The organism is Citrobacter sp. EC_71, from assembly GCF_019584005.1.
GTDB classification, from domain to species: Bacteria; Pseudomonadota; Gammaproteobacteria; order Enterobacterales; family Enterobacteriaceae; genus Citrobacter; species Citrobacter werkmanii.
On the sequence record NZ_VDAY01000009.1, the window covers coordinates 57,672 to 173,014 of the forward strand.

General features: G+C 52.4%; 109 protein-coding genes (2 of these 109 cut by a window edge). 40 read left to right on the top strand and 69 right to left on the bottom strand.

Annotation, left to right across the window (positions count from 1 at the left end; all coding sequences use genetic code 11):
• The 5 genes from arcA to FHD02_RS11920 all read left to right on the top strand — a co-directional run.
• Positions 1–1,066, top strand: partial view of an arginine deiminase gene (gene arcA, locus FHD02_RS11900; protein ID WP_038636756.1) — the 3' portion only. Its footprint begins 155 nt before the window's first position; 1,066 of the gene's 1,221 nt are visible here — the last part of the coding sequence; the start codon falls outside the window, past its left edge; it ends in the stop codon at positions 1,064–1,066.
• A 9-nt stretch (positions 1,067–1,075) separates the two neighbouring features.
• On the top strand, positions 1,076–2,008 hold the full coding sequence (gene arcC / locus FHD02_RS11905; protein ID WP_038636753.1) for a carbamate kinase: 933 nt from the start codon (positions 1,076–1,078) through the stop codon (positions 2,006–2,008).
• A 56-nt stretch (positions 2,009–2,064) separates the two neighbouring features.
• Positions 2,065–3,069, top strand: a complete 1,005-nt coding sequence (argF, locus tag FHD02_RS11910; RefSeq protein ID WP_137360179.1) for an ornithine carbamoyltransferase — start codon at positions 2,065–2,067, stop codon at positions 3,067–3,069.
• A gap of 55 nt (positions 3,070–3,124) precedes the next feature.
• Entirely contained in the window at positions 3,125–4,528 is a 1,404-nt protein-coding gene (locus tag FHD02_RS11915) for a YfcC family protein (RefSeq protein ID WP_137360180.1), read from the top strand.
• A gap of 144 nt (positions 4,529–4,672) precedes the next feature.
• On the top strand, positions 4,673–5,152 hold the full coding sequence (locus FHD02_RS11920; protein ID WP_042312701.1) for an arginine repressor: 480 nt from the start codon (positions 4,673–4,675) through the stop codon (positions 5,150–5,152).
• Here the strand turns inward: FHD02_RS11920 and FHD02_RS11925 are convergent.
• Positions 5,149–5,271, bottom strand: coding sequence for a hypothetical protein (locus FHD02_RS11925; protein ID WP_087857458.1), 123 nt, complete (start codon positions 5,269–5,271; stop codon positions 5,149–5,151). The two genes, FHD02_RS11920 and FHD02_RS11925, sit on opposite strands and share 4 nt — an antisense overlap.
• Between FHD02_RS11925 and pyrL the strand changes: the two genes are divergently transcribed.
• The 5 genes from pyrL to FHD02_RS11955 all read left to right on the top strand — a co-directional run bounded on the left by pyrL (position 5,251) and on the right by FHD02_RS11955 (position 13,185).
• On the top strand, positions 5,251–5,352 hold the full coding sequence (pyrL, locus tag FHD02_RS11930) for a pyr operon leader peptide (protein WP_003025819.1): 102 nt from the start codon (positions 5,251–5,253) through the stop codon (positions 5,350–5,352). The genes FHD02_RS11925 and pyrL overlap by 21 nt on opposite strands.
• Before the next feature lie 36 nt (positions 5,353–5,388).
• On the top strand, positions 5,389–6,324 hold the full coding sequence (pyrB, locus tag FHD02_RS11940; RefSeq protein WP_038636743.1) for an aspartate carbamoyltransferase: 936 nt from the start codon (positions 5,389–5,391) through the stop codon (positions 6,322–6,324).
• Between the two features lie 13 nt (positions 6,325–6,337).
• The gene (pyrI, locus tag FHD02_RS11945; protein WP_003025816.1) at positions 6,338–6,799 is read left to right on the top strand and encodes an aspartate carbamoyltransferase regulatory subunit; all 462 of its coding nucleotides are present in this window, start codon (positions 6,338–6,340) and stop codon (positions 6,797–6,799) included.
• Positions 6,800–6,875: 76 nt separating this feature from the next.
• Positions 6,876–7,262: a 2-iminobutanoate/2-iminopropanoate deaminase gene (ridA, locus tag FHD02_RS11950; RefSeq protein ID WP_000047544.1), complete on the top strand. Its 387-nt coding sequence runs from the start codon at positions 6,876–6,878 to the stop codon at positions 7,260–7,262.
• A 484-nt stretch (positions 7,263–7,746) separates the two neighbouring features.
• Positions 7,747–13,185 (top strand): Ig-like domain-containing protein, encoded by a 5,439-nt coding sequence (locus FHD02_RS11955; protein WP_220393897.1) that lies wholly within the window; start codon positions 7,747–7,749, stop codon positions 13,183–13,185.
• 119 nt (positions 13,186–13,304) lie between these two features.
• Here FHD02_RS11955 and mgtA read toward each other — a convergent pair whose 3' ends face one another.
• Positions 13,305–16,013: a magnesium-translocating P-type ATPase gene (gene mgtA, locus FHD02_RS11960; RefSeq protein ID WP_375336883.1), complete on the bottom strand. Its 2,709-nt coding sequence runs from the start codon at positions 16,011–16,013 to the stop codon at positions 13,305–13,307.
• A gap of 144 nt (positions 16,014–16,157) precedes the next feature.
• Positions 16,158–16,211 (bottom strand): mgtA regulatory leader peptide MgtL, encoded by a 54-nt coding sequence (gene mgtL / locus FHD02_RS11965; protein WP_137350111.1) that lies wholly within the window; start codon positions 16,209–16,211, stop codon positions 16,158–16,160.
• A 190-nt stretch (positions 16,212–16,401) separates the two neighbouring features.
• On the opposite strand from mgtL, the gene treR reads away from it, so the two are divergent.
• The 5 genes from treR (at position 16,402) to nrdG (ending at position 23,713) form a co-directional block, all read left to right on the top strand.
• Entirely contained in the window at positions 16,402–17,349 is a 948-nt protein-coding gene (gene treR / locus FHD02_RS11970) for a trehalose operon repressor TreR (RefSeq protein ID WP_042312708.1), read from the top strand.
• Positions 17,350–17,459: 110 nt separating this feature from the next.
• Positions 17,460–18,878 carry a PTS trehalose transporter subunit IIBC gene (treB, locus tag FHD02_RS11975; RefSeq protein WP_042312710.1) on the top strand — a complete coding sequence of 473 codons (1,419 nt, stop codon included), beginning with the start codon at positions 17,460–17,462 and terminating at the stop codon, positions 18,876–18,878.
• Between the two features lie 49 nt (positions 18,879–18,927).
• Positions 18,928–20,580 carry an alpha,alpha-phosphotrehalase gene (gene treC / locus FHD02_RS11980; RefSeq protein ID WP_220393898.1) on the top strand — a complete coding sequence of 551 codons (1,653 nt, stop codon included), beginning with the start codon at positions 18,928–18,930 and terminating at the stop codon, positions 20,578–20,580.
• Between the two features lie 409 nt (positions 20,581–20,989).
• Positions 20,990–23,128 (top strand): anaerobic ribonucleoside-triphosphate reductase, encoded by a 2,139-nt coding sequence (nrdD, locus tag FHD02_RS11985; RefSeq protein WP_038636715.1) that lies wholly within the window; start codon positions 20,990–20,992, stop codon positions 23,126–23,128.
• A gap of 120 nt (positions 23,129–23,248) precedes the next feature.
• Positions 23,249–23,713: an anaerobic ribonucleoside-triphosphate reductase-activating protein gene (gene nrdG / locus FHD02_RS11990; RefSeq protein ID WP_079225613.1), complete on the top strand. Its 465-nt coding sequence runs from the start codon at positions 23,249–23,251 to the stop codon at positions 23,711–23,713.
• 3 nt (positions 23,714–23,716) lie between these two features.
• Here nrdG and FHD02_RS11995 read toward each other — a convergent pair whose 3' ends face one another.
• The 13 genes from FHD02_RS11995 to pmbA all read right to left on the bottom strand — a co-directional run bounded on the left by FHD02_RS11995 (position 23,717) and on the right by pmbA (position 33,851).
• Entirely contained in the window at positions 23,717–24,001 is a 285-nt protein-coding gene (locus FHD02_RS11995; protein WP_137360184.1) for a type II toxin-antitoxin system RelE/ParE family toxin, read from the bottom strand.
• Positions 23,991–24,233 carry a type II toxin-antitoxin system RelB/DinJ family antitoxin gene (locus tag FHD02_RS12000; RefSeq protein WP_080203603.1) on the bottom strand — a complete coding sequence of 81 codons (243 nt, stop codon included), beginning with the start codon at positions 24,231–24,233 and terminating at the stop codon, positions 23,991–23,993. Before FHD02_RS12000 ends, FHD02_RS11995 begins: the two co-directional genes overlap by 11 nt.
• 77 nt (positions 24,234–24,310) lie before the next feature.
• Positions 24,311–26,224, bottom strand: coding sequence for a BglG family transcription antiterminator (locus tag FHD02_RS12005; RefSeq protein ID WP_137360185.1), 1,914 nt, complete (start codon positions 26,222–26,224; stop codon positions 24,311–24,313).
• Positions 26,225–26,245: 21 nt separating this feature from the next.
• A complete protein-coding gene (locus FHD02_RS12010; RefSeq protein WP_137360186.1) occupies positions 26,246–26,986 on the bottom strand; it encodes a KDGP aldolase family protein in 741 nt (246 codons plus the stop codon).
• Positions 26,983–28,101 (bottom strand): DgaE family pyridoxal phosphate-dependent ammonia lyase, encoded by a 1,119-nt coding sequence (locus FHD02_RS12015; RefSeq protein WP_220393899.1) that lies wholly within the window; start codon positions 28,099–28,101, stop codon positions 26,983–26,985. The genes FHD02_RS12010 and FHD02_RS12015 overlap by 4 nt, the downstream gene beginning before the upstream one ends.
• The gene (locus FHD02_RS12020) at positions 28,085–29,218 is read right to left on the bottom strand and encodes an amidohydrolase/deacetylase family metallohydrolase (protein ID WP_137360188.1); all 1,134 of its coding nucleotides are present in this window, start codon (positions 29,216–29,218) and stop codon (positions 28,085–28,087) included. The genes FHD02_RS12015 and FHD02_RS12020 overlap by 17 nt, the downstream gene beginning before the upstream one ends.
• Positions 29,219–29,276: 58 nt before the next feature.
• Positions 29,277–29,921 (bottom strand): DUF4310 family protein, encoded by a 645-nt coding sequence (locus FHD02_RS12025; RefSeq protein WP_038636652.1) that lies wholly within the window; start codon positions 29,919–29,921, stop codon positions 29,277–29,279.
• 11 nt (positions 29,922–29,932) lie between these two features.
• Positions 29,933–30,709 (bottom strand): DUF4311 domain-containing protein, encoded by a 777-nt coding sequence (locus FHD02_RS12030; RefSeq protein WP_006686375.1) that lies wholly within the window; start codon positions 30,707–30,709, stop codon positions 29,933–29,935.
• Positions 30,710–30,731: 22 nt separating this feature from the next.
• Positions 30,732–31,031 carry a DUF4312 family protein gene (locus FHD02_RS12035; RefSeq protein WP_220393900.1) on the bottom strand — a complete coding sequence of 100 codons (300 nt, stop codon included), beginning with the start codon at positions 31,029–31,031 and terminating at the stop codon, positions 30,732–30,734.
• Between the two features lie 2 nt (positions 31,032–31,033).
• Positions 31,034–31,396, bottom strand: a complete 363-nt coding sequence (locus tag FHD02_RS12040) for an SFCGS family glycine-rich protein (protein WP_008786042.1) — start codon at positions 31,394–31,396, stop codon at positions 31,034–31,036.
• Between the two features lie 10 nt (positions 31,397–31,406).
• Entirely contained in the window at positions 31,407–31,715 is a 309-nt protein-coding gene (locus tag FHD02_RS12045; protein WP_016151467.1) for a PRD domain-containing protein, read from the bottom strand.
• A gap of 310 nt (positions 31,716–32,025) precedes the next feature.
• Positions 32,026–32,412: a cytochrome b562 gene (cybC, locus tag FHD02_RS12050; protein ID WP_042312743.1), complete on the bottom strand. Its 387-nt coding sequence runs from the start codon at positions 32,410–32,412 to the stop codon at positions 32,026–32,028.
• A gap of 86 nt (positions 32,413–32,498) precedes the next feature.
• Positions 32,499–33,851 carry a metalloprotease PmbA gene (pmbA, locus tag FHD02_RS12055; RefSeq protein WP_038636641.1) on the bottom strand — a complete coding sequence of 451 codons (1,353 nt, stop codon included), beginning with the start codon at positions 33,849–33,851 and terminating at the stop codon, positions 32,499–32,501.
• A gap of 95 nt (positions 33,852–33,946) precedes the next feature.
• Between pmbA and yjgA the strand changes: the two genes are divergently transcribed.
• A complete protein-coding gene (yjgA, locus tag FHD02_RS12060; protein ID WP_038636638.1) occupies positions 33,947–34,498 on the top strand; it encodes a ribosome biogenesis factor YjgA in 552 nt (183 codons plus the stop codon).
• A 66-nt stretch (positions 34,499–34,564) separates the two neighbouring features.
• Here the strand turns inward: yjgA and iolH are convergent, their stop codons facing one another.
• From iolH to iolD, 5 genes are all read right to left on the bottom strand, one after another.
• A complete protein-coding gene (iolH, locus tag FHD02_RS12065) occupies positions 34,565–35,449 on the bottom strand; it encodes a sugar phosphate isomerase/epimerase IolH (RefSeq protein WP_137360191.1) in 885 nt (294 codons plus the stop codon).
• 52 nt (positions 35,450–35,501) lie between these two features.
• Positions 35,502–36,317, bottom strand: coding sequence for a 2-keto-myo-inositol isomerase IolI2 (gene iolI2, locus FHD02_RS12070; RefSeq protein ID WP_137360192.1), 816 nt, complete (start codon positions 36,315–36,317; stop codon positions 35,502–35,504).
• Between the two features lie 160 nt (positions 36,318–36,477).
• Complete coding sequence (locus tag FHD02_RS12075) at positions 36,478–37,704, bottom strand: MFS transporter (protein WP_137360193.1); 1,227 nt, start codon at positions 37,702–37,704, stop codon at positions 36,478–36,480.
• 72 nt (positions 37,705–37,776) lie between these two features.
• The gene (gene iolG2 / locus FHD02_RS12080) at positions 37,777–38,799 is read right to left on the bottom strand and encodes a D-chiro-inositol-2-dehydrogenase IolG2 (protein WP_137360194.1); all 1,023 of its coding nucleotides are present in this window, start codon (positions 38,797–38,799) and stop codon (positions 37,777–37,779) included.
• Between the two features lie 180 nt (positions 38,800–38,979).
• Positions 38,980–40,920, bottom strand: a complete 1,941-nt coding sequence (gene iolD / locus FHD02_RS12085) for a 3D-(3,5/4)-trihydroxycyclohexane-1,2-dione acylhydrolase (decyclizing) (protein ID WP_137360195.1) — start codon at positions 40,918–40,920, stop codon at positions 38,980–38,982.
• 418 nt (positions 40,921–41,338) lie between these two features.
• Between iolD and iolC the strand changes: the two genes are divergently transcribed.
• Positions 41,339–43,276 (top strand): 5-dehydro-2-deoxygluconokinase, encoded by a 1,938-nt coding sequence (gene iolC, locus FHD02_RS12090; protein WP_220393901.1) that lies wholly within the window; start codon positions 41,339–41,341, stop codon positions 43,274–43,276.
• Positions 43,277–43,336: 60 nt separating this feature from the next.
• Complete coding sequence (locus FHD02_RS12095) at positions 43,337–44,503, top strand: MFS transporter (protein ID WP_137360197.1); 1,167 nt, start codon at positions 43,337–43,339, stop codon at positions 44,501–44,503.
• Here the strand turns inward: FHD02_RS12095 and iolI1 are convergent.
• The 5 genes from iolI1 to reiD all read right to left on the bottom strand — a co-directional run bounded on the left by iolI1 (position 44,500) and on the right by reiD (position 49,807).
• Positions 44,500–45,333, bottom strand: a complete 834-nt coding sequence (gene iolI1 / locus FHD02_RS12100) for a 2-keto-myo-inositol isomerase IolI1 (RefSeq protein WP_137360198.1) — start codon at positions 45,331–45,333, stop codon at positions 44,500–44,502. The genes FHD02_RS12095 and iolI1 overlap by 4 nt on opposite strands.
• The gene (gene srfJ / locus FHD02_RS12105; protein WP_137360199.1) at positions 45,334–46,677 is read right to left on the bottom strand and encodes a lysosomal glucosyl ceramidase-like type III secretion effector SrfJ; all 1,344 of its coding nucleotides are present in this window, start codon (positions 46,675–46,677) and stop codon (positions 45,334–45,336) included. It lies immediately after the preceding gene.
• A 97-nt stretch (positions 46,678–46,774) separates the two neighbouring features.
• A complete protein-coding gene (gene iolG1, locus FHD02_RS12110) occupies positions 46,775–47,785 on the bottom strand; it encodes an inositol 2-dehydrogenase IolG1 (RefSeq protein ID WP_085048442.1) in 1,011 nt (336 codons plus the stop codon).
• Between the two features lie 18 nt (positions 47,786–47,803).
• Positions 47,804–48,724 carry a myo-inosose-2 dehydratase gene (gene iolE, locus FHD02_RS12115; RefSeq protein ID WP_137360200.1) on the bottom strand — a complete coding sequence of 307 codons (921 nt, stop codon included), beginning with the start codon at positions 48,722–48,724 and terminating at the stop codon, positions 47,804–47,806.
• Between the two features lie 258 nt (positions 48,725–48,982).
• Positions 48,983–49,807 carry a myo-inositol utilization transcriptional regulator ReiD gene (gene reiD / locus FHD02_RS12120; RefSeq protein ID WP_137361604.1) on the bottom strand — a complete coding sequence of 275 codons (825 nt, stop codon included), beginning with the start codon at positions 49,805–49,807 and terminating at the stop codon, positions 48,983–48,985.
• Positions 49,808–50,249: 442 nt separating this feature from the next.
• Between reiD and iolA the strand changes: the two genes are divergently transcribed.
• The gene (gene iolA / locus FHD02_RS12125) at positions 50,250–51,755 is read left to right on the top strand and encodes a malonate-semialdehyde dehydrogenase IolA (RefSeq protein WP_137361561.1); all 1,506 of its coding nucleotides are present in this window, start codon (positions 50,250–50,252) and stop codon (positions 51,753–51,755) included.
• A 24-nt stretch (positions 51,756–51,779) separates the two neighbouring features.
• The gene (gene iolB, locus FHD02_RS12130) at positions 51,780–52,589 is read left to right on the top strand and encodes a 5-deoxy-glucuronate isomerase (RefSeq protein WP_137361562.1); all 810 of its coding nucleotides are present in this window, start codon (positions 51,780–51,782) and stop codon (positions 52,587–52,589) included.
• Between the two features lie 365 nt (positions 52,590–52,954).
• On the opposite strand, the gene iolT2 is transcribed toward iolB, so the two are convergent.
• Positions 52,955–54,391, bottom strand: coding sequence for a myo-inositol import MFS transporter IolT2 (gene iolT2 / locus FHD02_RS12135; RefSeq protein WP_220393902.1), 1,437 nt, complete (start codon positions 54,389–54,391; stop codon positions 52,955–52,957).
• A 36-nt stretch (positions 54,392–54,427) separates the two neighbouring features.
• Here iolT2 and FHD02_RS12140 point away from each other — a divergent pair, with 36 nt between their 5' ends.
• Together FHD02_RS12140 and iolT1 are read left to right on the top strand one after the other, a co-directional pair.
• The gene (locus tag FHD02_RS12140) at positions 54,428–54,622 is read left to right on the top strand and encodes a hypothetical protein (RefSeq protein WP_137361564.1); all 195 of its coding nucleotides are present in this window, start codon (positions 54,428–54,430) and stop codon (positions 54,620–54,622) included.
• 227 nt (positions 54,623–54,849) lie between these two features.
• Positions 54,850–56,283, top strand: a complete 1,434-nt coding sequence (gene iolT1 / locus FHD02_RS12145) for a myo-inositol import MFS transporter IolT1 (protein ID WP_137361565.1) — start codon at positions 54,850–54,852, stop codon at positions 56,281–56,283.
• 52 nt (positions 56,284–56,335) lie between these two features.
• On the opposite strand, the gene iolR is transcribed toward iolT1, so the two are convergent.
• Positions 56,336–57,169, bottom strand: coding sequence for a myo-inositol utilization transcriptional regulator IolR (iolR, locus tag FHD02_RS12150; protein WP_137361566.1), 834 nt, complete (start codon positions 57,167–57,169; stop codon positions 56,336–56,338).
• Positions 57,170–57,661: 492 nt separating this feature from the next.
• Complete coding sequence (gene mpl, locus FHD02_RS12155) at positions 57,662–59,041, bottom strand: UDP-N-acetylmuramate:L-alanyl-gamma-D-glutamyl-meso-diaminopimelate ligase (RefSeq protein ID WP_137361567.1); 1,380 nt, start codon at positions 59,039–59,041, stop codon at positions 57,662–57,664.
• A 175-nt stretch (positions 59,042–59,216) separates the two neighbouring features.
• Here mpl and fbp point away from each other — a divergent pair, with 175 nt between their 5' ends.
• Positions 59,217–60,215 carry a class 1 fructose-bisphosphatase gene (fbp, locus tag FHD02_RS12160; protein ID WP_042312748.1) on the top strand — a complete coding sequence of 333 codons (999 nt, stop codon included), beginning with the start codon at positions 59,217–59,219 and terminating at the stop codon, positions 60,213–60,215.
• A 111-nt stretch (positions 60,216–60,326) separates the two neighbouring features.
• Here fbp and FHD02_RS12165 read toward each other — a convergent pair whose 3' ends face one another.
• From FHD02_RS12165 to ytfQ, 5 genes are all read right to left on the bottom strand, one after another.
• Entirely contained in the window at positions 60,327–61,439 is a 1,113-nt protein-coding gene (locus FHD02_RS12165; protein WP_137361568.1) for a methyl-accepting chemotaxis protein, read from the bottom strand.
• Between the two features lie 103 nt (positions 61,440–61,542).
• Complete coding sequence (gene yjfF / locus FHD02_RS12170; protein ID WP_042312751.1) at positions 61,543–62,544, bottom strand: galactofuranose ABC transporter, permease protein YjfF; 1,002 nt, start codon at positions 62,542–62,544, stop codon at positions 61,543–61,545.
• On the bottom strand, positions 62,531–63,553 hold the full coding sequence (gene ytfT, locus FHD02_RS12175) for a galactofuranose ABC transporter, ATP-binding protein YtfT (RefSeq protein ID WP_042312868.1): 1,023 nt from the start codon (positions 63,551–63,553) through the stop codon (positions 62,531–62,533). The genes yjfF and ytfT overlap by 14 nt, the downstream gene beginning before the upstream one ends.
• A 13-nt stretch (positions 63,554–63,566) precedes the next feature.
• Positions 63,567–65,069 (bottom strand): galactofuranose ABC transporter, ATP-binding protein YtfR, encoded by a 1,503-nt coding sequence (gene ytfR, locus FHD02_RS12180; protein WP_137361569.1) that lies wholly within the window; start codon positions 65,067–65,069, stop codon positions 63,567–63,569.
• 121 nt (positions 65,070–65,190) lie between these two features.
• Entirely contained in the window at positions 65,191–66,147 is a 957-nt protein-coding gene (gene ytfQ / locus FHD02_RS12185) for a galactofuranose ABC transporter substrate-binding protein YtfQ (RefSeq protein ID WP_042312755.1), read from the bottom strand.
• A 309-nt stretch (positions 66,148–66,456) separates the two neighbouring features.
• Here ytfQ and ppa point away from each other — a divergent pair, with 309 nt between their 5' ends.
• Positions 66,457–66,984, top strand: coding sequence for an inorganic diphosphatase (gene ppa / locus FHD02_RS12190; protein WP_038636623.1), 528 nt, complete (start codon positions 66,457–66,459; stop codon positions 66,982–66,984).
• 94 nt (positions 66,985–67,078) lie between these two features.
• Here ppa and FHD02_RS12195 read toward each other — a convergent pair whose 3' ends face one another.
• Positions 67,079–67,609: an NAD(P)H-dependent oxidoreductase gene (locus tag FHD02_RS12195; protein ID WP_137361570.1), complete on the bottom strand. Its 531-nt coding sequence runs from the start codon at positions 67,607–67,609 to the stop codon at positions 67,079–67,081.
• Positions 67,610–67,730: 121 nt separating this feature from the next.
• Here FHD02_RS12195 and FHD02_RS12200 point away from each other — a divergent pair, with 121 nt between their 5' ends.
• Positions 67,731–68,090, top strand: a complete 360-nt coding sequence (locus FHD02_RS12200) for a helix-turn-helix domain-containing protein (protein ID WP_137361571.1) — start codon at positions 67,731–67,733, stop codon at positions 68,088–68,090.
• A 39-nt stretch (positions 68,091–68,129) separates the two neighbouring features.
• Here the strand turns inward: FHD02_RS12200 and FHD02_RS12205 are convergent, their stop codons facing one another.
• The 3 genes from FHD02_RS12205 to tamA are packed head-to-tail and all read right to left on the bottom strand — an operon-like array spanning position 68,130 to position 73,983.
• Entirely contained in the window at positions 68,130–68,474 is a 345-nt protein-coding gene (locus FHD02_RS12205; RefSeq protein ID WP_003025723.1) for a gamma-glutamylcyclotransferase, read from the bottom strand.
• A gap of 2 nt (positions 68,475–68,476) precedes the next feature.
• Positions 68,477–72,253, bottom strand: a complete 3,777-nt coding sequence (gene tamB, locus FHD02_RS12210; RefSeq protein WP_220393903.1) for an autotransporter assembly complex protein TamB — start codon at positions 72,251–72,253, stop codon at positions 68,477–68,479.
• Positions 72,250–73,983: an autotransporter assembly complex protein TamA gene (gene tamA, locus FHD02_RS12215; protein WP_042312760.1), complete on the bottom strand. Its 1,734-nt coding sequence runs from the start codon at positions 73,981–73,983 to the stop codon at positions 72,250–72,252. The genes tamB and tamA overlap by 4 nt, the downstream gene beginning before the upstream one ends.
• A gap of 212 nt (positions 73,984–74,195) precedes the next feature.
• Here tamA and msrA point away from each other — a divergent pair, with 212 nt between their 5' ends.
• Both msrA and FHD02_RS12225 read left to right on the top strand, forming a co-directional pair.
• Entirely contained in the window at positions 74,196–74,834 is a 639-nt protein-coding gene (gene msrA, locus FHD02_RS12220) for a peptide-methionine (S)-S-oxide reductase MsrA (RefSeq protein ID WP_042312762.1), read from the top strand.
• 151 nt (positions 74,835–74,985) lie between these two features.
• Positions 74,986–76,326, top strand: a complete 1,341-nt coding sequence (locus FHD02_RS12225) for a hemolysin family protein (protein ID WP_003025713.1) — start codon at positions 74,986–74,988, stop codon at positions 76,324–76,326.
• A 67-nt stretch (positions 76,327–76,393) separates the two neighbouring features.
• On the opposite strand, the gene FHD02_RS12230 is transcribed toward FHD02_RS12225, so the two are convergent.
• Positions 76,394–76,600: a DUF1107 domain-containing protein gene (locus FHD02_RS12230; protein ID WP_003025710.1), complete on the bottom strand. Its 207-nt coding sequence runs from the start codon at positions 76,598–76,600 to the stop codon at positions 76,394–76,396.
• Positions 76,601–76,927: 327 nt separating this feature from the next.
• Here FHD02_RS12230 and FHD02_RS12235 point away from each other — a divergent pair, with 327 nt between their 5' ends.
• On the top strand, positions 76,928–77,485 hold the full coding sequence (locus FHD02_RS12235) for a YtfJ family protein (RefSeq protein WP_061382743.1): 558 nt from the start codon (positions 76,928–76,930) through the stop codon (positions 77,483–77,485).
• Here FHD02_RS12235 and cysQ read toward each other — a convergent pair.
• The gene (gene cysQ / locus FHD02_RS12240; protein WP_137361574.1) at positions 77,475–78,215 is read right to left on the bottom strand and encodes a 3'(2'),5'-bisphosphate nucleotidase CysQ; all 741 of its coding nucleotides are present in this window, start codon (positions 78,213–78,215) and stop codon (positions 77,475–77,477) included. The two genes, FHD02_RS12235 and cysQ, sit on opposite strands and share 11 nt — an antisense overlap.
• Positions 78,216–78,401: 186 nt before the next feature.
• On the opposite strand from cysQ, the gene FHD02_RS12245 reads away from it, so the two are divergent.
• On the top strand, positions 78,402–80,345 hold the full coding sequence (locus FHD02_RS12245; RefSeq protein ID WP_220393904.1) for a bifunctional 2',3'-cyclic-nucleotide 2'-phosphodiesterase/3'-nucleotidase: 1,944 nt from the start codon (positions 78,402–78,404) through the stop codon (positions 80,343–80,345).
• 62 nt (positions 80,346–80,407) lie between these two features.
• On the opposite strand, the gene FHD02_RS12250 is transcribed toward FHD02_RS12245, so the two are convergent.
• On the bottom strand, positions 80,408–80,788 hold the full coding sequence (locus tag FHD02_RS12250; RefSeq protein ID WP_220393905.1) for a helix-turn-helix domain-containing protein: 381 nt from the start codon (positions 80,786–80,788) through the stop codon (positions 80,408–80,410).
• Between the two features lie 90 nt (positions 80,789–80,878).
• Between FHD02_RS12250 and FHD02_RS12255 the strand changes: the two genes are divergently transcribed.
• From FHD02_RS12255 to FHD02_RS12265, 3 genes are all read left to right on the top strand, one after another.
• Positions 80,879–81,727, top strand: a complete 849-nt coding sequence (locus FHD02_RS12255) for an SDR family oxidoreductase (protein ID WP_220393906.1) — start codon at positions 80,879–80,881, stop codon at positions 81,725–81,727.
• Positions 81,728–81,808: 81 nt separating this feature from the next.
• Positions 81,809–82,633, top strand: a complete 825-nt coding sequence (locus FHD02_RS12260) for an AraC family transcriptional regulator (RefSeq protein WP_220393907.1) — start codon at positions 81,809–81,811, stop codon at positions 82,631–82,633.
• 76 nt (positions 82,634–82,709) lie between these two features.
• Complete coding sequence (locus tag FHD02_RS12265) at positions 82,710–83,678, top strand: DMT family transporter (RefSeq protein ID WP_220393918.1); 969 nt, start codon at positions 82,710–82,712, stop codon at positions 83,676–83,678.
• A 61-nt stretch (positions 83,679–83,739) separates the two neighbouring features.
• Here FHD02_RS12265 and FHD02_RS12270 read toward each other — a convergent pair whose 3' ends face one another.
• Positions 83,740–85,311, bottom strand: a complete 1,572-nt coding sequence (locus FHD02_RS12270; protein WP_137361577.1) for a methyl-accepting chemotaxis protein — start codon at positions 85,309–85,311, stop codon at positions 83,740–83,742.
• Positions 85,312–85,555: 244 nt separating this feature from the next.
• On the opposite strand from FHD02_RS12270, the gene ytfE reads away from it, so the two are divergent.
• Positions 85,556–86,218, top strand: a complete 663-nt coding sequence (gene ytfE / locus FHD02_RS12275) for an iron-sulfur cluster repair protein YtfE (protein ID WP_079225626.1) — start codon at positions 85,556–85,558, stop codon at positions 86,216–86,218.
• 83 nt (positions 86,219–86,301) lie between these two features.
• On the opposite strand, the gene cycA is transcribed toward ytfE, so the two are convergent.
• Together cycA and fklB are read right to left on the bottom strand one after the other, a co-directional pair.
• Entirely contained in the window at positions 86,302–87,711 is a 1,410-nt protein-coding gene (cycA, locus tag FHD02_RS12280; protein WP_038636591.1) for a D-serine/D-alanine/glycine transporter, read from the bottom strand.
• 308 nt (positions 87,712–88,019) lie between these two features.
• Complete coding sequence (gene fklB / locus FHD02_RS12285; protein WP_038642968.1) at positions 88,020–88,640, bottom strand: FKBP-type peptidyl-prolyl cis-trans isomerase; 621 nt, start codon at positions 88,638–88,640, stop codon at positions 88,020–88,022.
• Positions 88,641–88,859: 219 nt separating this feature from the next.
• Here fklB and FHD02_RS12290 point away from each other — a divergent pair, with 219 nt between their 5' ends.
• On the top strand, positions 88,860–89,510 hold the full coding sequence (locus FHD02_RS12290) for an OapA family protein (protein WP_137371456.1): 651 nt from the start codon (positions 88,860–88,862) through the stop codon (positions 89,508–89,510).
• 47 nt (positions 89,511–89,557) lie between these two features.
• Here the strand turns inward: FHD02_RS12290 and FHD02_RS12295 are convergent, their stop codons facing one another.
• The 6 genes from FHD02_RS12295 to FHD02_RS12320 form a co-directional block, all read right to left on the bottom strand.
• The gene (locus tag FHD02_RS12295) at positions 89,558–90,481 is read right to left on the bottom strand and encodes a DMT family transporter (RefSeq protein ID WP_137350097.1); all 924 of its coding nucleotides are present in this window, start codon (positions 90,479–90,481) and stop codon (positions 89,558–89,560) included.
• A 141-nt stretch (positions 90,482–90,622) separates the two neighbouring features.
• A complete protein-coding gene (gene rplI / locus FHD02_RS12300) occupies positions 90,623–91,072 on the bottom strand; it encodes a 50S ribosomal protein L9 (RefSeq protein WP_003025676.1) in 450 nt (149 codons plus the stop codon).
• A 41-nt stretch (positions 91,073–91,113) separates the two neighbouring features.
• Complete coding sequence (gene rpsR, locus FHD02_RS12305; protein WP_000135199.1) at positions 91,114–91,341, bottom strand: 30S ribosomal protein S18; 228 nt, start codon at positions 91,339–91,341, stop codon at positions 91,114–91,116.
• Positions 91,342–91,345: 4 nt separating this feature from the next.
• Entirely contained in the window at positions 91,346–91,660 is a 315-nt protein-coding gene (priB, locus tag FHD02_RS12310; protein WP_006686338.1) for a primosomal replication protein N, read from the bottom strand.
• Between the two features lie 6 nt (positions 91,661–91,666).
• On the bottom strand, positions 91,667–92,062 hold the full coding sequence (rpsF, locus tag FHD02_RS12315) for a 30S ribosomal protein S6 (protein ID WP_003025672.1): 396 nt from the start codon (positions 92,060–92,062) through the stop codon (positions 91,667–91,669).
• A 158-nt stretch (positions 92,063–92,220) separates the two neighbouring features.
• A complete protein-coding gene (locus FHD02_RS12320) occupies positions 92,221–92,985 on the bottom strand; it encodes a TSUP family transporter (RefSeq protein ID WP_042312783.1) in 765 nt (254 codons plus the stop codon).
• A gap of 298 nt (positions 92,986–93,283) precedes the next feature.
• Between FHD02_RS12320 and yjfY the strand changes: the two genes are divergently transcribed.
• The gene (gene yjfY / locus FHD02_RS12325; protein WP_003025668.1) at positions 93,284–93,559 is read left to right on the top strand and encodes a DUF1471 family protein YjfY; all 276 of its coding nucleotides are present in this window, start codon (positions 93,284–93,286) and stop codon (positions 93,557–93,559) included.
• Positions 93,560–93,729: 170 nt separating this feature from the next.
• Positions 93,730–94,923: an MFS transporter gene (locus FHD02_RS12330; RefSeq protein ID WP_137351291.1), complete on the top strand. Its 1,194-nt coding sequence runs from the start codon at positions 93,730–93,732 to the stop codon at positions 94,921–94,923.
• Between the two features lie 62 nt (positions 94,924–94,985).
• Here the strand turns inward: FHD02_RS12330 and FHD02_RS12335 are convergent, their stop codons facing one another.
• From FHD02_RS12335 to ulaA, 6 genes are read right to left on the bottom strand one after another with little or no spacing between them, the layout of a single operon-like run.
• Entirely contained in the window at positions 94,986–95,672 is a 687-nt protein-coding gene (locus FHD02_RS12335; protein WP_061382735.1) for an L-ribulose-5-phosphate 4-epimerase, read from the bottom strand.
• Positions 95,672–96,526: an L-ribulose-5-phosphate 3-epimerase gene (locus tag FHD02_RS12340; RefSeq protein WP_220393908.1), complete on the bottom strand. Its 855-nt coding sequence runs from the start codon at positions 96,524–96,526 to the stop codon at positions 95,672–95,674. Before FHD02_RS12340 ends, FHD02_RS12335 begins: the two co-directional genes overlap by 1 nt.
• 9 nt (positions 96,527–96,535) lie before the next feature.
• The gene (gene ulaD / locus FHD02_RS12345; RefSeq protein WP_137361581.1) at positions 96,536–97,186 is read right to left on the bottom strand and encodes a 3-keto-L-gulonate-6-phosphate decarboxylase UlaD; all 651 of its coding nucleotides are present in this window, start codon (positions 97,184–97,186) and stop codon (positions 96,536–96,538) included.
• Between the two features lie 12 nt (positions 97,187–97,198).
• Positions 97,199–97,666, bottom strand: coding sequence for a PTS ascorbate transporter subunit IIA (ulaC, locus tag FHD02_RS12350; RefSeq protein WP_038636563.1), 468 nt, complete (start codon positions 97,664–97,666; stop codon positions 97,199–97,201).
• Between the two features lie 11 nt (positions 97,667–97,677).
• Positions 97,678–97,983 carry a PTS ascorbate transporter subunit IIB gene (gene ulaB / locus FHD02_RS12355; RefSeq protein ID WP_137361582.1) on the bottom strand — a complete coding sequence of 102 codons (306 nt, stop codon included), beginning with the start codon at positions 97,981–97,983 and terminating at the stop codon, positions 97,678–97,680.
• 15 nt (positions 97,984–97,998) lie between these two features.
• Complete coding sequence (gene ulaA / locus FHD02_RS12360; protein WP_040232971.1) at positions 97,999–99,396, bottom strand: PTS ascorbate transporter subunit IIC; 1,398 nt, start codon at positions 99,394–99,396, stop codon at positions 97,999–98,001.
• 366 nt (positions 99,397–99,762) lie between these two features.
• Between ulaA and ulaG the strand changes: the two genes are divergently transcribed.
• A complete protein-coding gene (ulaG, locus tag FHD02_RS12365; protein ID WP_038636551.1) occupies positions 99,763–100,827 on the top strand; it encodes an L-ascorbate 6-phosphate lactonase in 1,065 nt (354 codons plus the stop codon).
• Positions 100,828–100,934: 107 nt separating this feature from the next.
• Complete coding sequence (ulaR, locus tag FHD02_RS12370) at positions 100,935–101,690, top strand: HTH-type transcriptional regulator UlaR (protein WP_042312798.1); 756 nt, start codon at positions 100,935–100,937, stop codon at positions 101,688–101,690.
• Here the strand turns inward: ulaR and yjfP are convergent.
• Positions 101,687–102,436, bottom strand: a complete 750-nt coding sequence (gene yjfP, locus FHD02_RS12375) for an esterase (RefSeq protein ID WP_220393909.1) — start codon at positions 102,434–102,436, stop codon at positions 101,687–101,689. The two genes, ulaR and yjfP, sit on opposite strands and share 4 nt — an antisense overlap.
• 181 nt (positions 102,437–102,617) lie before the next feature.
• Between yjfP and bsmA the strand changes: the two genes are divergently transcribed.
• Both bsmA and yjfN read left to right on the top strand, forming a co-directional pair.
• Positions 102,618–102,947, top strand: coding sequence for a biofilm peroxide resistance protein BsmA (gene bsmA, locus FHD02_RS12380; protein WP_038636544.1), 330 nt, complete (start codon positions 102,618–102,620; stop codon positions 102,945–102,947).
• 147 nt (positions 102,948–103,094) lie between these two features.
• Positions 103,095–103,370 (top strand): DUF1471 family protease activator YjfN, encoded by a 276-nt coding sequence (yjfN, locus tag FHD02_RS12385; protein ID WP_077223936.1) that lies wholly within the window; start codon positions 103,095–103,097, stop codon positions 103,368–103,370.
• Positions 103,371–103,457: 87 nt separating this feature from the next.
• On the opposite strand, the gene FHD02_RS12390 is transcribed toward yjfN, so the two are convergent.
• The 12 genes from FHD02_RS12390 to FHD02_RS12445 all read right to left on the bottom strand — a co-directional run.
• Positions 103,458–105,080, bottom strand: a complete 1,623-nt coding sequence (locus tag FHD02_RS12390; RefSeq protein ID WP_220393910.1) for an isovaleryl-CoA dehydrogenase — start codon at positions 105,078–105,080, stop codon at positions 103,458–103,460.
• A 120-nt stretch (positions 105,081–105,200) separates the two neighbouring features.
• Positions 105,201–105,932: a 23S rRNA (guanosine(2251)-2'-O)-methyltransferase RlmB gene (gene rlmB / locus FHD02_RS12395; protein WP_220393911.1), complete on the bottom strand. Its 732-nt coding sequence runs from the start codon at positions 105,930–105,932 to the stop codon at positions 105,201–105,203.
• A gap of 72 nt (positions 105,933–106,004) precedes the next feature.
• Complete coding sequence (gene rnr, locus FHD02_RS12400; protein WP_137397583.1) at positions 106,005–108,467, bottom strand: ribonuclease R; 2,463 nt, start codon at positions 108,465–108,467, stop codon at positions 106,005–106,007.
• Positions 108,468–108,505: 38 nt separating this feature from the next.
• Entirely contained in the window at positions 108,506–108,931 is a 426-nt protein-coding gene (nsrR, locus tag FHD02_RS12405) for a nitric oxide-sensing transcriptional repressor NsrR (RefSeq protein ID WP_038636528.1), read from the bottom strand.
• A gap of 216 nt (positions 108,932–109,147) precedes the next feature.
• Complete coding sequence (purA, locus tag FHD02_RS12410; RefSeq protein ID WP_003025606.1) at positions 109,148–110,446, bottom strand: adenylosuccinate synthase; 1,299 nt, start codon at positions 110,444–110,446, stop codon at positions 109,148–109,150.
• 102 nt (positions 110,447–110,548) lie between these two features.
• Positions 110,549–110,746 (bottom strand): DUF2065 family protein, encoded by a 198-nt coding sequence (locus tag FHD02_RS12415; RefSeq protein WP_042312802.1) that lies wholly within the window; start codon positions 110,744–110,746, stop codon positions 110,549–110,551.
• A 51-nt stretch (positions 110,747–110,797) separates the two neighbouring features.
• Positions 110,798–111,535 (bottom strand): SDR family NAD(P)-dependent oxidoreductase, encoded by a 738-nt coding sequence (locus FHD02_RS12420; RefSeq protein WP_220393912.1) that lies wholly within the window; start codon positions 111,533–111,535, stop codon positions 110,798–110,800.
• Positions 111,536–111,537: 2 nt separating this feature from the next.
• On the bottom strand, positions 111,538–111,786 hold the full coding sequence (locus tag FHD02_RS12425) for an acyl carrier protein (RefSeq protein ID WP_137361587.1): 249 nt from the start codon (positions 111,784–111,786) through the stop codon (positions 111,538–111,540).
• Between the two features lie 10 nt (positions 111,787–111,796).
• Entirely contained in the window at positions 111,797–112,573 is a 777-nt protein-coding gene (locus tag FHD02_RS12430; RefSeq protein ID WP_137361588.1) for a MaoC/PaaZ C-terminal domain-containing protein, read from the bottom strand.
• Positions 112,573–113,823, bottom strand: a complete 1,251-nt coding sequence (locus FHD02_RS12435) for a beta-ketoacyl synthase (protein ID WP_220393913.1) — start codon at positions 113,821–113,823, stop codon at positions 112,573–112,575. The genes FHD02_RS12430 and FHD02_RS12435 overlap by 1 nt, the downstream gene beginning before the upstream one ends.
• Positions 113,820–115,085, bottom strand: coding sequence for a TolC family protein (locus FHD02_RS12440; RefSeq protein ID WP_249935552.1), 1,266 nt, complete (start codon positions 115,083–115,085; stop codon positions 113,820–113,822). Before FHD02_RS12440 ends, FHD02_RS12435 begins: the two co-directional genes overlap by 4 nt.
• Positions 115,086–115,198: 113 nt before the next feature.
• A protein-coding gene (locus FHD02_RS12445) for an ATP-binding cassette domain-containing protein (protein WP_220393919.1) crosses the window boundary here: on the bottom strand, positions 115,199–115,343 show its end. It continues 1,781 nt past the right edge of the window; 145 of the gene's 1,926 nt are visible here — the last part of the coding sequence; its start codon lies off the right edge, out of view; it ends in the stop codon at positions 115,199–115,201.

Consider the following 115,343-nt stretch of genomic DNA (forward strand, 5'->3'; position numbering starts at 1 on the left):
CATTTTCGCCAACACGCTGCGTCAGGAGGGAATTGAGGTTCTGTTACTCACTGATTTATTGACACAAACTCTGGATATTCCAGACGCTAAAAGCTGGCTGCTGGATACGCAAATTTCTGATTATCGCCTTGGCCCCACTTTCGCCGCCGATGTCCGCGCCTGGCTTGCGGACATGCAGCACCGGGAACTGGCACGGCATTTAAGCGGCGGGCTGACCTATGGCGAAATCCCAGCGTCAATCAAAAATATGGTGGTTGATACTCATGATATTAATGATTTTATTATGAAGCCATTGCCCAACCATTTATTTACGCGTGACACCTCCTGCTGGATATATAACGGCGTGTCGATTAATCCGATGGCTAAAACCGCCCGGCAACGAGAAACTAATAATCTGCGGGCGATTTACCGTTGGCACCCGCAATTCGCCGATGGTGAGTTTATTAAATACTTCGGTGATGAAAATATTAATTATGACCACGCCACATTAGAAGGTGGCGATGTGCTGGTCATTGGTCGCGGTGCGGTACTTATTGGCATGTCTGAGCGCACCACGCCACAGGGAATCGAGTTCCTTGCTCAGTCACTCTTCAAGCATCGCCAGGCAGAGCGCGTCATCGCGGTCGAACTGCCTAAGCATCGTTCCTGCATGCATCTCGACACCGTGATGACCCACATCGATATCGATACCTTCTCTGTCTACCCGGAAGTGGTGCGCCCGGACGTGCAGTGCTGGACTCTGACGCCGGACGGGCGCGGCGGCCTGAAACGGACGCAGGAAAGTACGCTGGTTCATGCCCTGGAAAAAGCGCTGGGGCTCGATCAAATTCGCCTGATTACCACCGGCGGTGACGCCTTCGAAGCCGAACGTGAACAGTGGAATGACGCCAACAACGTCCTGACGCTACGTCCCGGTGTGGTTGTGGGTTACGAGCGCAATATCTGGACCAACGAGAAATACGACAAAGCCGGTATCACCGTTTTACCCATTCCTGGCGACGAACTTGGACGCGGACGCGGCGGCGCGCGCTGCATGAGCTGCCCGCTGGAACGCGACGGTATTTAAGGAGACGTCATGGAAAATAAACCGACCCTGGTTGTGGCTCTGGGCGGCAACGCGCTGCTCAAACGCGGCGAGCCGCTGGAAGCAGACATCCAACGTAAGAATATTGAGCTGGCGGCAAAAACCATCGCCCGGCTTACGCAACAGTGGCGTGTGATTCTGGTACACGGCAATGGCCCACAGGTTGGACTGCTGGCGTTACAAAACAGCGCTTACGCCAGCGTCACCCCCTATCCGCTCGATATTCTCGGCGCGGAAAGTCAGGGAATGATTGGCTATATGTTGCAACAGGCGCTGAAAAACCAGCTTCCACAGCGAGAAATTAGCGTCCTGCTGACGCAGGTTGAAGTCGATGCCCACGATCCAGCCTTCAGCAATCCCACCAAATATATCGGGCCCATTTACGACCAAACCCAGGCCAGTGCATTACAGGTGGAAAAAGGCTGGGTTTTCAAAGCCGATGGTAAAGCGTTCCGTCGCGTTGTGCCCTCTCCGCAACCCAAACGTATTGTTGAAAGTGACGCGATCCAGGCGTTGATCGCCCGCGATCATCTGGTCATCTGCAATGGCGGCGGCGGTGTGCCGGTCGTGGAAAAAGCCGATGGCTACCACGGCATTGAAGCCGTGATCGACAAAGATCTCTCCGCTGCCCTGCTCGCCAGCCAGCTTCATGCTGATGCGTTGCTCATCCTGACCGATGCCGACGCGGTGTACCTCGACTGGGGCAAACCCACCCAGCGCCCTCTGGCTCAGGTCACCCCCGAAATACTCGGCGAGATGCAGTTCGACGCCGGTTCTATGGGGCCGAAAGTTACCGCCTGCGCGAATTTTGTCTCTCAATGCCAGGGGATAGCAGGCATCGGCTCCCTGGCCGACGGCCCGGCCATTCTCTCGGGAGAGAAAGGCACATTGATTCGGCCCGAAACCATTGCTTACGACGCGTGACCCATTTTTGCCGGATGGGCGACTGCGCCTTATCCGGCCTACATAAGGACATTCTGATGACTGTTAACTTAAAAAATCGCAATTTTCTTAAATTGCTCGACTACGCCCCGGCAGAGATCCAGTACCTGATCGATCTGGCTATCGAATTAAAAACGGCGAAAAAGGCCGGACGCGAAAGACAGACGCTGGTCGGTAAAAATATCGCGCTCATCTTCGAAAAAACCTCAACCCGCACCCGCTGCGCCTTTGAGGTTGGCGCTTTTGATCAGGGCGCGCAGGTGACCTATCTCGGCCCAAGCGGCTCACAGATTGGTCACAAAGAATCGATGAAAGATACCGCCCGCGTGTTAGGCCGCATGTACGACGGCATCGAATATCGCGGATATGGCCAGGAGATCGTCGAAGAACTGGGGCAGTTCGCCGGTGTTCCGGTATGGAACGGACTGACCAACGAATTTCACCCTACGCAGATCCTTGCGGATCTGATGACCATGCTGGAACACGCGCCGGGCAAAACCTTACCTGAACTGAGCTTCGCCTACCTCGGTGACGCCCGCAATAACATGGGTAATTCGCTGATGGTTGGCGCGGCGAAAATGGGGATGGACATCCGCCTCGTCGCCCCTAAATCCTTCTGGCCGGATGAGACGCTGGTTGCCGAATGCCGTGAAATCGCCAGCGTGACAGGCGCGCGCATTACGCTCACGGAGGACGTTGAGGAAGGCGTTTACGACGTGGATTTCCTCTATACCGATGTCTGGGTCTCCATGGGCGAACCCAAAGAGGCATGGGCAGAACGCGTAAGCCTGATGACGCCTTACCAGATTAACCAGCGAGTCATCAACGCAACCGGCAACCCCAATGTGAAATTTATGCACTGTCTGCCCGCCTTCCATAACGAACACACCAAAGTTGGGCGTGAAATCGAAGCGGCTTACGGCCTGAAAGGGCTTGAGGTCACGGAAGAGGTGTTCGAGTCAGCACACTCCATCGTCTTCGACGAAGCAGAAAACCGGATGCATACCATCAAAGCGGTCATGGTAGCGACACTCGGCGACTAACCCCTGCGGGCATATGTCGCCTGACGGCATATGCCCGAGCTATCCGGAGAACATCATGGGCAAATTCAAATTTCCCAGCGCGTATACCATCCTGTTTATTCTTATTGCACTCGTCGCTGTTATGACCTGGATTGTCCCGGCAGGGAAATACCAGATGGCGATGAATGCGACCCTGGGTAAAGAAGTGCCGGTTGCCGGGACTTATGCCCCCACAGAGGCGCATCCACAAGGCATTACCGCTGTACTGCTGGCGCCAATTGACGGTCTTTATAATCACGAGACCTACACCGCCGGCGCCATTGATGTGGCGCTGTTTGTCCTGATCATCGGCGGTTTTCTCGGCGTGGTAAATAAAACGGGCGCCATTGACGCCGGTATCGAACGCGTAACGGTCAGGCTTAACGGCAAAGAAGAGTGGATGATCCCCATCCTGATGGGACTTTTCGCCGCCGGCGGTACGATTTACGGGATGGCGGAAGAGTCGCTACCTTTTTACACGCTGCTCGTCCCGGTAATGATGGCGGCCCGCTTTGATCCACTGGTCGCTGCTGCGACCGTTTTGCTCGGCGCAGGTATCGGCACACTCGGTTCGACAATTAACCCGTTCGCAACGGTTATCGCTGCCAACGCGGCCGGGATCCCCTTCACCCAGGGAATGCTGATGCGCATTCTGCTGCTGGTCGTCGGCTATGTGATCTGCGTGGTGTGGGTCATGCGCTATGCCCGGAAAGTTCGCAGCCATCCTGAGCTGTCTATCGTGGCGGATAAAATGGAGGAAAACCGCGCCCATTTTCTCGGTAGTCGCGCCAATACCAATCTGGAATTCACGGCAACGCGGAAATGGATCCTGCTGATTTTCGCCGCCGCCTTTGCGGTAATGATCTATGGAGTAGCGGTACTCGGGTGGTGGATGGCAGAAATATCCGGTGTTTTTCTGGCTGCTGCGATTATCGTCGGCGTAATCGCCCGCATGAGTGAAGAGGCATTTACCAGTACGTTCATTGACGGTGCGCGGGATCTGCTTGGCGTAGCGCTGATTATCGGTATTGCGCGCGGCATCGTCGTGGTGATGGATAACGGCATGATCACTCACACCATTCTGCACAGCGCTGAAAATTTAGTCTCCGGCCTTTCCACCACCATTTTCATCAATGTGACCTATTGGCTGGAAGTTTTGCTCTCCTTCCTGGTCCCATCGTCCTCTGGGCTGGCGGTCCTCACCATGCCCATTATGGCCCCGCTGGCCGACTTCGCGCATGTACAGAGGGATCTGGTCGTCACCGCTTATCAATCCGCTTCCGGCATTGTGAATCTGATTACGCCCACCTCTGCGGTTGTGATGGGTGGGCTGGCCATCGCGCGCGTTCCCTATGTGCGTTACCTGAAATGGGTCGCTCCGTTACTGCTCATTTTGACGTTACTGAACATGGTCGTCCTGAGTATCGGCGCGATGCTGTAACCCTTTTAGCCGTCGGATACCGGCGGCTTTTTTGATCGTTCTCTCGTTTTTCTGCACAACCGCCCGTTTGAGCCGTTATTGATACTGCAAATGTGGTGAATTTCGCCATCGCATTGATACAGATAATAAATATAAGGTGATTTTATGAAGGAATTCGATGATTACTCTGCCAAAGAGCAAAAACAGCTGGCGATGTGTCAGCGCCTGATTAGCGAAAAAAGCTACCTGTCCCAGGAAGCGCTGCGCCGCGACCTGCAAAGCCACGGCTTTACCAGTATTAGTCAGTCGACGGTGTCTCGTTTGCTGAAGTTGCTTGGGGCCATAAAAATAAGAAATACAAAAGGGCAAAAAATTTATTCTGTCAATCCTCAGTCACGACCCGCTCCTGATGCGGCGCGATCGATCGCTGAAATGGTGGTCAGCATAGAACACAATAGCGAGTTTATCCTCATTCACACCGCAGCAGGATATGGTCGCGCGGTTGCCAGAATCCTCGATTATCACGCCTTGCCGGAAGTTCTCGGCGTCATTGCCGGCAGCAGTATCGTCTGGGTCGCGCCGCGCGTCGTGCAGCGAACGGGCCTGGTTCACAAGCAGATTAATTATCTCTTTAAAATGAATTAAAATTCAGAAGAACCGTTTGCGATGAATAAATCGTGCATTTTTCGCTTGATCCCATAACGTAGCTGAGTATAATCGCGGACAATTTGCCGGGAGGATGTATGGTTCAGTGTGTACGACATTTTGTCTTACCGCGTCTGAAAAAGGACGCTGGCCTGCCGTTTTTCTTTCCGTTGATCACCCATTCCGAGCCCCTCAATTGAGGGGCTTTTTTTTTGCCCAGGCGTCAGGAGATAAACATGGCTAACCCGCTCTATCAAAAACACATCATTTCCATAAACGACCTCAGCCGCGATGACCTCAATCTGGTCCTCGCAACGGCGGCGAAATTAAAAGCTAACCCACAGCCGGAGCTGTTAAAGCATAAGGTTATCGCCAGCTGCTTCTTTGAAGCGTCAACCCGTACCCGTTTATCCTTTGAAACTTCTATGCACCGTCTGGGCGCCAGCGTGGTAGGTTTCTCTGACAGCAGCAACACGTCTCTGGGCAAAAAAGGCGAAACGCTGGCTGACACCATTTCCGTCATCAGCACCTATGTCGACGCCATCGTCATGCGCCATCCGCAGGAAGGCGCCGCGCGTCTGGCAACAGAATTCTCTGGTAACGTTCCGGTTCTTAACGCGGGCGACGGCTCTAACCAGCATCCAACCCAGACGCTGCTGGATCTGTTTACCATCCAGGAAACACAGGGCCGCCTGGACAATCTGCAAATCGCCATGGTGGGTGATCTGAAATATGGCCGCACTGTCCACTCCTTAACTCAGGCGCTGGCGAAATTTGAAGGCAACCGCTTCTACTTCATTGCCCCGGATGCGCTGGCCATGCCGCAATACATTCTGGATATGCTGACTGAAAAGGGCATCGCCTGGAGCCTGCATGGCACTATCGAAGAGGTAATGGCGGAGGTCGATATCCTCTATATGACCCGCGTACAAAAAGAGCGTCTGGACCCATCCGAATACGCCAACGTGAAAGCCCAGTTTGTCCTGCGCGCCAGCGACCTGAACGGCGCCAGAGCCAACATGAAGGTACTACATCCGCTGCCGCGTATTGATGAAATCACCACCGACGTCGATAAGACGCCGCACGCCTGGTATTTCCAGCAGGCTGGCAACGGCATCTTCGCCCGCCAGGCGTTACTGGCACTGGTACTGAATAGCGAACTGGCACTGTAAGGGAGAAAAAGAGATGACACACGATAACAAACTGCAGGTTGAAGCCATCAAACGTGGCACCGTGATTGACCATATTCCCGCACAGGTTGGTTTTAAATTGCTGACGCTGTTCAAGCTGACAGAAACCGACCAGCGAATCACCATCGGTCTGAACCTGCCGTCCGGTGAGATGGGTCGTAAGGACTTGATTAAAATTGAAAATACCTTCCTGACCGACGAGCAGGTTAACCAGCTCTCTCTGTATGCCCCGCAGGCAACGGTGAACCGCATTGACGATTACGATGTTGTGGGTAAATCACGTCCGAGTCTGCCAGAGCGCATCGACAACGTGCTGGTGTGCCCGAACAGCAACTGTATCAGTCATGCTGAGCCGGTTTCTTCCAGTTTTGCAGTGAAAAAGCGTGCTGATGACATCGCACTCAAATGCAAATACTGTGAAAAAGAGTTTTCGCATTATGTGGTGCTGGCCAACTAATTTGGGTTGGTTATGAGATCCCGGCTCCCTATAATGAGCGGGAACATTCTATTACCGCTGTAATTCAGGAGAAATCATGAGCAAGACTATCGCGACGGAAAATGCACCAGCAGCAATCGGCCCATACGTACAGGGTGTTGACCTGGGTAGCATGGTAATCACTTCCGGTCAGATCCCGGTCGATCCGAAAACCGGCGCCGTAGCGGAAGACGTGTCCGCTCAGGCGCGTCAGTCGCTGGAAAACGTAAAAGCTATCGTTGAAGCAGCAGGTCTGAAAGTGGGCGACATCGTAAAAACGACCGTCTTCGTGAAAGACCTGAACGATTTCGCTACCGTCAACGCCACCTACGAAGCGTTCTTCACTGAGCACAACGCGACCTTCCCGGCGCGTTCTTGCGTGGAAGTTGCCCGTCTGCCGAAAGACGTGAAAATCGAGATTGAAGCGATCGCCGTTCGTCGCTAATATAACCCAGATAAATATTTCAGTTTGATGGCTAATGCTGGTCGCTTAATGTGACCAGTATCTTTATTCAGGAGGTATCCTCCTGTTAAAACTGATAATATTCTTCTGGTGTGAATAAAGATAATGCCACATAAAAACCATTTTAATAATTTAATTAAAAATCCATATCCAACTCACAGGCATTATTTCATTAGCCATCCATTCAACTAACATTATCACCTAATAAGCCCCTCCCCAATTTCATACACAACAGAAATCTATTCGTTGTTTCAACTGCTATATTACATTATTTTCCACATAATTCATTTTTAAAATGAATAATTTCAGAAAAAATTAAAATGCAATTAAGCTAATATTGAGTTAGCTGCGCGTTATTTTCAATTATCATCAGTTTTATTTATATAAAATTACTATTCTTAGTTATTAGGATTAACCAGCTTGTGATGGTTAAGCATAGCTTTCTCTATATAAAAGGGTTTTAATTATGAATCTCCGCACACGGAAGGTGTTAGCTGTTATTCAGATATTATTGCAACTATGTCCGCCTTCCCTACTATTCTGGCTCGCGCCAAGCGCCCATGCCAGCAATCAGAATATCAGCCAGCCAGCTCAGCCTGCAGCCGGTACATCCTCCGCGCAAAGCCAGCAAGATGAGACCGAAAATAACGTTGCGCAGGCAGCCATACAGGCTGGGACTATGTTAGGCTCAGGCAATGCAGGTAACGCACTGGTTTCCCAGGCGACAGGCGCTGCATCAAGCGAAGTGCAGAAATGGTTAAATCAATTCGGTACCGCTCGTGTAAGCATCAGCACCGATGAGCATTTCACCCTGAATGATTCCGACCTCGACCTCCTCATTCCTCTTTACGATCAAAAAGAAAATCTGCTGTTTACCCAATTAGGCGGTCGCCGCCATGATGACCGGAATATTATCAATACCGGTCTGGGTTACCGCCATTTCTCAGATAAATGGATGTGGGGAACCAACATTTTTTACGATCGCCAAATTTCCGATAATCATCATGAACGCCTTGGCGTGGGAACGGAATTAGGCTGGGATTATCTCAAGCTTTCCGCTAACGGCTATTTTCGTCTGAGTGACTGGATGTCCTCCTCTCGCTATGCCGATTACGATGAACGCGCGGCTAACGGCTTTGATATTCGCGCGACAGGCTATCTGCCTGCGTATCCGCAACTGGGCGCGACCATGGTGTATGAGCAGTACTTCGGTAACAGCGTGGGGCTGTTTGGCGACGATGAAAGCGACCGCCAGAAAAACCCACATGCTATTACGCTGGGTCTGAACTATACGCCAGTGCCATTCATAACCCTTGGCGCTAACCAGAAAATGGGCAAAGGGGGGGAAAATGACACCCAGATTAATCTGGCGCTGAACTGGACGCCAGGGGTACCGTTAAGCGATCAATTCGACCCTTCCTCCGTGGCCGCACGTCGTTCACTGCTAGGAAGTCGTCAGGATCTGGTTGACCGTAATAACAATATCGTACTGGAATACCGCAAACAGGATCTGATTTCACTTTCACTTCCGGAACAGGTGGAAGGTGAAGAGCTGTCAACACAGAGCGTGACCGCGAAAGTGAAAGCGAAATACGGCCTCGACCATATTGAATGGCAGGCGGCTTCCTTCCTGAATAACGGCGGGAAAATCACGGCTGGCTCCAGCCCTGAACAGTTTGTACTGACACTACCTTCCTGGCAGAGCAGTGATGTGAACAGCTATACCCTGACGGCAACGGCCTGGGACAAAAATGGCAATGCCTCTAACGCCAGTAGCATGAAGGTGAATGTCACCGGTATTGATGTGAATACTCTGCAATCAACCACCACGGTTTCCCCAACTAAAATTTCAGCAGATGGGGCCAGTACAGCCACCGTCACCGTAACGCTTAGAACGGCTAATGCCGAAAGCGCAACGGGTCTGGCCTCCAGAATGAGCACAACGCTAATCTCATCGGCTACGGGGTCAAGTAACGCCGCCGTAGATGGCACGGTGAAAAAACCATCTATCACCAGTTTCAGCGAAACATCCGCCGGGGTGTATACCGCGACAATCACCTCCGGGACTACGTCGGATACGCTGACTATCCAGCCCTATATTGATGGGAAGGTAAAACTCGCCAGTGCGAAATTAATTGAAGAAGCCATGGTAACGGTGCCGCATCTAACCTCACTGGATACCTCAGCCACCAGCGCAATTGCCGGGGGCAGTACACCAATTACGCTGACGGCGCATGTCACCGACCAGTACGGCGCCATTCTGAAAGATGCTGTGATCGACTGGACGGCAGATAATACGAAAGCACAGCTGTCGACGGTAAAATCCACCACCGATGACAAAGGCACTGCGCAAATACAAGTCTCCAGCACAGAGGTGATTAACACCGTTGTCACCGCACAACTGGAAGGTGGGAATTCACTGAGTACGCCGACACTCAGCTTTACGGCTGACGCCGCTACGGCAAAAGTGACTTCTATCAGCAATGAAAAAGATACGATTGTCGCTAACAATACCGATACCAGTACGGTGACAGCAATGGTTGCCGATGATAATGGTAATGCGCTAAGCGACGTGACGGTCAACTGGACGGTGACAAAGAGCGATGGCACAAAAGTCAGCCAAAAAACCACGGCGACCAACAATCAGGGTGCGGCAACGCTAACACTGAAATCAACAAAAACTGGCATAGTCACGGTAACGGCGGATGTTAACGGTAATTCACCAAAATCAACGGGAGAGATTACTTTTGTTGCCGACAGCAGCAGCCAGAATGTCACCTCAATCACACTGAGTAAAAGTACGGCGCTGGCCAACGGCAGCGACGGTATTTCCTACGAAGCGACCGTAACGGATGCGTTTGGCAATGCTATCGCCAACGCAACGGTGTTGTGGGCATCTGATAATGCCGATATGACGCTAAGCCAGCCGCAAACAACCAGCGATGCGAACGGTAAAACATCCATACAAGTCACGTCACTGAAAGCGGGCGATGTGGTGATCAGCGCACAGACCAGTACTGGTACGGCTTATCAGGCAAGTAAAGCGACCTTCTCGGCCGACAGCAGCAGCGCCTTCGTTAGTAGCCTGGACAGTGACCGCGATTCCGCACTGGCTAACGGCACGGACAGCATTGAGCCAAAAGCCACCGTGACTGATACACACGGCAACCCAGTAGCAGGGGTGGATGTCAGTTGGTCGGTATCCCCGTCTACGGGAATATTGTCGGCAACCACCAGCAAAACCGACAGCAACGGTGTGGCAACGGTAACATTAACGTCAACGTCAGTGGAGAACTATAAAGTCACCGCCACAACCACCAATGGCCCAGCGAAGGAACTCTCCCCTCTGTCCTTTACTGTCGATAGCGCCACCACGCACCTGGACAGCGTTAGTGCATCGTCTACCAGCGCGCTGGCAGATAGCACAACGGCTATCACCCTCACTGCGACAGTTATCGACCAGAGCGGTCATCCGGTGCCAAATGAGGCCATAAACTGGAGTGCGGATAACGCGAAAGCGATACTTTCCGCAACCCAGTCGACAACGGATGCCCAGGGTCAGGCGCAGATCACGGTAAAAAGCGCGGATGTCATCACCACCATCGTCACCGCGCAGCACGGTTCAGCCGAATCGAAGAAAAGCGAACCGCTGAGCTTTACGGCAGATGAATCCTCCGCCAGCGTTGTCGCTATCGGTGCAGATAAATATGAGGTAGTGGCAAACAATATCGACAGCAGCACATCCACGGCGAAGGTTGAAGACAGCAGCGGTCATCCACTCAGTGGGATAACGGTAAACTGGAACGTGAAGAAAACAGACGGCACTTCAGCAGGGAGCAAAACCTCAATAACCGACAGCGAGGGGAACGCCATCCTGACGCTAAAATCAGCCAAAACGGGCACGGCAACAGCCTCGGCCAGCGTCAGCGGCACGGCGGCGAAAGAAGACAAAGTGACCACGTTTATTGCGGATGCAAGCACACAGAACGTCACGCAGGTAGAGCCAAGCAAAACAACCGCAGTGGCTAACGGCAGCGATAGCATCACTTATGTGGCGACCGTCCTTGACGGACAGAACAACCCAGTCAGCGGCGCCCTCGTCAATTGGTCGACAGACAATGCGGACATGCAGCTCAGCGCGACCTCAACCACCAGTGATACCAACGGTAAGTCACAGATAACCGTGACCTCGTTAAAATCGGGTGATGTTGTGATTAGCGCACAGACCGATGCAGGCGTGGCGTATAAAGCCGTTAAAACGACCTTCAGTGCAGACATCAATCAGGCGAAAATGACGCTGGTAAGTGATAAAGACAAGACGGTTGCCGACGGCACCAGCGAAATTGTGCTGAGCGCCACGCTGGTCGATGCAAACAATAACCCGATAACCGATACCGAGGTGAACTGGAGCGTTGCGCCAACCACTGGTACATTGTCAGCCGCGAAGACCACCACCGACAGCAGCGGTGTGGCCAAAGTGACGCTCACTTCTGCTGAAATTGCTGAATACCAGGTTGATGCAACGATGAGCGGCGGTAACAAGGCATCAGCATCCAAAACCGGTCTGATCTTTACCGCAGACAGTACGACAGCAAACGTCTCCTCGCTGACAGCAGATAAAGACGTCGATATCGTTGCGGGTAAAGATACCGTCACACTAACGGCGTTGGTATTAGATGGCAGTAACCATCCAGTACCTGGTATGACCGTCAACTGGAGCAGCACAGAAACCAACAGTACCTTTAGCGTTAACTCTTCGGTGACGGACTCCGATGGTAAGGCGACTGTGACTTTCTCCAGCCTGAAAGCAGGAAGTATCGACGTGACCGGTACGCTGTCCTTAAGCACCAGCAAAGCGTCAAAAACATTGCTGGTGATTGGCGATGTCAGCACCGCAACGTTTAGCAGCGTCGTGCCAGATGTGACGGAAGCGGTAGCGGATGGTACAGCGGCAATAACCTGGACGGCCACGGTATGGGATGCAAATAAAAACCTGCTGAAAGATGTGGCGGTTAACTGGACGAGCGATAACACGAATGTTGTGCTGTCAGCAACGAACGGGACAACGCTGGAAGATGGTACGGTCACGGTAAGCGGGACGTCGATAAAATCAGGTAGCGTGAAAGCCACAGCAACAATAACCTCACCGTCAGCAACGAAAACGTCCAGCGTAGCGAACTTTATTGGCGATGTGAAAACCGCAAAAATAGACTCACTGAAGCCAAATGTCGATCACGTATCGGCAGGGACCTCTCCGGTGACCTATACCGCAACGGTATCTGATATCAATAACAACCCTGTTTCAGGCGGTTCGGTTGCCTGGACCACGGATCTGAATACGTTGTCCGCACAAACCAGTACAACGAATGCCAGCGGTATAGCCACTGTTAAGTTGTCAGGTATTGAATTCGGTGTCGCCACCGTCACGGCCACGATCAACGAAAGTACAAAAACGGATAGTACAGTCAAGTTCCTTGGCAACATTGAGTTCGACTGGAACATCACCAATGGCGCAGCGAACGCGGAAATTGATGGGCCAACGGTAACCCAATTTACAGATCTAGGCTTTATCGTCACCGGTGATACCACGGGGCCTACGAGCCTGGTTTGGTCCCAGGGTGGGTATAGCGTCATTACTGCACCGTTTACGGATGATAAGGGGAATACCCGAACCGTCACATTCAGAGGACAGAGGGCGAATATGTGTGGCGCCACTGCATTTAACTCTGCCGCAGGGTGCCAGGTGAGTTCAAATTACCCACACTTTGTCTACAAAGCAACAGATGGGGACAATGCGAACCTTCCTGCGGGTACCTGGCATGGTGTGGTAACCTTTGACGGCAAGGATTGGCACAGCTCGTGGGCGCTTAGCTACACCATGAATGTTACGCTGACGGTAAATTAACCCACCGCGGTTTAACTCAGAGAGCTGGTTTATCAGGGAGCAGATCGTCTGCTCCCTGATTGTTTCTTTGTGGTGGGTGGGTTTTTTCCGGGTCGCTGCGCCGCCAGAATAATCGCCCCTTACTGCCAACCGTAGCGACGGCTATAAAAACCTTTCACTAATTGGGTCAATGTCATGTAGCCCGCCAGAATCGCAATCAGCCACGGGAAGTAGCTCAGCGGCAGCGCCTGCAATTGCAGATAGCTGGCCAGCGGCGAGAACGGTAATGCAATGCCCACCACCATCACGACCAGCGTCATTAGCATCAGCGGCCATGCGGCGCGACTTTGGATGAACGGCACGCGACGGGTACGGATCATATGCACAATCAGCGTTTGCGACAGCAGGCCCACCACGAACCAGCCCGACTGGAACAACGTCTGATGCTCTGGCGTATTGGCATGGAAGACAAACCACATCAGGCAAAAGGTCAGAATGTCAAAGATCGAGCTGATCGGCCCAAAGAAGATCATAAAGCGGCCCAGTTCAGCAGGATTCCAGCGCTGTGGTTTTTTGATCTGCTCTTCGTCGACGTTATCAAACGGAATCGCCACCTGAGATACATCGTACAGCAGGTTCTGGATCAGTAAGTGCAACGGCAACATCGGCAGGAACGGCAAAAAGGCGCTCGCCACCAGCACGCTAAACACGTTACCGAAGTTAGAACTGGCCGTCATTTTGATGTACTTCAACATGTTAGAAAAAGTACGGCGTCCTTCGATCACCCCTTCTTCCAGCACCATCAGGCTCTTTTCCAGCAGGATAATATCCGCCGCTTCACGCGCAATATCGACCGCGCCATCAACGGAGATACCGATGTCCGCCGCGCGCAGCGCCGGAGCGTCGTTGATGCCATCGCCCATAAAGCCAACTACATGGCCTTCACGCTTGAGCAGCGTAACAATGCGCTCTTTGTGCATCGGCGTCAGGCGGGCAAATAGCGTGGTGCGCTGGGCCAGTTTTGCCAGTTCGTCATCGCTTAGCCCTTCAATGCTGCTGCCAATGACCACATCGCCCGCATCCAGCCCCACTTCATGGCACACTTTTGCCGCCACCAGCTCACTATCGCCGGTGAGGATTTTCACCGTAATACCGCTGGCTTTCAGCGCTTTCAGCGCCGGCGCGGTGGTCTCTTTCGGCGGATCGAGGAACGCGATATAGCCTTCGAGGATCAGATCCGACTCATCAATACGCTGGTAATCACCTTCACGCGCGGGCAGGTACTTGGTGGCCACCGCCACGACACGCAGCCCCTGACGGTTCAGCGTATCCGTGACGCGTTTCACCCGACGCAGCATGCCCTCATCCAGGGGGACAATCTCGCCGTTGTGGCGCACCTGGGTGCAGACGCTGAGGATCTCCTGCAGCGCGCCTTTGCACACCAGCTGATGTACATCAGTTTCTTCAGCAACCACCACCGACATGCGGCGACGTTCGAAATCAAACGGGATCTCATCGATTTTTTGCCAGCGGGTAGAGAGCTGGCGGGCAGATTCTTCATCCACGCCTTCCAGCACCGCCGTATCCAGCAGATTCTTCAGCCCGGTCTGGTAATGGCTGTTCAGCCACGCGGAATGCAGAACGTGCTCGCTGGGTTTGCCGGAAATATCAGTATGATTCTCCAGCACAATTTTATCCTGGGTCAGGGTCCCGGTTTTATCGGTGCACAGGATATCCATCGCGCCAAAGTTCTGGATGGCATCAAGGTGCTTGACGATGACCTTTTGTTTAGACAGCTTCACCGCCCCGCGCGCCAGCGTCGAGGTGACGATCATCGGCAGCATTTCCGGGGTCAGCCCCACCGCAACAGACAGCGCAAACAACGCCGCCTCCCACCAGTCGCCTTTGGTATAGCCGTTAATGATGAGCACAATGGGCGCCATCACCAGCATAAAGCGGATCAGCAACATGCTGACGCGGCTGATCCCTTTCTGGAAGGCATTCTGCTCGCTTTCCTGCTCGCTGACGCGGCCCGCCAGTTGCCCGAACCAGGTGTTGGCTCCGGTCGCAATCACGATAGCCTGCGCCGTACCGCTCACCACGTTGGTGCCCATAAAGCACAGGGTATCGCACTCCAGCGGGTTGCTTTGCTGCGGGTCGCGGCTGGTTGCGACCTTCTCCACGGGCAGCGATTCACCGGTCAGCGAAGCCTGCGCCACAAACAGATCGCGCGCCTGGACGATACGTAAATCCGCCGGGATCATATCCCCTGCCGCGAGCTTAATAACATCACCGGGTACCAACTGGTCGATCGGCAGTTCAACCCAACCGTTCTCCCCTTTTTCGTTGATCACACGCAGCACCGTGGCGGTGTTGCTGACCATCGCTTTCAGCGCGTCTGCTGCTTTGGTGGAACGCGCCTCCTGCACAAAATTCAGCAGCGTCGAGATGGCGACCATCAGCGCGATGACGCCAGCAGCAAACAGATCCTCAGTGGCATAGGAAATGGCGCCAAGAATGGTCAGCAGAATATTAAACGGATTGCGGTAGCAGACCCACAGATGCACCCACCACGGCGACGGCTTCTGCGCCGGCAACTGGTTTTCGCCATGGATTTCACGAGCGCTCTCGACCTCTGTGGCGTTTAATCCTTCCGGGTGCGCGCCAAACGTTTTCCACAGCGCGGCTTCGTCCATCAACGCCATTTTCAGGCAATGTTCGCTCAGCGAGGGCGGGATCGGCGTGCTGGCAACGGTTTGCGCATTGGGCAACGGATCGCGATGCACCAGACGATGCGGTAAATGGCGGTTAAGCCGGGCAAACAGCTGGCGAGTCATATTTTTGAACATAGGCAGTCCCCCTGCGCCAGTCTTAACGGGCGCAGTAAATCCTTCAGGCGTGGCAAAGCCTTGCCTGATGGCAATTTTCAAATCACAACAGGGACGTCAGAACGTCACTGTCTTACGCATCCGGTAAGACAGTGATAGGCAGGCTTACCGGAAAGTTTTGTTTCTCCGTCTCGGGAGAGGGGTGGGATCGGGATCCATATAGCCTCCGGTAAGTGAAAGATAAGCGCTGCGGATTATACGCAGAAAACCATAAGGTTTGTGGCAATTATGGCGGTATGATAAATCATAGAAACTAAACCAAACGTATACCAGACTTTGCCCATTGCGCTGTGCTTGAGTAAAGTTATTCTCTTTTGGCATAACTTCACACGCGACACGGGAAAACAGGATGCAAAATCGGCTGACCATTAAAGACATCGCCCGCTTAAGCGGTGTGGGGAAATCCACGGTTTCCCGCGTTCTCAACAACGAAAGTGGCGTCAGCGAACGTACTCGTGAACGCGTCGAAGCGGTGATGAATCAGCACGGTTTTTCCCCTTCCCGCTCCGCACGCGCCATGCGTGGGCAAAGCGACAAGGTGGTGGCGATTATTGTCACGCGCCTGGATTCTCTTTCAGAAAATCTCGCCGTACAGACCATGCTGCCCGCTTTTTATGAGCAGGGTTACGATCCGATCATGATGGAAAGCCAGTTCTCGCCTGAACTGGTCGAAGAGCATCTGGGCATGCTCAGACGCCGCAATATTGACGGTGTGGTGCTGTTTGGTTTTACCGGCATTACCGAAACGATGCTCACCTCCTGGCAGGATTCTCTGGTACTGCTGGCCAGAGATGCCAAAGGCTTTGCCTCCGTCTGCTATGACGATGAGGGTGCTATTCATAACCTGATGCAGCGTTTATACGATCGCGACCACCGCCATATTAGCTTTCTTGGTGTTCCCCATAGCGATGTGACCACTGGTAAGCGCCGTCATGAAGCCTACCTGGCATTCTGTAAGAAACACAAACTGCATCCGGTTGCCGCACTGCCGGGTCTGGCCATGAAGCAGGGTTATGAGCAGGCCGCCAGTGTCATCACCCCGGAAACCACCGCCTTAGTCTGTGCAACGGATACCCTTGCCCTTGGGGTCAGCAAATATCTGCAGGAGCAGCGGATTGAAAATCTGCAGTTGGCGAGTGTGGGCAGCACACCGCTGATGAAATTCCTCCATCCGGAAATTATCACCGTCGATCCAGGCTACGCTGAGGCCGGACGACAAGCGGCCTCACAGCTGATCGAGCAGATCAACGGCCGTAGCGAACTGCGACAAATCGTTATTCCCTCCACCCTCGCCTGATCGCTTTCTGAGCGCTAATTTGTGATCTTCGCTGCGTTTCGGGAACGTTCCCATTTTTAAATATTCATCGAAGAGATACTCTGGCGGCAGGTCAACAACAGGGCTTAATAATGAGCAAAGTAAAACAAGCAGACATCGACCGGCTGATTGAGCTGGTAGGCGGGCGCGACAATATCGCTACGGTGAGTCACTGCATCACTCGCCTGCGTTTTGTACTGAATCAGCCTGCGAATGCCAGGCCAAAAGAGATCGAGCAGTTGCCGATGGTCAAAGGCTGCTTCACCAACGCCGGGCAGTTTCAGGTAGTGATTGGCACCGAGGTGGGCGATTACTACAAAGCACTGCTGGCAACCACCGGCCAGGCCAGTGCCGACAAAGAGCAGGCGAAAAAAGCCGCGCGGCAGAACATGAAGTGGCATGAACAGCTGATTTCCCATTTTGCAGAGATCTTCTTCCCTCTGCTGCCAGCGCTGATTAGCGGCGGCTTGATCTTGGGTTTTCGCAATGTAATCGGCGATCTGCCAATGAGTAACGGGCAGACGCTGGCGCAGATGCATCCGTCGCTGAAAACTCTCTACGACTTCCTGTGGCTAATTGGCGAAGCGATCTTCTTCTATCTGCCTGTCGGGATCTGCTGGTCAGCGGTGAAGAAAATGGGCGGCACGCCGATCCTCGGTATTGTGCTGGGCGTTACGCTGGTTTCGCCACAGCTGATGAACGCCTATCTGCTCGGTCAGCAGGTACCGGAAGTGTGGAACTTCGGCCTGTTCAGCATTGAGAAAGTGGGCTACCAGGCGCAGGTTATTCCGGCCCTGCTGGCCGGTCTGGCGCTCGGGTTTATTGAAACGCGCCTGAAACGCATCGTCCCGGATTATCTGTATCTGGTGATCGTCCCGGTGTGCTCGCTGATCCTCGCGGTGTTCCTTGCGCACGCCTTTATCGGTCCGTTTGGCCGCATGATCGGCGACGGCGTGGCGTTCGCGGTTCGTCATCTGATGACCGGCAGCTTTGCGCCGATTGGCGCGGCGTTGTTCGGCTTCCTGTATGCGCCGCTGGTGATCACCGGCGTACACCAGACCACGCTGGCTATCGACATGCAGATGATCCAGAGCATGGGCGGTACGCCGGTATGGCCGCTGATTGCGCTGTCAAACATCGCTCAGGCTTCTGCGGTGGTCGGCATCATTATCTCCAGCCGCAAACACAATGAACGCGAAATATCAGTACCTGCGGCGATCTCGGCTTATCTCGGGGTAACGGAACCGGCGATGTATGGCATCAACCTGAAATACCGCTTCCCGATGCTGTGCGCGATGATCGGCTCCGGTCTCGCCGGTCTGCTGTGCGGCCTGAACGGCGTGATGGCGAACGGCATTGGCGTCGGCGGCCTGCCGGGTATCCTCTCCATTCAGCCGACTTACTGGCAGGTATTTGGCATGGCGATGGTCATCGCGATTGTTATCCCGATGGTACTGACCTCATTCGTCTACCAGCGTAAATACCGTCAGGGCACATTACAGATTGTTTAACTTTTCTTCGGGGCGCAGTTGCGCCCCATCGTATCTCCAGGAAACAGCAATGAATATTCCACACTGGTGGCAAAACGGCGTTATCTATCAGGTGTACCCCAAAAGCTTTCAGGACACCACTGGCAGCGGCACGGGTGATTTGCGCGGCGTGACGCAGCGCCTCGACTATCTGCAAAAACTGGGCGTTGATGCCATCTGGTTGACACCCTTCTACATTTCGCCGCAGGTTGATAACGGCTATGACGTCGCCGACTACATGTCTGTCGATCCGGCTTACGGCACGCTTGCAGACTTTGACGAACTGGTAGCAGCGGCGAAAGCGCGCGGCATACGCATTATTCTGGATATGGTGTTTAACCACACCTCAACCCAGCATTCCTGGTTTCGTGAGGCGCTGGATAAAGACAGCCCGTATCGTCAGTTTTATCTCTGGCGCGACGGCGAACCGACCACCCCGCCGAACAACTGGCAGTCAAAATTTGGCGGCAGCGCCTGGGGCTGGCACGCCGAAAGCGAGCAGTATTATCTGCATCTCTTTGCCCCAGAGCAGGCCGACCTGAACTGGGAAAACCCGGCGGTACGCGCCGAGCTGAAAAAAGTCTGCGAGTTCTGGGCCGATCGCGGCGTGGACGGCCTGCGCCTCGACGTAGTCAATCTTATCTCCAAAGATCAGGACTTCCCGAACGATCCCGACGGCGATGGCCGCCGTTTTTATACCGACGGCCCGCGCGCGCATGAGTTTTTACGCGAGATGAACCGCGACGTCTTCACCCCACGTAGCCTGATGACGGTCGGCGAAATGTCTTCCACCACGCTGGAAAATTGTCAGCAATACGCCGCGCTGGACGGCAGCGAACTGTCGATGACCTTTAACTTCCACCACCTGAAAGTGGATTATCCCAACGGTGAAAAATGGACGTTAGCCAAACCGGACTACGTGGCGCTCAAAACTCTGTTCCGCCACTGGCAGCAAGGGATGCACAATCAGGCATGGAACGCGCTTTTCTGGTGTAACCACGACCAGCCGCGCATCGTGTCGCGTTTTGGCGAGGAAGGGAAATACCGTGTGCCAGCCGCCAAAATGCTGGCGATGGTGCTGCACGGCATGCAGGGCACGCCCTATATCTACCAGGGGGAAGAGATTGGCATGACCAACCCGCACTTCCGCCAGATTACCGATTACCGCGACGTAGAAAGCCTTAACATGTTCGCCGAATTGAACGGCCAGGGGCGCGACGCCGAAGAGCTGCTGGCGATCCTCGCCAGTAAATCCCGCGATAACAGCCGTACGCCGATGCAATGGGACGGCAGCAAACATGCCGGATTTACCCAGGCCGAGCCGTGGATCGCGCTGTGCGACAACGCGACGGATATTAACGTGGCGGCCGCGCTTGATGACGCCGATTCCGTGTTTTACACCTATCAGAAGCTGATCGCCTTGCGCAAAACGGAGCCGATTATTACCTGGGGCGACTACCAGGATCTGTTACCAGACAGCCCACACGTATGGTGTTATCAGCGCGAATGGCAAGGACAGCGGCTGCTGGTCATTGCCAACCTGAGCGATACCTTCCAGAACTGGCAACCGACTCATACCAACGGAAACTGGCAGGTGCTTATGCACAACTATGCCGAGGTCGCCAGCCAACCTGGTGACATGACGCTGCGTCCTTTTGAAGCCGTCTGGTGGGTGCAAAAATAGCTTGCAATCTCTTGTTAGCCCGGTGCGTATAGCGCTGCCGGGCGTTGTTGCCTACGTCCAGCTTACCTTCCTGTTTTTGCTGAATAAATAATCAGAATTTTCCAAGGGTAATTTACAATCGGCTGTAGCGCCCGTCATCTGTACGCTCCGATTTTTACTTTGCGCTACATCAAAAAAATCGTAAACATCCTTGATGCAAATCACTACATATAGAACTTAAAATGCACGCCGACCCAATATGTTGTATTAATCGCCTATAATTGCTACAACTACAATGCACCGCTTCACGGTGGGATTGTGGATAACGTGGGTCAGGATTGCGGGAAGTCATTGGCAATAGACATGAATAAAGCCGTGGACGCTTCCCCAACCTCTGTGGATAACCTGTTCTTATAAATATGGAGTGATCATGACACCGCATGTGATGAAACGAGATGGCTGTAAAGTGCCGTTTAAATCAGAGCGCATCAAAGAAGCCATTCTGCGTGCAGCTAAAGCAGCGGGAGTCGATGACGCAGATTACTGTGCCACCGTCGCAGAAGTCGTTAGTAGTCTGATGAATGAGCGCAGCCAGGTCGATATCAACGAGATCCAGACAGCGGTAGAAAACCAGCTGATGTCTGGCCCGTACAAACAACTCGCCCGTGCGTACATCGAATATCGCCACGACCGTGATATCCAGCGTGAAAAACGTGGCCGTCTGAACCAGGAAATTCGTGGTCTGGTTGAGCAAACCAATTCTGCTCTGCTGAACGAAAACGCCAACAAAGACAGTAAAGTGATCCCGACCCAGCGCGACCTGCTGGCCGGTATCGTCGCCAAACACTATGCGCGCCAACACCTGCTGCCGCGTGATGTAGTCCAGGCGCACGAGCGTGGTGATATTCACTATCACGATCTCGACTACTCGCCGTTCTTCCCGATGTTCAACTGCATGCTGATCGACCTGAAAGGCATGCTGACGCAGGGCTTTAAGATGGGTAACGCGGAGATTGAACCGCCAAAATCCATCTCTACCGCGACCGCCGTGACCGCGCAAATTATCGCGCAGGTTGCCAGCCATATTTATGGCGGTACCACCATTAACCGTATTGACGAGGTTCTCGCGCCGTTCGTGACCGAGAGCTTTAATAAACATCGTAAAACCGCTGAAGAATGGCAGATCCCGGACGCCGACGGTTATGCCCATTCTCGTACCGAGAAAGAGTGCTACGACGCATTCCAGTCCCTCGAATATGAAGTGAACACCCTGCATACCGCCAACGGTCAGACGCCGTTCGTCACCTTTGGTTTTGGCCTGGGAACCAGTTGGGAATCGCGTTTGATTCAGCAGTCTATTCTACGTAACCGCATTGCTGGCCTGGGTAAAAACCGTAAAACCGCGGTGTTCCCGAAACTGGTGTTCGCGATTCGCGATGGTCTGAACCACAAGTTTGGCGATCCAAACTACGATATCAAGCAGCTGGCGCTGGAGTGCGCGAGCAAGCGTATGTATCCGGACATCCTGAACTACGATCAGGTGGTCAAAGTCACCGGTTCGTTCAAAACACCAATGGGCTGCCGCAGCTTCCTCGGCGTGTGGGAAAACGAGAACGGTGAACAGGTTCACGATGGTCGCAACAACCTCGGCGTTATCAGCCTCAACCTGCCGCGTATCGCGCTGGAAGCCCATGGCGATGAAGCCACCTTCTGGAAACTGCTCGACGACCGTCTGGTGCTGGCGCGTAAAGCGCTGATGACCCGTATCGCGCGTCTGGAAGGCGTAAAAGCCCGCGTTGCACCCATTCTGTATATGGAAGGTGCCTGCGGCGTGCGTCTGAAAGCGGACGATGACGTGTCTGAAATCTTTAAAAACGGTCGCGCATCTATCTCTCTGGGCTACATCGGTATTCACGAAACCATCAACGCGCTGTTTGGCGACAAGCATGTGTATGACAGCGAGCAGCTGCGCGCCAAAGGTATCGCCATTGTGGAACGCCTGCGTCAGGCGGTCGATCAATGGAAAGATGAGACTGGCTACGGCTTTAGCCTGTACAGCACGCCGAGTGAAAACCTGTGTGACCGCTTCTGCCGTCTGGATACCGCCGAGTTTGGCGTAGTGCCAGGCGTAACCGACAAAGGTTACTACACCAACAGCTTCCACCTCGACGTGGAGAAGAAGGTGAACCCGTACGATAAGATCGATTTCGAAGCGCCATATCCGCCGCTGGCGAGCGGGGGCTTCATTTGCTACGGCGAATACCCGAATATTCAGCACAACCTGAAAGCCCTGGAAGATGTTTGGGATTACAGCTATCAGCACGTGCCGTATTACGGAACCAACACGCCAATCGATGAGTGCTACGAGTGCGGCTTTACCGGTGAGTTCGAGTGCACCAGCAAAGGCTTCACCTGCCCGAAATGTGGTAACCACGACGCCGCGCGCGTGTCGGTCACCCGCCGCGTGTGCGGTTATTTAGGCAGCCCGGACGCACGTCCGTTTAACGCCGGCAAACAGGAAGAAGTGAAGCGCCGCGTGAAGCATTTAGGCAATGGGCAGATCGGTTAATTTCCGTTTGCAAAGACCGTAGGCCTGATAAGACGCAATCGCGTCGTCATCAGGCATCACAATGTTGCCGGATGCGGTGCAAGCACCTTATCCGGCCTACATGCTTTCTGGACACCCGCTATGCGCTACCATCAATACTATCCCGTCGATATCGTCAACGGCCCAGGAACCCGCTGTACCCTGTTTGTGTCAGGGTGCGTGCACGAATGCCCCGGCTGCTATAACAAAAGCACCTGGCGGCTCAATTCCGGCGAGCCGTTTACCAAAGAGATGGAAGATAAGATCATTGCCGATCTGAACGACACGCGTATTCACCGTCAGGGGATCTCGCTGTCGGGTGGCGATCCCCTGCATCCGCAAAACGTGCCGGATATCCTGCAACTGGTACAGCGTATTCACGCTGAGTGTCCGGGGAAAGATATCTGGGTGTGGACCGGCTACAAGCTTGATGAACTCAACGCCGCGCAAATGCAGGTGGTCGATCTCATCAACGTGCTGGTCGATGGTAAATTTGTGCAGGACCTGAAAGACCCGGCGCTCATCTGGCGCGGCAGCAGCAACCAGGTTGTACATCATTTGCGTTGATCGCTAAAGCCGTTTGTTTGCATCGTGATAGACGGCTGAATGTTCTCGCTTGCCGACCGCGACAACAAACACAATCACAACTGCATCCCGAACCTGGTACACCAGACGATAGCCGGACGATTTAAGCTTAATTTTATAGCAGTCAGGAAGACCGTTTAAACGGGCAGAGTCAATTCTGGGGTTCAATAGCACATCTGCCAACTTTTTCTTAAACTGAGCCTTCACCGTATCGCCCAGCTTATGCCACTCTTTTAAGGCCCTCGGGTCGAATTCCAGTTCATAAGTCATCCAGACTAACCTTGATTCCCTTTTGCGGACAAGACAACCTCTCCCGAACTGTCTGAATCAGTGCATCTTCACTGTCGCTAAGAGTGACAGTTTTCACTGGCATGCGCCCCGTTTCCGCGACGTACTGGAACAGTAATCGCACGGCTTCCGTTGGAGTAATGTTCAGTTTTTCCAGCACGGCATAAGCCTCATTTTTGAGTTTGTCATCCAGACGGACGTTCAGCGTGGCCATTATGCCTCCAGTAGAATCGAATGTGTAATGCAGTTTAGCATTACATTCGCATTACATCGAACTCTGGATAACACCTCTCAAAAACGACTCACGCACTCCATCGCGACCGTTTTGAACTCGGTGAAATTCCGGCACGCGCAGAGCCGCGTCATGGCGCGTTCGCGCAGGAAAGTGACGAAAATATCGTAGATAGCCATCGCTTCTTCGTATTCGCTTTTGCTGATGGCGAGCAGGAAGATCACGTGCGCCATTTCATCGCCCCAGGCAATTCCCTGCGGGGCGAGGATGGTGTAGACCACCGTTTTCTTTGCCAACAGACCGAGGGAGTGCGGCAGGGCGATGCCGTCACCCAGCATAGTGCTGACGATGGCCTCACGCTCGACAACCGAATCAAGAAACTCCGCATCGACAAAGCCTTCATCCTGCAACTGACGGCATAATGTATTGAACAACGTTTGTTGATCCATTGGGCCATCGATAACGCGGAAATGGGCGGCATCGAAAAATTTGTTCAGCATCCACGGACGGGTTCTGTCGACCAGCACCAGTTTGCCAATCTGCTCCAGTTGATAATCGGTAGGGAACGGCGCAATCATCACCACAGGCTTATCTTTTTCTCCGATTCGCGCGGTCGAAATCACGAAGTCTTCGCTGATGCTTTCCCGCTGTTCGTAGTCGCGCAGCGTCACGGTATCGACGATTTCTATCTGCGGATATTTACGCGCCAGCACCGCTTCAATCATCCGCGCCATCGCATTTCCGGCATCGCATACCAGCAGAACTTTCGGTTGCCTTTGATAACCAATGTTGTAACTACGCTCCAGCCCAACACCGATATGCAGGACGAGGAAACCAATCTCATTTTCACTGATGGTGTACGGCGTATATTTGCCCCATCCCGAGACGGCGGCCAGCGTCATATCCCATGCCATCGGATAGTGCTGTTTAATATTTTCCAGTAGCGGATTGGGGATCATTATCTGGTAGCGCACCCGGGTGATCATCGTTTTAATATGCGTCAGCAGGTCAGCATGTAACTGTTTGTCATTCAACAGGTTGTAGTTGTACTGGCTATTGATAAAACGCAGGATGTAATTGACCAACGCTTCATCATCATCCGCATTAATAGCACTGGGGGCGATCTCCTGAACCTGACGGGCGGCAATATGCACCTGCAGCCAGTTCTCTTCAGAAATGGAGAGCGGTTTATCCGCCAACCGATGCAATACCGCCGCGATTTCCCGCGTGGCCAGGCATACAGATTGATCGGCTTCCTCTGCGGCAAATTCCGGTAGCGGATACCCTTCGCTAATCCGCCGTACTGCCACCGCGCAGTACAAGCGCAAAAACAGCTCGCCCTCATCGGTCAGGCGGATATGGAAACGGGAAAAAATGTCCTGCAAAACGGGTTGCAGTTGCTCAGGGATCCCGGCGTTCAATGCTTCTTCGGTCACCAATGGGTGCTGCAGATCCTGCTGTGCCAGCATCCACAGCAGATCGGTCAAACAGGCGCGGATCGCCATCTCGCTGCCGAACAGCTTCATGCCATGACGGGGGCGCGTTTCCAGCGTCAGGTGATAACGTTGCAGATGCTCGCGCACCTCAGCCATATCGTTTTGCAGCGTCGCGCGGCTGATAAACCATTCATCAGCCAAATCTTCCAGCTTCAGCGAAAAGGCCGACGTCAGAAAGCGAGCTATCAGCCAGTGAACCCGTTCCTGGCTGGTGCGTGGGATACGCAGCAACGTGTCGGGCTGCTGCGTCTGCAGGGCATGAAAACTTGCCGGATCGTCAATTTTGAGCTGATAACCGTTACCCCGGCTGAGGACAAACTGCGCGCCATACTGGGTGAGCAGCGCGTTTAACGCGGTGATGTCCGCCCGTACGGTGCGTGTGGAAACCGACAACCGCTGCGCCAGCTCGTCCTGTGGAAGCGCTTCGTTTTGCAACATGCCAAATAGCTGCGCTAAACGTTGGTTGGGGAATCGCACGTCAGTTTCCTCATCAGTCAATTAACCTACGCAGGCCCGGGCCATCGCCATCAGTTGGCGTACGTCGTCCGGACGGGTGTTACCACTCACCTTATCAATAATCGAACTATAGATGTGAGGAATGATTTTGCTCACTCCGGCATCGAGGGCGATCTGCAGGATTTCACTGAAATTATCCAGATCGATCCCGCCCGTTGGCTCCAGCCAGAAGTCATGACGCGCGCAGGCCTGGGCGACCGCGATGTATTCGTCACGGCATTGCAGGCCGCCCATCGGGAAGTATTTAATTGAGCTACCGCCCATATCTTTGAGCAGCGCAATGGCGGTTTCTACCGGCACAATGCCGTCCGGTTCTTTGCTGCTTAGCGGACCGGTGGAAATCTTTACCAGCCCCGGCGTACCGGTTGGTGAAACCAGACCGTTGACCACCGTGTCCTGCTGGCCCAATAGCGCACGACTGGTCGCCACGCCGGTAAAGACCTGATTAACATGCTGTGGTTGCATCTGACGGGAAATTTCACTGACCATCGCCGACTGGTTAGGATCGCCCGCCCCCAGCCCCACGGAGAGCGCATTGTCGATAAGCGCCGCGTATTCACGCATATCCGTTACCGCGCTTGCGACATCCGGGTAATTTTTTGACAATACGCCAACCAGCACGTGCCCTTCCGCAGCCGCGTAAATCTCCTGAGCATTTTCTTTGGAGCCTGCCAGTACGTTCAGGCAGACGCGGTCGCGATAAAAGTTAGGGATCAGTTTCATGCTTTTTTCTCCTGCGAAATCACTTCATCAATTCGACGGGCCACAATCTCCAGTTGCGCGCGATCAACGCTACGCACATCGGCTTCGATAATGCCTTCGTTGGCTTTGTAACCACGGAAGTAAATCGCGTACTCCCCTTGCTTCAGCGCGTCGACCAGTTCGCCAGTGGCAATCCCGGTTACCGCTTCGTCAAACTTAATTTCCGTGCGCGCGATGTCGCGCCCTGCACTGTCCCACACCACGCGGGCGCTCACACCGTGAAGCTGATTCAAGGTATTAATAAACGGCGTCATTTTCTCGACCATTTCCGCACCGCTCTCTTTCTGCGCATTGAGGTACAGTTCAATAGCGCAGGTCAGGCCAAGTATTCCCTCTTTACCCACCTTCATTGCCCGGCCAATACCCGCCGTTTGACGTTTTACCCACTCAACGTATTGAGTTTTACCGATCACCAGACCGCTGGTTGGCCCTTCAATTGCCTTCGCACCGCTATAGATAACGAGATCTGCGCCCACGCGGTAGTAGCACTGCAAATCTTCTTCCGCCGCCGCGTCCACAATCAGCGGTAGATTATGCGTGCGCGCCACCACCGCAGCCTGCTCCACGCTGAGCATACTTTTCTGTACGCAGTGGTGAGATTTGATATACAGAATGGCCGCGGTGCGCGGTGTGATGGCTGCCGCTAACTGCGCTGCGGAACATTCGTTGGCATAACCGGCTTCTACGACCTTGCCGCCGCCAAGCGCTACCATGGTGCCCACCGGCGCGCCAAAGTTGACGTTGTGGCCTCTGGGCAACACGATTTCGTTGTTGTCGATGGGCGTGACGTGCAGGTTCTCCAGCAGCCAGTCGCTGTCTTTAACCAGCACAGCCGCGACCGACTGGGCAATCCCGGCCGAAGCGCAGGAGACAACGGTTGCCCCTTCCACTTCCAGCAATTTCGCGATGTAGTCACCGGTTTTATTCACCAGGTCTTTCATCTCAAAGTATTGGTTCATCCCGGCCATTGCGGCCTCAACCACTTCGGGTCGCGGCGTAGACACACCGAGCGCCGTCATGCGTCCTGAAGTGTTAATCACCTGTTTTAAATTGTATTTTTCAAAAATCGAAGGCATGTTCCGCGCTCCCTTGTTCGGTCATATAGCCCTTGCCCGCACGTATTGCGGCAAGCGGCACCAGCAGTTGTTCAGCCTGCAGGCTGTCATTTTCGGCATCTACCAGCACGGTTGGCTGGCGTTTCAGCGTAAAGAGGGTTAAATCGGCATCCAGACCGACCTGCAGTCGCCCCTTCTGTTTCAGGCGCAGACCATCGGCAGCATGGGCGGTAACGCATTCAATGACCTGCGGAAGCGACATGCCAATGGCGAGGAATTTCGACATTACATTCGCCAGGGAATGCACCGGGCCGCTGATACGGTTACGACAGTAAATATCGGAGCTGATGGTGTGCGGCAAAATGCCCAGGCTGATGGCGCGTTTCGCCACTGCAAAGCTCAGACTGGCAGTGCCATGCCCAACGTCCAGACGCACGCCGCGTGAAATCGCCCGCGTTACTGACGCCCGCAACTCACCTTGCGGCGTCAGAATGCGGTTCGGCTTACCGTTGTAGCAGTGGGTAATAATGTCGCCCGCGGTGAGGCGTTCGGCGATCTCATCCAGATCCGGCGGGTTGTTGCCGATGTGCACCATCAGCGGCAGGCCACCGTTCTGGGCCTGCATCGCTTTGGCGCGCTCCAGCGGCGTGATGCCGTTAACCCCTACCACACTGCTGCTCATGCGCGCCTTCAGGCCGACGATAAAGTCCGGGTGACGTTTCACCGCCTGCCGCACCGCATCGGCGTCAATATTGGCCATGTTAGCCAGCTCGTTTTGGGCAATAAGCCCAACGCGTGAAACATTCAGCAGCGCATAAACCTCGGTGGCCGCGTCACGAGTCAGCGTGTAAAAATCGTCAATATCATCAGCGCCTGTGCTACCGGCATCCACCACGGTGGTAACGCCAGTGGCAACACCCACACTGTCCGGTTCGTCATGGTAAATCGGCGATTTCGGGTAGCAGTGAACGTGAGAATCAATCCAACCCGCGCTAACGTAACATTCGCCGCGCAGGTCAATGGTTTTCAGCGCCGGACCATCAACGTCACCCAACGCCGCGATTTTGCCATCCTGAAGGGCAATATTAGTCAGCGTGTCATCGACCAGACGCGCATGGCGCAGGAGTAAATCAAACATCGTTCTCTCCTTTGCCGGATGGCGGCGTAACCGCTTTATCCGGCCTACAAATCAACCGTTAGCTAATGGCAATCGGGAAGATGGAACCGAGGATCATCGCGCCGAGAATCGCCCCGCCGGTGATCGGTTTTTGCCAGATATAAAACAGCAGCGCACCCAGCAGTGAACCGACGCCAATCGGAATGGAGGCCGTCATCGCACTGAGGATAATCAAGGGACCGAGGAAGCGGCCAGAAGCGTTACCGGCCCCCATCATCACGTCCGCTCCGTAGGTTGAGTCGCTCTGATTGATGGTGAACTTACGCGCCAGAATGATGATGTAGCCAATCGCCAGACCAATCACCAGGCCGGTGACCAGCGAGGCAGCGAAGTTGGCGACCGGGAAGATAATGCCCGCGCCCAGCAGCAGCGCCGGAACGCCTAACCCGACCCCGGTCTGGATCGCCCCGCCGATATCCAGAATCCCCACCAGCGAACCTTCAATGATGCGGGCAAACAGGAAGCTGGCGCCAAATGCCGCTACCGCCCCGTAGGAGCCGGTGTCCATTCCCGCTTTCAACATCGCCACGAACGCCACTTCGTTGAATGCGCCGATACCGTACAGGTAGTACATGTGCGTTCCGGCAAACACGCCGGATGAGAGCAGACCAACAAAGATCGGGAATGACCAGTCGGCGAACCAAAAACCTTTATTCTGTTCCATGATGGCCTCCGTTATTTACCGCTGAGCGAGTTGTGGATAAGTTCCAACCAGTCAGGCACGGTCAGATGGAAGGATTCGATCATCTTCATGTCGAAGCCGCGGAAGAATCCGCTCAGGACGAACAGCGCGACGATAGCCACCATCATCACTTTCGTCACGTGGTTCCAGCCGCTCTCTTCAACACCTTTGCCGATCAAAATGCCAAGCACCAGACCCGGGACGGCGTTGCCCATAATCAGCTGTGCTGCACCACCGAAAACGGTGGCCCAGAAGCCGGATTTCTTGCCGGCATCAATCGCCGCCAGCCAGAAGATCACTGGCATCACGGTGTTGACCAGCAGGTTAGCCGCGGGCACCAGCACCTTAACGGCAGTAACCTGTAGCGCTTCCGGTACGGATGACGCGGTGAGGTTCAGGAAGGTCACGACAATCATGCCGATAACACCGCAGGCGATCGCCATGCGCTTAGGATCGTGCAGCGTTTCACCAACGTTGCGATTTTTGATCATCAGCGCGGCGGCCCCCCAGTTGGGGATAATGCGATGGTCGACGTCCTGCGTGAACGCCCCTGCGGCAACGGAAGAAGCCCAGGCGTTAAAGAAAAAGCCCAGGCCGAACGAGAAGTGAGAAGCCGGATCCCCTTCACAGGAATTCAGTTCTCCCAGAGTACGAAACGCGCCCATCCCTTGAGTTGTCGGCGCATGAAACATGCGTGCAGCCCCAGCGCCGACACCGACGCCAACCAGGCCGCCGATGATGAGCGATTTTATTAATATTATCAGGAACATAATTATGCCTTTTAATAAAGAATCAGCGTTGCGTAACGAAATCCACCTTGTTGAGATTGATGGCAGTCACGTTGACGGTCACGTCCAGCTCCACGCTGAAGGTGCGTCTTTCCCGGCGCAGGAAGAGGAACAAAAACACCTCTTTGCGCACCGTTTCACGCGCTTGAACAACCTGCACATCCCGTGGCTCAATACGCAGTAAGATATGCGGGGACGCTTTCATCACCGCAGCCTGAACGTGGTTCAGAGCATCGGCAAAGGCGCGCGCTTTGGCCTCCCCCTTGCCCGTGACTCTCACCGTGGTGGTGAATTGCTCTTTCATGCTTAAGCGCCGTATTTCTTTTGCCACGCCTGTACCAGGCGCTCACCGAGTTCTTCTTTGTCCATAAAACCGAATCCCAGCACGTTGCAGCCTTCATTGATGGCGGTTACCCCTTCATCGACCGAGCGCATACCATATTTCGCCTTGTAGCCATATTTGGTTTGCGCGGTAATCGCGCCCGCCCCGCCGCTGCCGCAAAACGAGATCCCAAAAGTGGCGTTTTCCGCTTTCATGACATCGCCCAGCTTCATATCTGCCGCCACACCCGGCACCACGACCGCTCGGCCACCCGCTTTCTCAACGCCTGCCGCCACTTTCTGGCCTTTACCCAGACGATCGCCAATCACTACGGTAATTTGTTCCATCTTTTGCTCCTTACAGGTTGTCTTTCGCGACTTCGAAGTGCACCGACAGCAGCCAGGCCTCTTCCTCAGGAAGATTGCCAAACTCAGCGACCACGTCGCGGGCAAGCGCCATTGATTCGGCAGATATTTCATCAAACAAGCTGGCATCGACTTCTGGTAAGGGTTCACCCGTTACCGAGCGGTGCGCCATCGCGCGAACATGCGACGTAAGCATCTGTTCCTGTACAGCGTTGGGAATAATGTGGCGTTCACGCAGCAAGGCATACACTTGCGCCAGCATGCGGTCGGCCAGTTCAACCGATTCCCCCATGTCATTCATTACAGCTCCGTTATTCACTCGTCTTACCCCACTAATGGCTCTGAGGGTAAATTAGCGGCGGGGGTTAAAAGTTTGTAGCGAGTTGTTTTCCACTTCGAAGTGGAAAGAGGCGCAGCGATAGTGATCTATGCCGCAGAAAAGGCGATATTTGCGCTTTAGTGGCGGGAAACTGTGACGGGTATCGCAAGAGATGAGCAGAAAAAAACCAGTTCAACAAATGATTTCTCTAACTCTAAAGTTGAAAAAATGTGACGGGGATAGCCTTTGGCGTCTTATCCGACCTACGATTATGCAGGCCGGACAGAGCAGATTAACGGAACTTCTTGTGGTTTTCGTTGCGTGTTTTTTTCAGGTCTTCTGCAACGGCTTTCGCCTCTTTGACTTTACCTTCGTTCGCCAGCTTCAACGCGCCGTCGATCTGACCGATCAGCGTGTCAAAGCCGTGGCGGAAATCCTTCATCTCCGGGCTGTCCGGGGATTTGTTTTCCAGCTTCGGCGGCGTTCCCTTTTGCGCATCCAGCGCGGCTGCACGCATTTTGGTTAACGCGTCTTTCAGCTCAGTCGCATTATCCGTTTTTTCGACGATTTTCAGGTTGTCGTTGAGGATCCCCATATCGTCATCAAGATCGGCCGCAAACGCAGAAGAACCAAGAACCAGCGTTGAAGCTGCGACGATCGCTAACAGGTGTTTACGCATTGCTCACTTCCTTTTTTATTATTCAAAAATAAACAAACGCCAGATACCCTCAATAATTCACGCCACAGCTTGAAGTATGACGGGTATTATTGCCCGGCGATCTTCATCTCCGGCAACAGGACCGAACCACACTGAATATTACTGCGCGTTTCAATATCGTTGCCGACGGTGACGATATTACGCCACATCTCTTTTAAGTTACCGGCGATGGTAATTTCACTCACCGGGTACTGAATTTCGCCGTTTTCGACCCAGAAGCCCGCCGCGCCGCGCGAGTAATCGCCGGTAATGCCGCTTACGCCCTGCCCCATCAGCTCAGTCACCACCAGACCCGTGCCCATCTCTTTGAGCATCTGCTCGAAGCTTAGACCTTGTCCAGGAATACGCCAGTTGTGAATCCCGCCCGCATGACCGGTGCTCTTCAGCCCCAGCTTACGGGCAGAGTAGTTGGTCAGCAGCCACTGGGTCAAAATGCCGTCTTTAATAATGTCACGGCGCTCTGTGCGTACGCCTTCGCTGTCAAATGGCGAGGAGGCCAGTCCTTTCAGCAGATGTGGATGCTCTTCAATGGTCAACCATTCCGGCAGAATTTGTTTGCCCAGCGAGTCCAGCAGGAAGGTAGATTTGCGATATACGGAGCCACCAGCAATCGCGCCGACCAGGTGTCCGAACAGTCCGGTCGCCACTTCATTGGCGAAAATGACCGGCGCTTTCATGGTGGAAAGCTTACGCGGAGACAGGCGAGATAAGGTACGGCGCGCGCAGTCTGCCCCTACCCATTCCGGCGTTTGCAGATCGCCCATCGCCCGGCCAATGGTGTAAGCGTAATCACGCTCCATATCGCCATTTTCTTCCGCGATCACGCAGCTGGAAAGGGAATGACGCGTGGAGCAGTAGCCCTGCAGCATGCCATGGCTGTTGCCAAACACTTTGATGCCATAGTGGCTGTTAAAGCTGCCGCCTTCGGTATTGGTGATACGCTTATCAGCCTGCAGCGCCGCCTGTTCAGCACGAGCAGCCAGTTCGATGGCTTCGTCAGGGGAAACGTCCGCAGGGTGGAACAGGTCCAAATCGGGCGCATCAAAGGCCAGCAGTTCTTTATCTGCCACGCCCGCGCACGGATCCGGCGAAGTGTAGCGTGCAATGTCCAGCGCGGCCTGGACGGTACGGGCAATCGCCTGCGGACTTAAATCGGTGGAGGATGCGCTGCCCTTACGGTTCTGGTGATAAACCGTAATCCCCAGCGCGCCATCGCTATTGAATTCTACGTTCTCCACTTCACCATAACGGGTGCTGACGCTAATACCCGTGGTCTTGCTAACAGCGACTTCCGCGCCATCCGACTTACCTGACGCTAATTCCAGAGCCGTCGAGACCGCTTCTTCCAGAATCTTACGCTGCGCTTCAACTTGTGAGATTACTTTCATCGCAAATGCCATAATGTAGAGAGAGTTTCTCTGAAGTCTAACAGAGAACCGTTTTTCAGTGCGCATCTTAACTGGTAACATTAGCCTCTTTTTTTTAGGAGCCTGACATGACTAAGCAGCCCGAAGACTGGCTCGACGACGTTCCCGGTGATGACATCGAAGACGAAGACGATGAAATTATCTGGGTCAGTAAAAGTGAAATAAAACGTGACGCCGAGGAGTTAAAACGCCTGGGTGTGGAACTGGTAGAACTGGGGAAAAACGCGCTGGATAAAATCCCGCTCGACGCGGATTTACGTGCCGCCATTGAGCTGGCCCAGCGCATTAAGATGGAAGGTCGCCGCCGCCAGCTGCAGCTGATTGGCAAAATGTTGCGCCAGCGCGATGTTGATCCTATCCGTCAGGCGCTGGACAAGCTGAAAAACCGCCACAACCAGCAGGTCGTTGTCTTCCATAAGCTGGAGCAACTGCGTGACCGTATGGTTGACGGTAGCGATGAAGCCATCGAAGAAGTGATGAACCTGTGGCCTGATGCCGATCGTCAGCAACTGCGTTCGCTGGTGCGTAACGCCAGGAAAGAAAAAGCGGGCAACAAGCCGCCGAAATCAGCGCGTCAGATTTTCCAGTACCTGCGTGAACTGGCGGAAAACGAGGCCTAATTTCAGGGTAATTGCCGCAAATGACCGCGCCAGCCTGTGGCGCGGTACAGGCAAATCCACGCGTTTTTAACGTCCGAGTAGCTCCCGCTCGATCCGCTCGCGTGTTTCCACCGCCTGAATACTCATTTTTTCAGGGTAACCAAACAGCGACGTGGTGATAATTGCCTCACCGCCCACCTTAAACGTGCGGTTTGCAAAATCCATTTCACGCAACGCCCGGAATAGCGCTTCAAAATCGACCTCACCCTCTCCCAGCCCGATGTGCTGATGAATCGTCGCATTCACGCCTGGCGGATTCATGATGTAGCGGCAGGGGAGCGTGTGGTTGTGCGTATCGGCCAGCAGAACATGCGAAAGATCGGCCCCGGCATAGTTCAGCATCCTTGCGACGTCGCCCTGCCCTTTATCGTAAAAGAAGCCATGCGGTGCGCTGTACAGATAGGTTACGTTATCACTACGCAAAGACTGCACCATGTCGACCGTCTCATCGTTCAGTTCGCAGAAATCCCAAGGGTGAGACTGAATTTCGATTCGAATTTCCTCTCGTTCCACGATCGGCAGCAGTTCCTCCATGGAGCGATACCACATCTCTTCACAAATCTCCGGCTCATCCGGCGTCCCGGAAAGCTCGGTATTAATCACCTGTACGCCCATATCAACGGCAATCTCAATCATCCGCTTCCAGTTGGTTACCGCGGCGCGCCGACGCTCTTCATCGGGGCCGGACCAACGATAAACCACAATAAATGATGAGATTTCCACACCGTAGTTCTGCAAGGCGCGTTTATATTCCTGCATTGTATCGCGACCAGCTTTAGGGTGTTTATAAAATGGATTAATACGCGGGTGCGGCGACTGCTCAATATATTTATATCCCCACTCGGAAACCTGCCGTACCATTTGGGTAATGGGTAAATTTTTAATAACATCGACATCAAAAGCAATTTTCATTGTGAATACCACGCTGCGGAAACTGAAAACGGTCACCTGGAAATTAGCTGCTTCATTGCAACAGCAATGACACGCTGTGATTAATTTGTTCCTCTATTTCCGCCTCACTCCAGGAAGCCAACTGGGAAGAAAAAGGTTCAAAAGCGTAAATACCGCGATATCCCATATTTTCCAGACGTTGCACCTGCTGGTAATTCCGCATTACATCCTTTTCGCTCAGCATAATACGCTGCTCATCAGCCAATGCTTCCGTTGGTCGGGTGTCTTCCACACCGGACAAATGCACCAGCCCGATAGCAGAAATATCAATGTGCGACGCAAACTCCTTTTCGGCCTCTTCGTACAGATGATGATGGAAGGTATCCAGCAAAACCTTAAAGGGGGAACCTGCTTCCCGGATCAGTTGCTGGGCCCCGACAGCAGACCGCAACGAACTTATGCGGAATCCCAAAGGTTCAACCAGCCCCTGAATATCATACCGGGCAAAGAGATCGCTCAGTCGTTTTATTGCCTCAACCGTAACCTCCGGCGGCACAATCGTTCCGTCATTCAGCGGACAAAGCACTAATGCCCGCGCGCCGATTCCCTGCGCGTCTCGTAATAATTCTTCCGTTTTTCTTACTACCTCATCGGTCAGTTGGTTGAAGGGATAGACCGCATTAATTGTGACAATTTCAAGTCCACACTTTTCCGCCAGGTTACGCACCTGATTATAATTCAAGGTATCAGTAACGCTGCCGCTTGGCATATCATTACGCAACTCCACTTTATTAAATTCAAGACGCTTAACCAGTCGAAAGAATGCTTCTATGCTTAGGCCCGGTGCAATTTTCCGGTTAATACAAAATCGTGTCTTTTCGATATTCATTATTTTCTCCCTGAACGCATATGAGTGGGTAAATAACCGTAATTCGTTAGTACAATTTAACGTAGGGTGAAAAAACCGGCTTTATCAATCTTGATAAAAACCGGTTTAATTTAGTGATGAACATCACAGGCTATAAGGGATTTTTGAAGAATATTTGAAACTATTTCTCGCCAGGCACTTTAAGAAATTGCACCAGGATGCCGCTGAATAAATAGAGCCCCGCCATAGTATACATCACCACGCCGGTGCCGAACCCTGCCAGCACGGAGACCAGCGCTGGCCCAACAAAATTCCCCAGGCCGGAGCCAAAGTTCACGGCCGAGTTCGCTGCCCCCTTCTTATCCGGCGCCATCATCGGCACCAGCGGCGTCATTGGCACAAAGCCAGCCAGCCCGGCTCCCCACAAACACATCGCCAGCATAAAGGCGACATAGTTATGTCCCCATATCATCGGCACCCAGTAAACAATCAGCGTAGCAACACCGGTCAGGATGCTGCCAAAAATCTGGATAGTTCGGCGAAAACCAATTTTATCGCCCATCCAGCCAAAGATAATGTTGAAGACCTGGTTAGAGATAAAGGTAATCCCCCAAATACTCGCCCACTCCTCAAGCGTAAAATGCTTATCCAGCAAAAACAGAGGTAATACGACAACAAAACCATAGGTGCCAAGACCGTTAATGGTTTTGACAATCACCGCCAGACCGATCCGGGGCCGTTCATACATAATAGAGATACCTGCAGATAACTCTTTGAAGACCGGTGTCGTTCGCGGCTTCAGAATGAATTCATTGCGTTCCAGCACCAGCATGAAGAGAACCCCCAACAGCGCAACGCCCATCCCGGCCCACATCACGTTGATGTGCCCTAGCGCAGGAATTAACGACGCCGCCACCACCGGCCCAATGATGGTAAAACCAAGGTTATAGACCACCCAAAACAGCGAGGTGCCGATCCCTTGCTGGTGATTATCCAACTGGATGGTCAGGCGTACCAGGAAGGAGTAACAGACCAGCGGATACCCCACGCCACGCAGCATATAGGTAACGAGAATTGCGCCAAAATCATGGCTGGGTAGCGCAAAGTTCAGAAACGCGACGGAAGCCAGAAGATAGACGATAAAACCAGCAATCATCACCTTTTTAGGACCAAAAACGTCCACACAGACGCCGGATAGCCAGGAGGTAATCGCGACCACAATCCCATATCCGGCAAAAATCTGCCCGATATGCGCCTGATCAAATCCCTGCGTATTTAACCAGGCTGATAACCAGCTGTTCTCGATACAGCCGCCCAACATAAATAAAAATGTTCCCAGGTAGCTCCAGATAAACTTACCTGGTTTTATATAAAATGTCTGGGGCAGCGTTGCCTGCATTTCTTTCATTTTATTACCCTCGGTATAGAAAAGCTCTCACACTTTTCAGTGCGAGAGTTCATTCTTTATTAATAGATGCAGTTAAAGATAAATATCGCTTGCTATTTTCACCGGCAGCCCGCTTTTTAATGATTGCTGCGCGGCAATAGCGATACGCTGGGCCAATAATGCGTCTTCGCCGGTACAGACAACCGGCATATGATGTAGGACTGAATCAATAAAGTGTAATATTTCCGTTCGGTAAGCTTCTCGATAACGGACCGTGAAATCAGGAAGGGGATTTTTCATTACGCAGTGCTGGCTATTGAAAACTTTCACCGTCGATTCACTAACGTTATCGGCATACGCCATCCCTTCTGAGCCAAAAACCTCCACCCGTTGGTCATAGCCATATACTGCCCGACGGCTGTTATCAATGAGCGCGTAGCCGCCGTTTCTGAAAGTCAGCATCACCGCAAGAGTATCAACATCATCAATATTTTTCAGGCTGGGATCAATCAGCGTATTGCCCTTAACATAGACTTCGCTGACTTCATCCTGCATCATAAAACGAGCCATATCAAAATCATGCATGGTGAAGTCAAAAATCAGACCGCCAATACGTTTGATCAGATCATGGGGTAGCAGGTCCGGATCGCGGGAGGTAATTTTTATCATCTGGGGCCGACCAATCTTGCCGCTGCGCACCAGCTCAAAGACCTCGTGAAACTGAGGATCAAAACGGCGGTTAAAGGCAACTTGCAGCGTCACCCCCTTCTCTTTCACTTTTCTCAGCACCGCCATTGAGGCCTGCTCATCTTCATTCATGCTGAGCGGTTTTTCACAAAAAATGTGCTTCCCCGCCTGTGCTGCCGCCATGACGATCTCTTCGTGCATATCCGTTGAGGTGAAAATAAAAACTGCCTCTATATCATCACGCTGTAAAAGTTCCTGATAATTTTTATATCCTGAAGTTATATTTACCGAATAAAGCCAATCGCTCATCTCCTCAATAAAATAATCGGCGGCGCAGATAATATCTAATTGAGGCAGTAAATACATATTCTCAACATGCATTTTACCTACCCGACCGAGGCCAATAACACCACATCGAAGCTTTTTCATTCATACCTCTTAATCTTATGAATAGTAAATTTAAAACCGCAAAAGAAAAGCATCCGTAATTCTGCGAAAAACGGATCGTTTTATTTTGCCGTTCTGAAAAGCAATCAATGCGTTGGCACTGCATCGTTCAGGTTGCAGAACAATAACCACACGTCTGCAACCTGAACGACGACAAGTTAATCAGTACTGCCGGGCCTGTCCGATATGTTCCTCGAGCATACTCGCTACTGCCTGGATGCGTTCGCTACGGGATACCTGCGCCCCGCCAACGCGCCACCAGCTCAGGTATTTATGCACCATCGTTTTGGGAAGCACTTTTATGTCTATCAGCGTGCTCACGGTCTGTTTGCGAGCATCTTCCAACGCTTCATGCAGTTGTCCAATGGTGGTGACACGATAGCTTTTACAGCCATACCCTTCAGCGATGCGAGCGAAATCGACCGGGATAAACCCGCCTTCCTGACGACCGCTCTCCTGCTGATGGAAACGGAACTCAGTGAAGTAGCTGTCCATACCGTGTTCCATTTGCAGATTATTGATACAACCGTTGGTCATGTTATCGAGCAAAATGACGGTAATCTTTTTCCCCATCTGGACGGAAGTGACCAACTCAGAGTGCAACATCATGAACGAGCCGTCGCCCACGAAGCTGTACACCTCGCGCTCTGGCTGCGCCAGTTTGGCCCCCAATGCCGCATTGACTTCGTAGCCCATACAGGAGTAGCCGTACTCAACGTGGTAATCATTCTCGCCGCGGCTTTGCCAGACACGCTGGAGGTCACCCGGCAGGCTGCCCGCCGCCGCCACCACCAGCGCGTTTTCCGGCAGCATCCGGTTAAGCACGCCCAGCACGCGCGTCTGGGTCAACCACGACCGCGTAATCTCATTAAACTCTTCAAACACCTTTTGAGTATCCATGTGATCCTCAATTTCAGGTTTGAAGTCCTCTCCGCTATATTCCACAGCATAGACGCGCTCAACTTCCGCCATATATTGCGAGCGGACGCGGTGAATAGTCTCTCCCCATTGCGAGGCATAATGCTCCCGGGCCAGCCGTTCGCTTAGCTGCGTCAGGGCGACGCGCGCGTCACCCTGCATCTGTATGCCATCCAGCTTGAAGACATCAAAGCGGCTAACGTTGATATTCAAATAGCGCACCTCGGGATTCTGGAAGATCCACTTTGAGGAGGTGGTGAAATCGGTATAGCGCGTCCCCACACCGATAATCAAATCGGCCTCCTGCGCCAGTAGATTCGCCGCCAGTGAACCAGTTTCGCCAATTCCACCGACGTTCAGCGGATGTGCAGAACTGAGCGCTCCCTTGCCGGCCTGGGTTTCAGCAATCGGCAGATGACAGCGTTCGGCAAATCTCAGCAGCGCCTCTTCAGCCTGCGAATACTTCACGCCCCCGCCACAAACGATCAGCGGCCGCTGGTGGCGGCGAATCAGCGCAACTGCCTCGTTCAGCATCGGCTCCGTCGGTGCGTGACGCTCAAGACGATAGACCCGGCGAGCGAAAAAATAGTCCGGATAATCCCAGGCTTCACCCTGCACATCCTGTGGCAGACAAAGCGTCACGGCCCCCGTATCTGCCGGATCGGTTAATACCCGCATCGCGCTGATACAGGCGCTCATTAGCTGTTCCGGACGCGTAATGCGATCCCAGTAGCGGCTAACTGCGCGGAAAGCATCATTGGTGCTCAGCGTCAGATCGTGTTCTTGTTCAACCTGTTGCAAAACCGGGTCGGGCTGACGCGATGCGTACACATCGCCCGGCAGCAAAAGCAGTGGAATACGGTTAGCCGTCGCGGTCGCCGCTGCGGTGATCATATTGGCGGCCCCCGGCCCCACTGAGGAGGTGCAGGCATAAATCTGATGGCGTCGCATCTGACGGGCAAATCCCGTCGCGATATGCGCCATTCCCTGTTCGTTACGCCCTTGATGAACGCTAAGTTGGCCACAGTCCTCTTCCAGCGCTTGCCCCAATCCGACGACGTTCCCGTGGCCAAAAATGGCGAAAATCCCTTTTACAAATTTGATTTCGCTGCCGTCTACGTCGATGTACTGATTATCAAGAAAGCGCACCAAAGCCTGCGCCATGGTCAACCTGATTGTTTTCATGTACCCCACCTGCTTTTATCAACCGTTCGGCTGTCGTTGCCTGCTTATGCATCGCTTCAGCCCCAAAAACACAGAGACTTATCATAGGATCAAAATTTCCGTCCTCACGATTATATGGAATTTATATTTCATTTATGGGAAGGAGATCAAAAAACGGTTAAAAAATTTCGTCATTTAGTCGTATTTCTTATGAAAATGAAATTTATCTTCCACATGATCCTTAAAGACATTAAAACACTAAAAATCAATTAGTTAAAACAAAATTCACAACAAATACCAATTCATAAACGTCGCCACAAAATGCCATTTCTGTGATCTTGTTCAAACAATAAATGAAAACGTTATTTCCATTTTTATTGAAAATGAAATCATCAAACCTTAGTATGAGAAAAAATAACGCCGTCTTCTGTTAGGGGATATGTCAATGAATAAAGCAGTCAGTAGTGAGCAAAAGCCGCTGGACGTTATCTGTCTGGGACGAGTCGCCGTTGATTTGTATGGTCAACAAATCGGGGCGCGGCTGGAGGATATGACGACTTTCGCTAAATATTTAGGTGGCTCGTCAGGCAATGTTGCCTACGGCACGGCCATTCAGGGATTACGTTCCGCTATGCTGGCCCGCGTCGGCGATGAGCATATGGGACGTTTCGTTCGTGAAGAATTAAACCGCGTTGGTGTGGATACACAGTGCCTGCTGTCGGATCGCGATCGTCTGACCGCGCTGGTGATCCTCGGCATTAAAGATCAGGACACCTTTCCTCTGATCTTCTACCGCGATAACTGCGCGGATATGGCGCTCACACCCGAGGATATCCGCGAAGATTTCATCGCCTCTTCACGCGCATTAGCCGTCACCGGCACCCATCTTTCCCACCCCAATACGCGCGCCGCCGTTCTTAAAGCGCTGGAGTATGCGCAAAAACACGGGCTGCGGCGGGCGCTGGATATCGACTATCGCCCCGTGCTGTGGGGTCTGACGTCGCTAGGAGACGGTGAAACGCGTTTTATCGCCTCATCACAGGTAACCGAACAGCTCCAGCAGGTATTGCACCATTTCGATCTGATCGTTGGGACCGAAGAAGAATTCCATATCGCTGGCGGCAGTACCGACACGCTGACCGCCCTGCGGCGCGTCCGTCAGTTGACCCCGGCCGTACTGGTGTGCAAACGCGGCGCGCTGGGTTGTTCAGTATTTGAAGGCAACATCGCCAATGACTGGTCGCAGGTGAAGATGCATAACGGCGTTCGCGTAGACGTTCTGAACGTTCTGGGCGCGGGCGATGCCTTTATGTCAGGACTGCTGCGGGGATACCTGAACGATGAAAGCTGGGAGCAGGCCTGCCGTTATGCTAACGCCTGCGGCGCGTTAGTGGTATCGCGCCACGGTTGTGCCCCCGCCATGCCAACCAAAAAAGAGCTGGACGACTACCTCGCGCGTGAACAATCCATCACCCGGCCAGACAAAGACCAGCGGCTGAATCATCTTCATCGGGTCACAACCCGTAAACAGCACTGGCCGGAGCTGTGCGTATTCGCCTTTGACCATCGCAAGCAACTGGTGGATATCGCAAATGAAGTCGGCGCCAGTGAATCCGCGATCCCCTCCCTGAAGATGCTACTGTTGGAAGGGGCGCGTCAGGCGGCGCTAGAGGCAGGTTTACAGAATAATAGCGGCATCCTTGCCGATACTACCTTTGGTCAGCAGGCGCTTAACGACGTGACCGGCCAGGGATGGTGGATTGGCCGACCGGTTGAGATGCCCGGTTCGTATCCGCTGAAGCTGGAACATGGTGATATTGGCTCTCAGCTTGTCAGTTGGCCGCAAGAGCACGTCGTGAAATGCCTGGTCTTCTATCATCCACTCGATGCAGAGTCGGTACGTCTTGCGCAAGAGTCGCTCATTGACGAGGTTTACCGCGCCTGCTGCCAGTCTGGTCACGATCTGCTGCTGGAAGTCATCTTGCCACGCGATGCGGCAGACCAAAATGAGCAATACTATCCCCAGATTGTGGAACGTTTTTATCAACTGGGGATCCTGCCGGACTGGTGGAAACTACCACCGTTAAGCCCTGCTCGTTGGCGAGAAATCAGCCAGCACATTGAGCATTATGACCCCGAATGTCGCGGCATATTGATACTTGGCCTGGATGCACCGGAAAGCGAGCTGAAGTCAGGATTCGCCGCAGCAGCGGATATGCCCTGGGTGAAAGGTTTCGCCGTCGGCCGGACCATCTTTGGCGAACCGTCACGTCAGTGGTTAAGCGGTCAGCTTAACGATGAACAACTTATCACAACAGTGAAACAAAAATACCGCATGCTTATCGACTACTGGCGCGAATACCGCCCGGCACGTTAATGCCTGCCTCATCACGCCCCGTATCTGCATCAAGCAAGGGGCGTGTTCAAGGACGATTCCATGCCAGCCCTCAAACAACATTCCACATCGATCACGCTGTTTCGCATCAGCGCCGCGATGTTCCTCAACTATCTGACTATTGGCATCCCGCTAGTCATGCTACCGCTATACGTTCAGCAGCAGTTGCATCTGAGCGATCTGTTGATCGGTATCGCGGTAGGCAGCCAGTTTATCGCCACCTTGTTTACCCGGGGCGCCGCGGGTCGAAAAGCCGACACGTCAGGCGGGCGCCGGACGGTTATCACCGGTCAGTTCTACTGCGCCGCATCAGGTCTGCTGATGCTGGTCAGTCTGAGCGCTCACCCGGTTCCACTGCTCGCATGGGCCATACTGATTGTTGGTCGTGTGCTGCTGGGAATCGGTGAAAGTTTCATTTTGACCGGTAATTTAACCTGGGGGATGTGGCTGGCGGGCCCGACCCACGCGGGTCAGGTTATTTCATGGAACGGCATGGCGACATACGGTGCGCTGGCTATCGGCGCGCCGCTGGGGTTGTCGCTTTACGCCTGGGCCGGCCTGGCGCTTCCGGCGGTCCTCGTCGTGATGTTACCGATCATCGCCAGTGGAGTCATCTATGGCATTCCGGGGAATATCCCAACAGCCCGTCCCCGCGTTCCAGTGCTACGGGTAGTTGGCCTGGTGTGGCGTCCCGGAACAGGGCTTGTGCTCCAGGGCATTGGTTTTGCTACCCTCAGCGCGTTTACCGCACTCTGGTTCAACGAGCGTCACTGGGATAACACCGGTTTTGCGATGACGCTGTTTGGCATTGCGTTTATCGCTATCCGCTTTTTCTGCGCCAAATTTCCCGACCGTTACGGCGGTGCTACGGTCGCAACCTTTTCACTACTGATAGAGGGGACCGGACTGGCGGTAATGTGGGCCGCTCCATCAGCAGGTGCTGCGCTGATTGGCGCGGCAATTACCGGCTGCGGCTGTTCGCTGATGTTCCCGTCGCTGGGCGTAGAGGTTGTGCGCAGAGTGCCACCGGAGATTCGTGGTACGGCCCTCGGCGTCTGGTCAGCATTTCAGGATCTGGCCTACGGATTTACCGGACCAATAGCGGGCCTGCTGACGCCGTTCATCGGCTATCAGCAGGTCTTTCTTCTGGCCGCGGCCTGCGCGTTGCTGGGCGCGGCGGTTGTCCATCTCCTGCTGCGGCAACATTAAGCCGTTAAGAAGGGGCGAGTTTTTTCCGCCCCTATCGCAAAAACTTCGCTGGCCGCCATCTGCCAGTAGCCAGGGTTAAACAGTTCCAGCGAACAGATCCCCTCATAGCCCTTCTGCACTAGCTCATGCGTGATCTCATGCAGTGGGATCACGCCGTTGCCAGGAAACAGACGATGGCAATGATCCAGCGTTGCCAGCGGCAGATTATCGGCGTCATCAATGTGGTAAACGAAGATCTTTTCCACAGGGATCTGGCGAAGCGTGGTCAGATCTCTCCATTGATCGTGCAGGTAAAGATTAAAGGCATCGACGACCAGCCCGACGTTACTGCGATCGACCGCATCTACGATCTCCATCGCCATGGCAAGACTACGCACACAGCATCCTGCGGAACCGATCGGCTCAAAGGCTAGCCGCATCTGGCTTTCTTCCGCCACAGCCGCCATCTCGCGCAGACGCTTCACTGAATCTTTCACCGTTTCCCCTACCGGAAAATTTTCCCCCTGACTAATGGTGGGTACCACAACCAGACAATCACCACCCACCACTGAGCCAGCATGGCAGGCGAAAGCCAACTGCCGCCGTTTCTCCGCCCAGCTTTCGCGATCACAAAACGTAATGTCTTCAAGCGAATTGTAGCCCCAGGGCTTAAGGTGGCCGACGGCAAAAATGTCTACCAGCTCGCTTAACGTATGTTTCTGCAACCACTCCTGCAACATATCCAGACGGATTTCAATGTAGTCATAGCCAAAACGTTCTGCCAACACAACATCCTGTGCCAGCGTGGAGTTTCGCATACAGGTCGCTTCATTAAATCCCAGCTTCATCATTCAGATCGACTCCTGCCGCCATAGCAACGTACTGGCGCCTGACGGCGGCAGCGCTAATGCAATCTCTTTATCGCCATCCAGCACCCGGCAACACCTTTCCTGCACATCACGGTTATACACCACCAGCACACGCTCGCCGTCGGGATTCACAAATCCCACCTCTTCCAGAAGGTTATCGTAACTTGAAGAAAGCATGACCTTCGCCCCCGGACGCACATAGCGGCAGAAGTGGCCAATACCATACCAGGAGTGATTACGCAGCAACACATCGTTTTGCGCATCGTATTGAATGGGCGCTTCACACAGATTACCTTGGTGATTCGGCCCGCCCTCACTGTTCAACAGTAGATTCCAGTCGATAAACCCACTACAACCCGATTTGAAATTACCAATCATGTCATGGAGATAGGTATGCCAGTGGCGAATCTGGCTACCGTCATCGCTCTCCATTGGCACACAGCCTTCGGAAAAAAGTAGTTTTTTATCTGGCAGGCACTGGGCCAGATACTGTATTTGCGAAAAATGGTCGCCGGTATACCAGTGGAATGCCAGCCCGTTAATTCCCTGATAATTATCTTCGTCAGCAAAGGCGCGTTCAGCCCAGTCCACCAGGCCATCTTTATCGTGATCCCAGATATAAATCTCCATCTCATCCATACCCTGCTGGGCAAGGCGCGGACGCAGATACTGCACGGCAAAGGCTGTCTCCTCTTCCACGCTATACAGACAGGAGTCCCAGGTTTTTACCGCCACCGGCTCATTCTGTACGGAGAGCGCCTGCACATTAATGCCGTGGCGGCGGTATTCCAGCAGGTAGTTGATAATGATATCGGCCCAGTCGGCGTAACATTCACGCCGCAGCTTGCCGCCACCGTTCATATCGTTATTAGTTTTCATAAACGCCGGCGGGCTCCACGGCGAAGCCATCAGCTTCATTCGTGGATTTAACCGCAACGCTCCGGAAATCAGCGGCATTAAATGCGCTTCATCGCGGGAAAAGGAGAGTCGTCCATGCCGCAGGTCAGCACTGGAATCGACATACGCGTAATTGCCCAGGGAAAAATCACAGCTCTGAATTGGCATCCGTGCCAGAGTATAATTATGTTCCTGAGCAGAAAAATAAAGGGAAAGAAATTGCGCCTTCGTCTTTTCGCTCATGCTGTTGAATACCACACCCGCACCTTCGGTAAAGCTGCCGCCGAATCCGTCAATCTGCTGTAACGTGTGTCGCGGTAAGACGCAGATTAATTCACTGCAATCACGCTGACGATGCGAAAAAGAGACCGCGCGCTCAACCAGGAATTGCTGACGATACGGATCGGAAGAGATGAGTCTGCCTTTCATAGGGGAGTTCCGGATAAAAGAAGATAATAAATTGTGATATGCCGGATAAGACGCTTAAGCATCGCTATCCGGCAGGAGGCCTTAATACGTGGAAGGTTTATTTGTAGAAATCAGGTTTTGAGGGTAATTCAACAATCTCGGTATTCCCTGTTTCCTGAGACTTCACGCAGGCATCAGCGGTAACCGCAGCCAGATAACCATCCCATGACGTTGGGCCTGCCGGCGGCAATCCTGCGTTCAGGCGATCGAAGAAATCCTGGAACTCAACGTCGTAGGCATCAATAAAGCGCTGTTTCCAGTCAACCAGAATGTCGGTGCTATACTTCGCCGCTTTCCGTACCGCGGCGCTGGCGACGGTTGGCAGCTCCGCCATTCCTTTCTCGCCGGTAACATCGCAGTGAATGTCGTAGCCGTACTGGCAGTTCACAAACACTTCAACCACAATATTGATGCCGGAGGTGGTTTCCATTACTACCAGCTGCGGATCACGCAGAGTGGTCACCAGGCTAGACTGACGCGGGAAGTAAACCTTAACGGTTTTATAATCTTCGTTAAGCAGCCAGTGCATAACGTCAATTTCATGAATCAATGTTTCATAGATAGCCTGTGGCGTTTTGTATTCTGGCACCGTGCTGGCATTGTAATGACGTCCATGAACCATTAATGGCTGACCGATTTCGCCGCTGTCGATAATATTTTTCAGCTGAACGTAACCTTTGTCGTAGCGGCGCATAAAACCAATCTGCACCATGCGCTTACCATTTTTTTGCTCTGCTTCAATCACACGCTGACAATCCGCAGCCGTCACCGCTAACGGTTTTTCGCAGAAAACATATTTGTTAGCATTTAGCGCGGCAACTGCCACATCGGCGTGCGCCTCATTTGATGCGGTAATGATGACCACTTCAACGTCTTTATCATTAATCAGATCGTGATAGTCATTATAGTCTTTCGCTTCGATCGCATACTTATCCAGCGCCGCCTGCGCCCTGCCTGCGACGATATCACATACGGCAACAACCTCAACACCTGACACGGTGTTGGCCAGACGTCTTAAGTGATCGGAGCCGATCATGCCGATACCTACAATACCTGCTTTTAAAGTCATTTTCTGTTTCCTTTTCAATCAAAGATAATTTTTCAGTAACTCATCAATATGCTTTTTACCTTTTTGCGCATATTCCAATGGGTTATATTTCTTAGGATCCTGCTCGGCTTCAACAACAATCCAGCCAGAATATTGATGCTCGACCAGATAAGCTAATACGGATTTAAAATTAATATTTCCATCGCCGGGAACGGTAAACACACCATCCAGGAAAGAATTGAGGAATGATTTCTTCGCGAGGCGACACGCTTTGAGTTTTTCATTACGCACATCTTTAAAATGAACGTGTTTAATACGATCAAAATGTTTACTCAGTAGCGGCATGACATCGCCGTCAGAAACATAAATATGCCCGGTATCAAACAGCAGATGTACATATTGCGGATCGGTATTCTCCATTAGCCGTTCCACTTCCGGCAGAGTCTGCACACCGGTGCCCATATGATGATGGAAAGCGAGTTTCAGCCCGTGCGCATTGGCAATCTTCCCAAGCGCATTAAGTCCTTCACATAAAAGCTGCCATTCACTGTCGCTGAAGTTAGGCTTTTCCGTATAAACGCACTTATCGATAATACCTTGAATACTATAAGTTTGTTCAGAAACAACAGCGACATATGCATGTATTGCCTGCAAATAAGCGCAATGCTGTTCAAAAGCGTTCATCGCAGATTCAATACCATCGCGAATAATAAAGGAAGAAAACCACTGACCTGGTATTTCCAGCCCGCGAAGCGTTAACTCTTTATTTAACTCAGCAGGATCCTGCGGATAACAACCGCCAACTTCCGTTCCGGAAAAACCGGTAAGTGCGGCATCACTAAGTATTTGTTTATATGTATTTTCTTTACCAATTTCAGGAATGTCATCATTGCGCCAACCAATAGGCGCAATCCCCAACTTAATACTCTTTTTTACATTGTACATGTTGCTGGCTCCCACTTAATGAAACGCTTTTACTGCATACCGCGATGCAAATTAACCTTTGATGGACAACATATTACTTTTTGTAGCCTGAAAAACTTTATCTATCCTGGTTGAAGAAGAGGGATAAATGCGTCAGATATCACAAAAAAATCATCACTCTTTAATGATATTGCCAGTCTTTTCGCACGATAGATAAACGCATAAAATATACCAGCAAATAAAAATGGCCGCAGTATTGCGGCCATTCCTATTACAATTAAATTTTAATAAGAGTTAATATTCAAATAATAAATAATTAGCCTTACGATAGTCCTTGCGATATTGACCGGGCGTTTTCCCTACTTTATTCTTGAAATAATTCTGAAAATGGCTAAGGTTGCTAAAACCAACACGATAGGCAATAGAGGTGATCTTTTCGCGCCCACCTTCATCCGTGGTTAGTAACGATTGCGCCTCTCCCAGCCTACGCTTTATCAGGTAATCCATCGGTGAATAACCATAGCGGCGTTTAAATTCATGGGATACATAATAAGGGCTGACATTAAATTTCGTCGCCAGCGTATCCAACCGAATTGGCTCATAGAAATTACGATCAATATAGGTTTTTATTGAATCAAGTAAATTTTCATGGCGCTGTATGGCATCGTTACCTGTGCGCAATAATACATTTCCCTCGATGTATTTGAGTACTACCCGGGTCAATAACTGCGCCATTGTTGGCCCTTCTACAGCATGCTGGTTAATAACGGTAAACACGGAGCTCATCAGTTTCTCCACCGTCGCATAATGATGATACAGTGGAATAACCGGCACAATATCATCCGGTATTAGCGCATTCTCGCGTAGACCCGGACACGAAATGTTGTTAATTCCACAGCAAATAGTGCCAATTGGCCGCCCGCTTTCCAGATACTCATCATGTACCACCTGGCTGTTATAAATTACCAGGTCGCCTTTACGAACCGGGTAGATGCGATCGCCAATGAAATACTCCCCATCGCCTTCGGTGATAAGTATCAGTTCAACGGTCTGTGGGTGCATATGCATGAACCGGACAAACGGACCATTGCTCTCACTGACCTGACTAACATACGCCAACTGGGGCTGAGCCTTATTCTCTCGTTCTGAAGGACAGAAGCACAAGCGCATGATTTACCCTCCAATATCCGAAACTGTGGTGCCGCAACACCCCTAAAATTTGAATTTTTATACCACACCAAATGAAACAAAAATGCTATGCAGATCATAATTTTTTCAAATATCTCCTCGATACAGTAGACTACTCTTGATAGCTGAATTGTTAAAAAAACAATAAAAATCAAATACTTAATCAAATATGAAATTTGCTTACTGCACATAACACCGTATAAAAATCGACCCATATTTTTTCAAAATAAAATTTCATAAAAATAAATTTGAAATTTTTAATCCTAAAATTTACATTGAATACGGTATACGTTTTAGGCTGAAGATAACCAGGCTTTCCTGTGACCGCTCAGTCAGAACGTCGTCAACATCGGTTTAAGAGGATAAAAAAGAGATGGAAACAGTCGGCAATTTTATTCATGGTAAAACGACACTGAGCAGCAGCGGCGAGACGCTACCGGTGACTAATCCGGCCACCGGTAAAGTAATTCGTCAGGTCACCCAAAGCACCCGAGAGGAGATGCTGGCGGCAATTCAAAGCGCACATGAAGCTTTTCCGGCATGGAGTAAAATGACTCCGCTACGACGGGCGCGTATCCTTTTTGAATTCAAAGTATTACTGGAAAAAAATCGGGACGAACTGGCGGCGCTGATCGTCAGCGAGCATGGTAAGGTCTGGTCAGATGCGCTTGGCGAGCTGACACGCGGCATAGAAGTTGTCGAATTTGCCTGCGGGATCCCGCACCTCAGCAAAGGAGAATACTCCTTTAACGTCGGCTCGGGCGTTGACAGCTTTTCATTAATGCAACCGCTTGGGGTTGTGGCAGGCATCACACCGTTTAACTTCCCGGCAATGGTGCCTATGTGGATGTTCCCGGTTGCTCTGGCTTGCGGCAATACTTTCGTCCTGAAGCCGCCCGCGCTGGTGCCGTCCGCATCGTTACGTATGGCGCAGCTTCTGCAGGAGGCTGGCCTGCCGGACGGCGTGTTTAACGTTGTTCACTGTGGCAATGAGGCGGCCAGCCTGTTGACCAGCGACCCTCGCGTACAGGCCGTCAGCTTTGTCGGTTCCTCTGCCGTCGCGGAACATATCTATACCACTGCCAGCGCCCATGGCAAACGCGTACAGGCCTTCGGGGCCGCCAAAAATCACGCAATAGTCATGCCGGATGCAGACCTGGACGCCACCGTCAACGCCATTATGGGCGGAGCATTTGGCTCCGCGGGCGAACGCTGTATGGCGCTGCCGGTAGTGGTCGCGGTAGGTGATGAAACGGCGGACCGTCTGATCGAACGCCTGAAACCGCTGATTGCGGCGCTACGTATCGGCCCGGGAGAGCTGCGCGGCAAAGATGAAAATGAAATGGGCCCAGTTGTTTCACGTGCTCATCAACAGAAAGTGTTGGGTTACATCGACAAAGGGGTAAGCGAGGGAGCAACTCTGGTCATGGATGGCCGCAACTATAGCGTGGAGGGATATCCTGAAGGCTTTTATGTCGGCGGCACGCTGTTTGATAACGTCACGCCTGAGATGACCATCTGGCGTGACGAAATTTTTGGCCCGGTTCTCGGAATTGTGCGCGTCCCGGATTATGCCGCCGCCATTAGAACGGTAAACGCCCATGAATTCGGCAACGGCAGCGTGATTTTCACCACCAACGGTCACTATGCGCGCGAATTCGCCCAGTCGGTTGAAGCCGGAATGGTCGGTATTAATATTCCAGTTCCGGTTCCAATGGCATTTCACTCTTTTGGCGGCTGGAAGCGTTCGGTATTTGGCGCCTTGAACGTCCATGGGCCGGATGGCGTGCGCTTCTATACCCGGATGAAAACCGTTACCGCGCGCTGGCCGAACGGACAGCAGATCGTGTCGGAGTTCAGTATGCCGACTCTCGGCTAATACGCTTTCAGGAAGGAGAAGATTATGGCCAACTTGCTGAGTACCTGTACCTCTGAGTCGGGGAATATCCAACACATTTCCCCTCAAAATGCAGGCTGGGAGTATGTCGGTTTTGATGTCTGGCAGTTGAAGGCTGGAGAGTCGATAACCCTGCCATCCGATGAGCGCGAACGCTGCCTGGTGCTGGTTGCTGGGCTGGCCAGCGTTAAGGCCGCCGACAGTTTTTTCTATCGGATTGGCCAGCGCATGAGTCCATTTGAGCGCATTCCTGCTTATTCGGTTTACCTCCCACATCATACGGAGGCAAAAGTGACAGCCGAAACCGACCTTGAGCTGGCCGTATGCAGCGCGCCGGGATTCGGAGAGCTTCCCGTACGTCTGATCTTGCCACAAGAGGTCGGGGTAGAACATCGGGGAAAAGGACGCAATCAGCGCCTGGTGCATAACATCCTTCCTGATAGCCAGCTCGCCGATAGCCTGCTAGTCGTTGAAGTGTACACTAATGAAGGCGATACCAGCTCCTGGCCCGCGCACAAGCACGATACGGCAGTTGAAGGTCAGGAGACCTATCTGGAAGAGACGTACTATCACCGTTTCAATCCACCTCAGGGGTTCTGCTTACAGCGTGTCTACACTGACGATCGCAGCCTGGATGAATGTATGGCGGTCTATAACCGGGATGTAGTGAAAGTACCTAAAGGCTACCACCCGGTTGCCACCATCGCGGGTTACGATAACTACTATCTGAACGTGATGGCTGGTCCACTACGAAAATGGCGTTTCACCTGGGAAGAGAACCACGCGTGGATTAACTCAGCAGACTACCCGCGATAACACTTCGTTGCGTGGTACTTTGCCAGCCGTCCTCTGCGGCTGGCTTTTTTATTCAACTCTGCGCCACACAATCTCATAAGATCGATATCCGCCTTCTCTTAAATTATTTCCCTGTTTTGTATATAGCGTATTACGACACGGCTCCCACCAGGAATACACAATGGTTTTCTGTTAAAAAATAATGATGCAGAAGAAGACTTACCCTATTTGCCGATATTATTATGGAGCAAGTATTTACGTAGAGGTGATCAATACAGTGGAGGTTTCAACAGGGTATATCCTGTGCGCACTCGCTGGAGGGATTGAAGGTTGTGTAAACCAGCGGAGAATATCTCTGGATATTCTCCACTAATCTCAGAGATGTCTCAGGCTATTACATCGCGACGTTTCCCCTGAATTTCACGCAGCTTGTCCTCGGCCAGCCGTTCAATTTCCGTTAGCGGTATCCCTTTCGTTTCCGGTACATAACGAGAAATAAAGACATAGCAGACCAAATTAAAGACGACAAAGATCCACATCGAGAAAGCACCGCCGAAGGCCTCCTGCAGCCACGCGTTATCATTTATGACCGGGAACAACAGTGAGATGAGGAAGTTGGCTATCCACATCAGGCTCACCGCCAACCCCATCCCAAAACCTTTAATCTTTTCAGGGAAAACCTCAGAAATCAGTACCCATGCGCCAACGCTCCAACTGACGGCAAACAGCAGCATAAAAAACAGGATACCAAAGATGGTAATGTAGCCTGTATCGTGGGTGTACAAACCGTATGACGCGATCAGCAGACCGACAATTGAGCCGATGGTACCAATTTTCATAATCGGAATACGGCCATAGCGGTCGAACAGGATCATGCCGATAAAACTGCCCACCACATTGCATACCGCGATAAAAATGGTCTGAAACATAACCACTTCGGTACTGCTGTTCTGCAACACCAACGGCGCGTAATAGTTCATTACGTTAACGCCTGTGAACTGTTGCAAAACGGCGATACAGCATCCAACCAACAAAATATAGCGGAGCACCGGTGAGCTTTTCAGGTTGGTGCGTTCTCCCCCTGCGACGTTGTCCTGTGGGCGTAAGGTTTCTTTCATGCCGTCAAAAATAGCAGCCACATCTGTGGCCGTTAATCCACTATAAACCCGGGTAAGCACCTTTATCGAACGGGCTTCGCCGCGGTTGTTACGAGCGCACCATGCCGGTGATTCGGGTAGGAAAAGCGTAATCGCTAACATCGCGATTGATGGCACCACTTGGGCAAAAAGCATAGTCTTCCAGCCCTGGGAAACCAGCACATCCGCAGGCATTCCTTTTGCTATCAGATAGTTGACTATAAAAACGATAACCTGGCCAGACACCACGGAGATATTGTAAATGCCCAGCGCTTTGCCGCGAATTTCAGCAGGCGCCAGTTCAGACATATACATAGTGGATGCCGTTCCGGCCATCCCAACCGCAAAACCGCACACAATGCGGGAAAGAGAGAAGATCATGAACGATTCACTCATCGCCGCCCCTAAGGAAGAAGCAATAAAAATGATCGCAATGATCAGAAGCGCAGGCTTACGCCCCAGTTTATCGGCAATTTTTCCACCGACCAGCGCACCGATAATACAACCAATCACGATACTGGAAACGGCCCACCCGGTCTCGGTTGGTGTCAGTCGGTAATACTGCTGTAAAGGCAATACCACCCCGGTAATCACCGCCGTTGAATACCCAAACATCAATCCAGCCAGTGCCGCAATACAACACAGGGCGTACACATAGGCCGAATTGTACTTACTTCTCTGAGACATAACCCCTCCCTTGCCTGTTGAGGAAACAACACACCAATGAAATTTTTCATTTTATTTTTGCACCAATTAGAAGAAAAATTCCATGCAAAAGATCACGAAATGGAGATGTTCCAGGAAAGAGCAAAAAGTACGGCCCCTGACAAATTGAACCCAGGCACTGCCACAAAACCAATAAAATCAAACAATTTCATAAACATAAGTAAATCCATTGCGCAAAACCCAGCATCTTAACGATAAAAAACGCCAGGATTATGAAATTCGAAATGTGATACCCATAACAAAACATAAGTTTCATTATTGATCTATTTGAAATTAAAACATAGGTTGTGAAACGAGAGTTCTCAATAGCTATAAGATCGTCGGCAGCGCTACGGCAATGACCGATATAAGATGAATTTGTCTATTTGTTCATTAAATTCAAACGGATAGATGAAGTTTATTCTGGAGATAATCTACCTATGTCCACATCAGATAGTTGTTATAATACGGGTTACATATTACGCATCTGCGCGATTGCCGCACTGGGCGGAATATTATTTGGCTACGATACTGCTGTTATTTCAGGTGCGATTGGTTCACTTACCAGCTACTTTCATCTATCTCCTGCTGAGACCGGCTGGGCGGTTTCCTGCGTTGTGGTGGGGTGCGTTATTGGCTCGTTTAGCGCCGGATATTTATCCAAACGTTTTGGACGCAAGAAATCATTGATGATTTCAGCGCTGTTATTCACTATTTCCGCAGTAGGTACTTCCCTTTCCTTCACGTTCACCCATTTTGTGATTTATCGCATTATCGGTGGACTGGCAGTCGGTCTGGCGGCAACAGTATCACCGATGTATATGTCTGAAGTCTCACCTAAAAATATGCGCGGCAGAGCATTAAGTATGCAGCAGTTCGCTATCGTTTTTGGGCAGATTCTGATCTTCTACGTTAACTACAAAATAGCATCGATTGCAGCGGATACCTGGCTTATTGAACTTGGCTGGCGCTATATGTTTGCTGCGGGAATTATTCCCTGCATTTTGTTCTGTATTTTAGTCTTTTTAATCCCGGAATCTCCCCGCTGGATGATGATGATTGGTCGCGAGGAGGAGACGCTAAAAATCCTGACCAAAATATCCAACGAAGAGCACGCCAGACATCTTCTTGCCGATATAAAAACCTCACTGCAAAATGACCAACTAAACGCACATCAAAAACTCAATTACCGCGATGGGAACGTGCGTTTCATCCTGATTCTGGGCTGCATGATCGCTATGCTGCAACAGGTGACAGGGGTTAACGTAATGATGTATTACGCGCCAATCGTCCTGAAGGATGTGACCGGTAGCGCCCAGGAGGCCCTCTTCCAGACAATCTGGATCGGCGTAATTCAGCTTATCGGCTCCATTATTGGCGCAATGATTATGGATAAGATGGGTCGTTTGTCACTGATGCGGAAAGGCACTATCGGCAGCATCATCGGCTTGTTGCTCACATCATGGGCGCTGTACAGCCAGGCAACCGGTTATTTCGCGCTATTTGGTATGCTGTTCTTTATGATTTTCTACGCGCTTTCCTGGGGCGTGGGTGCATGGGTGCTTATTTCTGAAATATTCCCTAACCGGATGAGGTCACAGGGAATGAGTATTTCGGTCGGATTTATGTGGATGGCAAACTTTATAGTTTCACAATGCTTCCCGATGATTAATGAAAACCCGTATTTACTTTCTCATTTCCACGGCGCATTTCCGATGTGGATATTCGCTATCTGCTGCGTCTTCAGTTACTTTTTTATCTGCCGTTACCTGCCGGAAACAAAAGGTATTTCGCTGGAGAAAATGGAGAGCGTCGTGTTAGCAAAACGCAGAAAAAAACTGCCGCCAATCCAAGCCGAACGTTATTCTGATTAACTCTCACCACAATGCCGATGATCGCTAAATACGATCATCGGCTTGTTTTTTTTTACTCCGTCGCCAGCGCCAGTGAAACAGCTAACGTCTGCGCCAGACACATGGACGCAACCTGAGACCGGAAACCATCGACCTGCGCTTCACGTACCACAAAACAGACTTCACTGAACGCTGCCAGCGGGCTGACCTGACTATCAGTTATCGCAATATGGTGCGCACCCCGTTTCGCGCCAAGCTCGACCAATTCCACCACTTCCTGCGCGTAAGGCGAGTAGCTGATGGCAATAACAACATCGTCGGGGCTGACCATACTTAGCTGTTCAGAGAACATTCCGCCAATACCGTCAATTAAAAATGCCCGTCTCTCCAGATGACGCAATGCGTAGGTTAAATAACTGGCCACGCTAAACGAACGACGTAATCCAATCACATAAATATTGTCGGCTTTCGCTAACAGATTTATCGCCGCATCCAACTGCTCATTTTTAATCTGCACCGGTAATTGTTGTAATACCTGTGCATTCACCATTGAAAATAGCTTCAGAATTTCACCCGGCTTTTCCGGGGTAGGTTCCCCCTCATCCGCATTTTTCTGTCTGAACAGACGCGCCCGCTCGGTATAGCTTACAGTTTCCTCCATCAGATGCTGGCGAAACACCTGTTTCATTTCATTAAATCCGCTAAAACCAAACGCATTAGCAAAACGAATCAGTGTCGAAGGGGGAACATCCGCATGTTGCGCAATGGAAGCAACCGTGTCAAAAGCAACGCTATTACTGTTATCCAGAATATACTGAGCAACTTGTTTAAGGCGTTTGCTAAGGCTGTCATAGCGACTGCGGATATCATCCTGCAGTAAGGAAAGTTGAGTTTGATGTTTAGACATGCATAATACTCTAATAGAACGAAAATTTCGTAAATAACTATATTAGCACAAATGAACTGATCATACAGTTAACAACATTCAAATTGCGCTGTGGTTACCTTCAGTACAGAATTTGCTGGCGGGCTGGGTTCTGAGCAATCTGAATCTGACCGCATAAATGCGACAGGATCAGCATTGTTATGACTGGACGATGCCCGCAGCCAGGCGGCATCGCAAACGTTGAAAGGCAGAAGATGACGTTTATAAATCACGAAACCTTCATCTGTTATTGCGAACTGGCTCTTTTCGTCCCGCATACGGCAATTGGCGGAACACTCTTAGTGTATTACACTGATTACCTTAAGGATATGCGTCTACTCTTTTTCAATACTGAGCGGCAAATGATTTTTTTCAGTATTGCTTTAACGCCTCCCTGTGAGCGGTATGCGCTTTCAATAGCAAGATGCCCAATATAAAACAGCCAGCCACAAAGATGGCTGACCGCATAGTAATTTAATACGCTGTTAAGTCTTGAGCTTTTTTCGCCAGGCCGTCCAGCAGTTTCTGATGAATACCGCCAAACCCGCCGTTGCTCATCACCAGGATGTGATCGCCTGGCTGTGCGGTTTTCACCACCATATCTGCCAGCGCATCCACATCGCCGCTCCAGTGCGCAGGCTGTACGCAGGCTTCAGCGACTTCTGCTACCTGCCACGGAATGTGCGGCGGTTGCAGCAGGAACACTTCGTCCGCACGACCTAACGATGGCGCCAGGTCATCTTTGCACAGGCCCATTTTCATGGTGTTCGAGCGAGGTTCCAGGACCGCGATAATGCGCGCAGTGCCGCCCACTTTACCGCGCAGTGCAGCAAGCGTTGCCAGAATCGCCGTCGGGTGATGAGCAAAATCGTCATACACCGTCACGCCATTCGCTTCGCCGCGCAGTTCAAGACGACGACGGGCGTTGATGAATGAGCCCAGCGCATTCGCCGCGTCGGCAGGCACTACGCCAACATGACGGGCAGCCGCAATCGCCATCAGACCGTTGTGCATGTTATGTTCGCCAACCAGCCCCCACTTCACTACGCCAACGTTTTCACCGTCCAGCCACACTTCCCACTCGGAGGCATCGGTAGTGAGTTTTTTCGCCTGCCAGTGGCCTTGTTCGCCCACCAGCTCTTGTTCGCTCCAGCAGCCCATCGCCATCGTCTGTTTCAGATTGATGTCGTTTTCCGGGTAGATGATGCGTCCCTGGCCCGGCACGATACGCACCAGGTGATGGAACTGTTTCTGAATAGCTTTCAGATCGTCAAAGATGTCCGCGTGATCGAACTCAAGATTGTTGAGGATCAGCGTGCGCGGGCAGTAATGCACGAATTTAGAACGCTTATCGAAGAAGGCGCAGTCGTACTCATCCGCCTCAATCACGAAGAAGTCGCTTTCGCCCAGACGCGCAGAAACCTCAAAGTTGCCCGGAACGCCACCGATCACAAAGCCTGGCTTATAGCCGCAGGCTTCGAGGATCCAGGTCGCCATTCCGGCAGTGGTGGTTTTGCCGTGCGTCCCCGCAACCGCCAGCACCCAGCGATCGCGCAGCACAAAGTCATGCAGCCATTGCGGGCCGGACATGTATGGAATGTTCTTCTCAAGCACCGCTTCCACGCAGGGATTACCACGGGTCATGGCGTTACCGATGATCACCAGGTCCGGCTGCGGGTCGAGCTGGCTGGCATCGTACCCCTGAATCAAATCAATGCCTTGCTTCTCAAGTAAGGTACTCATCGGCGGATACACATTGGCGTCCGAACCGGTTACTTCATGACCAAGCGAGCGCGCGAGCATCGCCAGACCGCCCATGAAAGTGCCACAAATTCCCAAAATATGAATGCGCATACGTCACTATCCTTTTTTAATCTGGGGGCCATTTTACGCACATGTCCGGCAAGTGAGAAACGCATTTCAGGATATTCCGTAGTTTGCTGGCGCGATTCACCTAAGCGCAACAATGGAAATATTTGTTAATATTGTTGCGGTCGCTTTACTCCACATAAATTGCAGGGAAAGTGTTATGAAAACGTTAGGTGAATTTATTGTCGAAAAGCAGCACGAGTTTTCTCATGCTACCGGTGAACTCACTGCTTTGTTGTCGGCAATAAAGCTGGGCGCCAAGATCATCCACCGCGATATCAACAAGGCCGGTCTGGTCGATATCCTGGGTGCCAGCGGTGCTGAGAACGTGCAGGGAGAGGTTCAGCAGAAACTCGATCTGTTCGCGAACGAAAAACTGAAAGCTGCACTGAAGGCGCGCGACATTGTGGCGGGCATCGCCTCGGAAGAAGAAGATGAAATCGTCGTCTTCGAAGGCTGCGAACACGCAAAATATGTTGTGCTAATGGATCCGCTGGATGGCTCATCCAACATCGATGTTAACGTCTCTGTCGGTACTATTTTCTCTATTTACCGCCGCGTAACCCCAGTCGGCACACCGGTTACGGAAGAGGATTTCCTGCAGCCGGGCAACAAGCAGGTTGCTGCGGGCTACGTTGTTTATGGTTCTTCCACCATGCTGGTATATACCACCGGCTGTGGCGTACACGCCTTTACCTACGATCCTTCTCTGGGCGTATTCTGCCTCAGCCAGGAACGTATGCGCTTCCCGGCGAAAGGCAGCACGTACTCCATTAACGAAGGCAACTACATCAAATTCCCGAATGGCGTGAAGAAGTACATTAAATTCTGTCAGGAAGAAGATAAGTCAACCCAGCGCCCGTACACCTCGCGCTACATTGGCTCTCTGGTTGCGGATTTCCATCGCAATCTGCTGAAGGGAGGAATCTACTTGTACCCAAGCACCGCCAGCCACCCGCAAGGGAAACTGCGTCTGCTGTACGAATGCAACCCGATGGCCTTCCTGGCCGAGCAGGCGGGCGGCAAAGCCAGCGATGGTAAAGAGCGTATTCTGGATATCATTCCGGAAAGCCTGCACCAGCGCCGCTCCTTCTTCGTGGGCAACGACCATATGGTCGAAGATGTAGAACGCTTTATCCGCGAGTTCCCGGACGCGTAAGCGCAATTTCCCGGCCTACTGCACATTGTAGGCCGGATAAGCGAAGCGCCATCCGGCATGATGCAGTGACATTACCTGATGGTGGCTTCGCCTTATCAGGCCTACGTTCGGTTACGCTGTCTGTAGCTTAAACGCCGCCATCGCCTCCAGCAGCGCATGTGACTGTTCTTCCAGCGAGCGGGTAGCCGCTGAAGACTGCTGTACCAGTGCCGCATTTTGCTGCGCCGTTTCATCCATCTGCATCACCGCGATATTCACCTGCTCTATGCCGCGACTCTGTTCCTGGGACGCACTGGCGATTTCACGCATCAGCTTAGTCATGCGCATCACTTCAGTAGCAATTTCATCCATGGTTTCACCCGCCTGCTGCGCCAGCTCGCTGCCTTCACCGACGTGGGTGTGCGAATCGCTGATTAACGCGCGGATCTCTTTTGCCGCTTCGGCACTGCGGCTGGCCAGATTACGTACTTCACCTGCAACAACCGCAAAACCCCGTCCTTGCTCACCGGCTCGCGCCGCTTCAACGGAGGCATTGAGCGCCAGAATATTGGTCTGAAATGCAATGCCGTCAATCACGCTAAGAATGTCGGCAATGCGGCTGGAACTGCCGGCAATATCGCGCATTTTCTCGATCACATAGCACACCATCTCGCTGCCGCGATCGGCGGTATCCGATACCGATTTTGCCAACTGGTGCGCCTGTTCGGCGTTGTCCGCATTCTGTTTCACGGTCGCCGTTAACTCTTCCATGCTGGCGGCGGTCTGTTCCAGCGATGTGGCTGTCGATTCAGTACGCTGCGCCAGATGCTGGTTTCCGGCCGTCAGTTCACGGCTACCGATATCAATTTGCGAGCTGGCGTCACGAACGCGTTGCACCGAGTCGCCCAGCGCATGGCGCATGTCATCCATTGCGGCGTTGAGGCGGTTAAATTCGGCGCTGGCCGACAGCGCGCTAACCGGCGACAAATCACCTGTCGCCAGACGTTCCAGCTGTTCAACAATGTTATCCAGCGGTTTGAGAAACTTATTTCGCAGCATAAACCAAATAACCGCCAGCAATGCGATGGCCGCTAGCATCGCTGCGCTCATAATACCTTGATAAATCAATGAAGTAATAATGCGGGTAGAGGCGTATAGCCCCATTCCGCCGGTCAGCAAAAGAAGAAACGCCAGCAGAGACAATAACACCAACAAACTTGATCGAATTGAAAGGGATTTTGGCATTGTTATATTTCCGGTTGTAGGGTTAAAACAGACCTGTACAGAACCTATCGACTACAACCGGAAAAAGTTTAGCTATTTAAATGTCTTGTGAAAAATCATGATGTTACTTTGGTGTTGTCGCCGTGCTTACGCGGGTGACCGGCGAGCTTTGACGATTTTCCCAAAGCACCGTGAGACCGCGTTGTAAGGCAATAAAAATAAACAATAAAATACCAATCGCGATCTTGGTCCACCAGGAACTTAATGTGCCGTCAAAATTAATATAGGTCTGGATCAGCCCCTGAATAGCCACGCCAAACAAGGCGCCTAAAACCGTACCCACTCCGCCGCTCAACAGCGTACCGCCAATCACGACTGAGGCAATCGCATCCAGCTCGACACCGACGCCCGCCAGCGCATAACCGGCCTGGGTATAAATTGAAAAGACAATGCCAGCCAGCGTAGCCAAACCGGTAGACAACATATAAATACGGATGGTGGTGCTGCGGGTGGAGATCCCCATCAGGTTAGCAGAGGTGGCGTTGCCGCCAATCGCATAAACCTGATTACCGAACCGCGTACGATGCGCCAGAAAGATGCCGATGACCACCACCGCCAACATCAGCAATCCCATCGCGCTCAGACGGCCGCCGCCGGGGATTTTCCATGCCAGGCTGGAGAGCATGTCATAAACCGGATGGTTAATTGGGATCGACTCTTCAGAAACCAGATAGCTAACGCCGCGCAAAAAGAACATTCCCGCCAGGGTAATGATAAACGCCGGGATCTTCAGCGCATCAATCAGCAATCCCATAAACGCGCCAAACGCGCAGCCCATCAGCAAAATCAGCGGGAACGCCAGTAACGGAGAAATCCCCCAGTAGCCAATCGCCTTTGCCAGAAATACGCCGGTAAAGGCGATTACCGAGCCAACGGAAAGGTCGATCCCGCCAGAGAGGATCACGAAGGTCATGCCGACGGCAATAATTCCTAAAAAAGCGTTATCGGTCAGGATATTGCAAATCACCCGGGTGGAAGCAAAAGCCGGAAATTGCGTCAGACAGTAGAGGTAGCCCAGCGCAAACACGCCGAGGGTGATCATCAGTGGTAAATTACGTTTTATCATGACCACGCACTCCTTTTATCAGGCTGATAAAGCGTTGTGACTGTACAACCAGCACACACAACACCACGACGGCTTTGACCACCTGATTCAGTTCCGGCTGGAAGCCCGACAGTAAAATCCCGGTGTTCATCCCCTGAATAATTAACGCGCCGATCACCGACAGCAGCAGGTTAAAACGCCCGCCCATCAGCGAGCCGCCGCCGATAACAACCGCGAGAATAGCGTCCAGCTCCAGCCATAATCCGGCGTTATTCGCATCCGCGCCGCGAATATCCGCCGTGACAATGATCCCGGCGATAGCGGCACACAGGCCGCTCAGCACATAGGTAAGCATCACAATAATGCGGGTGTTGACCCCGGCGTTTTTCGCCGCACGAATGTTGATACCCACCGCTTCAATAAACATGCCCAGCGCCGTTTTACGCGTCAGCAGCCAGAACACCACCAGCGTCAGTAACGCAATAATCACCGGCGTGGGGAACAGTAACAGCGAGCCACTGCCAAGCCAGGAAAGCTCAGGCGAGTTGAAGGTGACGATCTGCCCGGAGGTGATCAACTGCGCCACTCCGCGCCCAGCGACCATCAGGATCAACGTGGCGACGAACGGTTGGATCTTGAGGATGGCCACCAGAATTCCGTTCCACAATCCCGCCAGAATGCCAGAGCCTAAGGCGGCAAGCAGCACCACCGGCAGGCTGTGCCCGGCCACCGTCATCGCAGCGGTCGTCGCCCCGGCAATGGCCATCACGGCACCAACGGAAAGATCAATGCCACCAGTGGCAATCACCAGCGTCATACCAATCGCCAACAGCGCCACGGGTGCAGCGCGGTTGAGAATATCAATCGGGCTACCGAACAGCCGACCATCCTGCAAAATCACCTGGTAGAAGTGCGGCGCAACCAGACTGTCCACCAGCAGTACCAGCAACAACGCTACCAGCTGTGGCATCCCCTTGGGCCAATGAAACCGTCGTTTAGGCGGATTGGATTGAGGGAGAGATTGAGGCATCACCATAGTCTCCTTAGGCCGCAATGGCGTTCATGATCGCCGGGACGGACAATTCAGCCAGTGGGATCTCGGCCACCTGTTTGCGATCGCGCATAATAATGACCCGATCGGCATAACCCACCAGTTCTTCCAGTTCCGATGAGATAACCAGCAGGGCCAAACCATCGGCGCACAGCGTTTCGATCAGGCGGATGATCTCGGCATGCGCGCCGACGTCGATCCCGCGCGTGGGTTCATCGAGGATCAGAAACTGCGGTTTGGTCAGTAACCAGCGCGACAACAAGACTTTTTGCTGATTGCCGCCGGAGAGAAATTCGATCGGTTGTTCAGCGTTAGGGGTGCGAATACCAAGCTGGCGAATAAAGCGCTCGGCAATCTCGTTTTGTTCTTTACGGGGAATTGGGCGCAACCAGCCGCGCTGCGCCTGCAACGCCAGAATGATGTTTTCGCGTACCGAGGCGGCGGCGATTATGCCATCCGTTTTGCGATCCTCCGGGCAAAAACCGATTCCCAGGCACGAAGCCTGATGCGGCGATCGCAAGGTCTGCGGTTTACCTTTGATCAATGCGCTGCCGCTGTCGGCGGGTTTAATGCCAAAGATCACTTCCGCGGTTTCCGTCCGCCCGGATCCCAGCAGCCCGGCGAGACCGACGATCTCACCTGGACGCACCTGCAGATCGAACGGGGCGATAGTGCCTTTCTTGCCAAAGCCGCTAAACGCCGCCACCGGTTTATTACTCAGCAACGTGCGGCCCGCACGCTGTAGCGCATGGGTATCCAGTTCGCGACCCAGCATCATTTTGACCAGTTCGATCTGTGGCAGCTCGCGAGTTTCACGACAGCCCACAAAGCCACCGTTACGCAGGACGGTGATGCGATCGCTGACCTGATAAACCTGATCGAGGAAATGGGTGACGAAGATCAGACTGACACCGCGATCGCGCAGATGCCGCATCAGGCCGAACAGCATTTCAACTTCCTGGGTATCGAGGCTGGCGGTAGGTTCATCGAGGATCAGCACCTTCGCAGAGAGATCGATCGCCCGGCAAATGGCAACGATCTGCTGCATTGCCACGGAAAAGCGGTTCAGAGGCTCGCGCACATCAAGAGAAAAACCGTACGACGCCATCAGCTCCGTCGCGCGCTTTTCCATCTGTTTGCGCTGCAACAGGCCAAAGCGCCGCGGTTCGCGGCCAATAAACAAATTATCCGCTACCGACATATTGGGCAGCAGATTCACTTCCTGGTACACGGTGCCAATCCCCAGTTGCTGGGCATGGGCGGTATTTTTGGGGGAGACAGGTTGGCCTTCGAGCCAGATCATACCGCGATCGGCATGATAAACACCGGTCAGCGCTTTGATCAGCGTCGATTTCCCCGCCCCGTTTTCGCCGAGCAGCGCCATGATCTCGCCGCGTCGCAGGCTGAAATCCACGTTATCCAGCGCTTTGACGCCGGGAAAGAATTTGCTTAAGCCCTCTGTGCGGAGGATTTCCTGGTATTGGTCGGTGGTCATGGCATTCCTCCGGTACGAGGTCACGGCGTTTCGTAGGCCTGATAAGCGCAGCGCCATCAGGCAACAAATGCCGGATGGCGGCGTAACGCCTTATCCGGCCTACGGAAGACCGACAGCAAAACTAGTAGCCCATGTTTTTCTTCTTCTCTAGCTCTTCTTTCGCGGTATCCGGCAGATAGAGGATCGATTTGGTAATGGTCAGCTTCTCAGGCATCGTGCCGTCTTTTTTGAATTTCTCCAGCGCGTCAAATGCCGGGCCTGCCATATTCGGCGTCAGCTCGACGCTGGCATTGGCTTCGCCATCAATCATCGCTTTGTAGATATCCGGTACGCCGTCGATTGACCCCGTCAGAATGTCTTTGCCTGGTTTCAGGCCAGCCTCTTTGATCGCCTGAATAGCGCCGATCGCCATGTCATCGTTGTGGGCGTAAACCATGCAGATGTTCTTGCCGTTGTTTTCCGCTTTGATAAAGCTCTCCATCACTTCTTTCCCTTTACTGCGGGTGAAATCGCCGGACTGAGAGCGGATAATTTTGATGTTTGGCGCGTTAGCGATGGCTTCAGCGAACCCTTTCTTACGATCGATCGCCACGCTGGCACCAACGGTCCCTTGTAACTCAACGACGTTACACGGCTTGCCGTTCACCTCTTTAATTAGCCAGTCGCCGATCAATTTGCCTTCCAGCACGTTATCGGCGGTGACGGTAGTCATATAGAGAGATTTGTCTTTTACATCGATGGAACGATCAAGCAAAAAGACCGGAATATCGGCATCTTTGGCCTCTTTTAACACCGGCTCCCAACCTGTTGCCACGACCGGCGCAATAAAGATGGCATCGACGCCCTGAGCAACAAATGAACGGACTGCTTTAATCTGGTTTTCCTGCTTTTGCTGGCCGTCAGCGATTTTCAGCGTAATTCCGCGTTTTTCGGCCTCGCTTTTCGCCACGTTGGTTTCTGCGGCGCGCCAGCCGGATTCAGAGCCAACCTGCGAAAATCCTACGGTTAAAGGGGCTGCTATTGCCATAGACGACATGGCTGCCGAAACTGCTGTGACTATAAGTAAGCGCTTCCACATAAGTGCGTCCTCGTAGGGTGATTATTGTTGGTTAATAAACCGTCGCGAAAAAACTATAGACAATTGAGCATGTAACGGATTGCGTTACATCACACTTCAAAAAAGTAAATAAAACGTTAATCACAAGTTTGTAATCGCTTTCATATCACTATGAAAAATGCAGCTGAAGATATGGATTTTTCTGTCACCAGAGAGGAGCAAAAAGAAGAAAATGGGAGTAGAGAAAGCGAAAACAAGCGGAGACATTCCGCGCGAGTTGGCTATAATACCCGCCACTTGTTTGCCATAGCTTATTTAAAGGAAACAGACATGAGCTTACTCAACGTCCCTGCCGGTAAAGACCTGCCGGAAGATATCTACGTTGTTATCGAGATCCCTGCCAACGCAGATCCGATCAAATACGAAGTTGACAAAGAGAGCGGCGCCCTGTTCGTTGACCGCTTCATGTCCACCGCGATGTTCTATCCGTGCAACTACGGTTACATCAACCACACCCTGTCTCTGGATGGCGATCCGGTTGACGTTCTGGTCCCGACTCCGTACCCGCTGGAGCCTGGTTCAGTGATCCGCTGCCGTCCGGTTGGCGTTCTGAAAATGACCGACGAATCCGGTGAAGATGCGAAACTGGTTGCGGTACCGCACACCAAGCTGAGCAAAGAATACGATCACATCAAAGATGTGTCCGACCTGCCGGAACTGCTGAAAGCGCAGATCACCCACTTCTTCGAGCATTACAAAGATCTCGAAGCAGGCAAATGGGTAAAAGTTGACGGTTGGGACAACGCTGAAGCCGCTAAAGCTGAAATCGTTGCATCCTTCGAGCGCGCGAAGAAGTAAGATCGCACATGACTAAGCCCCGATAAATATCGGGGCTTTTTTTTAATTAAAGCTCTGGCAACTCATCGTGTGCAATTTTATACTGAGGAAATAATTAAAAAGAGCGCAGATAATCAATATACTCTCTCACATTTTTCTCTAATTCTTCCTGTGAAAATTTATCCTCTGCGCCGTAAAAAGCGTGGAATGGCAAGTAATTTGCCCCGACATATTTCGCTGTCATTTCAAATGGCAAAAGTATTTCCTGCATTGAATACTGATAGCGTCCATCATGTGAAAAATCCGACTCTTTAATGCCCGCACTCACCGCCAGTGAAAACTTGCGACCTTTGAAGGCATGACGGCTTGTTGAGCCATATGCCCAGCCGTAAGTGAATACCTCATCCAGCCATTTTTTCAGTAAGGGAGGGCAATTAAACCAGTACAGTGGAAACTGTAGAATAATACTATCATGTTGTTCAATTAACTTCTGCTCACGTTCAACATCAATAATACCATCAGCATAGGCTTGATAAAGATGATGAACCGTAAATAAGTCAGGATATTTAGCGAGTTCATCTGCCCAGCGTTTATTTATAACAGAGTTATTAAAATTGGGATGAACAACAACAATGAGTGTTTTCAAATAAAATCCTCCATAATTTACTGAACCATTCAGTATTTATTTGATGTTTGCATCATAATTATAATTATTTTAAAGTACAATACTGTCATTGTTGATATATACTATACAAAAGGTTAGTGTAATGAACGAAGAGAGAGTCACTTCCCCGTGCGAACTTTTGGGGGATACCGGGTTTGCCTACACGCTTTCACTGGTGAGCGGAAAATATAAAATGATCATTCTCTACTCGTTGACGGGGACCAGTCCCATCCTGAGATTCAATGAACTCCAACGCCGTATAGGAACAATTTCATATCGCACACTCAGCCTGACGCTGAAAGAACTCGAAAGTGATGGATTAATAATCAGAAACGAGTACCCGCAAATTCCGCCAAAGGTCGAGTACAGCCTCTCAAAGAGAGGGCTGTCGCTGATTCCGGTCTTAGATATGATGTGTGAGTGGGGAAATGTTCATCGCAATGATGAGATAAACAAAAATTAAGAGCGAAAAACAACGCCACCCGAGGGTGGCGTGTTCATATCAGTACTGGTCTCTGTCTAACCAGTTACCGCTTTCAATCAGCGTTAAGCCATCAACCGGACGTTGGTACACGTACATCCATGCACTTCCGTACGGCGTTTGAATTAGCTGGCGTGCGTATTCACCACCACGGGTACGCAGAGCGTCAAGCTCTGCCAGCGTGGCGTTATCAATACGATAAACTTCCCCGTGTACTGTTCCATTTCCCGGAACGGCGCCTGGATAGTGGCCCAGGCTGTACAACTGGTAGTTGTCGATACTGAAATTTCCCAGCAACAGGGCATTGGTCATCCAGTGGCTGTTGCCTTGTTTGGTTCGTAAACTGCCATAGACAAATATTCGCATTGCTAAAACTCGAACTGATAGAGCAAATCAAGTGCCTGATCTACGCCAGACACTGCTTCCAGATATAGCTTAGGCATCAGACGATAACGTAGCGTGAGTGTCGCTAAGGAGTCAAATATACCCACACCATATTTCACCTGCAGACCTGGCAGTACGTATCCGCTGACAACGACCTGAGATGAGTCACCCACCCCTTGCGTGTCCAGTGCCAGATTGCTTACGCCAAATGTCTCCCCGATTTTACCCACAACCTGACCACTTTGTGCAACCCCCAGGCCAATAAGCATTGAAGTCATCGCCGCGCTGTCACTCTGTTCACTATCCAGTCCTTGCCCACGAAGCAGGTAAGACAGCGCCATTTGCTGCGACATCGCCGGGTCGGAGAAGATCTCCGCTTTCGGTTCATCAGCCGTGCCCGTGACGCGAACACCAGCGATCACGTCATCTTCTGTAGCATCCGGGTTACGAATCGCTTCAATATTGAGCAGCGGCTGATCCGGCGGACCGGAGAATAACAGCTCGCCCTTACGCACGATCAGATCCTGACCATAGGCATGGAAGCGACCGCTCGGGATATTAATCTGTCCGTTAAGCCCGAGTCCCTGTTTATCCTGCACCACCTTCAGATCGCCCGTCAGCCGCGCTTTCAGACCAAAGGCATCAAGACGCACGTTATTACCGACGTGGATGTTCAGGTTGCTGTTGATCGGGATCCCGGCGGTCTGCGGTTTCTCAGGCTGGAGATCGTTATTAAGCATCACCATATCGCTGGACACCCCTACCGCGCTTTCCGGCAGATCGTGGACCACGATACGCGCCCACGGCACATCGACATTGCCGTTCAGGGTAAACAGGCTCGGTGTCGCTTCAAATTCCACATCCGGCGAGACATCCAGACGCACCATCGGCGGCACGGTGATCCGCACCCGACTGCCTTTCGCCGCAACGCGCGCCCGCCAGTTGTCGATCTGACTCCAGTCGGCGTCGCCACTCAGGTTGATTTCTCCCTGCTGTGTACGCACCACACCCGCCAACGTTGAGCGTGTTCCGGTGAAGTTGACGGCTAACTGGCTTGGCTGCATGTCAAACGGCATAAAGTTACCGTCGATATCCAGTCCGCTCAGTTGCAGTTGTCCAAGCAGTTGCGGGCTTTGCACATCGCCGCCCAGACGCAGGTTGGCGTTGATCGTCCCCGCGGCCTTTTCACCACGTGAGAAGATAGGGTTCACCATCGCCAGATTGAAGTTGCGGATATTGACGTTGCCGCCCAGGTTACGGCGCCCTTGTGGATCCGTCACCTGCACCTTTCCGTCAAACTGTCCGTTATTGGTCAGGCGAATCAGCCAGCCCAGTTCGGCACGGTTGTCGTGCAGGTCGGCGGTCAGATTCAACGTTTCAAATGCCACTGGCAGCGGCGCATCGTTCACGCTTTGCGTGACCTTCACGTTGCGTCCGGAAAGCGTGACCTGCCCCTGCGGCAGCCCCTCTTTGGTCGTGTCCCAACTGACATCGGCTTTGCCGGTGAACACCCCGCTGGCCTGAGTCGTATCCGGCATAAACGATTTCAGCATCGCCAGGTCGAAACGGTTGAGATTCACCACCGCGCGGCCTTCTGCACCGGCATCAATGGTTTGTGGTACGCACAGCTCCGCATTCGGGTTGTTCCAGCAGTGCGGCCCAATGCTGATTTTTTGCTCCTGATTGCGGTAATCCAACGCGATCGCACGATTAAGCGCCCACGGGCCAACCGGCGTCTGGAAACGGGTATTGCTTAACTCCCCTTTCCAGCGCTGTTCTTTGCGATCAAAGCTGCCTGCCAGGGAGAGCTGTCCGGAGACCGGCTCGCCCTGGATGCGCAACTGTAGCTCATGCTGCCTCTCACTGCCTTTGGCATCGAGCGTCACCAGGCCAATATTCACGTCAGGTTGTACAATCCGCTCTACGCGAACGTTGAGATTACCGGCGATTTGCTCCGCCGATTTCACGTCGCCTTCGACGCGAACCTGAGCAACGGAAAGCTCCTGCCAGCGCAGGCCGCGAGCGGTGATGTCCGCCAACAGCTGTGGCGCTTCTACCGTCCCGCGAACTTTTACCAACCCTTTCGCCGTACCGCCTAATCCCGGCAGCGCGTTATCCAGGCTTGGGGCATCAATCGTCGCGTCGAGATTGAGGTCTTTGACCCCCAGTTCCCCTTTCACGTCCGCACTGTTGCGTCCCAGTTCCAGATGCAGGCCAGGGATCGTCCACTGCAGGTAGCTGTTCCCCTTCAGCGAACCATTCACATTAACCTTGTTCTGCTTCACGTTACCGGTCAGCTTCAGCTCAGGAATCTCTATCTGCCAGCTTCCGCCGTACAGACTCCCGCGCGTTTTCACCAGACCATTCAGCTTTGACGGCCAGTCCGGGATTGTTTTCGCAGTGTCGATGCCGTCCAGCGTTAACTCCCCGCGCCAACTGATCGCCTGCTGCCAGTCCACCAGCGCTTTCAGCTCGGTTTTGCCTTCCAGCGCCGCAATGCTCAGTTTATCGAGATTGATCTGCTGTTCGTTGCCTTTGGCGTCCAGTGTGATGGTAGCCGGAGGGATATCCTGCCCTTTCACCGCGGTACGCATCGACAACGTATAGTCGGTCATTTTGCCGGTCAGCTTGAGCTTGATGTCATCGGCCTGGAACTGCTTGTCGCCGGTAAACGGCCAGTAAACCTGCTTACTCACCACTTCCAGATTGAGCGGTAATCCGGCTTCTGCCAGACGCGTTTGCGCGCGCAGGTCCATATCAACCGGGCCAGACAGATTGACGCCGACTTCCAGCTGTTCACGCAGCGCGCCACCGACCTTCAGCTTCACCTTTTCGCCTTTTAATGGATCGACGTTCAGCGTGCTGTTGAGGGTAATATCCACCGGCCATGTGTTGGTGAGCTGCGCCGTACCGCTGGCGTTTACCGTACCCTGATTAGAGTCGATATCCAGCGCGTCGAGCTTCATGTTGCCGTCAATGCTGCTCACTTTGAGCAGCATGTTATGCACCGTTAAATCCGTATCCCCGGTCACGCGCAGTTGCTCGCCGCGAAACTCCTCAATATTGAGGTTGAGCGGCAGATGGACATCGGTCATTTCCGGTAGCACCGGCTTTGAGAACAGATCTTTTAGCGTTTCACCGAGCGGTTTTTCATCCGGCTGCGGGTTTTGAATCTTCGGTTCAACGACCTCTTCCTGCGCCACTTCCGCCACTTTAGGCAGGGCAATCAGCAGGCCCTGTAATGACGTTGGCTTCAGGGTCAGCGTTTTTTCCTGCCAGTTCAGGCCGGAGGTAAAATCGAGCACTGAAACCGTGGTGTCGTCAATTTTGATATTGATGTTATTCAGCGCCACACGCGAAAGCGTGATCGGATAAGGTGTGGAAAGGTTAAGCGGGCCGCTATCCTCCTCCTCAACCGGTGCTGAAGGCGGCATCTTTTTGCTGTCGATCGCCACGTTGATATTTTTCAGCGACAGATCGTTGACGCACAGGCTACTATCCCAAAGACACTCCAGCCCGACGGCCAGATGCACTTCACCGGCATTCACCGCCACGCCAGGCTGGTCATAACGAATATTTTTGAGCGATAAATCCCGCCAGCCGCCGGTAACCTGACCAATTTCCAGCCCCGGAACCCAGCGATTAGCAGCCTTGAAGATCAGGTGCAGGCCCGAGGTGGTGCCGACAAGGAACGCCACCGTGCCTAACAACAGCAGGATAAAAATTAGCACGCCGAGGCTTATCTTCTTCCATAAACTCATAATTCAGGCCCCAGACCGATGTAAAACTGTAAACCATGTTCATCTTTGTCGCCGACAGGGACGGCAAAGTCGAGCTTGATAGGTCCGACCGGCGACTGCCAGCGCACACCGACCCCGGCGCCGGTTTTGAAATCGCTTTTGCGAATATCGCTGACCGCTTCGCCGCTATCGACAAACATTGCGCCCCACCATTTCCCGGTCACGTTGTACTGGTATTCCAGCGAGCCGGTTGCCAGCTTCGAGGCCCCTTTCAGCTTACCGTCGCTGCCTTCGGGCGAAATAGATTTGTATTTGTAACCGCGAATACTGCGATCGCCCCCGGCGAAGAAACGCAGATCCGGTGGCACTTTGTCGAAGTCCCCGGTTTCAATCCAGCCGAGGTTACCGCGCATCACAAAGCGATGCCTGTCGTACAGCGTACGGATCCAGACGTTTTGCGCCTGGAAGACAGAGAAATCAACGTCTGAACCCCAGGCCGTATTGGAATAATCAATGGAATAGCGTTGAGAATCGCCCCAGACGGGCATCAGACCGCCGCGCGAACGCGTCCGGCTAATCATCACGCCCGGATAGAGCAGCATGGTGGTATTGGTGACGTTACCCTGCGTAAAGTGGTCGAGGCTCCAGCGCAGGTTAATCGCGCGCTGCCAGCCGCTGGAAAGGTCCCAGTAACGGGAAACCGCAAGCGTCGTGGAGTCCTGCTCGGTGTCGTTTAAATCGGTACGCTTAAAGCCCCCCTGCACCAGGTAATACTGCTCCAGCGGGTTCTTTAACAGCGGCATTTTATAACTAAAATCAAGGACCTGCTCTGGCGCAGAGATACTGGCGCTAGTGGTCAGGCTGTGGCCATAGGAGTTCATCCACGGCTTTTTCCACGAGGTCTTTACCCGTGGCCCGACGTCAGTTGAATAACCAACCCCGGTTTCGATGGTGTTTTCGGTTCGCGGCGAGACCACGCCTTTAAGCGGCAGCACTTTGGTTTTGCGGGCTTTATCAAATTCTGGCGCGACAACCACAGAATTAAACCATCCGGTCGCCGACAGACGACGGTTAAGTTCCCCCAGATCTTTCGACTCGTACTCTTCACCTTCTTTAAATGGCACCAGGTTTTGCAGGTACTCATCACGAATTTGCGAGCCTTCAAAGGTGACATGCCCAAAGCGATAGCGTTCACCGCTGTTGTAATCGATATCCCAGAACGCCTGACGGCGCTCAAGCGCTATTCCAAGCTGGCTTTTATTAAATTCACTGTCGAAATAGCCTTTGCGCAGCGCCACGCTGGTGAGGGATTTTTTGAAGTTGTCATAATCACCCTGATTCAACACGGTGCCGATTGCCGGGCGCGTTTTCAGCAGATCCAGATAATCTTTATCCGTACGCGCGCCACCGCGCAAAATCACTTCGGTGCCGCCAATCAGCACCGGCTCGCCGGGGGTTACTTTGGCAATCAGCACCTGGCGTCCTTTTGCCGGTGGGGGGCGCAGCTCAAAATCGATGGTCGGCTCAAAGTAGCCCAGCGCTTTTAGCCCTTCGCGGATGGCATCATCAACACGCGCACGAAAGCGTCGGTCTGGCGTGACTTCATCACTTTGAATCGTGGACAACTGCGCACGGACGTTTTTCTCCAGCGGTCCTGATAATCCTTCGACCTGTAAGCGAACATTCGCGGCGGCGGCGGAGCCACTTAAGCACAGTAATCCCACCCAACATAACTGACGGATATGTGGCACATTTTCTCCTGAATATCCTTTTTTCCCACCCCTGGAAAAAAATACTATGCCGTTCCTCGGCTTAACAAAAAATCAACAATAAGAGTTGAAAAACAGACGACAACCCAAATATTTCTTATGTTTAAATCTAGACGTATTCATGCCGTTTATTGTGGGCAAAGACGCGTCTCGTTACAACCTTAACCCAAATGACTGATTTCGGGAGAACGGCCATGAGTTTATTTGATAGAAAGCATCTCGTTACTCAAGCAGATGCGCTACCTGGACGCAACACCCCGATGCCAGTGGCAACGCTGCATGCGGTTAACCAACATTCGATGACCAACGTGCCCGACGGTATGGAAATCGCCCTTTTCGCCATGGGATGTTTCTGGGGCGTGGAGCGTTTATTCTGGTCATTACCCGGCGTGTACAGCACCGCAGCCGGATACACCGGCGGCTATACCCCTAACCCGACCTATCGGGAAGTCTGTTCTGGCGATACCGGGCATGCCGAAGCGGTGCGCGTCGTCTATGACCCGCATGTTATCAGCTACGAGCAACTGCTGCAGGTGTTCTGGGAAAATCACGATCCGGCGCAAGGTATGCGTCAGGGGAACGACCACGGTACGCAGTATCGTTCCGCTATTTATCCCTTAACGCCAGAGCAAACCGCCGCGGCACAGGCCAGCCTTGAGCGTTTTCAGGCGGCGATGACCGCCGCTGGCGACGAGCGCACCATTACAACGGAAATCAGTACGGCAACCCCGTTCTATTATGCCGAAGACGATCACCAACAATATCTGCACAAAAATCCTTACGGCTACTGCGGAATTGGCGGGATTGGGGTGTGTTTGCCACCACAAGGATAAATTTCCCCCTCTGGCGACGTTACAGTACCTTACGCTATACTAGCTCCTGAATTTACCGGCTCACTTCCACGAGCCGGTTTTCAATGTGTATTTCACACGGATTTATCAACTTCTCCCTTCCGAGGATCTGACCCGAACGGTCGGATAAGATATGTTAAACAGTATTTTAGTCATTCTCTGCCTAATCGCCGTGAGTGCGTTTTTCTCGATATCCGAGATCTCGCTTGCCGCATCACGCAAAATCAAACTTAAGCTGCTTGCCGATGAAGGCAATGTGAACGCACAGCGTGTTTTGAAGATGCAGGAAAACCCCGGCATGTTTTTTACCGTGGTGCAGATTGGCCTAAACGCGGTCGCCATTCTCGGCGGTATCGTTGGTGATGCGGCCTTTTCCCCGGCGTTTTACAGCCTGTTCTCAAAGTACTTCGCTCCAGAGCTGTCCGAACAGTTAAGTTTTATTCTGTCCTTCTCACTGGTTACTGGCCTGTTCATCCTGTTCGCGGATTTAACCCCGAAACGCATCGGTATGATTGCGCCAGAAGCCGTGGCTTTGCGTATCATCAACCCGATGCGCTTCTGTCTGCTGGTCTTCCGCCCATTGGTGTGGTTCTTTAACGGTCTGGCAAATAACATTTTCCGCCTGTTTAAAATTCCGATGGTGCGTAAAGATGACATCACGTCAGACGACATTTACGCCGTGGTCGAAGCCGGTGCGCTGGCGGGTGTTCTGCGCAAGCAGGAACATGAGCTGATTGAAAATGTGTTCGAACTGGAATCCCGCACCGTACCGTCTTCTATGACCTCGCGCGAGAATATTATCTGGTTCGATCTTCATGAAGACGAGCAGAGCCTGAAGAACAAAGTGGCGGAACATCCGCACTCCAAATTTCTGGTGTGTAACGAAGATATCGATCACATCATTGGCTATGTCGATTCAAAGGATCTCCTCAACCGCGTGCTGGCCAACCAGAGTATGGCGCTGAACAGCGGCGTACAGATCCGCAATACGCTGATTGTCCCAGATACGCTGACGCTCTCTGAAGCGCTGGAAAGCTTCAAAACCGCAGGCGAAGATTTTGCCGTCATCATGAACGAGTATGCATTGGTGGTGGGGATTATCACGCTCAACGATGTGATGACCACGCTGATGGGCGATTTAGTCGGTCAGGGCCTGGAAGAGCAGATCGTGGCGCGTGATGAAAACTCATGGTTAGTCGACGGCGGTACGCCGATTGATGACGTCATGCGCGTCCTGGATATCGACGAATTCCCGCAGTCCGGCAACTATGAGACCATCGGCGGCTTTATGATGTTCATGTTGCGTAAAATCCCGAAACGCACCGACTCGGTGAAGTATTCAGGCTACAAATTTGAAGTAGTGGATATCGATAACTACAAGATCGATCAGCTGCTGGTGACGCGTCTGGACAGTAAACCTACCGTTCTGGTACCGAAACTGCCGGATGCGAAGGAAGAGGCGAAGGCGTCATAGCGCCTTGCAGAAACATCAACGGCTCCTGTCCTGGAGCCGTTTTTTTAACTACCGCATAGCACTTTGATCAAGCCATCTCAGTTTGCAGACGCAAGACCTGACGGTTAACTTCGGACATCACGGAAAAATGCAGCTTGTCCTTCACTTTTGGGATAAGAATCTTACCCTTATCAAATTCAAAAGCGCCTACATCCTTGATATATAACCGTCCACGAAACAGGATCTTCACGTACTTCGCCACCTGCAGCGGGTTGTATCGTTGGAAAATTTTCATTGTTGTCTCCTGCTGAGCATTACGCCTTTGCGGTACCACAATCGGTCCGACAATCCTCAGGCGCAAATTTTAATGCCCTATGACTATAGACTATCTCGTTGATGTTTCCAGCGTGTATAAGTTTATTTACCTTCCAGTTACAATTATTCAGAATTATCTTTTCAACGCTTCGCTGTCTTCAGTATAAGCCTTCGATTTTCGCAGGATTTGTGCGCCCGTCCGCAAACTGGCATCGCGCTTGCGGGAAAAAGCATCAATCGCACATATGATTAAATTCCAGGCCCAAGTGGTCGGATCACCTGCAAAATAAAGAAAGAAGGAAAACCTATGACCTTACGAAAACTGCTGGCGCTGTCGTGCCTGCTGCTGCCGATGATTGCCTCCGCCCATAAGTTTGAGACTGACCAGCGCGTACCGCCGGTGGGGATCGCCGATCGCGGCGAACTGATTCTCGATAACGATAAGTTTAGCTACAAAAGCTGGAATAGCGCGCAACTGCCCGGCAAAGTACGCATTGTGCAACACATTGCCGGACGCACCTCCGCCAAAGAGAAAAACGCGAACCTGATTGAAGCCATCAAAGCGGCGAACCTGCCGCACGACAAATACCAGACCACCACTATCGTCAACACGGATGACGCCATTCCTGGCTCCGGTATGTTTGTGCGCAGCAGTCTGGAGAGCAATAAGAAGCTCTACCCATGGTCACAATTTATCGTCGACAGCAACGGCATTGCGCGTAAAGCCTGGCAACTGGATGAAGAAAGCTCAGCTATTGCGGTACTTGATAAGGACGGACGCGTACAGTGGGCAAAAGATGGCGCATTAACGCAGGAAGAGGTGCAGCAGGTGATTGCCCTGCTGCATAAATTGCTCAGTAAATAGAGACGCGGAAGCCGGGGTTGAGGAACGATTCACGTGGGGTGTAGTCCAGAGGTTTCCCCTGCCAGTCGTGAACGTGCGCTCCGGCTGCGGCGGCAACGGCGTGGCCAGCGGCGGTATCCCAGACGTTAGTTGGCCCAAAACGCGGATACAGCTGCGCGCGCCCTTCCGCCACCAGGCAGAATTTCAGCGACGATCCAATCGACGTGGTCTGGTGCTCGCCCAGTTGTTGCAGATACTCTTTTAACTCATTGTCGGCATGCGAACGGCTAATCACCACCAGCGGTGGACGCGCGTCACGTACCTGGATTTGTTTGCGCACACCGCACTCTTCTTTCCACGCTTTGCCTTCTGCCGCGCTGTACATCACCTTCATCACTGGCGCGTAAACCACGCCAAGTACCGGCTTTCCCTGCTCAATCAGCGCAATATTAACGGTAAATTCACCGTTACGTTTAATGAACTCTTTGGTGCCGTCCAACGGATCGACCAGCCAGTAGCGCTGCCAGTGCTGGCGAACATCCCAGCCAGGAGGGGCTTCTTCAGACAGAACCGGAATATCCGGCGTCAGCGCCTGTAATCCTTCGAGGATCACCGTGTGCGCAGCGATATCCGCCGCCGTGACCGGAGAATCATCCTGCTTGCTGGTAATCTCCATCGGTTTGATTCCATCGTAGACCTGCATAATGGCATCGCCCGCGTTCCGTGCAAGCTGGCATACATGTTCTAACATTCTCCACCTCGTTTGTCAGTGGTGTTAACTCGTTGTTTTACTTATACCCGATCGTCAGGGGATCCGCCAACTGTGATAGCGTCTGCGGTTTTAAACGCTATATTCATGTCATGATTCACAGTTCTGTAAGCAAGAAGATTTATATACATTTTCTTTTGTGGCTTAGATCTTAAAAGGATGCCCCTGATGATTAAGTTTAGTGCAACGCTTCTGGCAACGCTGATTGCAGCCAGCGTGAATGCCGCGACCGTCGATCTGCGAATAATGGAAACCACTGATTTACATAGCAATATGATGGATTTCGATTATTACAAAGACACGCCGACTGAAAAATTTGGCCTGGTGCGTACGGCAAGTCTGATCAACGCCGCGCGTGGTGAAGTCAAAAACAGCGTGCTGGTTGATAACGGCGATCTGATTCAGGGCAGCCCGCTCGGGGATTACATGGCGGCCAAAGGGCTGAAAGCGGGCGAAACTCACCCGGTATATAAGGCGCTCAATACGCTGGATTACGCGGTGGGCAACCTCGGCAATCATGAATTCAACTACGGTCTGGAGTATTTGCATAACGCGCTGGCCGGAGCGAAGTTCCCCTACGTTAACGCCAATATCATCGACGTTAAGACCAAAAAGCCGCTGTTTACGCCTTATCTGATCAAAGACACTGAGGTAATTGACCAGGAAGGTAACAAGCAGACGCTGAAGATTGGCTATATCGGCTTTGTGCCACCGCAGATTATGACCTGGGATAAAACCAACCTCAGCGGCAAAGTCACGGTGAACGACATTACGGAAACTGCACGCAAATACGTTCCGGAAATGCGGGAAAAAGGCGCCGATGTCGTGGTGGTGGTTGCTCACTCCGGCCTTTCTGCCGACCCGTATCAGACGATGGCGGAAAACTCCGTTTATTATCTCAGTGAAATACCGGGCGTGGATGCCATTATGTTTGGTCATGCTCACGCCGTCTTCCCGGGGAAAGATTTTGCCAACATTAAAGGTGCAGATATCACAAAAGGTACGCTCAATGGCGTGCCGGCGGTGATGCCTGGCATGTGGGGCGATCATCTGGGCGTCGTGGATTTGGTACTGAATAACGATAGCGGTAAATGGCAGGTCACCCAGGCGAAAGCAGAGGCACGCCCCATTTATGACGCTGCGGCGAAAAAATCACTGGCAGCAGAAGACAAAAAAATCGTTGAGATCCTGAAAGCCGATCACGACGCCACGCGTGAGTTTGTCAGCAAACCGATCGGTAAATCCGCCGACAACATGTACAGCTATCTGGCGCTGGTTCAGGATGACCCGACCGTGCAAGTGGTGAATAACGCCCAGAAAGCGTATGTGGAGCACTTTATCCAGGGCGATCCGGACCTGGCAAAATTGCCGGTACTTTCCGCGGCCGCGCCGTTTAAGGTCGGTGGACGCAAGAACGATCCGGCCAGCTTTGTCGAAGTCGAAAAAGGCCAGTTAACCTTCCGTAACGCCGCTGATTTGTATCTTTATCCCAACACCCTGGTGGTAGTGAAAGCCAGCGGCAAAGAGGTGAAAGAGTGGCTGGAATGTTCCGCCGGGCAGTTTAATCAAATTGATATTCACAGCAGCAAGCCGCAGTCGCTGATCAACTGGGATGGGTTCCGTACTTATAACTTTGACGTGATCGACGGCGTGAATTATCAGATTGATGTTTCACAGCCCGCCCGCTACGACGGCGAGTGCCAGACCATCAACCCAAAAGCAGAGCGGATTAAGAATCTGACCTTTAACGGTAAGCCTATCGACCCTAACGCCACCTTCCTCGTCGCGACCAACAACTATCGCGCCTACGGCGGTAAGTTTGCCGGAACTGGAGACAGCCACATCGCGTTTGCGTCACCAGATGAAAACCGCTCGGTACTGGCGGCATGGATAGGTGCTCAGACGAAGAGCGCAGGCGAAATTCACCCGGCGGCAGATAACAACTGGCGTCTGGCGCCGATTCACAGTGATACGCCACTGGATATTCGCTTTGAAACATCACCGTCTGAGAAAGCCGCGGCGTTTATCAAAGAGAAAGGGCAATATCCGCTGAAAAAAGTCGCGACCGATGATATCGGTTTTGCCATTTATCAGTTGGATTTGAGTAAGTAACTTTCGTGCCGGATACGACGCACCAGCGTCTTATCCGGCCTGCAAAACACACTGCCAACCTATCACACAACCCGCTCTTCCCGTTGCGCCAAAACCTGCGGCAAATTCAGTTCTATCCAGTCCGCCAGCGCGGCGACTTTATCGCTCACCTGCTCGCCCAACGGCGTCAGGCTATATTCCACATGCGGCGGCACCACCGGATAAGACACCCGATTGATAAACCCGTCCTGCTCCAGCGCCTGCAGCGATTGCGCCAGCATCTTTTCGCTGACGCCGCCCATCTTCCGGCGCAAATCGCTAAATCGGTGCGTACCATCGCGCAGCGCCACCAGAATTAATACGCCCCAGCGGCTGGTGACGTGTTTTAACACCTCGCGGGAGGGACACTGTTCGGCAAACAAATTGCCGTCGCGTAACTGTTGGGAGAGGGTCGACGCTGTCATTTTCATACTAACCTTTTTGTGCGTACTTACTAAAAGTAAGTTTAAGTGTTAGCGTGATTAAACACAAGACCAATACCAAGGAGTCACCCCATGATCGCAATTACCGGCGCCACCGGCCAACTGGGCCAACACGTTATTGAATCTCTACTGAAAACCGTTCCTGCCAGCCAGATAGTGGCTATCGTGCGTAATCCCGCTAAAGCGACGGCGCTTAGCCAGCAGGGCATTACCGTTCGCCAGGCGGATTACAGCGATGAAGCCGCCTTTACGACTGCTTTACAGGGTATCGACAAGCTGCTGCTGATCTCTTCCAGCGAAGTGGGACAACGTGCCCCACAGCATCGCAACGTGATTAACGCAGCAAAGGCTGCCCACGTGAAATTTATCGCCTACACCAGCCTGCTGCACGCCGACACCTCCCCGCTGGGGCTGGCCGATGAACACGTCGCCACTGAGAAGATGCTGGCTGAATCCGGTATCGCTTATGCGCTACTGCGCAACGGCTGGTACACCGAAAACTATCTCGCCAGCGCGCCAGCTGCACTGGAACACGGCGTCTTTATTGGGGCCGCGGGAGAAGGCAAAATCGCCTCGGCAACCCGTGCCGACTATGCCGCAGCCGCCGCGCGCGTCATCAGTGAAGATGGTCATACCGGTAAAACCTATGAGCTTGCGGGCGACACAGGCTGGACCCTGAGCCAGTTGGCTGCCGAGCTGGCAACACAGAGCGGTAAAAAAGTGGTGTATCAGAACCTGAGCGAAGCTGATTTTGCCGCGGCGCTGAAAGGCTTTGGTCTGCCCGCCGGGTTGGCGGACATGCTGGCCGATTCAGATGTCGGCGCTTCTAAAGGCGGTCTGTTCGATGACAGCCATACGTTGAGCAAACTGATTGGTCGCCCAACCACATCGTTGGCTGACAGCGTCAAAGGCATCGTGTAAGTGTTAAAAATTAGTTAATTGTGGTGGCATCCCCACGCATCCTCTCTGATAATGACAGGATGATGCGTGGGGAGAGAAAACGTGCAAGGTGTACCTGAGCAGTTTATTGATGAGAAAGACAGCGCCCGCTTTCGCCATCTGGCGCAGGTGCCGGGCGTTGAGCTGTATCATGCGCACATATCACGTTACGCCTTTGAGCCGCACACCCATGAAGCGTTTGGCATTGGCGCGATAGAAGCCGGAGCCGAACGTTTTCGCTATCGCGGTACGCAGTACGTCGCTCCCGCCCATTCTGTCGTCACCATGAATCCCGATGAACTGCATACCGGCGAAGCCGAAACCGACGACGGCTGGCGCTATCGGATGATCTACCTTGAGCCCGATCTTCTGGAAGAGATCACCGGGATCCGCCACTGGTGGTTTCATGACGTCACGCGTCACGATCCGCTGCGCTCGCGGCAGATCTGCTCGCTGATCCATGGCCTGTGGAACACGGAGGATGCGCTGGCGCAAAAAGGGTTGTTGCTCGATCTGATCGATACGTTCCAGCCGCTGGCTCGCCATGCGCCAATATCTGCAGAGGGGGCGCATCGCTTTGAACGGGTACGCGAGTATCTGCATGATAATTACATGCACCCGATAACGCTCGACGAACTGGCGCGGGTGGCCTCACTGAGTCCCTGGCATTTTCAACGCCAGTTTAAATCTCATTTCCACGTTACGCCGCACCAAATGCTGATGGCCATTCGCCTGTGGCGAGCCAAAGGTTTTCTCACTCACGGAATGCCCGCCGCAGAGGTAGCCGCCGCCACCGGTTTGACCGACCAGTCGCATCTCACCCGCGCGTTTACCCATCACTACGGCATTACGCCGGTACGTTATCAGAAGCAGGTTTATTCGCGCTAATGCGCAATCTCATACAATACGGCTGCGCTCTCCCTACCTACACTCAACGCAATGTTTAATGATGTGGATGTTAACAATGATTAGCGGCGTGCTGTACGCCCTGCTGGCAGGGCTGATGTGGGGATTAATTTTTGTCGGGCCGCTGATCGTGCCGGAATACCCGGCGGTGTTGCAGTCGATGGGACGCTATCTGGCGCTGGGGCTGATCGCGTTGCCGATCGCCTGGCTGGGACGCGCGCGTCTGCGCCAACTGACGCGTAAAGACTGGATAACGGCGCTGGCGCTAACGATGATGGGTAACCTGATTTATTACGTTTGCCTGGCCAGCGCCATCCAGCGTACCGGCGCGCCGGTATCAACGATGATTATTGGTACATTGCCGGTGGTGATCCCGGTCTTCGCCAACCTGCTCTATAGCCAGCGTGACGGCAAATTATCCTGGTGGCGTCTGTCACCTGCGCTGATATTGATTGCCATTGGCCTGCTGTGCGTGAATATCTCGGAACTGAATCAGGGATTACCCGATTTTAGCGGCTGGCGTTATGGCTCCGGTATTGTACTGGCGCTTGTCTCGGTGGTGTGCTGGGCGTGGTATGCGCTGCGTAATGCCCGCTGGCTGCGCGAGAATCCAGATAAGCACCCGATGATGTGGGCGACGGCTCAGGCGCTGGTGACGCTGCCCGTTTCTCTGCTGGGGTATATTGCAGCGTGTCTGTGGCTGCATGGGCAAACGCCAGGTTTTGCCCTGCCCTTCGGCCCGCGTCCGGATGTGTTTATCGGTCTGATGATAGCCATTGCGGTATTGTGTTCGTGGGTGGGTGCCCTGTGCTGGAACGTTGCCAGCCAGAAGCTGCCGACGGTGATCCTCGGCCCGCTGATAGTTTTCGAAACGCTGGCCGGTCTGTTGTATACCTTTATGCTGCGCCAGGATTTTCCGCCGCTGCTGACGCTAAGCGGGATTGCGCTGCTGGTAATAGGCGTGGTAATTGCGGTGCGGTCAAAACCGCAGAAACCGGTGGTAGTGCCGGTTTCAGGGGATGCCTGATGGCGCTGCGCTTATCCGGCCTACATGAGATCGTACAGTCCTTGTAGGCCGGATAAAGCGTTTACGCCGCCATCCGGCGCGACACTTTAAATACCGCCACGGTCTGGTTCAGTCGTGCTGCCTGCTCTTCAAGCGCGGCGGCAGCGGAAGCGGACTCCTCCACCAGCGAAGCATTTTGCTGCGTCACGCGATCCATCTCGGCAACGGCCTGGCCTACCTGATCGATACCCCGGCTCTGTTCATCAGAAGCAGAGGCAATTTCGCCCATAATGTCGGTCACGCGGGTCACGGCGCTGACAATCTCCGCCATCGTTTCGCCTGCTTCATGCACCAGCGCCGTACCGGCGTTGACCCGATTACCCGAGTCATCAATCAGCGCCTTAATCTCTTTTGCCGCCTGAGCACTACGCTGCGCCAGAGTACGAACTTCGCCAGCGACCACGGCAAAACCACGTCCCTGTTCGCCCGCACGCGCCGCTTCTACCGCCGCGTTCAGCGCCAGAATATTGGTCTGGAAGGCAATACCGTCGATAACAGTGGTAATTTGCGCGATTTTGCTGGAACTGGTGGCGATTTCGTCCATTGTACGCACCACGCCATCAACCACGGTTCCACCTTTCAACGCCGTCTGTGAGGCATTTTTTGCCAGACTGGTCGCCTGACGCGCGTTATCTGCGTTCTGCTTCACGGTGGCGGTGAGTTGTTCCATGCTGGCAGCGGTCTCTTCCAGAGAGGCAGCCTGCTGCTCGGTACGTGAAGAGAGATCGTTACTGCCTGCGGCAATTTCACCCGCGCCGGTGTAGATAGTGTCAGCCCCGTCACGCACCACGCTGACCGTATTCGCCAGCGCCTGCTGCATGTCACGCACATTACTTGCCAGCAACGCCATTTCATTGCTGCCATCGGCGTTGATGCTATGCGTCAGGTCACCCGCAGCGATGTGGCGAATATGTCCCATCACCTCGTGGAGCGGCCTGAGCAACACGCGCTGCATCGCCAGCCAACTGGCGACAATCACAGTGACGACAGTCAACATCACGGCAGACAACAGCCAGATTATCTTGCGGTAATCACTCTCATTGTCCTGCACGCCGGCGGTGGCCAGCGCCGTTTGCGCGGCACGCCATTCCCGATACACTTCCTGCATGGCCGTCTGCTTCTGCTCAGCATTCTGCTTGAACATCTCTTCCAGCTTACCTTCAGCCAGCAGCGCGTTCATTTTAGCCAGCGTCGCAGAATAGATGCCGTACTGTTCTTCCAGTCGATCGGCCAGACGCTCATCCAGCCCCGGCGTTTCTGGCAGGGCGTAGTATTTATCATAATGCTCTTTCGACTCGGCCAGCAGACGATTCGCCGTGTTCACCAGCTCTTTCAACTGACCGCCGTTGATCTCGCTGGCCATCGTTCCCTGTAAACGCAGCATACCCCGGTTGAGCGTGACGCGAACCTGGTTCAGGCTAATCCACGCGTCGGTAAATTCAGCCACGTTCTGACTGGAAAGCTGAGAGACATTAAAGTTCTGTTTATCGTTATTGAGTGCGCCAATAAAGACGCCTGCGGAGATGAGCTGCATCGCGCCCAGCGCGAGTAGCACGGTGATAAGTAAGGTTATCACTTTAATTCGTTTGAACATCTGTTGCCTTTTATTATGCAGGTATTGTCTGAGGTCTAACTATCGGCAGCGGCGTGCGCTTATTTAATTCTCTGGCGCAGCTTTTTTCGCCGTATCTCTCCTTTCCAATAAGATTCAGCACCTTAACGAAATAAGAAATTTTTGTGATGCTCATCACAAAACACCCCACCCCGAAAGGGTTATAGCCTTCCCTATAAGATGCATTTAAAATACATCTTATATTATTGAGAATGAGGTAACGGCAATGTCTTATCGCGATCAACCTTTAGGTGAACTGGCGCTCTCTATTCCTCGCGCTTCGGCCCTGTTTCGTAAATACGATATGGATTACTGCTGCGGTGGTAAGCAAACGCTGGCACGCGCTGCCGCGCGTAAAGAGCTGGATTTAGACGTTATTGAGGCACAGCTCGCGCAGCTGGCTGAACAGCCGTTGGAGAAAGACTGGCGTACCGTGGCGCTGGCTGAAATCATCGACCATATCATTGTGCGTTATCACGACAGACATCGCGAACAGTTGCCGGAACTGATCCTGCAGGCCACGAAAGTTGAACGCGTTCACGCAGACAAACCGAACGTACCGCGCGGTCTGGCGAAGAACCTGAGCATGCTGCATGAAGAGCTGTCCAGCCACATGATGAAGGAAGAGCAGATCCTGTTCCCGATGATTAAACAGGGCATGGGTAGCCAGGCAATGGGACCAATCAGCGTGATGGAAAGCGAGCATGACGATGCCGGTGAACTGGTCGAAGTGATCAAACACATCACCCATAATGTGACGCCGCCGCCAGAAGCCTGCACTACCTGGAAAGCCATGTATAACGGCATTAACGAGATGATCGATGACCTGATGGAACATATCAGTCTGGAAAATAATGTGTTGTTCCCGCGTGCCCTCGCAGGTGAATAAAAAAAGGCGCCCGAGAGCGCCTTCCTGAAGTCCGAATTCGGCCACTGCTTATGTGGCCTTTTTTGTGTCCGATATGGCTACGCTTAACGCACGCCTGCCATACGTTTCTTACCGATAAACAACCAGCCCAGACCCAGCGCGATGAACCACAGCGGCGTCACGATCAGCGCCTGGCGAGTATCCTCTTCCAGCGTCAGCAGTACCAGTACGAAAACAAAGAACGCCATACACACCCAGCACATCAGCTTACCGAGCGGCATCTTGTAGATTGATTTTTCATGCAGGTGCGGACGCTGCTTGCGGTACACCAGGTACGAGCAAAGAATGATGGTCCATACGAACATGAACAGAATCGCCGACACGGTGGTGATCATGGTGAACGCGCCAATCACGCTCGGATTCACATACAGCATCACCACGCCGCCCAGCAGGCAGATACAGGAGAAGGTTAAACCTTTCGCCGGAACCGCGCGTTTAGACAGCTTGGCAAACGCTTTAGGCGCCACGCCTTCCTGCGCCAGACCAAACAGCATACGGCTGGTAGAGAACACGCCGCTGTTTGCGGAAGAGGCCGCAGAAGTTAGCACCACAAAGTTGATCAGGCTCGCCGCCGCGGGCAGACCGACCAGGACAAACAGTTCAACGAATGGGCTCTTGGATGGCACGACCGAGCTCCACGGCGTGACGGACATAATCACAATCAGCGCGAAAACGTAGAACATGATGATACGGATCGGGATCGAGTTAATGGCGCGCGGCAGAGATTTCTCCGGGTCTTTGGTTTCCGCAGCGGTTGTCCCCACCAGTTCAATGCCCACAAACGCGAACACCGCAATCTGGAAGCCAGCAAAGAAGCCGCTCAGCCCTTTCGGGAACCAGCCACCGTCATTCCACAGATGCGTGAACGATGCCTGAACGCCAGTTGGCGACTGAAAGTGCGTCAGTACCATCACCAGGCCGACGACAATCAGACCGATAATGGCAACAATTTTGATCATCGCGAACCAGAACTCCATCTCACCGAACATTTTTACCGTGGCGAGGTTAAGGCTCAGCAGTAGCACGATCACCGCCAGCGAGGCGACCCAGTCTGAGAGTTCGGGGAACCAGAATTGCGCATACGCGGTAATGGCGACAACGTCTGCCATCCCGGTAACAACCCAGCAGAACCAGTAAGTCCAACCGGTAAAATATCCGGCCCATGGCCCGAGCAGGTCGGAGGCAAAATCACTAAAGGATTTGTACTCCAGATTCGAGAGCAGCAACTCTCCCATTGCGCGCATCACGAAAAACAGCATAAAACCGATGATCATATACACAAAGATGATCGACGGTCCGGCGAGACTAATGGTTTTACCGGAACCCATAAACAGGCCGGTACCGATAGCGCCGCCAATGGCAATAAGTTGAATATGACGGTTTGTGAGATTGCGCCGTAGCGACTGTTCAGACGAAGCCTCTTCTGCAGCTTCGACTTTTACCTGATCTACCATGTTTTTTCTTCCTGTACCTGTCTGTGTTGTTCAGGCTCTACGGCCTTTAATGTGTCTATGATACGACGATCCTGTTATCAGGACTCATCGATATTAGGTAAGAATTGGCGGGATGAATACTAAGATTTAGATATAATGTTAATTTAATGTTTAAAGTGAGTGTCATATCACTCTGATAGCGCGAATCAGCTCACAAAAATACACGCTGGTGAAGCATTTGCAATATAAAATATCGACAACAGCGTAACTATAGCTTTTCACGCTATTTCTTTGCTCCCCCCGGCCTCGGGGGGAACAGAAGTCACTGCTTACAGAATCTCAAGCAGTTCAACGTCGAATACCAGCGTGCTGAACGGAGGAATGGACGCGCCAGCGCCACGCTCGCCGTAAGCCAGTTCCTGAGGAATAGTCAGTTCCCATTTGGAACCCACCGGCATCAGAGTCAGCGCTTCAATCCAGCCTGGGATGACGCCGTTAACCGGGAATTCAGCCGGTTCGCCACGTGCGACAGAGCTGTCAAACACGGTACCGTCGATCAGTTTACCAGTGTAGTGCACGCGAACGCGGTCGGTGCGTGCCGGGATAGCGCCTTCGCCCTGAGTCAGAACACGGAACTGCAAACCGGATTCAGTGCTGTTCACACCCTCTTTCTCACGGTTTTCTTCCAGATATTTAACGCCATCTGCGGCCATCGCCTGGAAACGCTCGCGACGAACGGCATCAGCACGTTCGTGGATTTCACGCAGTGCGCGATGCACAACATCAACAGGCACTGCCGGATGCTTGCCTTCCAGCGCGTCAGCGATACCCGCTACCAGCGCTTCAGGCAACAGCCCTTCCAGACCGGACTCGCTCAGCTGCTGTCCTACCTGCAAACCAATGCCGTAGCTTGCTTGCGCTTCGATAGTGTCAAAAGTCGGGGTAGCCATCATATTTCCTTTCATCGGATGTAAAGTAGCGGGCAGCATATCAGCCATGCCGCATCCGGTAAAACTTTGTCTCGGGAACTGATGACAAATCGCGAGGAAAAAGAAACAATGACTATTGTCCGCATGAATGTCACGAAAGCGGGTACCCGAACAAGTATCATAGAGTTAGCGATCTATACTCTATGACAGAGGAACGAGACGCGGAGCAGGAGGAAAGCCATGCCCGGGCGCTTTGAATTAAAACCAACCCTGGCGAAAATCTGGCATGCACCGGACAATTTTCGCATTATGGACCCGCTGCCGCCGATGCACCGCCGCGGCATTATTGCTGCTGCCATCGTGCTGGTGATCGGTTTCCTGCTCCCTTCCAGCGACACCAGCGATGCACCAGTGGTCACGCGTACTGCCCAGTTGGATTTGCAGTCGCAGTCACAGCCGCCGACGGAGGCCCAGCTTCAGGCACAACTGGTCGCCCCGCAAAACGACCCAGGCCAGGTCGCGCCGGTTGCGCCGGAACCCATCCAGGAAGGGGAACCAGACGCACAGCCGCAGGCCCAGCAATCCCAGCCACAGACGCAACCTTTCCAGCCGGATAGCGGGATTGACCAGCAGTGGCGTTCCTACCGCGTAGATTCGGGTAAAACGCTGGCCCAGGTATTCCGTGACCATAATCTCCCGCCAACCGATGTGTACGCCATGGCGCAGGTAGAAGGTGCCGGAAAACCGCTGAGCAATTTGAAAGACGGACAGATGGTGCAGATCAGGCAGAATGCCAGTGGCGTAGTGACAGGGTTAACCATCGATACGGGTAATGGCCAGCAGGTCCTGTTTACCCGCCAGCCTAACGGCAGTTTTATTCGCGCCCGATAGCCAGCACACCTGATAAGCGCAGTGCCATCAGGCAGCAAGGTGAAGCGTTAGCGTTTCACCTTGTTCACCCACCAGATCCCCGAACAGACCAGCACCAACGCTACTGCATATTTCCATTCGAGAATATTTTCGCCGAGGAAAACCGCCGACAGTACCGCGCCTGAAACCGGGATCAGGAAGTTAAACGGCGCAATCATTCCCACGCGGTTGTGTTTAAGCAAAATACTCCACAAGGCAAATGCCACCGAAGAGAGCAACGTCAGGTAGCCCAGAATCGCCAACGAAGACGCGCCGTGTACGGTCAGGGTGCCACCAAAAGCGTAACCGCCGATCACCAGCGCCAGACCGCCACCGCCCAGCTGATACCCCGTCATTACCGTCGGGTCGACCGTTTGAGAAATGCGTTTGCCGTATAACGTAGCGGCGGAGAGAATAAAGGCTGCCATCACTACCGAGCCGTCCCCTAACAGGCTGAAGCTAAAATCCAGTCCGCTGTTAAAGTTCACCACCATCACGCCGAGAAAGCCCAGGATACAACCCAGCGCCTTGTTGTAGCTGAGTTTATCGTTCTGATAGATAAAATGCGCCAGCAGCACGCTGAAGAACGTGCCTGTCGCGTTCATGATGGACCCTTTCACCCCCGTGGTGAACGCCAGGCCAATATAAAAGAAAATATATTGCAGCGAAGTCTGCGTCAGCCCCAACAGCGTGAGCTGACCATATTGACGCGGGCTTAACCGGCCAATCGGTTTACGCTGCGCCATCGCCAGCAGGAGCAGCAATAATCCCGCAAACAGAAAGCGATAGCCGGCAAAGACAATTTTCGAGGGGATGTCATCCGTGGCAATCTGGAAGATTTCATATCCGCTTTTGATCGCCGGATAGGCGCTTCCCCACAGCAAGCAGCAGAACGCCGCGCTCAGGTAGACAACATTTTTACGCGCAAACAGAGGTTGGTGCGTTGGTTCCATTCCATCACCACTTTGAAATAATGTTTTATTTTTGTGATTATCCCGAAAAGGACAAAGAATAGCCAGAGAGAAAAGCGGGGAACAGAAAAGCAAAACGCCGGCACAGGGCCGGCGCTTTTACGCGGTTAGCAGAATAAAAACTTATTCTGCAACTACGTTTACAGTCAGCTTAGCAAACACTTCGCTGTGAACCTGGAAGCTCACTTCGTGCTCGCCAGTGGTACGCAGAACGCCGTTCGGCAGACGAACTTCGCTCTTAGCTACTTCAACGCCAGCTGCAGTTACAGCGTCAGCGATGTCGCGAGTACCGATGGAACCGAACAGTTTACCTTCGTCGCCTGCTTTAGACGCGATGGTTACGGTTTCCAGTGCGTTGATTTTCTCAGCACGAGCTTCAGCAGCGGACAGTACGTCAGCCAGTTTAGCTTCCAGCTCAGCGCGACGCGCTTCGAAAAATTCAACGTTTTTCTTGGTAGCAGGAACAGCTTTACCCTGTGGTACCAGGAAGTTACGAGCATAGCCCGCTTTAACGTTAACCTGATCACCCAGGCTACCCAGGTTTGCTACTTTATCAAGCAGAATAACTTGCATTACCTTATCCTCTCAAAGTCGTATTAATGGACCGTGACCGATTACTGATGACGATCAGTGTACGGCAGCAGGGACAGGTAGCGAGCGCGTTTGATAGCGCGAGCCAGCTGACGCTGGTATTTTGCACGGGTACCGGTGATACGGCTTGGGACAATCTTACCGCTTTCGGTGATGTAGTTTTTCAGCGTAGCGATATCTTTATAGTCGATCTCTTGAACGCCTTCCGCGGTGAAACGGCAGAACTTGCGACGACGGAAATAACGTGCCATATGGCTAGTCTCCAGAATCTATCAATTCAATCTGCTCGGCATGCAGAACCATTTTGCTCAGGCCGTTCTTTGCCTTATGGCAAGAGATGAACCCCTGAACGGTTACTGCGCTACCGACCGTTATACTGTGAGTAATGGCCTGGTTTTCGTGTCCGCTAACAATAACGGGCATTTGGCACCACGCCTGCCGGTGAAACCCGGCTTCCTCCTGCACAGAACGATGCTCAAGCACGAACTGGCAATGAGGAATTCCTGATGGACTGACCTTTCGAAGGGGGGCCCTGCACACGGTGCCGGACAACGCCAGACGGTTGGTCATCAGAAATTACTCTTCAGAATCCCCAGCTTCAGCATCATCTGCGGTTTCGTTTGCGAAATCATCGCGACGCTCACGGCGCTCGTCTTTCGCTTTAACCATCGGAGATGCTTCGGTAACAGCGTGTTTAGTACGCATAACCATGCTGCGGATAACGGCATCGTTGAAGCGGAAGGTAGTTTCCAGCTCATCGATCACTTCCTGCGGCGCTTCAACGTTCATCAGAACGTAGTGAGCTTTGTGCAATTTGTTGATCGGGTAAGCCAGCTGACGGCGGCCCCAGTCTTCCAGACGGTGGATCGTGCCTTCTGCACCAGTGATGGCAGCAGTGTAGCGTTCGATCATACCCGGAACCTGTTCGCTCTGGTCAGGATGGACCATAAAAACGATTTCGTAATGACGCATCGAATTGCTCCTTACGGATTATTCAGCCTCCTGTCTGGGTCAGCCGAGGCCCATGGAGGCAAGGAACGTGTTAAAGGTCGGCTGAAAAATGACGCGTCATAATACTGGGGTCAGACGGTAAACTCAAGGTACTTGTACGATTATTTACCATGCCGCGATTAATACATATCCAGCAGCATCTTGACGCTGATGCAAATAGAGACAATGACAATCATCGGCCGGATAACTTTCTTCCCGCGCGTCAGTACCACCGTTGCGCCAAGGCGCGCGCCGAGGGACTGCCCGGCAAACATCACCAGTCCCAGCGACCAGATCATTTTGCCGCCGAAAATGAAGAACAAAATCGAGGCGATGTTCGATGCAAGGTTAATAAAATTCGAGTGAATTTGCGCCTTATCGATGCTGTATCCCCACAACAGGATATAGCAGAGCGTATAAAAGGAGCCGGCACCAGCGCCAAGAAATCCATCATAAAAGCCAATGCAGCCGCCGCAGATCAGGGAAAAGAAAAACAGGGATACCTGCTGCTTTCTCTTCGGTTCGCTGAGGTTGGGAGCGGAAATAAAGTAGATGGCGACGGCGATAATCAGTACCGGAAGCAGTTTTTTCAACACCTCCGGTTCAATGAACTGAATGAGCGTCGTGCCTAACGCTGAGCCGATAAAAGCAGACAGGAATACATACTTGTGCTCCTGCACGTTGATATGTCCCCGGCGTAAAAAGTAAATCCCGGAGGTTAGCGAACTGCCCAGCGCCTGAATTTTGTTGGTTGCCAGCGCATTCGCCGGGGGTAAACCAGAAATTAACAGTGCGCCAATAGAGAGAAACCCACCGCCGCCCGACACCACGTTAATAAAGCCAGCCACCAGTGCGACCATAAACATAATCACGAAGTAGCTGAAATCCATGAATGAAGTATCCATAAGTTTTTGCCTTATTATCATAAAGTTATATTAATTATACGGCTCACTATAAACAGGGTATCCATCCGTTTAAATTGACTATTTGGTATGAGCTTGTGCGCGAAATACAGGTATTTTTTAACGCAGCGGTATCTATCAGTTACCTGTAAATAAAAGAAAAGGCGGGTATGCGGTAATTTTTTGAACAACTGCATCAGAAATGGTCGCTAACGCCTGCGCCGGTAGCGGTTAAAATTACATCAGAAGCTCATCACTCACAGGAGAGAGGCAACCAGAGACCGCAGTCGAGGAGGTACATATGCGAGCCCGTGTTTTGACCCTTCTGGCTGTGCTTTTGCTCAGTGCAAATGCAACGGCAGCCATCAAAATTGACAATCATCAGGCCAGGAATATGGATGATGTGCAGAGCTTAGGCGTTATTTACATAAATCATAACTTCGCCACTGAAAGTGAAGCCACTCAGGCCCTGAATGAAGAGACCGATGCGCAAGGCGCAACATACTACCACGTGATCCTCACCAGGGAGCCCGGTAGTAACGGAAATATGCACGCCAGTGCGGATATTTATCGCTAGCTACCCGCAAATAACCAACGAGAACATTGCCACCGTTTGACTTGCCCCCCTCACCGGGGGCTTTTTTTTGCACATCCGGTAAATGAGAATTATTTTTCTTTGTATCTTATCCTGGTCATCATTTACTGATTAAATAAAGCATTACCGAACTGATACTCTGGGGCGAAACCATGTTTGCACGCTATGCGACGCTGAATCGCATACCAAAAGGCGTTTGGGTGCTGGGCGGCGTGAGTCTGCTTATGGATGTCTCCTCCGAAATGATCCATAGCCTGCTGCCGTTGTTTATGGCAACCACGCTGGGAGCCAGCGTCATTATCATTGGCCTGATTGAAGGATTAGCTGAAGCCACCGCGCTGATCATTAAGGTTTTTTCCGGCGTTCTCAGTGATTATCTGGGAAAGCGCAAAGGGCTGGCGATGCTCGGTTATGGTTTGGGGGCGCTGAGTAAGCCTCTGTTCGCGATGGCGGGCTCATCAGGCATGGTACTCAGCGCTCGCATGATTGATCGTGTGGGTAAAGGTATTCGCGGCGCTCCCAGGGATGCGTTAGTCGCGGATGTCACCCCGTCCGAAATCCGCGGCGCCGCTTATGGTCTGCGCCAGTCTTTGGATACCATTGGCGCATTTCTGGGCCCCCTGCTCGCCGTCGGGCTAATGCTGCTATGGAACAACGATTTTCACACTATCTTCTGGGTTGCCGTCATCCCTGGGGTGCTCTCTATCGCCCTGCTATGGTTTGGCCTGAGTGAACCGAAAACCCCCGTCACTGATAAACGCACCAATCCGTTACGACGGGAAAACCTGAAAAAGTTGAGTGCAGCCTACTGGTGGGTCGTGGGACTGGGCGCGCTCTTCACGCTCGCCCGCTTTAGCGAAGCGTTTCTCGTGTTGCGCGCATATCAAATGGATATCCCGCTGTTTGCCATTCCGCTGGTGATGGTCGCCATGAATCTGGTCTACAGTCTGTCGGCTTATCCTTTTGGTAAAATGTCTGACAGCATGAACCACACCCGCATGTTACAGGCGGGCCTGCTGGTCCTGATCGCGGCGGATATCACTCTGGCGCTGAGTCACCACTGGAGCACGTTGCTGATAGGCGTGGGATTGTGGGGGATTCATATGGGCATGACGCAAGGGTTGCTGGCTGCCATGATTGCGCATACCGCGCCAGCAGAACTACGCGGTACGGCCTTCGGTATGTTTAATCTGATCAGTGGCATCGCCCTGCTGTTAGCCAGTACCGGCGCGGGCATTCTGTGGGAAACGTTGGGCGCAGCCTCGACGTTTTACGCTGGTGCTGCCATTTGTGCGATAGTTTTAGCAGGAATGCGATTTACGCCAGCGGCTTACCAGCAACGCTGAAGATTGCCCCGAACAGATCGGTGACGCACATCCGTAGATGCACGTTGTCCGGGGCAAAGACGTTACTTCTGCCCGTAGTAGGCGTTTGGGCCGTGCTTACGCATGAAGTGTTTATTCATCAGATAACTGTCGATGGGGCTGAGGGCCGGATTAATGCCACGCGCAATCCATGCCATTTTTGCGACCTCTTCCATCACCACAGCGTTGTGTACCGCGTCGTGAGCATCTTTACCCCAGGCAAACGGGCCATGCTGATACACCACCACGCCGGGCGTATGGAGAGGCTCCACGTTCCCCAGCGTTTCGATAATCACCTTGCCGGTATTCAGCTCATACTCGCCCTGAACCTCTGCTTCAGTTAATGCCCTCGTGCATGGGATATCACCAAAGAAGTAATCCGCATGCGTCGTGCCGAGTGCCGGAATTGCCCGCCCTGCCTGCGCCCACGCCGTCGCGTGGGTTGAGTGGGTATGCACCACGCCGCCGAGAGAGGAATAGCGATGATACAGCGCCAGATGAGTGGCGGTGTCGGAAGAAGGACGATAGCGTCCTTCCACCACATTGCCATCCAAATCCACGATCACCATGTCGTCAACCTGCATCGTTTGATAGTCGACGCCGCTGGGCTTAATCACCACCAGCCCCCGTTCGCGGTCGATGGCGCTGACGTTACCCCAGGTAAACGTCACCAGCCCATAACGCGGCAGATCCATGTTGGCTTCAAAAACCTGCTGTTTAAGTTTTTGCATTACACCGCCTCCACCAGACCTGCGCTGGCCATCCGCGCTTTCACCCAATCGCGCGCCTTCGCCACCTCATGCACCGGATCGTCCGTCGTTTCACTCCACATCTCAATCAGGTATGGCCCGCAATACCCACTCTGTTTGAGAGTCGTAAAACAACGTTCAAAATCGACAACGCCTTCACCAAACGGCACATTTTTGAACACGCCGGGTTTGGTGTCCTTCACGTGGACAGCCACGATATGGCCTATTCCAGCCTGTAACTCCATCTGTACATCGTTATCCCACGCTGACAAATTGCCAATATCGGGATACAGCTGGAACCACGGATTATTGAGATAGTGGGCATAACCCAGCGCCTTACTGATCGAATTCATCAACGGATAATCCATGATTTCCATCGCCAGCGTCACCTGCGCGCGACTCGCCATCTCAACGCTCTCTTTTAGCCCCTCGCGAAATCGACGACGCGTTTCGTTATTGGCCTGCTGGTAATAGACGTCATAACCCGCCAGTTGAATCACGCGAATACCAATATCCTGCGCAAACTGAATGGCTTTCCGCATGATCGCCAGTCCCTGATCGCGCACCGCATCATCTTCGCTCCCCAGCGGGAAACGGCGGTGAGCGCTCAGGCACATAGAAGGGATGCGTACTCCCGTTTCGGCGATGGCGGCCACCAGCGCCAGACGCTGCTCGCGGCCCCAGTCAAGGCGCGCAAGGCGGGCGTCGGTTTCATCAACCGACATTTCGACAAAGTCAAAACCTAACTCTTTCGCCAGCCGCAAGCGATCCAGCCAGCACTCCCCTCCGGGGAGCGCTTTTTCATAAATACCGAGCGGGACCTGTTTCGACAACATAGTCGCTCCTTAGCCCCACAACTGGGCGATGGAACATTTGAACTGACGCGCAGCCTCAACCGGAGAAGCGGCATCACGAATACTGCGACCAGCTATAAACACGTGAATTGGGATCCCCTGGAACAGCGGCAGATCCTCCAACGCCAGGCCGCCGGTTACGGTGACTTTAAAGCCCATATCAGACAGGCGTTTGATGGCACTGATATCCGCTTCTCCCCACGCCACACCTGCGGCCTGCGCATCACGACTGCGATGATATACAACCTGCCCGATACCCGCATCACGCCACTCCTGAGCCTGTTCCCAGGTCCAGTAACCGGTCAGTTCAATCTGTACGTCGCCGTTAAATTCTTTCGCCACCTCGAGCGCACCTTTGGTGGTATTGATATCCGCACAGCAGATGACAGTGACCCAATCAGCGTTAGCTTCGAAACACATGCGGGAGAGGATTTTACCCGCATCGGCGATTTTGGCGTCCGCCAGCACAATTTTATGCGGGTAGAGCGCCTTCAGGTCACGTACGGCACGTACGCCCTCAGCAACACAAAGAATGGTGCCCACCTCAATAATATCGACCTCTTCGGCGATCAGACGCGTCGTTTCGTACGCAGAAGACATTGATTGGTTATCCAGCGCAACCTGCAACATAGGTAATGACATTTCGGTATCCTTTTAAACAGCCGCCGCAGTGGCGTTATCAATTAAATCCAGCACTTCCTGCGCGGTGCGGCAGGCACGTAAACGGTCGAAATTGGCTTCATCGTCAAACAGATTCACGATCTGCATGATGCCCACTTCCTGATGCGTGTTGGCGTCGACCGCCGCCATCGTGATCAAAATGTCTACCGGGTCGTTATCTTCGTGGTTAAACACCAGCGGGGTTTTCAGCGTCACCAGCGCAAAGCCGGTCTTCTTCACGCCTTCTTCCGGGCGACCGTGCGGCATCGCCAGTCCTGGGGCAATCACAAAGTACGGACCGAACTGTTCTACCCCATCAAGAATGGCCTGGTAGTAGCGCGGTTCAACCACGTCAGCCTTAACCAGCAAATCGACGCCCAGCTTTACCGCTTCCTGCCAGGTGTTGGCCTCAGCCTGTAGAAGGATGGCGTTATTATCTGCCAGCGAATCACGTAATTTCATATGCCGTGTCCTTACTTCACGTCCTGAGGGAAATGCGCTTTGATCACTTCCAGCAGTTTTGGTCCAAAATCGGCGGGCGACAGCATGTTGCGTACGCCAACAACATATTTATTGCCAGTTACGGTAATTTCACCGGCAATATGGGTAGAGGCGATGATGATATCCGCGCCGTTCAGTTCACTTTTGTACTCACCCACTGCGCAGCTGTTCACCGTATGGTCAATATTTGACTGGATTAAAAACTGGTCCACTTTCATCTTCATGATCATGGAACTGCCCTGCCCATTGCCACACACAGCCAGAATACGTACGGTCATAATCGGAACTCCTTATTAAGCAGAGTGTTCTGCCAGTTGTTTTTCTGCGTCTTCCTCAGCGCGCAACGTGCGTCCTGCGAAAAACATATAAGCCAGTGCAATCAGAATAATGACGGCCATAAATACGATGCCGATGGAGGCAAAGCCCTGCATCATCGGCGGCGCCAGAATTGACCAGTCCGCCATCCCCATCCAGGCGCTCATACCGGTGAGTTTCACCGCCCAGACGCAGCCAAAGATTTCAATCATCCCCATCACCAGACAAATCTTGAGCGCCGCGCGCCAGCCGCCAAAGTGATTAGCAAACACGCCGATAGTGGCATTAGAGAAAAACATCGGGATAAAGCCGGGGATTATCAGGATGGAAGAGCCGCAGCCCACGAGGATGCCGACCGCAATCAGTTGGCCGATGGTGCCCCACATGAAGCCCCACACCACCGCGTTGGGAGCAAAGCTGTATATCGCCGCACAGTCAATCGCCAATACCGCACCGGGAATCAGACGCTGCGAGATACCGTTGAACGCTTCTGAAAGTTCGGCGACGAACATACGTACGCCCTGGGTGATGATGAAGATCGCGACGGCAAACGAAAAACCGGTCTGCAGGATGTACACTGTCCAGTGCGTTTTCCCCGCCATTGCCTGAACCACATCAATGCCGAAAGAGAGCAGGATCGCCCCGAAGAAAATGGTCATGACAATCGCGGTCGAAACGATGTTGTCATGGAAGATATTCAGCCAGCCAGGCAGTTTGAGATCTTCTACGCTCTCCTCTTTTTTACCCAGATAAGGCGCGACTTTGTAGGCAATCCATGAAGCGAACTGCTGCTGGTGACCGATGGAAAAACCGCAGCCGTCGGTCACTTCCTGTGTCGGCTTGTACATCATATTGGAGGTAATCCCCCAGTAGAGCGACACCAGCACCGCCGTGCAGATAATGGTGGTCCACATGGAGTAGCCGAATATATAGAAAGAAACCGCAATCAAGCCCGCCTGCTGGAACATGATGTGCCCGGTGAGCATGATGGTGCGAATGCCGGTAATACGCCGTAGCAGTACGTAACAAATGTTCAGCGCCAGCGCCAACAATACGGCGTACCCTACCCAACTGTAGGCATCCCCCATTCGTTCGATGGTTGCCATCATGGAGGCATAGGTATCGGAAATCGCACCATTGATACCGTAAACCTCGGACATCTTCGCCACTACCGGTTTAAACGTGCTGGTCAGAATGCCCGATCCCGCCTGCAGCAGCATAAAACCGATAATCGTTTTGATCGTGCCTTTGATAATAACGCTGACGCTTTTGCGCAACAGGATGTAGCCGAGGCAGGTCACAATACCCAACAGCAACGGCGCGTTGGTCATGACCTGATTAAAAAAGACGGTAAAGATGTTGTAGAGGATCTCCATAACGATCTCCAGTAGACGAAGTTGCTGAACATTCATTACAGATGCTCAGGATGTTGTGTCCCCACTCTAATTTTCAAAAGTAATCACAACAAGATTGAATTTGATTAAATGTGATGGAGTACGCAAATAAATCTCTTACCCGAGACAGGGTTTTATTGAGCATTCATAGAGAAAAAAATAAAACTTATAAAAACAATAAAATACAGAAATAGATTCCTGCAAAGCATCCCGTTACGTTGTGAGTTATAGACGCTTTACGACGGAATCAGAAAAATCCACGCATTGCCTTCTTGATAAATTGATGTCAGTATCAATCAAAACAAATCATAATTTGATTTAATTTGAACCAACATGAAGGTAAATGCGATGAGTAAAGTAAAAAGCATCACGCGCGAATCATGGATTCTGAGCACATTCCCGGAGTGGGGAAGCTGGCTGAATGAAGAGATCGAACAGGAACAGGTCGCACCTGGCACCTTTGCTATGTGGTGGCTTGGCTGTACCGGAATTTGGCTAAAGTCAGAAGGCGGGACTAACGTCTGCGTCGATTTCTGGTGCGGAACAGGTAAGCAAAGTCACGGTAATCCGCTGATGAAAACCGGTCACCAGATGCAACGCATGGCGGGCGTGAAGAAACTGCAGCCAAACCTGCGTACCACGCCGTTTGTGCTTGATCCGTTTGCCATTCGTCAGATCGATGCGGTGCTGGCTACGCACGATCATAACGATCACATCGACGTCAATGTCGCGGCTGCGGTCATGCAGAACTGCGCGGACGACGTGCCGTTTATTGGGCCACAAACCTGTGTGGATCTGTGGGTCGGCTGGGGCGTGCCGAAAGATCGCTGCATCGTGGTAAAACCTGGCGATGTGGTTAAAGTGAAAGATATTGAAATTCACGCGCTTGATGCGTTTGATCGTACCGCGTTGATCACTCTCCCCGCCGATCAGAAAGCGGCGGGCGTGCTGCCGGACGGCATGGACGCGCGCGCCGTTAACTATCTGTTCAAAACGCCAGGCGGCACGCTGTATCACAGCGGCGACTCCCACTACTCCAACTATTATGCAAAACACGGCAACGAGCATCAGATCGACGTCGCGCTCGGATCCTATGGCGAAAACCCGCGTGGCATTACCGACAAGATGACCAGCTCCGACATGCTGCGTATGGCGGAAGCGTTGAATACAAAAGTCGTCATCCCCTTCCATCATGACATCTGGTCAAATTTCCAGGCCGACCCTCAGGAGATTCGCGTATTGTGGGAGATGAAAAAAGATCGTCTGAAGTATGGCTTTAAGCCATTTATCTGGCAGGTCGGTGGCAAATTCACCTGGCCGCTGGATAAAGATAACTTTGAATACCACTATCCACGCGGCTTTGATGATTGTTTCACGATTGAACCGGATCTACCGTTTAAATCCTTCTTGTGATCCACACCAAATGCCGGGCCTAACCCGGCATTTTTTCCCATTTACTTTAGTATTTCCAGGCTATTTCAAATATCATCTTTTCAAATCAATTTGTATCGGAATAGCTCATGACTGAAGCACAAAGACATCAAATATTGCTGGATATGCTGGCGCAGTTGGGCTTTGTTACCGTTGAGAACGTAATTGAGCGCCTGGGTATTTCACCCGCCACAGCCCGCCGGGATATCAACAAACTCGACGAAAGCGGCAAACTCAAGAAAGTTCGCAACGGCGCAGAAGCCATCACTCAGCAGCGCCCGCGCTGGACGCCAATGAATCTGCACCAGGCACAGAACCACGATGAAAAAGTTCGTATTGCCAAGGCCGCATCCCAACTGGTGAATGCGGGTGAAAGCGTGGTGATCAACTGCGGCTCGACCGCCTTCCTGCTCGGACGTGAAATGTGCGGCAAGCCAGTGCAGATCATCACTAATTATCTGCCGCTGGCGAACTATTTGATCGACCAGGAGCATGAGAGCGTGATCATCATGGGAGGGCAATACAACAAAAGCCAATCCATCACGCTTAGCCCGCAAGGTAGTGAAAATAGCCTGTATGCCGGGCACTGGATGTTCACCAGCGGCAAAGGGTTGACCGCAGATGGACTGTATAAAACCGATATGCTGACCGCGATGGCGGAGCAGAAGATGCTTAACGTGGTGGGCAAACTGGTGGTGTTGGTCGATAGCAGTAAGGTCGGTGAACGCGCGGGGATGCTGTTCAGCCGCGCCGATCAAATCGATATGCTGATTACCGGCAAAAATGCGAACCCTGAGATCCTGCAACAGCTCGAAGCTCAGGGCGTGAGCATTATGCGCGTTTAAAGGTGCTGGCGGAAAAACGTCACCGTCGCAGCCAGCGCTTCTGGCGTAATGCGGTGGCGTACGCCTGCTTCCCACAGGCAGGTCAAATTATTGTCCAGACCGGCCTGAATCAGCGCCTGCTGTAAGCGGAAGGTTTCAACGGCCGGTACCACATCATCTTCCTGCCCGTGCCATAGCAGCAACGGCCTGTCGGCCAGGCGTGGCAACTGGTGCGTCACTTCCCATTCGGCCAGCGGCGCGATGAGGGCATCAAACTCAGCCTGCTGTATTGGTGCCTGGACCAATAAAGGCGGAAAAAGCGTCTGCGCAAGCCGGGTAAAGTAGCCCGAACCCATCAGGCTGGCTACACATTTAACCTCGGGATAGCGGGCCATAATGCCCAGGGCCGTCATTCCCCCCATTGACGCCCCGCCTACGGCAAGCCGTTCATCTGACAACCAATTTTCTGCTACCAGCGCCGCACGTAACGTCGAAAACTCCTGCATGTTTTGCTGCAATATGTGCCAAAAGCGGTATATCCGCCCCTGTGCGTCACCCTTGAAGCGGGCACCATGGTCTGGCGCATCTGGCATCACTACCCGGAATCCGGTCTGAGCCAGAGCAACGGCAAAATAGCTGTAGACCAGGCTGGAAGATGTAAATCCGTGATAAAAAATAATACAGGGGAGTGAACAGTCGCGTTTGCCGGCCGGAACGGCGTGCAGAACAGGGATACCCGCCAACTGTCGTGTTTCAATTTCGATCATTTGTCGCCTCTTTCTTTCTGGTATGCCATGCAGCAATACTTAACGCAAGCGAATGTGTTCGACAATGATTCATAATGTTGAGAACTGGGTTACGCTTTCGCAACATTTTCATTCGAAAATCGCGTGAGAGATAACAATTCGGGAACATTCCCCTAAAGCGAAATTAATAAGGCACTACACTATGGCTATCAGGAAACGAGATAGAGTTATGCGTCGGTTTGCCTCTTTGTTGTTGGTTTTATTTTTAAGCGCCTGTAGCGTGCTACAGGGAACGCCGCAACCCGCACCGCCCGTTGCCGACCACCCGCAGGAGATCCGCCGTAACCAGAGTAATGGGTTACAGCGAATAGGGACGGTCAGCGCACTGGTAAGAGGCTCACCGGATGATGCGCTGGCTGAAATCCGCGACAAAGCCGTCGCGGCAAAAGCTGATTATTATGTGGTCTTATTAGTCGATGAGACCATTGTGACAGGCCAATGGTATTCACAAGCGATTTTGTATCGTAAATAACATTGGCTTGAAATTTAGTCAGCTTTACATTGCTTTGCGCCCCTATGCGTTTACCTGTGCACAATAAACCAACAGCAGGAAGCTTGAGGTTTATTATCGCGATGGAATGCCCTGCCGTGTGTAGGGGTACGAATAATGGAGCTGACGATGAAACAATCACTAGCCTTATCCTCACTGCTGCTTTCTACCGGACTGGTAGGTACTACGGCGCAGTCTGCCGAGTTCGCCAGTGCTGACTGTGTTACCGGCCTGAACGAAATAGGGCTGATATCCGTCAGTAACATTGCAGGAAATCCGCAGGATGTAGAACGCGTCGTTGCGTTAAAAGCGGATGAACAAGGCGCCTCATGGTATCGGATCATTCAAATGTATGAAGATCAGCACCCCGATAACTGGCGCGTCCAGGCCATACTCTATGCGTAACAGAATGCCGGATGGCGTAAACTTATCCGGCCTACGTTAACGTAGGCATCATGATAAGACGCGCCAGCGTCGCCATCAGGCATATTATTACCCTACTCCTCCCGTTGCCCGTAGCAACAGATCGTTCTGTACCTGTTCAGACACTCGTCGTCCACCACGCGTATCCAACATCATCTGACACCAGGCCTGCGCCACTGGCGGAGAGGCATAACGCAACATTTGCGCCCCGCAACCGAGCAGGAAAAGCTGCTGCGTAATCTCCCGGCCCAATTCTTCACTGGGTTTACGCAGGTGTTGCTGCAACTGACGAACCATCCGATCGTAATGACGATCCTGTCCTTTGACCTCGGCAAAGGCTTCGCTGAGCATATCGTAAATACCGGGTTGTTTTGTCAGCACCCGCAATACATCAAGGCACATAATGTTGCCGGAGCCTTCCCAGATACTGTTTACCGGCATCTCACGGTACAGACGCGGCAACTCACTCTCCTCGCAATAGCCAGCTCCACCCAATACTTCCATCGCCTCAGCGACAAACGGCATCCCGCTTTTGCAGACAGAATATTTCGCCGCTGGCGTAAACAACCGAGCCCACAGCGCTTCTTTGGCATCAGCGCGGCGGTCCCAGGCCCGTGCCAGCCGAAACAGTAACGCGGTCTGGCCTTCCAACTGGAGCGCCATTCGGCTTAAGACCTGGCGCATCATCGGCTGTTCAATCAATGGCTTGCCAAATACCTGTCGTTGGTGCGCATGATAAATCGCCACGGAAAAGGCACGTCGCATCATGCTATGGCTGCCGAGCGCGCAGTCAAAACGCGTCATACCGCCCATTTTCAGGATATGGCGTATACCTTCACCTTCTTCGCCCAGCAACCAGCCAATGGCATCCTGGAACTCAACCTCACAGCTGGCATTGGAGCGATTGCCTAACTTATCTTTCAGGCGTTCCAGACGGATGGCATTACGCCGTCCATCGGGTAAAAATCGCGGTACAAAAAAGCAGGATAATCCTCCTTTTGCCTGTGCCAGCACCAAATGAGCATCACTTTGCGGCACGGAGAAAAACCACTTATGTCCCACCAACCGATACGAGCCGTCTGCGAGGCGTTCCGCCTGGGTGGTATTGCTCAGCACATCTGAACCCCCCTGTTTCTCGGTCATTCCCATGCCAATCAGCAGCCCACGCTTTTGCCCACCCGGCAGTAAATGCGAGTCATAACGGTCGCTTAGCAACGGCGTAAACCAGTCGTGAAATTGTGAAGGTAGCATCTGCAGTAACAACGGCGTGGCGGCAAAGGTCATGGTCACCGGACACAAAGTGCCTGCCTCCACCTGCGCATGCAGCATGAAACGCGCCGCACGGGCAACAAATGTTCCCTGCCGCGCTTCGTCTTCCCAAGCAAGGTTATGCACGCGGTTGGCGCACAGTCCCTGCATCAGCAAATGCCAGGCAGGATGGAAACGCACATCGTCCAGTCGCTGCCCCTGCGGGTCGTAACGCAAAAGTTCGGGTGGAAAAGCATTTGCCAGGCGACCCAGTTCGAGCGACTCCGCGGTGCCTAGCTGCTGGCCAATACTCGCCAACAGATCGCTGTCCCAGCCCGCTCCTTCGCGGATAACCGCTTCACACAGGGCGCCATCGGACAGGTATAAGTTACTGTTATTGAGCGGTACAGGTTGGTTAAAAACGGTATGCGTTTGCCAGTGCATTGTGTCTCCCTCCTTCAACGGCTGCGCCATTAAGTATGGCCAGCCAGACAAGAGAGTGCCTGGGATGAAGGTCACAAAAAAGCCATCCCAGAGGATGGCTTGAGAGAAATTGAGAATGAATTAGCCGCGCTGACGAACGGCCTCAAACAGGCAGATGCCGGTCGCGACTGAAACGTTTAGCGACGAAACGCTCCCTGCCATCGGGATACTGATCAGTTCGTCACAATGTTCGCGGGTCAGACGACGCATACCTTCACCTTCCGCCCCCATGACCAGCGCCAGACGTCCGGTCATTTTGCTCTGATAGAGAGTATGGTCGGCTTCGCCAGCGGTGCCGACGATCCAGATATTCTCTTCCTGCAGCATACGCATCGTGCGCGCCAGGTTAGTTACGCGGATCAGCGGCACGCTTTCTGCTGCGCCACAGGCCACTTTTTTCGCCGTCGCATTCAACTGTGCAGAGCGATCCTTCGGTACGATAACCGCATGTACACCAGCGGCATCCGCGCTACGCAGGCATGCGCCCAGGTTATGCGGATCGGTGACGCCATCGAGGATCAAAAAGAACGGCTGATCGAGCGCGGCAATCAGATCCGGCAGATCGTTCTCCTGATACTGACGACCCGGCTTCACGCGCGCAATAATCCCTTGATGTACCGCACCCTCGCTTTTCTCATCCAGGAACTGGCGGTTAGCCAACTGAATGACAACGCCCTGCGCTTCCAGGGCATGGATCAGCGGCAGCAGGCGTTTATCTTCACGGCCTTTGAGAATAAAGACGTCCTGGAAGCGCTCAGGCGCACGTTCCAGCAGAGCCTGCACCGCGTGGATGCCGTAAATCATTTCACTCATGAATGTACTCGTTAATAGTTTGTGCGTAACGCCGGGCAACATGACAGTTGCCCGACTTACAGTTTATGGCTGTTATTGTGCGACGTTCTTTTTCGCCGCGCGTTTAGCTTTGGTGGCGGCAGCGATTTTAAGCGTTTTTGCCGATGGCTTTTTCGCTTTTTTATCACCTTTCTTCTCAGCCGTTTTTTTATCCGCCTGAGGTTTGGCTCTGCCTTTCTTCTCGCCGCGGAAAGCGCTGTCCGGCTCGAAATTCACCTTTTTACCCATTTGACGACGTTTACCGGTATTTTTACCTGCATCGCCTTTTTTGGCTTTTTCACGTGCGGTTTTGCCCTCATTGCGCGGCGCACGTTCGCTGGAGATCAAACTGAAATCGATTTTACGCTCGTCCATGTTGACCGCTTCCACGCGAACTTCCACGCGGTCGCCCAGGCGATACATCTGACCGCTTGATTCACCTGTCAGGCGCTGCCCAACCTGGTCAAAGCGATAGTAGTCGTTATCCAGGGAGGAAACATGCACCAGACCGTCGATAAACAGTTCATCAAGACGGACAAAGAAGCCAAACCCGGTCACGCTGGCAATTACGCCTTTAAAGACGTTACCCACCTGATCCAGCATGAAGTCACACTTCAGCCAGTCAGAGACGTCGCGTGTGGCTTCGTCAGCACGGCGTTCGGCCATTGAACAGTGCTGGCCCAGTTGCAGCATCTCTTCCATCGAATAATGGTAGCCACCCGTTTCCGTGGTGTTACCTTTATGGCCCTGCTCCTGCGCCAGTAAATATTTAATTGCACGGTGCAAAGAGAGATCCGGGTAACGACGGATCGGCGAGGTAAAGTGCGCATAAGATTGCAGCGCCAGACCAAAGTGGCCCCGGTTTTCCGGATCGTAAATCGCCTGCTTCATCGAGCGCAGCAGCATAGTTTGCAGCATTTCCGCGTCAGGACGGTCGGCAATCGACTCCAGCAGTTCAGCGTAATCACGCGGCTCGGGTTTATTGCCGCCAGGCAGTTCCAGCCCCAGTTCCGCCAGTACGGAACGGAAGGAGGTAATCGCTTCGGTCGTCGGCTTATCGTGAATACGGAACAACGCTGGCTCTTTGGCTTTCTCAACGAATCGCGCCGCTGAGATGTTCGCCATGATCATGCACTCTTCAATCAGCTTGTGCGCGTCGTTACGCTGCGTCTGCTCGATACGTTCGATACGACGTTCAGCGTTGAAGATAAACTTCGCTTCTTCACTTTCAAACGAGATGCCGCCGCGTTCTTCCCGGGCTTTATCCAGCACTTTGTAGAGATTATGCAGCTCTTCAATGTGTTTCACTAACGGCGCATACTGCTCGCGCAGTTCCTGATCGCCTTGCAGCATATGCCAGACTTTGGTGTAGGTCAGACGCGCATGGGAACTCATTACCGCTTCGTAGAATTTAAAGCCGGTTAACCGACCTTTCGACGAAATTGTCATTTCGCATACCATACACAGGCGATCTACCTGCGGGTTCAGCGAACACAATCCGTTAGACAGCACTTCCGGTAGCATCGGGACAACCTGCGACGGGAAGTAGACAGACGTGCCACGGCTGCGCGCTTCCTGATCCAGCGGAGTCGGCGGACGAACGTAATAGCTTACGTCAGCAATCGCCACCCATAAACGCCAGCCACCGCCGCGTTTCTTCTCGCAGTAAACCGCATCGTCGAAGTCACGCGCATCTTCGCCATCAATAGTGACCAGCGGGAGATCGCGTAGATCGACACGTCCAACTTTCGCTTCTTCCGGCACTTCTTCTTTCAGTCCGGCGACCTGTTTTTCGACTGCCTGTGGCCAGATATACGGGATTTCGTGGGTACGCAGGGCCATATCAACAGCCATGCTGGTGCCCATGTTGTCGCCCAATACTTCAACGATTTTACCCACCGCTTTGGTGCGACGGGTTGGACGCTGGGTCAGCTCAACCACGACCACAAAGCCCATACGAGCCCCCATCACCTGTTCCGGCGGAATAAGGATATCGAAGCTCAGGCGGCTGTCGTCCGGGACGACAAACCCGACCCCAGCGTCGGTGAAGTAGCGGCCGACAATCTGGCTGGTTTTCGGCACCAGTACGCGCACAATACGCGCTTCGCGACGACCTTTACGGTCCGCGCCCAGCGGCTGCGCCAGCACCTGATCGCCATGAATGCAGGTTTTCATCTGCTCGCTGGACAGGTACAGGTCATCTTTGCGGCCTTCGACGCGCAGAAAGCCGTAGCCATCACGGTGGCCAATAACGGTACCTTTCAGCAGGTCAAGACGTTCCGGCAGCGCGTAGCACTGACGACGAGTGAAGACCAGTTGCCCGTCACGCTCCATCGCGCGCAGGCGACGACGCAGCGCTTCTTGCTGTTCTTCACCTTCAATGTTGAGTTCAGCGGCCAGCTCATCGCGGTTGGCCGGTTTTTCACGTTTAGTTAAATGTTCGAGGATAAATTCCCGGCTCGGGATAGGGTTCGCGTATTTTTCAGCTTCGCGTTCCTGGAAAGGATCTTGTGACATCTCGGTTCCTCCGTTGTCATCTCTGATGAAGATTTTCGTCACTCCACCAGCAATAATTTATAAAGCGGTTGATTTTCTTCAACCAAATCAGCAAGTGTGTAGTTGTCCAGTTCCGTGAGAAAACTTTGCACTGCTTTAGAAAGCGCCTGTTTGAGTCGGCAGGCAGGGGTTATGTGGCAAAACTCGCTGCTACAGTTGACCAGCGATAAGGGTTCCAGCTCGCGAACCACATCACCAATACAAATATCCTTAGCGGGTTTACCCAGGCGGATACCGCCATTTTTTCCTCGAATAGCAGTAACAAAGCCCGCCCGGCTAAGTTGATTGATTATTTTGACCATATGATTACGGGACACGCCGTAGACTTCTGTCACCTCAGAAATACTGGTCATACGTCCTTCGGGAAGTGACGCCATGTAGATTAGCGCACGTAATCCGTAATCGGTGAAACTTGTTAACTGCACATCAACCTCAGGAAAAGGGATAAAACGGATAAACCTGGTGGTATTAATTATATTGATGATAAACCAGCCACCAGCCAGGTCGCTAATTTATTTCAGTTCGGGAAGGAAAAAAGCGAGGAACTTACGTGATTTTAAGCCGGATTCTGATGCAAAACGCCTCATCCGGCCTAAGAGAGTGCAAGCGCAGCGCCATCCGACGCTACGCCATAACCAGAATTATGCGTCGAACGGGTCGCGCAGGATCATGGTTTCAGTACGGTCTGGGCCAGTTGAGATAATATCAATCGGCACACCGGTCAGTTCTTCAATACGCTTGATGTAGTTCAGTGCTGCCTGCGGCAGACCGCTACGTTCCTTCACGCCAAAGGTGGATTCAGACCAGCCTGGCATGGTTTCGTAAATCGGCTCGATACCTTTCCAGTCGTCAGCCGCCAGCGGAGTCGTTGTAACTTCACGGCCATCCGGCATACGGTAAGCGACACAGATTTTCACCTCTTTCAAACCGTCCAGCACGTCCAGTTTGGTCAGGCAGAAGCCAGACAGGGAGTTAATCTGTACTGCACGACGTACGGCAACGGAGTCCAGCCAACCGGTACGACGACGACGGCCGGTGGTTGCGCCATACTCGTTACCTTGTTTGCACAGGAACTCACCAACGTCATCAAACAGCTCAGTCGGGAACGGACCTGCGCCGACACGAGTAGAGTAAGCTTTGATGATGCCCAGAACGTAATCCACATAACGTGGACCCAGGCCGGAGCCGGTCGCCACGCCACCCGCAGTGGTGTTGGAGGAGGTTACGTACGGATAGGTACCGTGATCGATATCCAGCAGCGTACCCTGCGCGCCTTCGAACATGACGAAATCGCCACGCTTACGCGCCTGGTCCAGCAGATCGGAAACATCAACAACCATAGAGGTCAGGATGTCGGCAATCGCCATCACATCATCCAGCACTTTCTGGTAGTCAACGGCTTCGACTTTATAAAAATTCACCAACTGGAAGTTGTGATATTCCATCACTTCTTTCAGTTTTTCAGCGAAGGTTGCTTTATCAAACAGATCGCCAACGCGCAGACCGCGACGAGCCACTTTGTCTTCATAAGCCGGACCGATACCACGACCGGTAGTACCGATCGCTTTCTCGCCACGCGCTTTCTCACGAGCGTTATCCAACGCAACGTGATAATCAAGGATCAGCGGACACGCTTCAGACAGCAGCAGGCGCTCGCGAACCGGGATACCACGATCTTCCAGCCCTTTCATTTCTTTCATCAGCGCGGACGGAGACAGTACAACACCGTTACCGATGATGCTGATGACATTCTCGCGAAGAATACCTGATGGAATAAGATGGAGGACGGTTTTTTCACCGTTGATTACGAGAGTATGGCCTGCGTTGTGACCACCCTGGTAGCGCACAACATATTTAGCCCGTTCAGTCAGAAGATCGACGATCTTCCCTTTACCTTCGTCACCCCATTGGGTGCCCAGTACGACGACGTTGTTACCCATTTTTCAAAATCACCGTTTGCTTAAAAATGGATTCTACCACCGCTTTTTCAGATATACAGCACTTTTTGCATGCTAAAATCCGCAAATTAGGCTACTTATTGATCAGCCAATCGTTTTCCTCAACATGTAGTAGACCACAACGCCCGCGACCACAAGACCTCCACCAAAACGACGCAAAGTATTTTCGGGAAGTTGCGCCATCGCGGAGATCATTTTCTTCCATGCGCTGGGATAAAGCATAGGACCCAGGCCTTCCAGCACCAAAACCAAGGCGAGAGCCAGCAAAATTGTGGAATTCATTGCGAGTCCTTATTGTTAGAAACCTGCCTGGTACCAGGCAGGCCTGGTAATCTACACGCTTATTCCACCATCAACCACTAAACATTGGCCGGTAATCCATTGACTCTCTTCATTCAAGAAAAATCGCACAGACGATACTACATCAGCAGGTTGACCAATACGTCTTAGAGGGATTTGACGGGAAAGGGCTTTAAGCTTATCTGTTGGAATAGCGTTAAGCAATTCACTGTCAATAATCCCCGGTGCGATACAGTTAACCCGAATGCCAAACCGCCCGACTTCAAGCGCCAACGATCGGCACAATCCTACCATTGCCGCTTTGCTGGCACTGTATGCCGTTTGCCCCGAATTTCCTCTAACAGCGCCAGACACCGAGGTAATGAATACTATAGACCCCGAATTCATCTCAAACATGGCTGGCAGCAGCTTCTGATGCCAATAAAAAAGCGCATTCAGATTCGTATCCATAACCTTTCGCCAGCGCTCTGCCGTTTGATGAATGTGTAAAGCATCCATCGGAACACCCGCATTATGCACAATGCCATAAGGGGCGCCGTATTGTTCAAGTAACCGCGTTGCCGTTTGGTGAACCTGTTCCTCATTGGTGCCATCACACTGAATCGCCTCAACCAGTCGCCCTTGCCTGCGGCAGTGATCCACGACTTCTGAGGCAGCAATTTCGTTATTTCTCCAGGTGAAAACCACGCGCCAACGCTCGGATAGCGATAGCACCAGCGCTTTGCCAATGCCCCTGCTACCGCCAGTAACCAAAATCCATGGCTGACTCATACTTACCCCAGTTGCTCACAAATATGCTGACACAGCGCAGCGAGAGTAATATCGGGATTATTAATAAACAGCTCGGCTTCCAGCGTAATACCATAGTTACGTTTAATGGCGACCATCATCTCAACATAATCGAGACTATCCAGCTCCAGAGTTCGCAACATCGTTTCTGCAGACAGATCATCCACAGCAACATCCTTCACATCGGCAATTAAATTAACAATATTTGTCCAGACATCCTGAAAATTGCTCATTTATGTTCCCTCATCCGTTTCTATTTACTAAAGGCCAAATTTTTAATGTCACCGTCGTCGACATGATTAATTTTTGCTGCTGTAAGCACGCAGCGCTCATTTGTAAAATAAACCCGCTCTGGCGATCGCCCATGACCAGCGAAGGCAGGATCGCGCCTTCGATATCTTGCTCACCCCAGGTTTGACGCAATAAATATTCCGGCAACCAAACATCGTGATGTGTTTGCACGATCGGCAATTGAACAAAAACGTCGCCTAACGTTTTTGCGGGGAGTTCAGGTAAAACTCTATGCACGACTTCCATGGATTCAGGGGCATCAACAATCATCCTGAATAAAAGCGCATCCAGAAAACACCAGTCATAACCAGGAAGTGGATAAGAGCTTTTTTGTAAACGCCCGAGGATCAGACGGGGAGCTAACCCTGCTTCATCAAACACGGGTCGCGGGCTTTTTGATAATTTTCCCGAAAAGCAAACAGCAGAGCTGTTGGCGTCAATAATCTCGCCACGCGCGCAGTCAGCCCCCGACTTCATCTTCAAACAATAATCACGTTCAATAAGGATTGGACTACGCAACCGAATTGCGCAATGTACACCTTCTTCTTCTGAAGAAAGTGGCGACATTTCGGCAAGGGCTTGTTTGAGATGCCACATCGACCTCATCCCATGTACCGTAATGCCATTCGCGCCAGTCGTTATTGCGGCATCGTTGTCAAAATGTATCGGGTTTTCATCCCCTGAAAAGATGGCCCACTGGCGGGCATCCTCAGCGCTCCATCGCAGCATCAGACTTCTCCACGAGAAATAACCAACGCCGCATTCGCGCCACCGAAGCCAAAACTTAAATTCAACGCATGGTGAATATCTGCCTGTCGGTGTCCCTGAGCGACAAAATCTAAATCGCAGTCGGGATCGGGGTTATAAAGATGATGCGTGGCTGGAATCCTGTGATGATGCATTGCCTGTAGGCAAATAATGGTCTCAAAACTACCTGCTGCGGCGATTAAATGACCAGAATAAGATTTGGTACTGGAAACAGGAATAGAAAACGCCGTGTCACCCAGAGCGATTTTAATGGCTTCGCATTCATTTTTATCATTGAGCGGTGTAGAGGTGCCATGCGCGTTAATATAATCCAGCATGGAAGCCTCAATTCCTGCCTGACGGAGCGCATAGTCAATAGTTTTAACCCGCGCGATTTTATCCTCTGCCGGAGCCGTAAAATCAGTGGCATCCGAGAAATTGCCGTAACCGGTAATTTCTCCCAATATTGTAGCTCCTCTGGCAATCGCAGATTCACGCTCTTCAAGGCAAAGGACCGCGGCACCTTCTGATAATACAAAGCCGTTGCGATCTTTACTAAATGGGCAGCAAGCTTTTGTAATATCATCCTGCTCACGCGTCAGGGCACGTAATACATCAATATTCCAGATTGAGGTATGACTGCGTAATGACTCTCCGCTGCCCGCCAGCATCATATCCGCCCGCCCGGAACGAATAGCCTCGAAAGCATCACCAATAGCTATCGTACCCGTTGCACAAGCAGCGATTGGTGTATTTTGATACCCACGCAGGCCCCAAAATTGACTACAGGCAGCCGTAGCAACATTTGGCATAGAAAAAATACAGCCAAAGGTTGAACCCAAGCCTGTATCACGATATTGGTCATGATTTTGAATCGATTCATCCTGGCCGGCCCAACCGGTGCCAATAATCACCCCGCAGCGACAGGGATCATAACAATCCTTGATAGCCCGATCACCATATGCCTGTTCAATAGCTTCTTTAGCAGCAAACATCGCTAAACGCGCAAAGCGCGGTAACCGTCTGCGGATACCCGGCGGCACAAATCGAATACTGGGCTCGTCTTCTATTTCACCGTAAAACGCCGATTTGATCCCAGCGCATTCCAGCGAGCGGTGTTTGTATCCCAGCCGATAATCCATGATGGCTTGCCAACACTCATCAACGCTTTTCCCCAGGCTGGTGATCGCACCCTGTCCTGTTATGACAACTCTACGATATTGTGTCTTCATGTTCCCTCACTTTTTTGCGGTACCGGCACGCCGGTTTTATTACTATCAAACGTGAGCCACAGCTTCATAATCCCTGAAAGATAGTCGTAGTTCACATTCTGAATATCATTCTCAGCCTGAAGCCAGCTGCTTTCTGCATCCAAAACATCCTTGAGGCTTGAATCGCCTTGTATAAAGCGGATTTTTTCCTGCTGCCACAATGCCTGGCTTAACCGGAGGTTATGGCTGTGCATCTCATATTGCGCTAAAGCATGTTGGCTCTCGGTGAGAGCATCCTCTGTTTCAGAGAGCGCTTTCCAGACCTTCGTGCGAAAATCAGCCTCTGCCGCTTTTACATCCAGATCAGCGTGCTCAATGGTCAGCATGATGGCATCCCATTGCAGAAAAGGGAGCGCCAGGTTTGCCGACACGCTACGAGACGGATGAGCAAACCATTGTGAAAACACCGCGTTTGCCGCTCCGACAGTGCCACTCACGGAGAGGGTGGGATAAAAATTGAGTCTGGCGACATCAGAACCTGCCAGCGCCGCCCGCAGTTGCATCTCTGCGCTGCGCACATCTGGTCGTTCAGATAATGCGCTTACAGGAATTGCTTTTGGTCCGGGCGTGGTGCCGGCATTGGGTAAATAAAGTTTTTCCGGGCGTTGTTTGCGCGGACTGCTGTCAAATAAAATAGCCAACGCATGCCTGTCTTTGTCGCGTTTTGCCACCAGCGCGTCATAAGAAAGCCTCATCTGTAAAATGCTCTGTTCCGCGCGAAAACGATCGCTCGCCGAAACTGCACCTGCCTGATACTGACTTTCCACCAGCTGTTTCAATTGCTCACTGATAACCAGTTGCGACTCATAGTTTTTCAATTGCGCATTACTTAATGCAATCGACCAGTACAGTTCCGCTGTGGTCTTGATTAATGACAGCGCTGTCGCCAAACGATCCGAATCGCTGGCCTGCGCCTGCCAGATGCTTTGATCATGCTGGCGAGCAACCTTACCCCACAAATCAACCTCCCAGCTCAGCGAGGCGTCACTTTGCCAACTTTCCGTGGAAGGTTGTTTGGGCTTGAGCTGTTGACTATTCGTAGCGCCACTTGAGGCGGACAGGCCAGGAAAGCGTGTTTCATCAATTAACCCAGCAGCCAGCCACGCCTGCTGTAGATGGAATCCAGCCACGGCCAGATCATTATTGTTAACCAGCACATCACTAACCAATTGCGTCAATTGTGGATCGTTAAAATGATCCGTGACGCGCGTTGCACGCGCCATTACGCTTCTGCCGCTTATCGTGCTTAACCATTCCCCTTTAGCGTTATTTAATGACGACGATTCAGGTTGGGTGCAGCCAGTCAGTAAAAACACGAGAATCAAGAAACAAAATTTCATTCTCTTGCTATCGCCTCTACAGGATTTAGCTTGGCAGCATTACGGGCGGGGAAAAATCCGAATACCAATCCGGTTAAGGTCGAGATCGCAAATGCGCCCAGAACCGGTGTCACTCCGATCTTCATGACGATAGTGGTGGCA

Bases quoted from the DNA above. Each gene is read 5' to 3' on its own strand.
- FHD02_RS12340 (WP_220393908.1), bottom strand. From the start codon at position 96,526: ATGTTGTCGAAACAGGTCCCGCTCGGTATTTATGAAAAAGCGCTCCCC.
- cysQ (WP_137361574.1), bottom strand. From the start codon at position 78,215: ATGTTAGAACATGTATGCCAGCTTGCACGGAACGCGGGCGATGCCATT.
- msrA (WP_042312762.1), top strand. From the start codon at position 74,196: ATGAGTTTATTTGATAGAAAGCATCTCGTTACTCAAGCAGATGCGCTA.
- ppa (WP_038636623.1), top strand. From the start codon at position 66,457: ATGAGCTTACTCAACGTCCCTGCCGGTAAAGACCTGCCGGAAGATATC.
- FHD02_RS12330 (WP_137351291.1), top strand. From the start codon at position 93,730: ATGTTTGCACGCTATGCGACGCTGAATCGCATACCAAAAGGCGTTTGG.
- treC (WP_220393898.1), top strand. From the start codon at position 18,928: ATGAATATTCCACACTGGTGGCAAAACGGCGTTATCTATCAGGTGTAC.
- FHD02_RS12420 (WP_220393912.1), bottom strand. From the start codon at position 111,535: ATGAGTCAGCCATGGATTTTGGTTACTGGCGGTAGCAGGGGCATTGGC.
- fbp (WP_042312748.1), top strand. From the start codon at position 59,217: ATGAAAACGTTAGGTGAATTTATTGTCGAAAAGCAGCACGAGTTTTCT.
- fklB (WP_038642968.1), bottom strand. From the start codon at position 88,640: ATGGCTACCCCGACTTTTGACACTATCGAAGCGCAAGCAAGCTACGGC.
- FHD02_RS12025 (WP_038636652.1), bottom strand. From the start codon at position 29,921: ATGGAACAGAATAAAGGTTTTTGGTTCGCCGACTGGTCATTCCCGATC.
- FHD02_RS12010 (WP_137360186.1), bottom strand. From the start codon at position 26,986: ATGAAACTGATCCCTAACTTTTATCGCGACCGCGTCTGCCTGAACGTA.
- yjfY (WP_003025668.1), top strand. From the start codon at position 93,284: ATGCGAGCCCGTGTTTTGACCCTTCTGGCTGTGCTTTTGCTCAGTGCA.
- FHD02_RS12245 (WP_220393904.1), top strand. From the start codon at position 78,402: ATGATTAAGTTTAGTGCAACGCTTCTGGCAACGCTGATTGCAGCCAGC.
- FHD02_RS12020 (WP_137360188.1), bottom strand. From the start codon at position 29,218: ATGTTTGATTTACTCCTGCGCCATGCGCGTCTGGTCGATGACACGCTG.
- rpsF (WP_003025672.1), bottom strand. From the start codon at position 92,062: ATGCGTCATTACGAAATCGTTTTTATGGTCCATCCTGACCAGAGCGAA.
- FHD02_RS12140 (WP_137361564.1), top strand. From the start codon at position 54,428: ATGAAATTTTTCATTTTATTTTTGCACCAATTAGAAGAAAAATTCCAT.
- FHD02_RS12415 (WP_042312802.1), bottom strand. From the start codon at position 110,746: ATGAATTCCACAATTTTGCTGGCTCTCGCCTTGGTTTTGGTGCTGGAA.
- FHD02_RS12200 (WP_137361571.1), top strand. From the start codon at position 67,731: ATGAACGAAGAGAGAGTCACTTCCCCGTGCGAACTTTTGGGGGATACC.
- bsmA (WP_038636544.1), top strand. From the start codon at position 102,618: ATGGCTATCAGGAAACGAGATAGAGTTATGCGTCGGTTTGCCTCTTTG.
- FHD02_RS11995 (WP_137360184.1), bottom strand. From the start codon at position 24,001: ATGACTTATGAACTGGAATTCGACCCGAGGGCCTTAAAAGAGTGGCAT.
- pyrB (WP_038636743.1), top strand. From the start codon at position 5,389: ATGGCTAACCCGCTCTATCAAAAACACATCATTTCCATAAACGACCTC.
- iolT1 (WP_137361565.1), top strand. From the start codon at position 54,850: ATGTCCACATCAGATAGTTGTTATAATACGGGTTACATATTACGCATC.
- yjfF (WP_042312751.1), bottom strand. From the start codon at position 62,544: ATGATAAAACGTAATTTACCACTGATGATCACCCTCGGCGTGTTTGCG.
- iolH (WP_137360191.1), bottom strand. From the start codon at position 35,449: ATGAAAATTGCTTTTGATGTCGATGTTATTAAAAATTTACCCATTACC.
- iolI1 (WP_137360198.1), bottom strand. From the start codon at position 45,333: ATGATGAAGCTGGGATTTAATGAAGCGACCTGTATGCGAAACTCCACG.
- ulaD (WP_137361581.1), bottom strand. From the start codon at position 97,186: ATGTCATTACCTATGTTGCAGGTTGCGCTGGATAACCAATCAATGTCT.
- ulaC (WP_038636563.1), bottom strand. From the start codon at position 97,666: ATGAAATTACGTGATTCGCTGGCAGATAATAACGCCATCCTTCTACAG.
- priB (WP_006686338.1), bottom strand. From the start codon at position 91,660: ATGACCAACCGTCTGGCGTTGTCCGGCACCGTGTGCAGGGCCCCCCTT.
- FHD02_RS12075 (WP_137360193.1), bottom strand. From the start codon at position 37,704: ATGAAAGAAATGCAGGCAACGCTGCCCCAGACATTTTATATAAAACCA.
- FHD02_RS12270 (WP_137361577.1), bottom strand. From the start codon at position 85,311: ATGTTCAAACGAATTAAAGTGATAACCTTACTTATCACCGTGCTACTC.
- treB (WP_042312710.1), top strand. From the start codon at position 17,460: ATGAGCAAAGTAAAACAAGCAGACATCGACCGGCTGATTGAGCTGGTA.
- FHD02_RS12440 (WP_249935552.1), bottom strand. From the start codon at position 115,085: ATGGCGCGTGCAACGCGCGTCACGGATCATTTTAACGATCCACAATTG.
- argF (WP_137360179.1), top strand. From the start codon at position 2,065: ATGACTGTTAACTTAAAAAATCGCAATTTTCTTAAATTGCTCGACTAC.
- pyrL (WP_003025819.1), top strand. From the start codon at position 5,251: ATGGTTCAGTGTGTACGACATTTTGTCTTACCGCGTCTGAAAAAGGAC.
- FHD02_RS12235 (WP_061382743.1), top strand. From the start codon at position 76,928: ATGACCTTACGAAAACTGCTGGCGCTGTCGTGCCTGCTGCTGCCGATG.
- FHD02_RS11925 (WP_087857458.1), bottom strand. From the start codon at position 5,271: ATGTCGTACACACTGAACCATACATCCTCCCGGCAAATTGTCCGCGAT.
- FHD02_RS12435 (WP_220393913.1), bottom strand. From the start codon at position 113,823: ATGAAGACACAATATCGTAGAGTTGTCATAACAGGACAGGGTGCGATC.
- ulaR (WP_042312798.1), top strand. From the start codon at position 100,935: ATGACTGAAGCACAAAGACATCAAATATTGCTGGATATGCTGGCGCAG.
- FHD02_RS12205 (WP_003025723.1), bottom strand. From the start codon at position 68,474: ATGCGAATATTTGTCTATGGCAGTTTACGAACCAAACAAGGCAACAGC.
- FHD02_RS12045 (WP_016151467.1), bottom strand. From the start codon at position 31,715: ATGAATGACATGGGGGAATCGGTTGAACTGGCCGACCGCATGCTGGCG.
- yjfN (WP_077223936.1), top strand. From the start codon at position 103,095: ATGAAACAATCACTAGCCTTATCCTCACTGCTGCTTTCTACCGGACTG.
- cycA (WP_038636591.1), bottom strand. From the start codon at position 87,711: ATGGTAGATCAGGTAAAAGTCGAAGCTGCAGAAGAGGCTTCGTCTGAA.
- iolA (WP_137361561.1), top strand. From the start codon at position 50,250: ATGGAAACAGTCGGCAATTTTATTCATGGTAAAACGACACTGAGCAGC.
- FHD02_RS12320 (WP_042312783.1), bottom strand. From the start codon at position 92,985: ATGGATACTTCATTCATGGATTTCAGCTACTTCGTGATTATGTTTATG.
- FHD02_RS12295 (WP_137350097.1), bottom strand. From the start codon at position 90,481: ATGGAACCAACGCACCAACCTCTGTTTGCGCGTAAAAATGTTGTCTAC.
- mpl (WP_137361567.1), bottom strand. From the start codon at position 59,041: ATGCGCATTCATATTTTGGGAATTTGTGGCACTTTCATGGGCGGTCTG.
- yjgA (WP_038636638.1), top strand. From the start codon at position 33,947: ATGACTAAGCAGCCCGAAGACTGGCTCGACGACGTTCCCGGTGATGAC.
- ytfQ (WP_042312755.1), bottom strand. From the start codon at position 66,147: ATGTGGAAGCGCTTACTTATAGTCACAGCAGTTTCGGCAGCCATGTCG.
- ytfE (WP_079225626.1), top strand. From the start codon at position 85,556: ATGTCTTATCGCGATCAACCTTTAGGTGAACTGGCGCTCTCTATTCCT.
- ytfR (WP_137361569.1), bottom strand. From the start codon at position 65,069: ATGACCACCGACCAATACCAGGAAATCCTCCGCACAGAGGGCTTAAGC.
- yjfP (WP_220393909.1), bottom strand. From the start codon at position 102,436: ATGATCGAAATTGAAACACGACAGTTGGCGGGTATCCCTGTTCTGCAC.
- rplI (WP_003025676.1), bottom strand. From the start codon at position 91,072: ATGCAAGTTATTCTGCTTGATAAAGTAGCAAACCTGGGTAGCCTGGGT.
- nrdD (WP_038636715.1), top strand. From the start codon at position 20,990: ATGACACCGCATGTGATGAAACGAGATGGCTGTAAAGTGCCGTTTAAA.
- FHD02_RS12425 (WP_137361587.1), bottom strand. From the start codon at position 111,786: ATGAGCAATTTTCAGGATGTCTGGACAAATATTGTTAATTTAATTGCC.
- FHD02_RS12250 (WP_220393905.1), bottom strand. From the start codon at position 80,788: ATGACAGCGTCGACCCTCTCCCAACAGTTACGCGACGGCAATTTGTTT.
- FHD02_RS11955 (WP_220393897.1), top strand. From the start codon at position 7,747: ATGAATCTCCGCACACGGAAGGTGTTAGCTGTTATTCAGATATTATTG.
- iolG2 (WP_137360194.1), bottom strand. From the start codon at position 38,799: ATGAAAAAGCTTCGATGTGGTGTTATTGGCCTCGGTCGGGTAGGTAAA.
- rlmB (WP_220393911.1), bottom strand. From the start codon at position 105,932: ATGAGTGAAATGATTTACGGCATCCACGCGGTGCAGGCTCTGCTGGAA.
- iolB (WP_137361562.1), top strand. From the start codon at position 51,780: ATGGCCAACTTGCTGAGTACCTGTACCTCTGAGTCGGGGAATATCCAA.
- srfJ (WP_137360199.1), bottom strand. From the start codon at position 46,677: ATGAAAGGCAGACTCATCTCTTCCGATCCGTATCGTCAGCAATTCCTG.
- FHD02_RS12000 (WP_080203603.1), bottom strand. From the start codon at position 24,233: ATGGCCACGCTGAACGTCCGTCTGGATGACAAACTCAAAAATGAGGCT.
- FHD02_RS12335 (WP_061382735.1), bottom strand. From the start codon at position 95,672: ATGCAAAAACTTAAACAGCAGGTTTTTGAAGCCAACATGGATCTGCCG.
- pmbA (WP_038636641.1), bottom strand. From the start codon at position 33,851: ATGGCATTTGCGATGAAAGTAATCTCACAAGTTGAAGCGCAGCGTAAG.
- ytfT (WP_042312868.1), bottom strand. From the start codon at position 63,553: ATGCCTCAATCTCTCCCTCAATCCAATCCGCCTAAACGACGGTTTCAT.
- treR (WP_042312708.1), top strand. From the start codon at position 16,402: ATGCAAAATCGGCTGACCATTAAAGACATCGCCCGCTTAAGCGGTGTG.
- iolT2 (WP_220393902.1), bottom strand. From the start codon at position 54,391: ATGTCTCAGAGAAGTAAGTACAATTCGGCCTATGTGTACGCCCTGTGT.
- iolR (WP_137361566.1), bottom strand. From the start codon at position 57,169: ATGTCTAAACATCAAACTCAACTTTCCTTACTGCAGGATGATATCCGC.
- FHD02_RS11920 (WP_042312701.1), top strand. From the start codon at position 4,673: ATGAAGGAATTCGATGATTACTCTGCCAAAGAGCAAAAACAGCTGGCG.
- iolD (WP_137360195.1), bottom strand. From the start codon at position 40,920: ATGAAAACAATCAGGTTGACCATGGCGCAGGCTTTGGTGCGCTTTCTT.
- FHD02_RS12015 (WP_220393899.1), bottom strand. From the start codon at position 28,101: ATGCCTTCGATTTTTGAAAAATACAATTTAAAACAGGTGATTAACACT.
- purA (WP_003025606.1), bottom strand. From the start codon at position 110,446: ATGGGTAACAACGTCGTCGTACTGGGCACCCAATGGGGTGACGAAGGT.
- pyrI (WP_003025816.1), top strand. From the start codon at position 6,338: ATGACACACGATAACAAACTGCAGGTTGAAGCCATCAAACGTGGCACC.
- arcC (WP_038636753.1), top strand. From the start codon at position 1,076: ATGGAAAATAAACCGACCCTGGTTGTGGCTCTGGGCGGCAACGCGCTG.
- ulaA (WP_040232971.1), bottom strand. From the start codon at position 99,396: ATGGAGATCCTCTACAACATCTTTACCGTCTTTTTTAATCAGGTCATG.
- FHD02_RS12030 (WP_006686375.1), bottom strand. From the start codon at position 30,709: ATGTTCCTGATAATATTAATAAAATCGCTCATCATCGGCGGCCTGGTT.
- FHD02_RS12225 (WP_003025713.1), top strand. From the start codon at position 74,986: ATGTTAAACAGTATTTTAGTCATTCTCTGCCTAATCGCCGTGAGTGCG.
- FHD02_RS11915 (WP_137360180.1), top strand. From the start codon at position 3,125: ATGGGCAAATTCAAATTTCCCAGCGCGTATACCATCCTGTTTATTCTT.
- FHD02_RS12390 (WP_220393910.1), bottom strand. From the start codon at position 105,080: ATGCACTGGCAAACGCATACCGTTTTTAACCAACCTGTACCGCTCAAT.
- FHD02_RS12265 (WP_220393918.1), top strand. From the start codon at position 82,710: ATGATTAGCGGCGTGCTGTACGCCCTGCTGGCAGGGCTGATGTGGGGA.
- iolG1 (WP_085048442.1), bottom strand. From the start codon at position 47,785: ATGACTTTAAAAGCAGGTATTGTAGGTATCGGCATGATCGGCTCCGAT.
- rnr (WP_137397583.1), bottom strand. From the start codon at position 108,467: ATGTCACAAGATCCTTTCCAGGAACGCGAAGCTGAAAAATACGCGAAC.
- ulaB (WP_137361582.1), bottom strand. From the start codon at position 97,983: ATGACCGTACGTATTCTGGCTGTGTGTGGCAATGGGCAGGGCAGTTCC.
- ridA (WP_000047544.1), top strand. From the start codon at position 6,876: ATGAGCAAGACTATCGCGACGGAAAATGCACCAGCAGCAATCGGCCCA.
- FHD02_RS12290 (WP_137371456.1), top strand. From the start codon at position 88,860: ATGCCCGGGCGCTTTGAATTAAAACCAACCCTGGCGAAAATCTGGCAT.
- FHD02_RS12040 (WP_008786042.1), bottom strand. From the start codon at position 31,396: ATGGAACAAATTACCGTAGTGATTGGCGATCGTCTGGGTAAAGGCCAG.
- iolI2 (WP_137360192.1), bottom strand. From the start codon at position 36,317: ATGAATATCGAAAAGACACGATTTTGTATTAACCGGAAAATTGCACCG.
- FHD02_RS12165 (WP_137361568.1), bottom strand. From the start codon at position 61,439: ATGCCAAAATCCCTTTCAATTCGATCAAGTTTGTTGGTGTTATTGTCT.
- rpsR (WP_000135199.1), bottom strand. From the start codon at position 91,341: ATGGCACGTTATTTCCGTCGTCGCAAGTTCTGCCGTTTCACCGCGGAA.
- FHD02_RS12035 (WP_220393900.1), bottom strand. From the start codon at position 31,031: ATGAAAGAGCAATTCACCACCACGGTGAGAGTCACGGGCAAGGGGGAG.
- FHD02_RS12095 (WP_137360197.1), top strand. From the start codon at position 43,337: ATGCCAGCCCTCAAACAACATTCCACATCGATCACGCTGTTTCGCATC.
- cybC (WP_042312743.1), bottom strand. From the start codon at position 32,412: ATGCGTAAACACCTGTTAGCGATCGTCGCAGCTTCAACGCTGGTTCTT.
- FHD02_RS12430 (WP_137361588.1), bottom strand. From the start codon at position 112,573: ATGCTGCGATGGAGCGCTGAGGATGCCCGCCAGTGGGCCATCTTTTCA.
- iolC (WP_220393901.1), top strand. From the start codon at position 41,339: ATGTCAATGAATAAAGCAGTCAGTAGTGAGCAAAAGCCGCTGGACGTT.
- FHD02_RS12255 (WP_220393906.1), top strand. From the start codon at position 80,879: ATGATCGCAATTACCGGCGCCACCGGCCAACTGGGCCAACACGTTATT.
- FHD02_RS12230 (WP_003025710.1), bottom strand. From the start codon at position 76,600: ATGAAAATTTTCCAACGATACAACCCGCTGCAGGTGGCGAAGTACGTG.
- nrdG (WP_079225613.1), top strand. From the start codon at position 23,249: ATGCGCTACCATCAATACTATCCCGTCGATATCGTCAACGGCCCAGGA.
- mgtA (WP_375336883.1), bottom strand. From the start codon at position 16,013: ATGTTCAAAAATATGACTCGCCAGCTGTTTGCCCGGCTTAACCGCCAT.
- ulaG (WP_038636551.1), top strand. From the start codon at position 99,763: ATGAGTAAAGTAAAAAGCATCACGCGCGAATCATGGATTCTGAGCACA.
- tamB (WP_220393903.1), bottom strand. From the start codon at position 72,253: ATGAGTTTATGGAAGAAGATAAGCCTCGGCGTGCTAATTTTTATCCTG.